The organism is Pseudomonas neuropathica, assembly GCF_015461835.1.
GTDB classification, from domain to species: domain Bacteria; phylum Pseudomonadota; class Gammaproteobacteria; order Pseudomonadales; family Pseudomonadaceae; genus Aquipseudomonas; species Aquipseudomonas neuropathica.
Window position 1 is genome coordinate 114,415 of record NZ_JACOPX010000004.1, and the last position, 112,489, is coordinate 226,903.

Here is a 112,489-nt window from a genome sequence, read left to right on the forward strand (position 1 = left end):
AGTGTTAGTAATTTCCCTCAGAGAATGAATCCGTTTGTGCACACCCGCGATTCGCGTTTTGTCGGAAATCATAGTTCGCCAAGTGTTCCGCTCGCTAATACGATGGAGATAAGATGCTGTGGCGTCATGCAAAACCAAGGGAAGAACGAGATAGCTAAACAGGATGTTTTTTTGGGTAACCTTTAGTTCGCTGTAAAAAGCATGAAGAATCGGTGCCATGATCAAAGGACTACGATGCAACGTATGAATGTGGTCAGTTGTCGTAAGCGCCATTACCAAAGCCTCCAGTGCAGCTTTTCATCATTCTCTTCATCTTCGTCATCAGCGAGCATATGCCAAATTCCATTTCGAAAATCCACAGAAGTATTGTCAAAGGCAGGCATACCATCTACAACCTCACCACGACGCGTGTCGAAGAAGATTTGCGACTCAAAACACCAGTCTTTCTCAGGTTTTCGAGAGCACATTTTTAATTGCGCCGACCTGATACTTCTGTGCCTTTTCAGCTGATCTAGTTTGTAGTTATCGACGTCAACCTTCTCTACCGTGAAGCGTTTGAACTCGCTGCTGATGGTGTGAACCGTCAACATATGTTCCAAAATGGCGGTGGGCACAATTTCGGCGTATTCAATCTCATGCAGCTTTTTGACAAATAGTCGACTCGCATAGTCGGACACATCAACATTGTCAAACAGAGACTTTTCAACGACAGGGAATTTTCGTGAGTTTCTTGCGTAGCGGGAGAACAAGGTGGCGATTTTTAAATCAAAATCTTCGTAGGTGACTTTCCAACCATCTTTTGACAAACATGGCTCAATAAGATACCCCAATAGTGCTTCAAAGTAGTCTCCCCGCTTCGACGGATCAAGTCCTTTTCCATAACGACTTTTTGCCTCCTCGGCACGAACATCAAGACCTGGCTCGCCTGATACAATCTTCACCTTTTCAATAATATCCAATAAGACACTACGCCTCTCATCTGCCATTACAAACCTCTGCGTTTGCACAGCTTTCGATGGCTTATTGGCGGACGCAGCCAAGCGCGCCTCGCTATAAGTCAGGACATTTTCAAGAAAATTCAGGCGTTCCCCTACAGTCAACTGGTTCCAATGACGAAGTTCAGCGGTTGCTCCATATGCTTGTGTTGTCAGCAGAATAAGCTCGGAATATTTATCTTGCTTAAACTTCGGCGACATCCAGTTTTTCAAAGTATTCCAAAAATTGATGTGTCCATCAGTGAGGTCTTCCACGAAGTTTTTTACTTCGACCTGAACGCTTCCACTGACAGTAACATCGCCGAATACCTCAAGCCAAAGAGTCTGCCCTTCGACCAAGTCATGACAATACTCCAGAGTAACTATCAACTGATAGCCTATTGCTTCGAGCAGTCTAGTTGCATCATTGGCGAGCTTTGCCACAACATTCTCCGCTTATTGCTTCACCGTGCGGTAGGAGGCTATTCGCGAGGAAAAAAGTCGGCCATCCTGGCAAATCCGCTACCGCAATTGGAAAAATCGATTCCGGTACATCATCGTGTACCTCGAAAAGCCAAGCCACAAACACTGGTTATATAAACAGCACTTCGCGGCGATAGATTTCGGATTGTAGCGTGATGGCATTTTGTTGGCAAAACGCCTTATTTTGCGGTATAGCCTAATGGCGAAAGGTTGCATCCACAAAAATCAGCGAGGGGACAGATGGCTTTCAAAACAGACAATGGTGGTTTTAAATTCGAATGTCAGGACGCCAAGATGTCGTTTAACGCGAGCACTTGGTCAACGCGACTCAGCCAGCTCGCAAAGGCCAAAGGACGGGTGAGCATACTGACCAGTGAGCTTCCGGATCCCGCTTACGTTATCGAAGTACTGAGCAAGCGACCACGCGACATTTATATCGTCACACACGTTAATGCCCGAGCAGCAGCGGAACACATAAAGCTCACGCTCCCCGAGGTTCGAATTGCTCTCCACCATGACCTCGGAGCCAAAGCATTGATGGTTGCACCAGAGACTGTTTGGATCATGAGCGCTGACTTTGGGAAAAAGCACAGGATCGACTCAGGTGTCGGATTTCACTCATCCGAAATCTACGAGAGAACAGTTTCGGAGTTGTTTGAAAGGGCCTGGCGAGAAGCGATGGAAATCTTTTAGGCCCAGAAAAACCGGACATCACGCATGCCAACTGTTAGCGAGGCGGCCATAATTGACAACCAACTCACAAATTCCCCCGTCGAACGACTCAATTATTTCCTATCGAAAGATCAGGTTCGCTTCTCTCAACTTCTCAGCGGTAGCGGCTCATCAAGAACTCTTGTGTCTCTCAGAACAACCCACGAGTCTTCCTCCCGAAGTAACGTCGTTATTGTCGTTTTTTCAGTTGTGTACAGATTGATCTTGGGCCTGTCGCGAGCATCCAGATCACTGTGTAGGGTGAACTCGACTTCGGTATAGATCGTCTCGACTCTTGGGGCAGTAACCACCTGACCAAACAGATCGAAGGTCATGCTATCTCTCTGAGCAAGCCGGATCACTTGCGGTACATCTGAAGAATCGAAACTAGAGAGGTCGAACCCTTCGTGATAGGTGAACTCACCACTGCACAACCACCCGGCCTTACGAGTCGTAGCCACCGTTCCTGCGAGCAACCTTGCGTATTTTCGAAGTGCTGAGTACACCTCATTGTCAAAATCGAAAGTTTTCAGGATGACAGGCTCACTACATTGCTCTGCTACCTTGCGGGTGAAATCCAGATACTCAATCATCCAACGCAGCTGAGCGTGATACTCCTCATTGATAGGACTGGATTTGGTGTCAAAGGATGCAACGTTATTGCCAACCTCAATCTCCACGACCAAACGCCCCTTTCCTAAATATCGTGCAGCTCTTGCCAATCGTGAAAAACCTGGCAGTTCAAGGATGTTGTGGTCACGCCACGCGTCTAAGTTGAATGTCAGATCGAATTTCGTGGTTAGGCCATCATGGGCGAATGACGCCTTGATCCCAAAAAAGCCGCCCAATGCAGTGCCGCTGAAAACCGTACGAAGACTGCCGGAGGTGTAATGGCACGTGAACGTATCAATAGCCCATTCGCCATCGGGAGTACGGACGTAGAGGTTGGCGGTCAGCGCGCGCTTTGGTGCTCCCATCGTGACCACACCCAGCCCTAATTGATTGGTTCTTTCATGGATGGCATCGAACAGCTTGGAGCCTTCAATCTTAAAATGAGCTCCAGGAATCTGCAGCTCCCTGCCTTCTTCAAAGAACGCTCTTTCCGCCTCCCAGAAGCCCTCCAGCTGATCCAGATCGCGTAGGATGAGTTGCAGGCTGACATTGTCCTGCGCAGCGCTGATGATGTGATGGCACTGGCCGCCCACTCTATCAACCTGGACATTGAATCGGGAATCAAGCTTTTCCAATCCAGTTTCATAGCCTTTCATGATCTCGGCTATGGGCGTATCGAAAGGGTCGTCGGATCTGTTCACCCAGCGCTGCAAAACCGAGACTGTCCCCTCTTCTACCGCAGCTCTCACTTCACTTTCAGTGAAGCTCTTCTGGTTGATGAGGCCGTTTGATCTTTCTTCCGCTTTTTGCTTCCAAACTCGTAACGCCTCGACGCTGAAAGCCGAATCGTCAGCGTCTACCAACTTCGAATGCGTTTGACACATCCAAATGCCGTTGTCCAAGTGACGACGCTCGTCCTTTGTCTGTTTGGGGTCGTACCTTGGGCCGCCAGGCGCAGCCGCTTTGATATGGCAAGCTACCCCGACTCCCACAGCCTTTTCACCGGTGAAAGCTGAGCCGTGCGTGTGTACATGGCAATCAGGAAATGAACAGACGTTGCCGGCGCGATCTCGCAAGCGTTGCACAGTTGACTGAAGAAAATCGTGACGTTCGTGGGCGACCTCCTCGGAAGCTTCGCCTGCTTTTTTCTGCTTGGATTTAGCGCCTAACATATCCATCCTCCTCTCTTTCCAGAACAATGCCGGGAAATCGCTCCATTACAAACGCTCAGCTGCTTTGCCTTATTCTCTATTATCCTCAATTGGGCAAAGGGCGTGGACTGGCCTATTCCAAGCCCAAAGCTTGGGGGAGACCCTTTACTGAAAACCAGACTGGCGCGCGCGGATGCCGTGGAGACCAGAGGTTACCAGCATACTTGTAAGGCGACGTTTCAATCACCAAGGTTTGCTCTGATTTCAGCTCCCCTCAGCGATCCATCACCCAAGTCTGATCTAAAATGCCAGTCAATCAAAAGACACCGAGTTGGCCGATTTGGTAGAGAACTTCGAAACCTTTTTGGAGAACGATCGAGACTGGGAGTACGTCAACCGACAGATCCTGGACGAGCGAGATCGTGCTCACCAGAAATTCCTACCTGCCATCAACGAACTGTCTCAAGCGGTCGGGGCAGAGATTGACTACCAGACGGCGCTCTGGCGACATGACTATGACAACGCTGTAGCTGCTGCCGATCGCGTCCTGGGAAAGCTGACAGCATCCGATCTGCCGGGCTATCGGGCGCTCTGGAATTACCTGGCGGGTTCCGCGTGTCATCTCGCGGCTCAGCGCGGCAATGCCGCCATGGCTGCAAAATCCCGACAGTACCTCAAAGATGCCCACGGCTGCGCTCCCAATATTCCCTGGCTCACAGCCTTTGCGCGCAAAGAGGTCGGCGAAGCTGTAACAGCCCAGGCTGATGACCTCGCGTTGCAACAGCAGGTGGAGCGCGTGGGAGCAGAACTGACACGGTTGGGGCCCACCCATGACCGCGATTTCGCAAAGCTGGAGCAGTCGATCCTTCAAGGGCTGCGGCACCATGAGACCTTCGAGCGTGCTCAGAAGGATCTTGGATCGCTATTGGGCTTTAATGCAGGCAAAGTCGAAAGCGAAGGTTCTCCAGATCCTTGGTGGATCTCGGGTGGGCGGTGCATCGTGTTCGAGGACTACGTGAACACCGTCGATGGTACGCTGAGCGTCACCAAGGCTCGCCAAGCCACATCACATCCAGACTGGATGAGAGCAAACGTGGCCGAGTCCGCAGAGTGCGAATTCCAAACGGTACTCGTTACGCCGGCAACCAAGATTAGCGCCGCCGCTACAGTCCACGCTGCGGGGCTGCTTTACTGGTGGCTCGAAGACTTCAGGGCCTTTGCCGCCGACGCATTGCAGGTGATCAGGCAACTGCGGACAACCTTCTTCGAACAGGGTGACCTGGTCTGGCAGGCTGAAGCCGCCGAGCATCTTAAACAGCAAGGCTTGGATTTTGCCTCCATCTGCAAGCGCTTGCTGGCCAAACCTGTTGTGGAGTGCATGCAGGCGGTCTAATCGAGCCTTAGGACGGACGAGTTCAGGGGAAGGCTAGCCCTCCCCTCTTCTGATGATGGCGCCATGACAGGCCGGCACGAGCGCCGCCCTCTTGAGCTTGACCATGACCATGACCCAGTTACATCTAGCGATGGATGATCGCAAACCGAAGCCGGCCTATTAAACGCCGGAGGCCTCTCGGCGTTTCCACAGTTTCTTGGCTACCAGTTGTAAAATGTGGCCCGCTCGGTGATTGTTCAATTCGGCACTTGCCCCCACCAGCATCGATAACCGACCAGGCCGTGCCTCCAACCGCTCCATGAGGGCCCTGCGCTCAATCTGAGCTAAGGCATTAAGCTTCACTGAGCGTATAGTCCTGATCCCCTTCCTGGACTTACCAATAAAGATCCAACCCTTCTGGATCTCGATGTTATCAGAGTACTGATCAAAGTAAGGATGAACCCAACGATAGCTTTCAGGCGTAGTGGGTAATGGTGCATTTGCAGGAATCTTGACGGCAAGCGCAGGACAGTGTTTCTCAGCTACTAAAGCCTTGCGTTTTGCACGCTTTCCAATCAAACCATTTAAAGTTTTGTTGTACCCTTGCTTCTTTGAATTGCACGTGCCGCAGGACAAAGATAAATTTCTCACCTCGAACGTGTAATCGCCATGTATATTTTTTTCGATGAAATGCTCTAGATGGACGGCATAATCATCGTAAAGCATACGCCGGCAGAGACTACATTTTGCCTTTTGCGCCTTGCGCAATAATGGCTTCAAGGCCCCCTTAAATGCCTTAATTGCGTTCCCCTTACTGTCCCAATCAAGACCTAGCAGGTCTGCGACCACAATACCATCGGGCAGAACCGGGATGGGATGAATCCGTTCAAAACCAACATTAATCATCTCCAGATGCTCCAAGAATCGCCTCGATCACTTCAACGAGCGGGTCTTCGGGTTTAAGAGCCGACTTAATAGACACCAACTCATCGGTCAAGGCGAGCAAATCTGGATGTTCAAACCCATCTCTTTCTATAATAGACACCGCACGCTGAACCACATCCACTACGACCCGATTTCGGCTGGAAGTTATCCCGAACTGCTCCAAAAGAATGTCGTCAGATGAGGCGCCAAATGGAGCTACGCTGACGATGGGCTCATCATTTGACAAGTCCACAATCGTGCTACCCTCCAGCGCGGCACCGACAATAAGCGGAGAATGGGTGCACACAATCAAATGCCCAGACCTCATCCCTACTTGGCAGATCCCATGGACTGCAGCCATGAAATCTCGCTGCCACTGTGGGTGAAGGCTATTATCGGGCTCATCCAAAAGCATCAGCGAACCTTCCTCCACGCCAAAGCCAAGCCCCATTAGATTCGTATACATATGATACTCACCAGAGCTCAACTCAAATATGGAGAAAGGCTGCTGGCTACCTACTCTCTGAACCGTCACATCACGAAGCGAAAAAACATCAAGCATAAAGCCTAGTCGAATCACATCATTAGACGCAGCCTTACATCGTATACCATCACCACCCATATTTAAAACAAATTTAGACTTGGAAGAGCGCATGAATTCGGAGAAATCCTTAAATACGCGCTCGTCAAATTCATTTAAAACATTAACAGCCACACTCTCCGGAAAATATCGCGAAACTTTAAAACCATCAAGATCCAATGAGCGCCTCAATGTCTCGACTGAAACACCCTGTTCTAACCTTGAAGGAACCTTCGTAGTCCGATTGATTTTATCTTTGTTCACATAAACTGAAATCTCCAGCTCCGGAACAATATTAGCAAACTCATGCGCTATCTTATAAAACGGCCACTCATAGCGCTCGGACTTGCTTCCATCCAAAGCAAATATTAGCATCGTCTCAAAGGGTCTTTTCTTGCTGAGCAGATTCGCCCCAACCCTTTGCCCAATGTAAGCATATTGCTCTGTCGCAAACTCGGTGCTGCCGCCACCCGCCTTTTCCTTCGAAGGAAACCTATCGGCAACGGAACCTGAGGCGCAAATGACGTGCTTCATGCTCAAGCCATCACGTACATTTACCATGGCCGACGTAGATTTAGGAGCAATCACACCCGCGACCAACTCCCTCAGCATCGTGCTTTTATAGGATCCATTTTGCCCAGTAACGATGGTGCTTCTAAATCCGCTCTGATCTATTAATTCCTCATCCGCCACAAATGGTATAATTCTCCAAAGCTCACCCCAATCCTGAAACTTGATATAATTAATCATTCAGCTGAATTCCTTTTTCTAATTTTACGCAATTAAGGCACTAATTTAAGAGCATTCTGGGCACCCGCCAACCTGTAGCTGAATCGCCCCGGATTCTTACAGCATCTCACCTGAGCATGGGGTCTATGCGCAGACACACCAACGCGTGCTGCAACCTCAGCGACAGGTATCTTCTTTTCGGCCACCTGATTGACCGATTGGATTTGAAATTCAAGGTAACGGAAATCGCTCATGGCACTGCCTAGTGTGCCTCGCTCTAAGGCACAGAGGTGTCTAGGACAACAGAGGCGATTCACGCCTCTAGTTAGAGGCAGCTGCACTCACCAGATAAACCAAAAGCGCACGCCTTGGTTAGGCTTGCGCTTTTGGAAGGATCATTAGTGTAGAAATGGTTTACCCTTGCTGTCCTAGCACCGCGCTGCGATAGACCTGAGCTAGGTACTGAGCATTACTTCCGAATTGGCGTGCTAATTTCTGCCAGCCGTTCAAATCGACAACAGTGAGAATCGACGAGCCGTCCAGTGCGAACCCACCTACGATTTGAGCTCTCACAGACTGGACGAACTCCTTCAGAGCGAAGTAAAAGTCCTTTCCTGCCAGCAATGTAGCCTGGATTTCAGGGTAACCAGCACTGTGCAACCACTCCGTGAGCCCCAACCGAAGAGCGTCCTCTACCCGCTGGAGATCCATGTACAAATTTTGGAACGGATCGAACGCGCGCTCAGGCATCGAACCGCAGCTAAAGTCATACGTCTCCAGCCAGGCCAGATCTGCCGAGGTTATGCGAGAAGGAATATAGCTTTGCAGCGCCTTTAGCGAGGCAATGTAATCGCCCGCAGAGGCTGGCTGAACAATCGCCGCTAAATTAAAGGCATTCGGAAAGATATTGCGCAGTACATCGCCAGGAATGGCGCTGAGATCACTCGCCTCGTAGTCTGCCCAGTGCTTCACATGCACTGGGAAGGTAGAACCATCGGGCCGCTGGTGATGATAGACAGTGCCGCTGTTCTGTTGATCCTGGATAGTTGTGTGCCTATTAGCGGTCGTGAACAATACGTAGCATTTGATCCCGCCTTGGTAGAGGTCAGTTTTTGCGACCTCAGCCAGCACGTCGTTCCAAGTGAAGGAGGTCTCTACCATCTTGCACTGACCTACCAGAGGCAATGGCGAATTGACGGGCACCAAATCAATGCCGAATTGGCTTTGGCCCCGGCTGCCATAGGATCGGTAGCTGACCGAGTGACCATGCTTTCTTGCAATGTCTTGCATGAGGTAGCAACAGAGCTGTTCCCACTGCTCCCAAAACTGAGGCTTCAATCCATTCATAGCGACTCCGATTCCATGTAGATGATACCGCCGATGGCGGTGGCCAAATTCTCGCCAGGAAAGTCTGCCGCAGTAGCTCAATGATGTCACCTCGACTTTGGTGACTGAATGCGAAACTGGCGCCGGATGTATACAAGCATCGCCTGAGCGGGTTCTTTAGGGACGTGATGCGGTTGGCTATCGCGGAGATGTGATGGGTCGTGGGGCACTCCTGTAACGAAAGCTTTGGGCGTACGAGGGCTTGTTGGAGTGCCTGTGATTAGTACATACAGGTGCTCGGTTGAAAGGGATGTGAGTGCTTTGCGGAGCTTGCGGGACTGGAAGGATGAGAAGGGTGTCCACCGATGTTGGAAAAAATGGACAGTGGACAATGGACAAAAAAATTAACCTACTGATCTGTAAAGCTTTTGTGTTGTCCATTTCCGCTCTGAGCTCACACGTACAGAATAAGGACTAGATGAGTGCATTTGAAGGCAACGGATCAGAAGACCCGCAGCATTGTAGATAACCCCATACACCGACGCTGACCGTTGCCAATCAAAACGTATGCCGCCTTCATGGAAACGAAGAACTTCGACTCACTGAACTTAATCGGAGACTGCGTGCGAACCCTGCTCTAGTGTGAGGCTCGCGTCGTCGACCGCAAATCGATGCTGGCATTCCAGTTCGTGAGCTGCAGGACATAGCTGATCAATCTTTGCCGCCTTTGCAGGGATCTTCTACGCGGTATTGGAGTGAATGAGCATTTGAGATTGATAGAAGTCGGCTAAGACCTGATGAGTCGGAATCAGGCGGCAGCTTGGTGAGCTGCCCCAAGCTATAGCAATTTTTATGGGGGAGATCTCAATCGGTTACTCACTAGGTGAGTAAAGGCCGATGGAGATCCACCATGCCGTAAACGGTAGCCAGGCATTTGGTGGGCCCCACACACACTTACACACTTCGCCTGCCTTTTTGTCCAATAAAGGTTCGATTCCCTCTACCCGCTCCACTCAATTTTTGTCTCACGTTGTGTGTTTTTGACGGGGGATGCAGGAACAGCAAAAACCGGCCTACAGGGCCGGTTTTTTTGTGTCTGAGATTTGAGGTTGGTCATTTGGGCAGCGCCGAACCATCAGGCAACAAACCGTTGATTGCAGATTCGCCGGTTCCCTCTGACGCTTCGGTCCCTCCAACGATAAGAAGTGTTGTTATTTTTTTGGTTAATTAAATACGCGTGGGACACCATTCTATGTCTTCAACCCACGAAACCAACAGCGCACCATTAGAGAGCGCTGAGCAGCATATAACTTTACGGCTTCGATCTCCCAGCGCAACGGATAAAGAAATACTCATCCAGTTCAGCCATATTCGGCTGAACGAATAGTGGATCGTATGCCCGCACTATTTTTGCATCCATGCACGAAAAGAGAGCAAATAAAAAATTGTCAAATTTTCCCTGATTTTTTATTGACATCAGTTTTTTGATTGACCTACCTTTGTTTTAACAGCAATGCAATTCGACGGCGCCGTGAGTGCCAAAGCAACGCTGATGTTTTTGTTTCATATGCCAAGGACAATCAGGTCACCCATTGACGGCTGACCCAGGCAATTTGCTTTCTCTAAAAGCAAGCATTGAAAGAGGGATCTATGTTCAAAAACATTGAAGATACTGACTACACATCTGAATTTTCAATCAGCGGGCTAAAGTTCGAAGCCAATCAATCGCTGAGCATTCCCTGCGGGGCCAGCTTGTTTAATCACAAACTGATTTCAAGTGCAGGCCCAATGATTTCCGACTTCGTTACGCATGAAGCCAACTTCAATTACTCGACCTATGGCATACATGTCGGACAAGACGATCGATTGACATTCATGGGTGGTGATAGGCGCAGAATCGAAGGTTATTTTGTTGATTGCAGGGAAGAAAGCCCAACATTGCATCAAATAGTTCGACTCCGTTTCAACACCAGCCTCAAACGGCATCTTGTCATTCCACGTGGTGTAGCACATACGTTCGATAATCTGGAACGTGTAGTGACAAGGGATGAGCCCGTCTGGTATTCAGACACAAACAACTCCGCTTGGAGTATTGATAATGACTTGGTGTCAGTATCAAGAGACACTCGCCTGGAAGACTTCCCTGTCGTCAGACCCAACAAGTTACGTCTTCCAAACGAAGCTCACACGTTCCTTTCAAAAATATCTCAATCTTTGCTGGAAAACCCCAAGGCTTACCTTGCAAGATTTGCTGTAAGCATTGCGGGCACTGAGACCTATGTGATGCTCGAACCTAAACAATGGTCAGATGACGAAGGGTATTTAGCTGAACTGATTTCTAATGTAACCAGCCCTGGCGTTATTGCCAAAAGAAATCGATATGCACTGACGGGGCAGCAATCGTTCACACTTGTACCCAATACCGATTCATGCGTGGCAGATGTACTGATACTGGAAGAGAACGCATCTAGCATTGCACGCCGCTACTGGCATGCACGAACCAGAAAAATCTACACCTTTCTGAATAACGAAGGGTCGGTGATTGAGATAGATTGTATTGACCTGCGCAAGAACTCACCGACCTATGGTAAAGAATATACCTCACAGGTTATTTGTGATCCGCGAATCAGCCTTTGGATTGACCAGGGTATCGCTTACTTTTTCCGCTGTGCCGAAGATATGATTATCCGTTGTGAGCATGAAGTTTTTGTAGACATCAACGAACCACGCGGTGATTTGCCCATGTTTGGACAGGACATGATTCCTTTACCAAATAACAAGGCCTATCCGAACCTCAGCTTGCCCGTTCTCAAATGCCCCGGCGAAGTGGTCTATAAGATGGCGCAGTTTGAACAGCAACAATTTAATAGAATTTGATTTTGGGTGCGCACGCAATTGCTTTTCAATGCATGAAGGAGATTCAATATGGAAGAAGTTCTCGTAGCAAAAGCAGTTTCCTGGAAAACCGAGCTGACCTCAATGATGAGCTCAGCAACCTCTGAGACAGATAAACAGGCCTTGGCTGCATTTCAAAGCGCATTAATGCCTTACCTGGACACCCCCGACTCGCTGCGAACCCTACTAGGAAAAATCCAAATGGCGTCAACGCTTGAGACTCTCACCGCGAGAGCTGAATTTTCAAGTTTGGCGGAGTTTCAATCCACTTTACCAGACACAGTAAAAGTGATCGCCGCGTAACAAAAATATTTACGTGATCGGATAAACAGTCGTGCGCACCTACCTGAACCTTAACAACTCTAAAATGTATATCTTCGCTTCGGTGGGCGTATTTATTGCGCTCTCCGAAGCAGTTTACGATCTGGTATTCGCGAATCTTGCCTATTCGATAACAGGCACTACTTCAGCTGTAACAACCACCTATGCGGTTGGCTATATTGCAGAACTACTGGTAACGCTACTGGGTGCAGGATTCATTGACCGCTTCAACAAGTGGAAATTATTCATCGCCACTCAGATTATCAACATCATTGTATTTGCAGCAGCAACAATCATTTTGTCCTTCCATACCAACACTGTCGCCTGGGTATGGACCTTCGCATTTCTGGTAGATCTGATACACCAGTATTCCAGGCTGATAATGTTTGCCCTGGTGCCTTTTTTATTCGAGCGCGAAGAGATACCCGGCATCAATGGTTTTTTGGCGACAATGAATGGCGTTGCACGGTCTGTTGGGCCGGCAATCGGTGCAATTGCTATTCTACAGATCGGACTGTCCAGATCACTTACAGTATCGGTCGCGTTCATGTTGGTCGCCCTGCTGTTGGCATTAAGCTTAGTCTCTAGATACCAATCTCGACCGCTAGAAGGCGCTGAACCCGAGCATTCATCCTTCAAGCAGCGCTTTCAAGAAAGTATTACCGGCGCGTCCCGTACTACAGTAGCGCTACTCCGGGCACGGCAATGGCGCGCGTTTCTTGGATCCTACTCGGCGTGCGTGTTAGTTATAAGTGTCCTGGCGCTTCTGTGGATTCCGCTCCTACGCGACTTTCACGAATTTACGCCTGATCAGACTGGCTATCTTTACAGCATTGGTGCAGCAGGGGCCGTCTTGGGAGGCGTCACCACAAAAAGGTATGGTGGCGGAAATTTTCTCCAAATGATTATATTCATCGCGCATTTTGTGATGCTAGCTGGGGTAATAACCACACTACTCATCAGAGGCAACGCAATTTTGGTAGGGGCTGGCATGTTTGCTTTTCAATTTGGAGCAACGGTGTATTTTCGTACCACGGCCAGCGCTATACAGTTGTCAGTCCCTAAAAACATTATCGGAAGTTGGTATGGGGCTATCGATTTTACAAGCCGCTTTGCCGGTTTGACGGGAATATTACTTGCTGGCTGGGGGTACGATCAGATCGGGGTTTACTGGGTTTACTCAGGCTTGCTCCTGCTACTTGTAGTCAGCGCCTTGAACTGGACTCCCAGTCGAAAATTTAACGGGTTATTAAACTCAACTACCTAACCTGGATACGGGGAGTCATAAATATCGAATTATTCCTGCGATCGATTAAAAGCCGAAGCTTTGCTTCATCTGGTTCGATGGCACCCATGCCCAGTTGATGGCTGCGAGCGCCTTAAGAAAGTTTGCGCCCGTTAGTTAACTGGTAGAAAAACAACTGTAAATTGGGCAACAAAAAAACCGGTCTTCGACCGGTTTTTTGTGACCGCCAATTATGAGAGAACTCGTGATTAGCCCGCCGGCACCGCGTTATCCAGCGCCTTATTCACCGCCAACTCACTCAACATGACAATCTGCGCAATGCCAAGCGCGGTCTTGCGGTGCGAGGTGTCGAGTTGTGCGGCGAAGTTGTTGAGCAGGGTGGTGGCCGAGCCGAGGGTTTCGCTGGCGTTGGCCAACAGGGATTCGGTGTCGTATTTCGGGTTGGCGAGGTACATCGGTTCGGGTTCGTGGGTGGAACCCATGATTCTGGCCGTGGGGCTGAGGTAGTGGTCGAGGGCGCGTTCGGCGGCTTCGTGGAATTTCTTTGAATTGGGTGATTCGTAGGGGGATGCCGGATCGGTTTCCGGCGGATTGGGCGTTACTTTGAACATTTGGTGTATTCCAAAATAGGGCTACGACCATTCCGCTGCTACACGAAAGGGTGGCGGCTGTACGCAAGTTAGCAGACCGGGCGAATCCACCAAAATCCCGGCGCACCCGAGGGTGCCATGCGCACAGCCACCATTAAGCACAGGAGATCCTGGCTAAATGACGCTCGTACGATTTGGTGGAAACGCGTGGCTGCTAAACCCGATCACTGGAAATCAGTGACGCGAACCAAGTTACCGACCGCCTCCCAAGCGCACAAGCCGGCGGATTCTGGCGTAGCGGTAGGCAACGGCGCAAGGATTTGTAGGCTTCAGGAAGTAACGCTGCAGACCTTTAAACACCCCGCTCGGAATACGTTTATGCAGCGATAGCACATGACGCTTTTCCCGACATTACAGATCCACAACACGTCACCGGTTTTCACCTCTCGCCCAACCGACTAGCATTTCCCCATCACCCACCACCCTCCCCCTGCGCGGCCATCGACGAATACGCGCCATCACTTTCGAGGGATTCCAATCGCGGCCACGTTGCCGCTGACGATCGAACTCAAAAGAGCACTTCACCATGACGCAAAACATTTACGACGATCCCGAATTCTTCCAGGGCTACAGCCAGATGAACCGCTCAATCGGCGGCCTCGACGCTGCGCCCGAGTGGCCGGCGATCCAGGCATTGCTGCCATCCATGCATGGCCTGAACGTGGTGGATCTGGGCTGCGGTTATGGCTGGTTCAGCCGTTGGGCGATTGAAAATGGTGCGGCGAGCGTTCTGGGCCTGGATGTTTCGGTGAAGATGCTGGAGCGGGCGCGGGAGACCACGACGGCGGCGAATATTCGCTATGAGCGCGCCGATCTGGAACAGCTCGATCTGCCCGCTTGCAGTCTCGATCTGGCTTACAGCTCACTGGCGCTGCATTACATCAAGGATTTGCCGAGGCTGTTTGCTCACCTCTACGCGGCATTGAAACCGGGTTCGCACTTTGTGTTTTCCATTGAGCATCCAATCTTTATGGCGCCGCGTCATCCGGGTTGGTTGATTGACGCTGAAGGCAACAAGCGTTGGCCGCTGGACAGCTATCAGCGGGAGGGTGAGCGGGTTACGAACTGGCTGGCTGAGGGTGTGATCAAGCAGCATCGAACGGTGGGGACATTGCTCAATTCGTTGATTGATGCGGGGTTCACGATTCGACATGTCAATGAATGGGGGCCGAGCGATGCTGAAGTGGCGGCGCAACCGGCGCTGGCAGAAGAGCGGGAGCGGCCGATGATGATGTTGGTGGCGGTGCAGAAGCCCTCACCCTAACCCTCTCCCAAAGGGAGAGGGGACTGACCAAGTTGTTCTCTAGGGTTACGCCGACCTGAAATATCGAGCTGAACTCAGGTTTTTGAAGCAACGGCCATCGGCTCCCTCTCCCTCGGGAGAGGGCTGGGCGGGCGGCGTTCCGATGAGGGGCCCGTCCTAAAGCGCACCAAAAATCTCCAGCCGAAAAACAGGCCCAATTTATTTCAGCGAGTCGCGACAATGAATAACCGTGGAAATGGCAACAACACCGAACCATCCGCCAACGCCGGATAAGCCTTCCCAACCTCCGCCAAATACTGCTCCAGGTACTGCGCCTTTTCTGTCTCGGTCAGCGGATTCAAAAACGGAATCAACCCGCTGCCCTTGAACCACTCCACCACCCCCGCCGCCCCGCCTGGCAGCTGATGGTGATAGGTGGTGCGCCACACATCGACCCGCGCACAGTGTGGCCGCAGCATCGAGAAATAATCGCTGGCACTCGCCATCTCGGTACGCTGCCCCGCAGCGTCGCTGAGCTTGCTCGCCCACGGACCATTCGCGGCGACTTCACGCATCAAACGGTGGGAGGGCTCATTGAGGTTATCCGGCATCTGGATCGCCAGACTGCCACCGGCCGACAGTTTGCCTGCCAGTGCCGGCAGCAACGTCGCGTGATCCGGCACCCACTGCAGCACGGCGTTGGCGAAAATCACATCGAACGGGCCTTCATCCGCCCACTTATCAATCTCCGCCACGTCGAACCGCAAATCCGGCAAGCGCTTGCGAGCTGCATCGATCATGTCCGCCGAACTGTCCAGCCCGCTGACTTTCGCCCCGTGAAAACGCTGTACCAGCAATTCCGTGGAGTTACCGGGACCACAACCGATATCGACCACTGTTCGCGCTTCAGCCGTGGGAATCGCCGCCAGCAAATCGCGGGCCGGGCGGGTGCGTTCATCTTCGAAAGCGACGTATTGTTTGGCGGACCAACTCATTGCGTTCTCCTGTCGGGGACATTTCAGCGGTTGGTCACGATACCGCGATCTGGCGCGCCTGCCTGCCCTACCAACGTCCGGTGACGTGGGCGGATTTGTAATTAGAATTTTCCACCAGCCGCAGATGTCTGAATTTCAAGCACTCCCCCAATAAGGAACACCGCTATGAAATTCGCAAAAATCTCCCAGAAGCTCGCGATGGTGGCCGGTAGTCCCAAGACCTTCATGGGCGCATTGATCCTGATCGGGCTGTGGGGACTGAGCGGGCCGATCTTCGATTACAACGACACCTGGCAACTGATCATCAACACCTCAACCACGATCATCACCTTCCTGATGGTGTTCCTGATTCAGAACACGCAGAACCGCGATACCGACATTCTTCATTTGAAAATCGATGAGTTGCTACTGGTCACCAAAGAGGCGCAAAACGCGATGCTCGGGCTGGAGGCGCTGGATCTGAAGCAGTTGGAGGCGTTGCGCAGGCACTACCGCTCGTTGGGCGAGGGTGAGGTGTTTAACCTTGAGGGGCTGGGCGAGAAGAGCAAGTCGAAGCAGGATTTGAATGAGTGCTGAGGGTTTAAAATCAAAAGATCGCAGCCTTCGGCAGCTCCTACAGGGACCGTGTAGGAGCTGCCGCAGGCTGCGATCTTTTGATCTTGATTAACGGCTGGCCTGTAACTGGCGGGCCATCTCCAGATGGCTTTGCAACTTCGGCAAGGTTTCGTCGGCGAATGCCTTGATCTCCGGCACGTCGGTGGTCTGCGCTTCCTGTTGAATCTGCTCGATGGCTTCTTCAGTGGCTTTGACCTGACTGGCGGCATACGCCTGATCGAAGGAGGCGCCGTCGGTCACTGGGGGCATCAGTTCTTTGGCCTTGTCGGCCAGTTCTTCACGAGGCGCGACAGGCAGATCGAGCTTCTTGGCGATTTTCGCCAGATGCTGGTTGGCCGTTGTGCGGTCGTTGATGACGACGATGGTGTAGTCCTTGACCTCTTTCGATTCGGCCTTGCTGTGGGCCAGACGACTGGCCTCGATATCGGCCATGCCTTTGGCCGAGGCATCGTTGATGAAATCGGCGGGCGACTGGGCAAAAGCACTGCTGGCAAACAGACCCAACAGCGATGCAAAACTGATAGTGCGTACACGGGTGGCCATCCGGCTCATGGTCGCGCCCTCCTTCCTAGCGAAATTCAAGCGGGAGCTTACGCCCCCGCCTCTCAATCAAAACTACCTTCACCGACTACTTCGATTTCTGAGCGGGCTTGCGGCCCATGTCTGTTTTTGGCTCTTTGTCGACAGTCGTTGTGGTGGTTTTCCCACCTTTGCGACCTGCTTCAGAGGCCTTCGTTCGATCGTTGGCGAAGTTTCCCGAGTTCGAGTTTCTTGAGTTAGGCATGATTCTCTACCTCTTGGTAATGATCGTGGCGAGCAGGTGCCCGCCTAGATTGAGAATTTCCTGGCCGGCAAAGGTTTAGAAAAGTTGCCGTTGCTGCGACGAACGGCGCTGCTTTGTCAGCCGTTGAGCGCGTGGTGGTTCAAGCGTTTGGCGGCGTACATCGCCTGATCGGCATGGCGGAACAATTGTTGCTCCTCACTGCCGTTTTCCGGATAGCGGGCGACGCCGATACTGGGTTCGATGTGCAGGTTGCGGCCATCGAGACGCATCGGTTGCACCAGCACCTGTCGGATTTTTTCCGCCACTCCGTCAGCATCTTCCGCAGCCTGAACACTGTGCAGCAGGACGACAAATTCATCGCCCCCCATTCGGGCAACGGTGTCGGTTTCCCGCACACAACCCTTGAGGCGGTTGGCCACGGTTTGCAGGAGCATGTCGCCGACCGCATGGCCGAAGGTGTCGTTGACCTGTTTGAAGCGATCCAGATCGACATACAGCAAAGCCATGTGCCCGGACTGCTCACGAGCATTGGCTAAAGCAGCCTTGAAGCGATCACGCAGCAATTCACGATTGGGCAGTTGCGTCAGTTGATCGTACTGCGCCATGCGCCGCAGGCGGGCGTGCAATTGCTGACGCTCAATGGCGGTGGCGACCTGGGCGCAGACGTATTGCAGCAGTTCCTTGTCCTGCTCGGTGTAGCGTTCGCCGCCGGGCAGGCTTTTGACGATCAAGGCGCCGATGGTGCCGTTCTTCGAGTTCAACGGCACACCGAGCCAGCAAGGCGCGTTCTGCCCGGCCACCAGTTCGGCGAAATCGGCTGGGGAATCCGGGCTGTCTGGCGTCAGCAGAATCGGTTGGCCGCTGCGAATGACCTCCGTGCACAGACGTCCGGTGACGGTCCCCGGCTGCTCGGGCTGCAATTCGTGATCGTCGACGTGATAAGGAAAATTCAGTTGTGCGCAGTGCTCGTCGTACAGCGCCACGGAGAAATTCATCGCCGGTAACCATTCGCCGATGATCAGATGAATACGCTTGAACAGCGCCAGCAGATCTTCCGCCGCATGGGCTGCTTCGGAAATCGCGTACAACGCCGCCTGCCGCGACTCGGCCAGCTTGCGCTCGGTGATGTCGCGCGCCACGGCGATGCGCAATTGATCGACTTCCGACCAGCGCGCCGACCAGAGGATATGCACGACGCTGCCGTCCTTGCGCAGGTAACGGTTTTCAAAGTTGAGTTTGGGTTCGCCACCCATGATTTCGTTGGCGGCAGCCAGAGTGCGCTGACGATCCGCCGGGTGCACCAGCTCGATCATTTGCCGGCCGATCAACTCTTCAGGCGAATAACCGAAAACACGCTCGCAGGCGGCACTGACAAAAACGAAGCGACCCTGCTTGTCGACCGCGCAAACGGCGTCCAGCAACAGATCGATAAAACTCGCCAACGGCGCGGAATTTCGGCTTTCCATGGTTCAGCGTGGGTGTCCGGGTAATGCAGCACTGATCAACCTTCCCTGACCTCGTGATTGCGCCTCCCTGCACTCACTTTCAAGCCTTGTTCGGCATCAGCCCCGGCAGCGCATGCATCAGCGCGTTGATGGCGAAACCGATAAACATCACGCCGCACAAGCGGGTGATAAGCAACTCATGACGCTGATACAGCGTGCGTACCCGTTGCGCGCCCACCACGCCAATCAGAATAGCGTAGGCCAGCAGGCCGCCGAGGAAACTCAGGGCAATCAACGCCGGCAACATCGACCAGTTGAGCAGTTCGGCGCGGCTCGACAGCAGCGCGGTGAAGGTCGCGACCGCCACCGGATAGGCCTTGGGATTGGTCAAGCCGAACAGAATGCCGTGCCAGAACGGCTTGCGCGCCGCGCCCTGCGGCTCGTCACCGTTGCGACGCTGGGCGCGCACCGCGCGCCAGCCGAGCCAGAACAGGTACACACCGCTGAGCACACCGAGCACATCAAACGCGGTGCTGCCGATTTCCCGGGCGCCAACAATGGCGATCAGCGCCGTGCTGCACCAGACCACATCACCGAGCAGGTGCCCGCAAAGAAACCCCGCCCCGGCCCGCCGCCCGTGGGCTGCACCGATGCCGAACACCGCCAGCACACCCGGCCCTGGCGTAATGCCGTAAATGAAACCCGAGGCCAGCACGGCCATTAGCAACGATGGAGTCATGGAAAACCTGCAAGCGCCAGAACACGTGGCCGCCAGTCTATAACAGACAAATGTGTCTGATCATGACTCGTCGTAAAAACGCATGCCGGCGTACGGTTTTTGCCGACACGCCGACAGCCGTGAAGCGAGATCGCCGACATGGGCTTCGAGCTTGTGGCCATCGGGGTCGAGGAAGTAGAACGATGCACCTTCGCTGCGGTTATCGCGCCATTCCAGCACGTTCGCGGCTTTTAGCTTCTTCACGAAACTTTGAAAATCGACTGCATTGAGGCTGAAAGCGTAATGGGTGTAATCGGCGCACGGTTGACTCGAGCGCAGCGGATCAAACGACAGACACAACCACAACCCCGGCAGCGACAGGTAGGCACCGGCGTCCCACGTAGCTTCCACGCGCAACTGCAACACATCGCGATAGAACGCCAGACTGCGATTCAAATCGCTGACCGCGAGGGTCAGATGGTTGAGGCCGGTGAGCATGCGGTCAGTAACCTCTGAGGTCTTCGGGGACGATGTATTGCTGGCCGTCGTAGGTCAGGGTGATCTGTTTTTGCTTCAGGCGAGTGGTATTGGAAACGCAGTCTTTACCCGATTGAGTATTTTTCATTTTGCTGCCGCTGGTGGTGACGATCAAATCAGCCAGACCATGATGGCTGGAAGGACCGATCTCGACGGTTCGGCGAATCGTCTTTGTGTAGCCTTCGCAATCATTCATGAACTCACCGTTGCTCTTGGCGACCACCAAGCCCTCCAACACCGGACGCAATTCATTGCCTTCGCGAACATACAGCGCCAGATCGGTCTTCTCATAGGGAATGGCGTGGGAACTGTGCGCGAACTTTGAACGCAGACCGAAAGCCCGAACTTCCGGCGCCAGTCGATAACGGGCGGTGTCGATGCGCAGATCCTCAAAGCGCACGGCATCGGAGTTGTAAGCGCCCGGTTTACGGTAAGTGGCGATGGGGTTGTAAGTGCTGGCGTTGACGATCGACAGATCCAGATCGAACACCCCGGCATCATCGTCGCCGGCGTCGGCAAGGTAGGTGGATTTGACCGCGATCGCCTGATTCTGCACGGCGGGCCAGACTTTGCAGCGCGACAGGGATTTGCCGTCGAAGTCTTTGGTCTGGCAGGCGGCCTGGGCTTGGGCGGCCATCGTTAAAAGGCCCATCGCGATGAAAGAGCCCAGCAATGTAGTACGCGAGAACATGATTCTTCCTTGAGTAAAAGTCATCGGTCTTAGAGGCCTTTGAAATCTTCAGGCATTACGTAGTTTTTGCCGTCATAGCGAAGTGTCGTCAAGAGCGGTTTTTGCGTGACGGTATTGGATACACACGCCTCGCCCTCGCCCTCGCCAACGGTCGAACTACGGGTCGTTTTGATCATCAGATCGGCATAGCCATGGCTGCTGGTCTTGGCCAGAGCCACGGTTCGCGTAGTCTCGTAGCGCTCTCCCGCACAATTGCCATCCCACTCCCCGCCATATTCATAAACCACCAACCGATCCATTACCGGACGCAATGCGTTGCCGTCTTTCACATAGAGCGACAACCAGGTTTGATCCAGAGGATTCACGCGCGAAGAGCCTTTGAACCGTACTCGCACGCCAAAGGCCTGCAATTGCGGCGCGAGCTTATAGCGCGCGGTATCGAATTTCAGTTCATCAAGCGCGATGGCATCCACAGAGAATGCCGAGGGCTGAAAAAAGCTCGCTAACGGCTTTGAATCTCCGCTCGCCACCAAGGACAAGCGCAGGTCGTAAAACCCCACAGTCCCTGACTCGCCATACACCGGATCGGGCGAGAAGTTGGCGGCGGCGGTGAGCGTCAGTCCGGGATACGCCGGCCAGTCCTTGCAGAGGGAAAAATCCATCTCATGCGCCGTGGGTGCCGGCGTGCAATCGGCCAATGCCTGCCCTGCCAGCAACCACCCGCACAATGCCGCACACCCGATCCAGCCAGACTTCATTGTCACTTCCCGCTCCTTGATTATTTTTTCAGCCGCGCACTATCCCCTGCTGTATCGGCCCTTTCAACCGAATCATCAGTAGACCAAAGCGCATTTCCCGTTTGGTAGCGAGAAGCAGTTGACGGCGTCGCGGGTGGCGGGGCGATGTTGGTGATCGCGGCGGTGGTGTTGATTCGGATGCTTGAGAGAAACGGACTGGCTGTTTGCTGATGTCATGAATCCATGATTTTTCTGCGTCTGAAAGTCAGTCTTCGCGAGCAAGCTCGCTCCCACAGGAAAATGCATTTCAACTGGGAAATGCGATCAACTGTGGGAGCGAGCTTGCTCGCGAAGAGGCCAGCCCCTTCAGCGAAGGCTTGTCAGCCCTCCCCGTCAGTCCGCTACCGTCAACAATCGCACCAGATGAGCGGCTTCATTTCTCTGCCCCAGCACCAGCACTGACGACTCCTGCAGACAGGCATCCTGCGCAATCCACTCGATACCGGCGGCGCCTTCGACATCAAATGCAGGATCCACGGCGCCATCGACCAAAAAGCCTCCGGTGAGTAAGCGTCGTTCACCGTCCGAGGTCTGTCCGACCGTGACGATTCTCGGGCCGGGGGAGTCATTCAGCGCGAACCCTGCGCTCCAGCTTTTAAGATCCAGTGGCCGCGTTGCGGTAGTAATGACTGGCGCACCGCCGTTGAATGCTGGATCAAACTCACCGTCGCGGGTGATCCCGCTGATGAAGCCATGCTGATGCTTGTCCCCGGCGGACGACTCGACGGCCGATCCCATCAACAACAAGCGCTGCGCCGATTGCCCAACGATGCGATTCACCGAGCTTTCGAGCGTTGCGCCGGCATTGTGCAGATTCAGCAGCAGCGTGCCTTTCTCGCCGAACGACTCAGCAACCTGCCCGGAACTGTCGTAAGCCATGACCAGCCCCTGATTGGTCACTTCGGTCTTGCCATGGACAAGAATCTGCCCACCGTCCAACTGCGTGATCCCGTGCAACGTGATCGCCACACCTGGAAGCGTCAGAGGTATCCAGCCATTTTCAGCGAAATCGCCATCATTCCTGCCGTCCAGAAAGAAACGCGCCAACAACCCGCTACCCCCTTGGGAGGTGACGAAAAGCAATCTGTCCGGCATCGATTTCGCTGGAGTGGATTGCGCCAATATCAAGCGGCCGCCCGTGGCATTGTTCAGCACGGGAACACGCATCGGCACGACTCGGTAGCCAGTCTGTCCATCACCAAACTCGGGATCGAGCGTACCGTCCGGTTTGAATCGAGCGATGATTTGCTCAAGCTTGCCTGCTGCATCTGCAAGCACTGCGCACAACCAGAACACGCCGCTCTCACCGACAGCCAGGTTCCCGCCTTGTGACAATCGCCCCCTGACAAACTGACCGCGAAGGTACCCGCCTTCGCCGAAGCTGGTATCGAGATGACCGTCCGCGAGCAGTCGCGTCAGTCCGTAATGCGAGGCTCCCGATGCATCGATGACGGTCGTACTGACCATGATGTGTCCCGAAGGCAGCACTGCGACACTTTTCCCGATGGTTTTGCGCGCGGCTGGAAACTGCAGTGTTTGCAGGCCCGAATGGGCAAAGGTCTGATCCAGCTCACCGGCTGATCGTGCTTTACGTGCATTGGCTTTCGGCATGTTCGCGTGCTCCTTGAGAGATCGGAGTCGACCCCCGTTGTCAGAGCATTCGATCCGAAGCAGCCACACCAGACAACTGACAGAAATGACAGTTTTTTAGAAGAAAACGAAATTACCGATCAAGTAAAAAAAGCTAAAAAACTGGTAGTTTTTACAGGTTCGAAACGAAATTCCTCATGCCAGTCTCTCGACTCAAATTCAGCCCGAAACGAGAAGAGCAATGAGCATGCCCGACGAGCAGAATACCCAACCAGCCCCGCCGACCATCACGCTCCCCGAAGAGGGCAGCACCACGGGGCCTGCAACACTGTTGCTCGGCAGCGGTATACCGGGTGCGCTGGTGCAGGTTTGGAACATTGAAAACACACATTCGCTCGGAGGTGGACAGGTCAGCGCAAATGGACGATGGGCGTTTAGCATCAGCGGTGCACAGTTTCCGGGGCAGCAGGGGATTCGCGCCCACCAGACGTGGCAAGGCATCAAGTCAGACTGGAGTGAGGAGCGCAAATATACCGTGCGGTTGCGGCCCGATATCGACGTCCCGGTGATTTCCGAACCGCAAGAGGGAGCACAGGTAGATGCGGTTCCGGTCTTTTCGGGTGATGTCACACAGGCCACAGGCTTCGTTAACATTTTCGATCTGGACACCGGCCTTGAGATTGCCAGAGCCAATGTGGACAGCACCCGGCAATGGCGTACTCAGGTGACGCAGCCCTTACCTGCCGGACAGTGCCGGACGTCCGCCGTTCACAACATCGATGGCAAGGTTTCAGACTGGGGGCGCGTTCGAACCTTTACGGTGACCGTAAACGGCAAAACCTGACGTTCAAGACTTTCACCCAGTCTGCTCCTCAAAACGCGTTGCGAAAAATCTCCTCGATCTGGCGCTGATCCGCCGCCCGAGGATTGGTCAAACCGCAGGCGTCTTTCAGCGCATTGCTGGCGAGTACCGGAATATCACTGAGCTTGACGCCAAGTTCACGCAAGCCTCCGGGGATCTCGACATCCTTGGCCAGGCAGCGGATCGCATTGATCGCCGCCTGCGCGCCCTCTTCGGCACTGAAACCGCGAATGTCCGCCCCCATGGCGTGGGCCACATCGGTCAGCCGCTCGGCACACACCAGCGCGTTGAAGGTCTGCACGTGGGGCAGCAGCACGGCGTTGCACACACCATGGGGCAAGTCGTAGAAACCGCCCAACTGATGCGCCATCGCATGCACGTAACCGAGCGAGGCATTGTTGAAGGCCATGCCGGCGAGGAACTGCGCGTACGCCATGTTTTCCCGTGCGGCGAGGTCACTGCCGTCGCGCACAGCCAGGCGCAGGTTGTTGCTGATCAGACTCATGGCTTTCAGGGCGCAGGCGTCGGTGATCGGGTTGGCGGCGGTCGAGACATAAGCCTCGATGGCGTGGGTCAGCGCATCCATGCCGGTGGCGGCGGTCAGGCCTTTGGGCATGGCGAGCATCAGCGCCGGGTCGTTGACCGACAGCAGCGGCGTGACATTACGGTCGACGATGGCCATTTTCACGTGGCGCGATTCGTCGGTGATGATGCAAAACCTGGTCATCTCGCTGGCGGTGCCGGCGGTGGTATTGATCGCGATCAGCGGCAGCTGCGGCTTGCTCGATTGGTCGACGCCCTCGTAATCGCGAATCTGCCCGCCATTGGTCGCGCACAGGGCAATGCCTTTAGCGCAGTCGTGCGGCGAACCGCCGCCCAGCGACACGACGAAATCGCAGCAACTTTCCTTGAGCAGCCCCAGACCCGACTCGACATTGGCGATGCTCGGGTTCGGTTTGGCGCCGTCGAAAATCACCGAATCGATGTCCTGCATTGCCAGTTTCTCGGCAACCATCGTGGCCACGCCGGCCTTGGCCAGACCTGTGTCAGTGACGATCAGCGCCTTGCGAAAACCGTAGTTGCGAATCGCGACCATGGCCTCGTCGAGGCAGCCGCTGCCCATGATGTTGACCGCCGGAATGAAAAAGGTGCTGCTCATCGTGCATCTCCTGACTGAGGCCGAATCGACTGCGCCGATCCGGCGGATGCACACAGGATCGACCGATCGGTCACGACCGATGTTGATCTGGCTCAATGCCCGCTCGTGATAAAGTCGCCGCCCATCAGCCCTTTGTTTTGAGACGCCTGCGCAATGACCGATTTTCTGGATGTCGACGCCACCCTCGAAGACTGGAATGCCTTGCGCGCCACCAGCGACTTCAACGGCCTGCTGGTGGGCAATGGCGCCAGCCGCGCGGTGTGGGACGATTTCGGCTATGACTCGCTGTTCGAAAATGCCCGTACCGTGGAAGAAAAACCGCTGAGCGCATCGGAACTGGCGGTGTTTGACGCGATGCAGACGCGCAGTTTCGAACAGGTGCTCGGTGCCTTGAAAACCACCAGCCGGGTCAACAAGGCCTTGGCCGTCAGCTCGGCGGCACCGCGCAATCGCTACTACGCGATCAAGGAAGCGCTGATCAACACCGTGCACGCCGTACACATTCCGTGGCGACTGGTGAAGCCTTCGACGCTGGCAACGTTGAACGAAGAACTGGCACGCTATCGCACGGTGTTCACTACCAATTACGACCTGCTCAACTACTGGGCGCTGCAACACCAAAGCGACGCCATCGACGATCTGTTCAACAGCGCCAATGCGAGTTTTGATCTGAGCGAAACTGCCACCGACAAACCGCGCCTGTTGTACCTGCACGGTGGTCTGCATCTGGTGCGCAATCAGGACGGCACCGCGCGCAAACTGACCTCAACCGAAGGCACGCTGCTCGGCAGCTTCGCAATCAACAACACGCTCAAGACGCTGGATGACGTGCCGCTGTTCGTCACCGAAGGACCGAGTGCGGACAAACTCAAGACCATTCGCAGCTCGGATTATCTGTCGTTCTGTTATCAGCAGTTATTGGGGCATGGCGACGGCTTGTGCATTTTTGGTCATGCGTTAGGCGAGCAGGATGCGCACATCGTGCGGGCATTGCGCCTGGCGAAGCCGAAGGTGGTGGCGATCTCGATTTATCCGCGCAGTGCGGCGTTCATTCAGCATCAGAAGCGTCATTACGCGAAGGTGTTTGAGGGGACGGGCGTGGAGTTGCGGTTTTTTGATGCGAAGAGCCATGCGCTCGGCAATCCGAAGTTGTCGGTGCCGGTCGAGGTTTAGTGGTGAGGCTACCGACGCTATCGCGAGCAGGCTCACTCCTACAGGGGATCGCATTTCAACTGTAGGAGTGAGCCTGCTCGCGATAGCTTTAGCCCAATCAACTCATTCTTCGCTGCTGTGCACCACCACCAGCAACTGCGCCTGCACCTCACCCACCGAGCGGATCCGGTGCGGTTTCTGCGCATTGAAGTGCAGCGCGTCGCCACGTTCCAGCAGCACCTTCTCGTTCATGAAATCCACTTCCACCTGCCCTTCATGGACGAACAGAAACTCTTCGCCCAAATGCTCCTTGAAGGTCTTGTCGCTGAATTCTTTTGGCGGATAGATGATGAACGGCAGCAGACTGCGCTCGCTGACCTGATGGGCCAACACGGCGTACCCGGGACTCTGGTCATTCGCCGCCAGTGACTGGCGCTCATGGCTGCGCACCAGGCTGTAGCTGTCGAGGCTGACACTGTCTTCGGAGAACAACTCCTCGACTTTGACGTTCAGCGCTTTCGCCAGTTTCAACGCGGCAGCAATCGACGGCGTGTTGAGCCCACGTTCGACTTTGGACAGATAACTCTTGGTCATGCCGGATTTTTCGGCCAATGCCTCAAGGGTTACGCCAAGTTTTTTTCTCAATAATTTCAAACGGATAGACATGCGCAGCAGTTATTCCATGGAGGAAGCGACGATTTGTGCTTGCTAATGACACTTTGTGTCATATAGCCTCTTTCGTGTCATTTGCTCTCACCCAAAGGACACAGACATGGCCAAGACATTAGCACTACCCAAAGACCAACTGGTCAAGCAAGCGCTGACCCAGATGCAAAAAAGCCTGGCGGATAATACGTGGACGGACCGGCAAAAGCTGGCCCTGACCTGCCGGATTTTGTTCGAGAACGGTCACGACTCCGGTCTGGCCGGACAAATCACCGCCCGTGGGCCGCAACCCGGCACCTATTACACTCAGCAACTGGGCCTGGGTTTCGACGAAATCACCGCGAGCAATCTGCTGCTGGTCAACGAGGACCTGGAAGTCCTCGAAGGTCACGGCATGGCCAACCCGGCCAATCGTTTCCACAGCTGGGTGTACCGCGCCCGGCCGGATGTGAACTGCATCATCCACACCCACCCGACCCACGTGGCGGCGCTGTCGATGCTGGAGGTGCCGCTGCAGATTTCCCACATGGACCTGTGCCCGCTGTACGAGGACTGCGCGTTTCTCGAAGGCTGGCCGGGCGTGCCAGTCGGTAACGAAGAAGGTGAACTGATTGCCGGTGCGCTGGGCGACAAACGCGCGATCCTGCTTTCGCACCACGGTCAGCTGTCGACCGGCACGACGATTGAAGAAGCCTGTGTCATTGCCCAATTGATCGAGCGTGCAGCCAAGTTGCAACTGCTGGCGATGGCCGCCGGCACGATCAAACCGATCATTCCCGAGTTGGGCCGCGAGGCGCATGACTGGATCGCCAAGCCGAAACGCCACGCCGCTGCCTTCAACTATTACGCCCGGCAGAACCTGCGCCAACACGCCGATTGCCTGAACTGAAACCTGTTACGGAGAGATTCCCATGTCCACTATTCACGGCATCATCGGCTACACCATCACCCCGTTCGGTGCCAACGGCGAAGGGCTGGACCTGCCAGCGCTCGGTCAATCGATCGATCGCCTGATCGACAGCGGCGTCCACGCCATCGCGCCGTTGGGCAGCACTGGCGAAGGCGCTTACCTGAGCGATGCGGAGTGGGATCAGGTTGCCGAGTTCAGCATCAAGCACGTGGCCAAACGGGTGCCAACCATCGTCAGCGTCTCTGACCTGACCACCGCCAAAGCCGTGCGCCGCGCACGTTTCGCCGAAGTCCATGGTGCCGATGTGGTGATGGTGCTGCCGGCTTCGTACTGGAAGCTCACCGAGGCGGAAATCCTCGCCCACTACCGCGCCATCGGCGAGCGCATCGGCGTGCCGATCATGCTCTACAACAACCCGGCCACCAGCGGCACTGACATGTCGGTGGATCTGATTTTGCGCATCGTCAAAGGCGTGGAAAACGTGACCATGGTCAAGGAGAGCACTGGCGATATTCAGCGCATGCACAAACTGCAACTGCTTGGCGAAGGTCAGGTGCCGTTCTACAACGGCTGCAATCCGCTGGCACTGGAAGCGTTTGCGGCCGGGGCGAAAGGCTGGTGCACGGCGGCGCCGAACCTGATCCCGCAGTTGAATCTGGACTTGTACGAGGCCGCCATGGCCGGTGATCTGGATCGCGCGCGGGATTTGTTTTACCGCCAGTTGCCGCTGCTGGATTTCATCCTCAAGGGTGGCTTGCCAGCGACGATCAAGGCCGGGGTGCGGCAGACCGGGCTGGAGGTGGGCGATCCGCGCTTGCCGGTATTTCCGCTGAGTGAAGCGGGCCAGACTCAGCTGCAAACGATCCTGAAGACCCTGCGCTGATCTCACTGACACCACAAAAACCAATGTAGGAGTGAGTCTGCTCGCGATCGCGGTGAATCAGTTGAACATGTGTCGACTGACCTCCGCGATCGCGAGCAGGCTCACTCCTACAGGGGGATGTGCTGAGGTCAGAGGACAGGCAAAGTCTTGTCCTTGATCACTTTGCTCGGTCCGTTCGCCTTCACACTGGCAATGCCTTTATCGCACGCCGCCTCCGACGAATACGATTCACTGCTGCCGATGATCTGGTGGTTGGCCGCTTTCAGGTTGAAGTACGGATGGCCGTCCTTCGTCGACTTCTTCTCATAGCGCTCCTCCAACGGGCTGTTGGTTTGCACCGAAGCGATGCCGCCGTCGGCCGCAGCGCGAGTGGTGTACAGCTCGCTGGTCAGAATCGTTTCGGCATTCGCCGCTTTCAGCACGAACCTGAACTGGCCGTTGCTGCTTTTACTGATTTCGTACCATCCGGACATGCGCGTTGCTCCTTGACGATTGAGAGATTTCGCGCCTCAGAGTAAAGACCAGTCCTGACTATCTGTCGCTTGTACTGGCCTCTTCGCGAGCAGGCTCGCTCCCACATATGAGCGCATTCCACTTGGAAAACCCGGTCGAAAGTGGGAGCGAGCCTGCTCGCGAAAGGGTCACTGCGGTGCCAGCTATTTCACCACCGCCCGCACCACCGACAACTCCGGCGCATTCACCCGCCGCTGACTCAGATAGCGCGTACAACTCACCCGCAGGAACGAGGCAAAATTCACCACTTCGCCGCGATAATCCATCACCTCTTCATACAGCTTGGCGATCAGCTGGTTGGTGGTCATGCCGTCGACCTCGGCGATTTCGCTGAGGATGTCCCAGAACTGATTCTCCAGACGCAAAGTGGTCACCACGCCGCAGATGCGCAGCGAGCGCGAGCGTGATTCGTAGAGAATCGGGTCAGCCTTGACGTAGAGCTCGCACATCGGCGAATCCTCGTTACAGGGTGATTTTGGTACCGAGCAAGCCGAGGAAACCGGCCAGCCAGTTCGGATGCGCCGGCCATGCCGGGGCTGTGGCCAGATTGCCTTGAACGTGGCCGTCCGTCACCGGGATATCGATGTACGTACCGCCCGCCAGTCGCACTTCCGGCGCGCAGGCCGGATAGGCACTGCATTCGCGACCTTCAAGCACGCCCGCCGCTGCCAGCAACTGCGCGCCGTGGCAGACCGCAGCAATCGGTTTGCCGGCCTTGTCGAAGGCGCGCACCAGGTCGAGGACTTTTTCATTGAGACGCAGGTATTCCGGCGCACGACCACCGGGGATCAGCAGCGCGTCGTAATCGGCCTCGCTGACTTTGGCGAAATCGAAGTTGAGCGCGAACAGGTGACCGGGCTTTTCGCTGTAGGTCTGATCGCCTTCAAAGTCATGGATCGCAGTGCGCACGGTTTTACCGGCAGCCTTGTCAGGGCACACGGCGTGAACGGTGTGACCGACCATTTGCAGGGCCTGGAACGGCACCATCACTTCGTAGTCTTCGACGTAATCGCCAACCAGCATCAGGATTTTTTTCGCGGCCATGGGGAGGACTCCTCTGGGAAATGCTTGGGAGTATTGAAGGTAGACCTATTCGACAGTGACGGGTAACAACGGGCTACTACCGATTTGACGCCATCGCGAGCAGGCTCACTCCTACAGAGGAATGCATTTCAAATGTAGGAGTGAGCCTGCTCGCGATGGCGCCGGCAAACTGTACGGATAAGTAAGTGCCTAGCTGTAACAGCCACAAGCGCCCGGTTTATGGCTTGATGAAGGTCACTCTCAACCCCTACGATTCTGGTCTCCCCTCATGTCCTCGCGCGAAAACACCGGCATGGCCCTCGGCCTGCTCGGCGTGGTGATTTTCAGCCTTACCCTGCCCTTCACCCGCATCGTGGTGCAGGAACTGCATCCGCTGCTCAACGGTTTGGGGCGTGCGCTGTTCGCGGCGATTCCAGCGGCGGTGCTGCTTTTGTGGCGGCGCGAGAAATGGCCGACGTGGCAGCAAGTCAAAGGCCTGAGCCTGGTGATCGCCGGGGTGATTCTGGGTTTTCCGGTGTTGTCGGCGTGGGCCATGCAAACCTTGCCGGCGTCCCACGGTGCGCTGGTCAACGGCTTGCAACCGTTGTGCGTGGCGCTGTATGCCGCGTGGCTGTCCCACGAGCGCCCGTCGAAAGCCTTCTGGGCTTGCGCCGCGTTGGGCAGTGCATTGGTGCTCGGTTATGCGCTATACACCGGTGCCGGCAGCATTCAGGCGGGTGACTTGCTGATGCTCGGCGCAATTGCCGTCGGTGGTCTGGGCTATGCCGAAGGCGGTCGATTGGCCAAGGAGATGGGCGGCTGGCAGGTGATCTGCTGGGCGCTGGTGCTGTCGACGCCGTTGTTGATCGGGCCGGTGCTGTATCTGGCGCTGCAACATCAGGGCGCGGTGTCGGCCAAGGCCTGGTGGGCGTTCGGGTATGTGGCGCTGTTTTCGCAGTTTCTCGGATTTTTCGCGTGGTACGCAGGGCTGGCCATGGGCGGGATCGCCCGGGTCAGTCAGATCCAGTTGTTGCAGATATTCTTCACCATCGCGTTTTCGGCGCTGTTCTTTGGTGAACATGTCGAGCCGATTACCTGGGTGTTTGCCTGCGGTGTCATCGCCACGGTCATGCTCGGCCGCAAAACCGCGGTGCGCCCGGCACAACCTGCTACAGCTTGAACACGTTCCCCTGTAGGAGCTGCCGGAGGCTGCGATCTTTTGATTTTGTTTTTTAAGATCAAAAGATCGCAGCCTTCGGCAGCTCCTACAGTGGTTGGATTTCAGACCTTTTCAGGCCAGGAAGCCGTCGGCGCGCAGCAGGGTTTCCAGGCAGTGCTCGCTGATGTTGTAGAAGGCTTTCAACTCTTCGATCTTCACCAACAGCTGAGCCGGGTCGACCGGCTCGGCACGCTTCACCGCCAGAATCATCTTGTTCTTGTTGGTGTGTTCCAGCGAGATGAACTCGAACACCTTGGTCTCGTAACCGCAGGCCTCAAGGAACAATGCGCGCAGACTGTCAGTGACCATTTCCGCCTGCTGCCCCAGGTGCAAACCATATTGCAGCATCGGCTTGAGCAACGCTGGGCTCTGGATCTGCAGGCGGATCTGTTTGTGGCAGCACGGCGAGCACATGATGATCGACGCACCCGAGCGGATGCCGGTGTGGATCGCGTAGTCAGTGGCGATGTCGCAGGCATGCAGGGCGATCATCACGTCCAGCTCGCTCGGCGCCACGCTGCGCACGTCACCGCACTTGAACACCAGCCCCGGGTGATCGAGTTTTGCCGCCGCTGCGTTGCACAGGTTGACCATCTCTTCACGCAATTCGACACCCGTGACCTCGCCCTCGGCCTTCAAGGTGTTGCGCAGGTAATCGTGAATGGCGAACGTCAGGTAACCCTTGCCCGAACCGAAATCCGCCACCCGCACCGGTCTGTCCAGGGCCAGCGGCGACGAGGTCAGGGCATGGCTGAACACTTCGATGAACTTGTTGATCTGCTTCCACTTGCGTGACATCGCCGGGATCAGCTCATGTTGCGCGTTGGTCACGCCGAGGTCCTTGAGGAACGGTCGGCTCAGTTCGAGGAAGCGATTTTTCTCGCGGTTGTGCTCGGCAGACGGTGCTTCGCGCAATTGCTGAGGTTTGCTCTTGAACAGCGAGCTCTTGCCCTTTTTGCTGTATTCCAGCTGAGCTTCGTCGGTCAGCGCGAGCAAATGCGCATTCTTGAACGAGGCCGGCAACAGCGCGGCAAGCGCCGCCACACCTTCAACCAATGGCAGGTTTTTGGTGATGTCGCGGGTTTTGTAGCGATAGACAAAAGACAGATTCGGCTGCGCTTTGACGGTCACCGGTTTGATGATGAGCCGCTGCAGGTCCGCCTCGTCACCGACGTACTTGGCCAGCACCAGTTTGATGAAGCCGTTCTGTTCGAGGCTGGTTTGCAGCAGCTCGATGAACTGGGCGTGGTGATCGGGCGCAGGCTTGATGGACGGGGCAGTAACAGACATGAAAAAGCGGCCTCGGACGGGCGAAATCGGGAATGGCGGGTATTTTAGGGGGGATGGGGGTTGGGGACACGCTCTTATTTACCGAACGGTTGGTTAAAGCGGCCCTCACCCTAGCCCTCTCCCAGAGGTAGAGGGGACTGACCGAGGTGTTTTCACGAGCTACGCCGACCTGAACTACCGAGTCGAACTCAAGTTTGAAGCCCCCCGATCTGCTCCCTTCCCCCTCTCCCATTGGGAGAGGGCTGGGGTGAGGGGTTGGATCTCTGCGTCGACGAATAATCCAGGTCTTACCCCAGCACAATCAACCGATTCGGCAACTCATTCCTCACCTGCGTCACCGGCACATGCACCTTCAGCAATTCCCCACACGCCTCGATACAGGTCACAAATCCCTCCAGCGTGCGCCCCTGCCTGACCTGCTCGGTAAACGCCGCGACAATCCCATCCCAGGTTTTATTGTCCAGCCGCTTGGAGATCCCCTCATCCACCAGAATCTCCACATACCGCTCAGCCTCACAGACAAAAATCAGCATGCCGGTACCGCCCACCGTGTGATGCAGGTTCTGTTCGAGAAACTGCCGTCGCGCCAGGTTGGAGGCGCGCCAGTGCCGCACATGGCGCGGGATCAGGTGAGAGGTGATTTTCGGCAAGCGAAACAGCAGGCACAGCACGACAAAACTGATCCACTGCAGCAGCAGCAGACTGTGCATGGTCAGCCACCCGGTCAGGTAGTGCACGACGCCCGGCACCACCAGTGCCAACAGGCTTGCCCACAGCAGCGGGATGTAGGCGTAGTCATCGGCGCGCGCGGCCAGCACCGTCACCAGTTCGGCGTCGGTGTCGCGCTCGACCCGGGCAATCGCCTCGGCGACTTTGCGTTGTTCGTGTTCGGTCAGTAGTGCCATGTTGAAAAGTGCCTGCTCATTATTCTTCTGATATCACCAGCCGCCGGACGAACCACCGCCGCCGAAACTGCCCCCGCCGCCGCTGAAGCCTCCACCTCCACCGCCGCCGCCAAATCCGCCACCACCGCCGAAGCCGCCCCCTCCTCCGGAGCCACCCCGGCCGGCAGGCAGGATACCGAGCATCTGGCAGACAAACACCGTCAGGATGAACAACATCACCAAAAACACGAACAATCCTGGATGCCGCGAGATGAAATCATCGGACGGATCACCGGTGGATTCATACACCGTCGACGGTTCATCGAGCGGACTGCCGCCCAGCACCACCAGCATCGCCGCCACGCCGTCGCTGATGCCTTTGCTGAAATTGCCGCTCTTGAACGCGGGCGTGATGACTTGATGGATGATCACTGAAGTCTGCGCATCGGTCAGCCGATCCTCCAGGCCATAACCGACTTCGATGCGCAGTTTGCGCTCGTCACGGGCAACGATCAGCAGCGCGCCGTTGTTCTTGTCCTTTTGACCAATCGCCCAATGACGCCCGAGTTGAACGCCAAAGTCCTCGATGGTCGTGCCTTGCAGATCCGGCAGCGTGACCACAACCAACTGCTCGCCGGTCGCCTGTTCGTGGGCCTGCAACTGCTGGCTCAGTTGCGTGCGCACCGAGGGCTCGAGCATCTGCGCTTCGTCCACCACCCGCCCGCTCAGCGCCGGGAACGTCAACTCGGCCCGGGCGCTGACGGCGAACAGCCACAGCATCAGCACCAGACCCATTTTCAACACACGCATGCATACCCCCAGCGTTCCCTTGTAGGAGCTGCCGAAGGCTGCGATCTTTTGATCTTGTTTTTTTACCAACCAACGTCAAAAGATCGCAGCCTTCGGCAGCTCCTACACAGGTGTGTTCTCAGAATTTGACCTGGGGTGCCTTATCGGCATCCGGCGTGGTGGCTTCGAAGGTTTCGCGGATCGGCAGATCGCTGTACATCACGCTGTGCCAGAGGCGACCGGGGAAGGTGCGAATCTCGGTGTTGTATTTCTGCACCGCCAGAATGAAATCGCGGCGAGCCACGGCAATGCGGTTTTCCGTGCCTTCCAGCTGCGATTGCAGGGCGAGGAAGTTCTGGTTGGCTTTCAGGTCCGGATAGCGCTCTGAAACCACCATCAAGCGGCTCAATGCGCCGGTCAGTTGATCCTGCGCCTGCTGGAATTGCTTGAGTTTCTCGGGATTGTCGAGGGTGCTGGCGTCGACCTGAATCGAGGTCGCTTTCGCCCGCGCCTCAATCACTGCCGTGAGGGTTTCCTCTTCATGCTTGGCATAACCCTTCACCGTTTCCACCAGGTTGGGGATCAGGTCGGCGCGGCGCTGGTACTGGTTCTGCACCTGGCCCCACGCAGCTTTGGCCTGTTCGTCGAGGGTCGGGATATTGTTGATGCCGCACGCGGTCAACAGCGTGGCCAGCACCAGCAATGTGGCGACCTGCAAACGCGAGCGATTGGTTGGGCTTACATTCATCGCAGTGATGCTCCTTGGCACATATCATTATAAAAACCGAGCGCGAAACATTCTCAGCGGGCTCTTGGGGCATAATCGGCCGCGTCGCTGGATTACGACGGGGCAATGGGCTAAAAAGTGCCCTGCGTGATCATGCGGCCAAGTGTCGACTGCCGTTTTTTGGCTCTGTTTCTTTGAGCCTGTACCCGAACAACAATAGTCGCTCCCTAAATTTTGGCTGGCCGGCGTTGCATTGCCGCTTGGGCCCTTGAGAAAACTATTCATGAAGAAGCTGTGTTTGCTGGGTCTGTTCGTCAGCCTGGCCAGTCATCAAGTATTGGCCGCCACGACCCCGGTACCCCTGGAAAACAAGGACGCGTTCATCAGCAACCTGATGAAGCAAATGACCCTCGACGAGAAGATCGGCCAGTTGCGCCTGATCAGCATCGGCCCGGAAATGCCCCGTGAGCTGATCCGCAAAGAGATCGCCGCCGGCAACATCGGCGGCACGTTCAACTCGATCACCCGCCCGGAAAACCGTCCGATGCAGGACGCGGCCATGCGCAGCCGCCTGAAGATTCCGATGTTTTTCGCGTACGACGTGATCCACGGTCACCGTACGATTTTCCCGATTCCGCTGGCCCTCGCCTCGAGCTGGGACATGGACGCCATCGGTCAGTCCGGGCGCGTTGCGGCTAAAGAAGCCGCTGCCGACAGCCTCGACATCACCTTCGCGCCGATGGTCGACATCTCCCGCGACCCGCGCTGGGGCCGCAGCTCCGAAGGCTTCGGTGAAGACACCTACCTGACCTCGCGCATCGCCGGCGTCATGGTTCGCGCCTATCAGGGCGCCACCCCGAGCGCGGCCGACAGCATCATGGCCAGCGTCAAACACTTCGCCCTGTACGGCGCGGTCGAGGGCGGTCGCGACTACAACACCGTCGACATGAGCCCGGTGAAGATGTACCAGGACTACCTGCCACCGTACCGCGCCGCGATTGATGCCGGCGCCGGTGGTGTGATGGTTGCGCTCAACTCGATCAACGGCATTCCAGCCACCGCCAACACCTGGCTGATGAATGATCTACTGCGCAAAGACTGGGGCTTCAAGGGCCTGGCGGTCAGCGACCATGGCGCGATTTTCGAACTGATCAAGCACGGCGTGGCCCGCGACGGTCGTGAAGCGGCGAAGCTGGCGATCAAGGCCGGTATCGACATGAGCATGAACGACACCCTGTATGGCAAAGAACTGCCGGGGCTGCTCAAGTCCGGTGAGATCGAGCAGAAAGACATCGACAACGCCGTGCGTGAAGTGCTCGCCGCCAAGTACGACATGGGCCTGTTCAAGGACCCGTACCTGCGCATCGGCAAGGCTGAAGACGATCCGGCCAACACCTACGCCGAAAGCCGTCTGCACCGCGCCGAGGCCCGTGAAGTGGCGCGTCGCAGCCTCGTTCTGCTGAAGAACCAGAACGAAACCCTGCCGCTGAAGAAAGACGCAAAAGTCGCGCTGGTCGGCCCGCTGGCCAAAGCGCCGATCGACATGATGGGCAGCTGGGCCGCAGCGGGTAAGCCTGCGCAATCGGTGACCCTGTTCGATGGCATGAGTTCGGTGATCGGCGACAAGGCGAACCTGATCTACGCCCGTGGCGCCAACATCACCAGCGACAAGAAGGTCCTCGACTACCTGAACTTCCTCAACTTCGACGCGCCGGAAGTGGTCGACGATCCGCGACCGGCCAACGTGCTGATCGACGAAGCGGTGAAAGCCGCCAAGGACGCTGACGTGATCGTTGCGGCTGTGGGCGAATCCCGTGGTATGTCTCACGAATCCTCCAGCCGTACCGACCTGAACATTCCGGAAAACCAGCGTGAGCTGATCCGCGCGCTGAAAGCCACCGGCAAACCGCTGGTGCTGGTGCTGATGAACGGCCGCCCACTGACCATTCTCGAAGAGAACCAGTCGGCTGACGCGATTCTGGAAACCTGGTTCAGCGGCACCGAGGGCGGCAACGCCATCGCCGATGTGCTGTTCGGCGACTACAACCCTTCGGGCAAACTGCCGGTGACCTTTCCGCGCTCCGTGGGCCAGATCCCGACCTACTACAACCACCTGAGCATTGGCCGGCCGTTCACGCCGGGCAAACCGGGCAACTACACCTCGCAGTATTTCGATGACACGACCGGGCCGCTGTTCCCGTTCGGTTATGGCCTGAGCTACACGCAATTCGCCCTGAGCGACATGGCGCTGTCGTCGACCACCCTGAACGCCACCGGCAAACTCGACGCCAGCGTGATGGTCAAGAACACCGGCAAGCGTGACGGCGAAACCGTGGTGCAGCTGTACATCCAGGACGTCACCGGCTCGATGATCCGCCCGGTGAAGGAACTGAAGAACTTCCAGAAAATCATGCTCAAGGCCGGCGAACAGAAAGTCGTGCACTTCACCATCAGCGAGGATGACCTGAAGTTCTACAACGCCCAGCTCAAATACGCGGCGGAGCCTGGCAAGTTCAACGTGCAGATCGGCCTGGATTCCCAGGACGTCACGCAGCAGAGCTTTGAATTGCTGTAACCGCAAGCACACCCCAAAACCCCTGTGGGAGCGAGCTTGCTCGCGAAAGCGGTCATTCAGTTAAACAAGTACTGACTGACACACCGCCTTCGCGAGCAAGCTCGCTCCCACATTGGATTTAGGGTGTATTCAAAATCGGTTTTACCCGCGGCGATCGAGAATGTTGACCACCACCCGATCCACCCAGCCCCACACCCGTTGCTTCACCCGCCGCCACAACGGCCGGCGCTGCCACGCCTCCAGACTCACCTGCTGGCTCAGTCCGAAGTCCTTCACGAAACTCGCCTCTACCGCTGCCGTCAACGACGGGTCCAGCGCCTCCAGATTTGCCTCCAGATTGAAGCGCAGGTTCCAGTGATCGAAGTTGCACGAACCGATGCTCACCCAATCGTCCACCAGCACCATTTTCAAGTGCAGGAAGCACGGCTGGTACTCGAAGATCTGCACCCCGGCCTTGAGCAGTCGCGGGTAGTAGCGATGCCCGGCGTAACGCACCGACGGATGATCGGTGCGCGGCCCGGTCAGCAGTAGCCGCACATCGACTCCGCGTGCAGCAGCCTTGCGCAGTGAGCGGCGGATTTTCCAGGTCGGCAGAAAGTACGGCGTGGCCATCCAGATGCGTTTTTGCCCACTGTTCAAAGCGCGGAACAGCGATTGCAGAATGTCGCGGTGCTGACGGGCGTCGGCATACGCCACGCGGCCCATGCCCTCGCCCTTGTCCGGCACGCGGGGTAACCGTGGCAAACCAAAATGCGCGGCCGGGCGCCAGGCACGGCGATAACGGTTGGCGATCCACTGTCGGTCGAACAGCAACTGCCAGTCGATCACCAGCGGGCCGCTGATCTCGACCATCACTTCGTGCCACTCGCTGGAGTCATGGCCCGGCGTCCAGAACTCATCGGTGACACCGGTGCCGCCAACCACCGCCAGACGCTGATCGACCAGCAGCAACTTGCGGTGATCACGATAGAAATTACCGACCCAGCGCCGCCAGTTCAGCCGATTGTAGAAACGCAGTTCGACGCCGGCGTGTGTCAGGCGCTGGCGCAGATTGAGCGTAAACGCCAGGCTGCCGTAATCGTCGAACAGGCAGCGCACACGCACGCCACGCTCGGCCGCCAGCACCAGCGCCTGCACGATGGTTTCGGCGCAAGCGCCAGCCTCGACCAGATACAACTCCAGTTCGATCTGCTCCTGAGCACCAGCAATTTGTTCGAGCATGCGCGGGAAAAATTGCGGACCATCGATCAACAGTTCGAACCGGTTGCCATCCCGCCACGGGAACACCGCGCCGCGCATGTCAGCGCGCCGTGAAGATCAGCACCGCACCCACCGGCACCGACAGACTGATGGCCGACAAGTCGGCAAGTTTGCGCAGGCTTTCCAGCCCCGGCACGAGATCGAAATCCTCGGCGCTGATCACCAACGGTTCCAGGGTGACCACTTGAAAACGCCGGTCATCGAGACGCGTCGCCAGCAGTTCGGCGGGGTATTCGTGTTGCTTGCCGTGCAGGTTGACGGTCAGCGGCAGACGCAATTCCAGCTGCGCACCGGGGGCCAGATCGTTGATCGGACGCAGGTCGATCTGGGTGGTGATGGTCGCTTCGGGGAATTGCTCGATCTGGAACAGCTCCTTGCGCATGCGCTCATCGCGTAGCGGGATGCCACTGTTGATCGAATCCATCTCGACTTCGACTTCGGCGCGACCGTTGGGGTCGACCTTGCCGTGCAACACCAGAAAGCGCTGCACTTCGGAAACATTGGCGTTTTTCGTGCTGACGAACGACAGCCGCGACGACTCGCCGTCCAGATACCAATTGGCCTGCGCCGGCAGCGCGATGGTGGCGAGCAGCAGACTGGAGAGGGTTGCACACAGGGAGCGGTTGAACATTGAACACTCGTGGGGCCGATAAACCTGCACGAACCTTAACCGCCCACGCGGTTATTGCAAACTGCAGATCACCCCCGGTGGGAGCGAGCCTGCTCGCGAAGACGTCATCGGCCTCAACAGTGAAGGTGCGCCTGCTATTGCATTCGCAAGCAGACTCGCTCCCACAAAAAACCATCGGGTGTTTTCAGGGATTGAGGCGACAGCCCTGGCGTTCGCTTTGCCACTGGGCGCGGTTGCTGCGGCCCATGCCGCTGACCGTGATGGTTTTGCTGGCGCTGTCATCGGTGAATTGGCTGGTCGGCAGCCATTGTTTGACATAGCCACGGCAATACTCGGCATTGTTATTCATCACATAGCGGCACGAACAATATTCCTTCGCGGTATAGGCGCTGATGATGTCGGGGAAGGCCCACAGATTTTCGCGCTCGTAGACGATCCAGCCGAGCAGCAGGACCAGCATTAACAGCAAGAAGCGCTTCATGGCCGCACCGCCTTCAGCACGTGTTTGAGCAGTTCGTTATGGCTGTAGCTGCCGTCGCGGTCATCGGCGTAACGCACGATCAGCAGTTTTTCACTGGGGATCACGTAGAGTGCCTGGCCCCAATGCCCGAGGGCGGCAAACGTGTCGGGCGGTGCAGCGGGCCATGGCGATTCAGCACCATCGGCTGGACGATTGAGCCACCATTGGCCGCCGGGCACGGCTTCGTCCTGATGGGCTTTGTAACCGGCGAAGGGAGTGCGGCTGAACGCCACCCACTCCTTGGGCAATAACTGCCGATCATGCCAGCGCCCGTCACGAGCCATCAGCAAACCGACCCGTGCCAGATCCCGCGCGGTCAGGTAGGCATAAGAGGAAGCGACAAACGTGCCGTTGGCATCGGTCTCCCACACGGCGTGGCGGATGCCCAACGGTTCGAACAACGCCGTCCACGGATAATCCGGATAACGCTGCGGGCCGACGATATTTTTCAACGCCGCCGCGAGCAGGTTGCTGTCGCCGCTGGAATAACGGAATGCCTGCCCCGGTTCGGCGTAAGCATCGTGATCGGCGGTGAACGCGGCCATGTCGCGACGGCCCCGGGTGTAGAGCATCGCCACCACCGAGGATTTCAGTGGCGCGTATTCGTAATCTTCCTGCCAGTCGATACCGGAGGCCCAGTGCAGCAGGTCGGCGATTTTGATGGCCGGGTGTTGTTCCAGCGGCGGGTAAAACTGCACGACCGGGGCTTCGAGTTTGAACAGGCCTTCGCCGTACGCCACACCGAGGACAGTGGCCATCAGGCTTTTGCTGATCGACCAGGTCAGGTGCGGGGTTTGTTCGGCGGTCGGGCCGGCGTAGCGTTCGTAGAGGATCTGGCCGTCGCGGATAATCAGCAAGGCGTCGGTGCGGATGCCTTGGCGGGTGTTGTCATCGCGGGGTGGGAAGGCGTAATTCTCCAGTGCCTCTGTATCGGTGATCGTCGTGCCGATTGGCCATTCTTCACCCGGCCATTGTTCGGCGTGAACGGTGAAGCAGATCAGCAGCAGGAACAGCGACAGGCCTTTGCGCATGGTGAGGGCTCTTGAGAGAACCTGCTGAGATTAGTCGGGGTTGATGACAAGTATGCGGTGTTATTTAGACTGCTATCGCGAGCAGGCTCACTCCTACAGGGGATCGCATTTCAACAGACGAAACTCGATCAACTGTAGGCCTTCGCCTGCTCGCGAAGAGGCCGGTCAAGCCTGCGCCAAAGCCTTGGCCAAGCGCTTGGCCCGAGCCCCCGCCGCCAACTGCATCACTCCCTGATCGCGCTGCCACATCGCCGCCCACTCCGGATTTCCATCACGCAACGCCTGACTCACCTCCCCCTCCAGCGCCTCAAACTGCGCAAACAACCCAGCCAACAACACATGCCCGGCCGGATTGTTCGGTGGCTGCCGACTCGCCTCCGCACCCCCGGCCAACAGCGCCAGCAAGCGCAATTGCAGCGCCTGCGGCCAATCACTGTCCTGGCCGACGCCAAACAGCCACGCGGTCATCGCGCTCAGCACATAAACGTCCTCCAGGGTGCGGAACGGTTTGACGTAAGCGTCCCAACCATCGCCGGCCAACAACTCGCACAACGCGTTATCAAGCTGCAGCCGACCATGGCTGATGTCAGGCATCAACGGCAGCGCCGGCAGCTTCTCCACGGTCACGCCGGGTTCGCCGGGATACACCACCGCCAGACTCAGGCGCGGCGTTTCGCCGGATTCTTCACTGCGCGCGGCGATCAGCAACCAGTCCGCCGCATCGCCGGCGGTGACAAAATCCTTGCGTCCGCTCAGACGTAAATCCGTCAGCCGCGTCTGCATGTCCGCCGGACGCAAACTGCGCTGTTCGGTCGCACACAACGCACCGAGGCTCAGCGGTGCACTCGGCCACAACATGCGCAATGCCGCCTGATAACCGACCAGAAACGCCAGCCCCGGCGTCGCCATCCGCCGCCCGCCCGCGACCGCCAATTCGAATGGGGTGACGTTGCCCAGTTGCTGCAACAACGTCGCAAAACCCTCGGCCAGGTCAGCAACGGCGGGCAATCGGTCACGGCGGTGCAGCAAATCTGGCCAGGGCATAAGAGGCTCCTTGTGGGCTGTCATATAAGCATCACCGAACGTTCATGGCGATGACACCGGGGCTACATAGCCTGACTTTGCACAACACGGCTGCATAAAGAAAGTCGATCGGCTGCAACCCACGACGGGTTAAAGGCCCGTACGGAGATTCACATGACTCAGATCGCCCGCATCAGCGACACCGGCAATGAACGCCGCCTGCAAGCCGAACGCCTGATCGGCGCCGAGGCCTTGCAGCAAGCCCAGGCCTTGCGCTTCAACGTCTTCAGCGGCGAGTTCAACGCCAAACTGAAAGGCGCGGAACTGGGTCTGGACATGGATGATTATGATGTTCACTGCAGCCACATCGGCGTGCGTGATTTGAACACCGGCCGTCTGGTGGCGACCACGCGTCTGCTCGATCACACCGCCGCCAGCAGCCTCGGCAAGTTTTACAGCGAAGAAGAATTCAGCCTGCACGGCCTGACGCATCTGCAAGGCCCGATCCTCGAAATCGGTCGCACCTGCGTCGACCCGGCCTATCGCAACGGCGGCACCATTGCGGTGTTGTGGGGCGAATTGGCCGAAGTGTTGAATCAGGGCGGTTACAGCTACTTGATGGGTTGCGCGAGCATTCCGATGCAAGACGGCGGCATCCAGGCCCACGCGATCATGCAGCGCCTGCGCGAACGTTATCTGTGCACCGAAAACCTGCGCGCCGAGCCGAAAAATCCGCTGCCGACGCTGGATATTCCTTCCAACGTGATCGCCGAAATGCCGCCGCTGCTCAAGGCCTACATGCGCCTGGGCGCGAAGATCTGCGGCGAGCCGTGCTGGGACGAAGACTTCCAGGTCGCCGACGTGTTTATCCTGCTCAAGCGCGACGAACTCTGCCCGCGCTACGCCAAGCACTTCAAGGCGGCCGTGTGATGAGCCGGCTGCGCGTATACGCGCGGATCGCGCGGGTGCTGCTGGTGGTGGCGCTGGGCTTGACCATGGCCAGCGTCTTTGGCGTGTTTGAACGCATCGGTCTGGCGCATTCGATGGAACGGCGTCAGCGCTGGTCGCGCTTCTTCATGGCGCGCCTGAGCAATGCCCTGCCCTTTCGCGTGACTGTGCACGGCGAGTTGCCGAAACAGCCGATGCTGTGGGTCAGCAATCATGTGTCGTGGACCGACATTCCGCTGCTCGGCATGCTCACGCCGTTGTCGTTTCTGTCCAAGGCCGAAGTGCGCACCTGGCCGGTGGCCGGTTGGCTGGCGGCGAAGGCTGGCAGCCTGTTCATCCGTCGCGGTTCGGGCGACAGCCAGTTGATCCGCAAGCAGATGACCCGTCACCTGCAAACCGACCACGCCCTGCTGATGTTCCCGGAAGGCACCACCACCGATGGGCGCTCGCTGCGTACCTTTCATGGTCGCTTGCTGGCGGCGGCGATTGATTCCGAGGTGATGCTGCAACCGGTGGCGATCCGTTATCTGCGTGATGGCGAGATCGATGCGCTGGCGCCGTTCATTGGTGACGATGATCTGCTCTCGCACCTGATGCGTCTGTTCAGCAATGATTGCGGCGATGTCGAAGTCCATCTGCTCAAGCCGCTTGCCTGCCAGGGTCGTGAACGGGCGGCATTGGCGTTTGAAGCGCAGCAGGCGGTGCAGAAGGCGTTGTTTGGCGAAGTGGTGAAACCGGTCGAACCGCGTCGCACCGGCGAACTGATCGCTGCGTGAAAGCACACATCCCCTGTAGGAGTGAGCCTGCTCGCGATGGCGGTGGGTCAGTCGACATTAGTATTGACTGACCCACCGCCATCGCGAGCAGGCTCACTCCTACATTAGATCTGCGGTGTCTTGGGGTTTTGGGCGAAGTCCTGGAGTTGCGGGTAGAACAAAGCGAAGTCTTCGCTGAGCGGCTCATACAACCGCCGCAATTCCTCCATCGCCCCCGCCAGCTCTTCCGGCCGGCTCAGCCGCCGCGAGATCCCGCGCAACACCTGCTCCAGCACTTCAAACTCCTGATAAGAACCCAACCAGTCATTGGCAACCATGTGCGGGGCGATCTTCGCCAGTCGCTCGGGCAGTTGCGGTTCACGGGACAGCACCCGATAGACATCAGCGGTGAAAACCTCCAGTGGCTGATCGGCATACAGCGTCCAGTCCCGCGCCAGGCAATGATCGAAAAACACATCGAGCACGATCCCGGCGTAACGCCGACGCGTGTCGGAAAACCGCCCCAGGGCGATGTCCACCAACGGATGGCGATCAGTGAACACGTCAATCCGCCGATGCAGTTGAATGGCCGCCTCGACCTCCGGCGCAAACTGCCCTTGCAGCCGACCTTTGACAAAATCGCCATACAGGCTGCCGAGCAGTTGCCCGGGGCGCTGGCCACCGAGGTGTAAATGTGCGAGATAGTTCATGGGCGCAGCTTAGCACTGCGGCCCGGTATCCATACATCCATGTATCGTTATAACGCGATATACCAATTTATGCTGACGTCAGATCAAAATCATATTGGTGTATCGCGATCTAACGATTTATATTTCGCCACATCGCGATATAGCGTTGTACACATTGTGAGCACCCTGCCATGAACCTCGACCTCGACGAAATAATAAAAGCCCTGGCGCACCCAGTACGACGAGACATCCTCAACTGGCTGAAAGACCCGAAGAACGAATTTCCGGAACAGTTGCACAACCACGAATACGGCATCTGCGCCGGGCAGATCGATCAACGCTGCGGCCTGTCACAGTCGACCGTTTCGGCACACCTCGCGACGTTGCAACGCGCCGGTCTGATCAGCAGCCAGAAGGCCGGTCAATGGCACTTTTTCAAACGTAACGAGGACGTGATCCAGGCGTTCCTCAGCACCCTCAGTAAAGAGCTCTGACCCTTAACGTCAGCCAGCCGACAAGGAAACCTGCATGCCCCTCTCGCTCCTCATCCTCGCCTTGAGCGCCTTCGCCATCGGCACCACCGAATTCGTCATCATGGGCCTGCTGCCCGATGTGGCGGCCGACCTCGGTGTGTCGATCCCCGGCGCCGGCTGGCTGGTGACCGGTTACGCCCTCGGCGTGGCGATCGGTGCGCCGTTCATGGCAATGGCCACGGCCAAACTGCCGCGTAAAGCGGCACTGGTCGCGTTAATGGGCATTTTTATTGTCGGCAACCTGCTGTGTGCGATTGCCAGTGATTACAACGTGCTGATGTTTGCCCGGGTGATCACCGCGCTGTGTCACGGTGCCTTCTTCGGTATCGGTTCGGTGGTAGCGGCCAATCTGGTGCCAGCCAACAAGCGTGCTTCGGCGGTGGCCTTGATGTTCACCGGTTTGACTCTGGCCAACGTCCTCGGTGTGCCGCTGGGCACTGCGCTGGGTCAGCAATACGGCTGGCGCTCGACCTTCTGGGCGGTGACCGTTATCGGCGTGATCGCACTGATCGGCCTGATCCGCTTCCTGCCGGCCAAGCGTGACGAAGAAAAACTCGACATGCGCGCCGAACTCGCCGCCCTCAAAGGTGCGGGTATCTGGCTGTCGCTGAGCATGACCGCGCTGTTCGCCGCGTCCGTATTCACCTTGTTCACCTACGTCGCCCCGCTGCTCGGCGAAGTCACCGGCGTGTCGCCGCGTGGCGTGACCTGGACGCTGATGCTGATCGGCCTGGGCCTGACCGTCGGCAACATTATCGGCGGCAAACTCGCCGACAAGGGCATGGCCGCCACGCTGATCGGCGTGTTCATCGCCATGGCCGTGGTCTCCACCGTGCTGACCTGGACCAGCGTCGCGCTGATCCCGACTGAAATCACCCTGTTCCTCTGGGCCACCGCCTGTTTCGCCGCCGTACCGGCGCTGCAAGTCAACGTGGTGACCTTCGGCAAAGCCGCACCGAACCTGGTTTCGACCCTGAACATCGGCGCCTTCAACGTCGGCAACGCCCTCGGCGCCTGGGTTGGCGGCAGCGTCATCGCCCACGGCTACGGCCTGACCAGTGTGCCGCTCGCAGCCGCCGCCCTGGCAGTGCTCGCCTTGCTGGTGACCCTGATTACTTTCCGTCAGAACGGCAATGCCGATCTGGCCCCTGCTACCAACTGATTAACTTTCACTTGCGAGGGTTGTAGACATGGCAACTATTTTTGATCCGATCAAACTCGGCGACATCGAGCTGGCCAACCGCATCATCATGGCCCCACTGACCCGCTGCCGCGCCGACGAAGGCCGCGTACCGAACGCGCTGATGGCTGAATACTACGTACAGCGCGCGTCCGCTGGCCTGATCCTCAGTGAGGCCACTTCGGTGACGCCAATGGGTGTTGGCTACCCGGACACCCCGGGTATCTGGTCCAACGATCAAGTGCGCGGCTGGGCCAACGTGACCAAAGCGATTCACGCTGCCGGCGGCAAGATCTTCCTGCAACTGTGGCACGTCGGCCGGGTTTCCCATCCGTCGTACCTCAACGGTGAAGCGCCGGTGGCACCGAGCGCGATCCAGCCTAAAGGTCACGTCAGCCTGGTGCGTCCACTGGCCGACTACCCAACCCCGCGCGCACTGGAAACCGCTGAAATCGCCGACATCGTCGACGCCTACCGCACCGGCGCCGAGAACGCGAAAGCCGCCGGTTTCGACGGCGTGGAAATCCACGGCGCCAACGGTTATCTGCTCGACCAGTTCCTGCAAAGCAGCACCAACCAGCGCACCGACAATTACGGTGGCTCGCTGGAAAACCGTGCGCGTCTGCTGCTGGAAGTGACTGACGCCGCGATCGAAGTCTGGGGCGCTGGTCGCGTTGGTGTGCACTTGGCACCGCGCGCTGACTCCCATGACATGGGCGATGACAACCTGGCGGAAACCTTCACCTACGTCGCACGTGAACTGGGCAAACGCGGCATCGCGTTCATCTGCTCCCGTGAGAAAGAAGGCGCCGACAGCCTCGGTCCGCAATTGAAAGAAGCTTTCGGCGGCCCTTACATCGCCAACGAACGCTTTACCAAGGACAGCGCTAATGAGTGGCTGGCCAGCGGCAAGGCTGATGCCGTGGCATTTGGTGTGCCGTTCATTGCCAACCCGGATCTGCCGGCTCGTTTGCAGGCGGATGCGCCGTTGAATGAGGCGCGTCCGGAGTTGTTCTACGGCAAAGGCCCGGTCGGTTACATCGACTATCCAGCGCTGTAAGCAGTAGGAACACAAAGCCCCCGACTTTTGAGAGTCGGGGGCTTTTTTGTGCTCGCCTGGAGAATGATTGCGCGGCTGAGTACGTAGCCCCTCATCGGAACGCCGCCCCCCCAGCCCTCTCCCAGGGGAGAGGGAGCCGATCTGTGTGCGTTTCAAATCTGGAGTTCGACCTGATATCTCAGGTCGGCGTAACTCGCAAGAACACCTCAGTCAGTCCCCTCTACCTCTGGGAGAGGGTTAGGGTGAGGGTGAGGGCAAGCGGCTCACACTCATTCACACAGAAGACACAAATTCCCTACAAAATGCCTAGCTCGCTACGTTTAAACTCCCCCCGCTGCGAAGCTATTTAAAGGCAGGCCAATTGACATGAGCGGTGTCAATTACGCATTTTGTTTCATTTGCGCAGGCTGGGGCTCAGGCGCAGCATATCCAACCCTGTATCGACCCAACGCTCGGCCTCGGCATGCAGCTCAAAGCTGTCCGGCGCCAGAAGCCATCCATACAGAAGGCCATCGATATAGCTGTGAATACTGATGGCCGCGCGGACGGTGTCGAGATCTTCCGGCAACTGGCCGCGATTGACCGCATTACGCAACGTCAGAGCGATGCGCTCGTTGCAATCGAGACTGACGTCCCGGCGCTGCTGGCGCAAATCGCACATTTCATCGGTGAACTCGCACTTATGAAACAGAATTTCGTTGATCCGCCGGGTTTTCGGGTCCAGCGCAACTTGATGAAACAAATGAATCAGCAGTTGGCGCATGCAGCCCAACGGATCGAGTTCATCTTCACTTTCGCTGGCCCTGGCCAATTCATCCAGCGGCTCACGCAGCGAATCCAGCATGGCCTGGACCAGATCGGCCTTGTCACTGAAATGCCAGTAAATAGCACCGCGTGTGACCCCGGCCATTGTCGCGATATCGGCCAGCGTCGTACGAGCGACACCCCTTTCATAAAAGGCTTTCTCCGCCGCTTCCAGGATCTGGCTACGGGTTTCTTGAGCTTCCTCTTTGGTACGACGGACCATGACAGTAAAACCTCAAACAGGATGTTTCAGGGATGGCTGAATATCCGCTGAATAAAGAGGGGGCGATCTCTCACGGATCTGCTCCCCGGCCTACAATTTCAAACCTTGCGACGAATTTTGTAACAGGGTGGGTACGTGGCAAAGGTGTTTACAAACAACCATGAACGTAAGTATATTCCTTAGCAAGCTACTTATCCACCCGGTACCCAATTTTTACCCTTCCACACTTCTTGTGCGCTTTTCGCGCGCCTGACCCGAGGATCTTCATGCAATTCAAGCCAGCTGTTACCGCTCTGGTCACTGCCGTCGCCCTGGCATCGCTGCTCAGCGGATGTAAAAAGGAAGAAGCGGCACCGGCCGCTCCACCGCCTCAGGTCGGCGTCGTCACCCTGCAACCACAAGCGTTTACCCTCACCTCCGAACTGCCGGGCCGCACCAGTGCGTACCGCATCGCGGAAGTTCGACCGCAGGTCAACGGCATCATTCTCAAGCGTCTGTTCAAGGAAGGCGGCGATGTCAAAGCCGGCCAGCAGCTGTACCAGATCGATCCGTCGGTCTATGAAGCGACCCTGAAAAGCGCCGAAGCCAACCTGCGTTCGACCAAGTCGATATCTGACCGCTACAAGCAACTGGTCGACGAGCAGGCCGTGAGCCGTCAGGAATACGACACCGCCGTGTCCAACCGCATGGAGTCGGAAGCATCCTTGCAGAGCGCGCAGATCAACGTGCGTTACACCAAGGTCTACGCACCGATCTCCGGCCGCATCGGCCGTTCTTCGGTCACCGAAGGTGCACTGGTCAGCAATGGCCAGACCGACGCAATGGCGACGATTCAGCAACTGGACCCGATCTACGTCGACGTCACCCAGTCCTCGGTTGAGCTGCTGGAGTTGCGCCGCGAGCTGGAAAGCGGTCGCCTGCAGAAATCCGGCGAAAACTCGGCAGCGGTCAAACTGACCCTGGAAGACGGCAGCCAGTACAAGCTCGACGGTAAGCTGGAATTCTCCGAAGTCACGGTCGACCCGACTACCGGTTCGGTGACCCTGCGCGCGGTGTTCCCGAACCCGGATCACACCCTGCTGCCAGGCATGTTCGTCCGCGCCCAGTTGCAGGCCGGCGTCAACGCTGCGGCCATTCTGGCGCCGCAACAAGGCGTGACCCGTGACCTCAAAGGCACCCCGACCGCTCTGGTCGTCGGCGCCGACAACAAGGTCGAACTGCGTCAGCTCAAGGCCAGCCGCACCGTCGGCAGCCAGTGGCTGATCGAAGATGGGCTGAAGGCTGGCGATCGTCTGATCACCGAAGGGCTGCAATACGTGCGCCCGGGTGTTCAGGTGAACCCGACCGAAGCCACTAACGTAGGCACAAAGAACCCGGCCCCCGCTCAGGCAGCTGACAAAGCCGACGGCGGCAAAGGGGAGTAATCCATGTCAAAATTCTTCATCGACCGTCCGATTTTCGCCTGGGTAATTGCCCTGGTGATCATGCTGGTCGGGGCACTTTCGATCCTGAAATTGCCGATCAACCAGTACCCGAGCATTGCGCCACCGGCCATTGCGATCTCCGTGACCTACCCGGGCGCTTCGGCGCAAACCGTGCAGGACACCGTGGTCCAGGTGATCGAGCAGCAGCTCAACGGTATCGACAACCTGCGTTATGTGTCCTCGGAAAGTAACTCCGACGGCAGCATGACCATCACCGCGACCTTCGAGCAAGGCACCAACTCCGACACCGCGCAGGTGCAGGTTCAGAACAAGCTGAACCTCGCTACCCCGCTGTTGCCGCAGGAAGTGCAGCAACAAGGTATCCGCGTGACCAAGGCAGTGAAAAACTTCCTCTTGGTTATCGGCGTGGTCTCGCGTGACGGCAGCATGACCAAGGACGACTTGTCCAACTACATCGTGTCGAACATGCAGGATCCGATCTCGCGGACTGCTGGCGTCGGTGACTTCCAGGTCTTCGGTGCCCAGTATGCGATGCGCATCTGGCTCGACCCGGCCAAGTTGAACAAGTACAACCTGACCCCGGGCGACGTCAGCACTGCAATCTCCGCGCAGAACGTTCAGGTGTCTTCCGGTCAGCTCGGCGGTTTGCCGGCGCTGCCTGGCCAGCAACTGAACGCGACGATCATCGGCAAGACCCGTCTGCAGACTGCCGAGCAGTTCAAAGCGATTCTGCTCAAGGTTAACCAGGACGGCTCGCAAGTGCGCGTCGGCGACGTCGCCGATGTCGGTCTGGGTGGCGAAAACTCGACCATCTCGGCGCAGTTCAACGGCAAACCGTCTTCCGGTCTGGCGGTAAAACTGGCCAACGGCGCCAACGCCCTCGACACCGCCAAAGCCCTGCGCAAGACGATTGACGAACTCAAGCCGTTCTTCCCGCAAGGCATGGAAGTGGTGTTCCCGTACGACACCACCCCGGTGGTGACCGAGTCGATCAAGGGTGTGGTTGAAACCCTGGTCGAAGCGATCGTACTGGTGTTCCTGGTGATGTTCCTGTTCCTGCAGAACTTCCGCGCCACGGTCATCACCACGATGACGGTGCCGGTGGTATTGCTCGGTACGTTCGGCATCCTCGCGGCCTTCGGTTTCAGCATCAACACCCTGACCATGTTCGGTATGGTGCTGGCCATCGGTTTGCTGGTGGACGACGCCATCGTTGTGGTGGAAAACGTCGAGCGGGTGATGAGCGAAGAAGGCTTGTCACCGAAGGAAGCGACCAAGAAGTCCATGGGCCAGATCCAGGGCGCACTGGTCGGTATTGCTCTGGTTCTGTCGGCGGTACTGTTGCCGATGGCGTTCTTCAGCGGTTCCACCGGTGTGATCTACAAGCAGTTCTCGATCACCATCGTCTCGGCCATGGCCCTGTCGGTACTGGTCGCGCTGATCTTCACCCCGGCGCTCTGCGCCACCATGCTCAAGGCGATTCCGAAAGGCGAGCACGGCACGCCGAAAAAAGGCTTCTTCGGCTGGTTCAACCGTAACTTCGACCGTGGCGTTCGCAGCTACGAGCGCGGTGTCGGCAACATGCTGTCGCGCAAGGCTCCTTACCTGCTGGCGTACCTGCTGATCGTAGTGGGCATGATCTGGCTGTTCACCCGTATTCCAACCGCGTTCCTGCCAGAAGAAGACCAGGGTGTACTGTTCGCCCAGGTGCAAACCCCGGCGGGTTCCAGTGCCGAACGTACGCAAGTCGTGATCGACGAAATGCGTTCCTACCTGCTGGAGAAAGAATCCGGCGCGGTCGCCTCGGTGTTTACCGTGAACGGCTTCAACTTCGCCGGTCGCGGTCAGAGTTCGGGTCTGGCGTTCATCATGCTCAAACCGTGGGACGAGCGTGACGCGAGCAACAGCGTGTTCGCCCTCGCCCAGCGTGCGCAGCAACACTTCTTCAGCTTCCGCGACGCGATGGTGTTTGCTTTCGCCCCGCCAGCGGTACTGGAATTGGGTAACGCCACCGGTTTCGACGTGTTCCTGCAGGATCGCGCCGGTATCGGTCACGAAAAACTGATGGAAGCGCGCAACCAGTTCCTCGGTCTGGCCGCGCAGAGCAAGGTGCTCTATCAGGTGCGTCCGAACGGCTTGAACGATGAGCCGCAATACCACCTGGAAATCGACGATCAGAAAGCCCAGGCCCTCGGCGTGAGCATTGCCGATATCAACAGCACGCTGTCGATCTCCTTCGGTAGTAGCTACGTCAACGACTTCATCGACCGTGGTCGAGTGAAGAAGGTCTACGTGCAAGGTCAGGCCGGTGCTCGCATGAGCCCTGAAGACTTGAAGAAGTGGTACGTGCGCAACAGCGCCGGAACCATGGTGCCGTTCTCCGCGTTCGCCAAGGGCGAGTGGATCTACGGCTCGCCGAAACTGGCGCGTTACAACGGTGTAGAAGCGATGGAGATCCTCGGTTCTCCGGCGCCGGGTTACTCCACCGGTGATGCGATGGCCGAAGTCGAAGCGATTGCCAAGAAGCTGCCGGCGGGTGTCGGTATCTCCTGGACGGGTCTGTCTTATGAGGAACGTCTGTCCGGCTCGCAAGCGCCGGCGCTGTACGCCCTGTCGCTGCTGATGGTGTTCCTGTGTCTGGCGGCGCTGTACGAGAGCTGGTCGATTCCGATCGCGGTTATGCTCGTGGTACCGCTGGGGATCATCGGTGCACTGCTGGCCACCAGCCTGCGCGGTCTGTCCAACGACGTGTACTTCCAGGTCGGCCTGTTGACGACCATCGGTCTGGCGGCTAAAAACGCCATTCTGATCGTCGAGTTCGCCAAGGAACTGCATGAACAGGGACGCAGCCTGCGCGATGCGGCGATCGAAGCCTGCCGCATGCGTCTGCGCCCGATCATCATGACCTCGCTGGCCTTCGTCCTCGGTGTTGTACCGTTGGCGATTTCCACTGGCGCCGGTTCAGGCAGTCAACATGCGATCGGTACGGGCGTGATTGGCGGTATGCTCACGGCCACGATCCTGGCGATCTTCTGGGTCCCACTGTTCTTCGTTACGGTTTCGTCCCTAGGCCAGCGTAAAATCGCTGACGAGGATGAAACGACTGAAACTCCTAAAGAGGCTGGCCAATGAGCAAGTCGCTACTCTCCATCGCAGTCGCCGCCTTCGTGCTGAGCGGTTGCTCGCTGATACCCGACTATCAGCAGCCTGAGGCTCCGGTCGCAGGTCAGTACCCGCAGGGACCGGCGTACTCGCCGGCCCAGGCTCCGGCGCAGGCCGCAGCCGAGCAAGGCTGGAAGCAGTTTTTCCACGACCCGGCGCTGCAACAGCTGATCCAGGTGTCCCTGGAAAACAACCGCGACCTGCGTGTCGCGGCGCTGAACATCGATGCTTACGCGGCTCAATACCGCATCCAGCGTGCCGACCTGTTCCCGGCGGTTTCGGCCAATGCCAGCGGCAGCCGTCAGCGGGTTCCGGCGCGTGCGTCGCAGACCGGCGAAGCGGGCATCACCAGCTCCTACTCCGCCACCGTCGGCATCAGCGCCTACGAACTCGACCTGTTCGGTCGCGTTCGCAGCCTGAGCGAACAAGCGTTGCAACAGTACTTCGCCACTGAAGAAGCGCGCCGCAGCACCCAGATCAGTCTGGTCGCCAGCGTCGCCAACGCTTACCTGACCTGGCAAGCGGACAAGGAACTGCTCAAGCTGACGCAAGACACCCTCGGTGCCTTCGAAGAAAGCTACAAGCTGACCAGCCGCAGCAACGAAGTCGGTGTGGCTTCGGCACTGGACCTGGCGCAGTCGCGCACCTCGGTCGAGAACGCCCGCGCACAACTGGCGCGTTACACCCGCCAGGTGGCGCAGGACGAAAACAGCCTGACCCTGCTGCTCGGCACCGGTATCCCGGCCAATCTGCAAACGGCCAAGCCGCTGGCGGATGACCTGCTCAGCGACGTACCGCCGGGTCTGCCTTCGGACCTGCTGCAACGTCGTCCGGACATTCTGCAAGCCGAGTACAACCTGAAAGCGGCCAACGCCAACATCGGCGCGGCCCGTGCAGCGTTTTTCCCGAGCATCAGCCTGACCGCCAACGCGGGCAGCCTGAGCCCGGATCTGTCCGGTCTGTTCAAGGGTGGTTCGGGGACGTGGCTGTTCCAGCCGCAGATCAACCTGCCGATCTTCAACGCCGGCAGCCTGCGCGCCAGCCTCGACTACGCCAAGATCCAGAAGGACATTGGCGTGGCGAACTACGAGAAGTCCATTCAAACGGCCTTCCAGGAAGTCGCCGACGGCCTGGCCGCACGCCAGACCTACACCGAACAGCTGCAAGCGCAGCGTGACTTCGTGCAGGCCAACCAGGATTACTACCGTTTGGCCGAGCGTCGCTACCGCATCGGCGTCGACAGCAACCTGACCTTCCTCGATGCCCAGCGTCAGCTGTTCAGTGCGCAACAAGCGCTGATCACCGACCGCCTCGCGCAGCTGACCAGTGCGGTCAACCTGTACAAGGCCCTGGGCGGTGGCTGGAATGCGCAGACCGCGCAGAACGAACCGCTGAAAGAAGAAGCACCGAAGATGAAGTTGTTCTGATCATCATCAGGTGAATACAAGGAGCCCACCGATTGGTGGGCTTTTTGTTGCCTGAGAATCAAAAGATCGCAGCCTTCGGCAGCTCCTACATTTGGAATGCAAATCCTTGTAGGAGCTGTCGAAGGCTGCGATCTTTTGATCTTCAATGCTGTTCGATAATCGCCCAAAACCCGCTTTACCCAATTGAATCCGAACATCCGCCCCCCGCACCATTCGATCAACAAAACCAATAACAACAGGTTCGACACCATGCTCCCGCGCCCTGCTCCGACCGGCTGACCGCCGTCGCTTCGCCCCCTGAATTCATCGCATTTCTGCACCGTAAAAAACGGTGGCAGCGCACCCGTTCGCCTTAAAAAAACAAGAGAGACCCGAGCCCATGACAAACTCCCCTGCGCCTTACGCAATTCCCGGCCTGATCGCCCTGGCCCTGGCCGGCGCGGCGCTGCCCGCAGCGGCTGAAGAAGCCGGTTTCATCGAGGGCGCCAAGGTCAACCTCAACCTGCGCAACTTCTACATCAACCGCAACTTCACCAATCCGACCAAAGCTCAGGGCAAGGCTGAAGAGTGGACACAGAGCTTCATCCTCGACGCCAAGTCCGGCTTCACCCAAGGCACCGTCGGCTTCGGCATGGATGTGCTCGGTCTGTATTCGATTAAGCTCGATGGCGGCAAAGGCACAGGCGGCACGCAGTTGTTGCCGCTGGACCATGACGGTCGCCCGGCGGACAACTTCGGCCGCACCAACGTCGCTTTCAAAGCCAAGCTTTCGCAGACCGAAGTGAAGGTCGGCGAGTGGATGCCGGTGCTACCGATCCTGCGTTCGGACGATGGCCGCTCATTGCCACAGACCTTCCGTGGCGGGCAGATCACGTCCAAAGAAATCGACGGCCTGACCCTATACGGCGGCCAGTTCCGCGCCAACAGCCCGCGTGACGACAGCAGCATGAGCGACATGTCGATGACCGGCAAAGCGGCGTTCACCTCTGATCGCTTCAACTTTCAGGGCGGTGAATACGTTTTCAACGAAAAACGCACACAGATCGGCCTGTGGAACGCCGAACTCAAGGACATCTACAGCCAGCAATACGTCAACCTGATCCACAGCCAGCCGCTGGGCGACTGGACGCTGGGCGCCAACCTGGGTTTCTTCTACGGCAAGGACGATGGCAGCGCCCGCGCGGGCGATCTCGACAACAAGACCTGGTCTGGGATGTTCTCGGCGAAGTACGGCGGCAACACCTTCTACGTCGGCCTGCAGAAACTCACTGGCGATAGCGCCTGGATGCGCGTCAACGGCACCAGCGGCGGCACCCTGGCCAACGACAGCTACAACGCCAGCTACGACAATGCGCAGGAACGTTCCTGGCAAGTACGCCATGACTACAACTTCGTCGCGCTGGGCGTCCCCGGCCTGACCCTGATGAACCGCTACATCAGCGGCGACAACGTGCACACCGGGACGATCACCGACGGCAAGGAATGGGGCCGCGAATCGGAGCTGGGCTACACCGTGCAGAGCGGCGCGCTGAAGGATCTGAACGTCAGATGGCGCAACTCGACCATGCGCCGGGACTTCAGCAATAACGAGTTCGACGAGAACCGCCTCATCGTTAGCTACCCGATCAGCCTCCTCTAAACACCGATCAAAACTGTAGGAGCTGCCGAAGGCTGCGATCTCTTGATCTTGTTTTTAAGATCAACAGATCGCAGCCTTCGGCAGCTCCTACATTGGATTTTTGCCATTGGTCAGGAGAAGTGGCACTTTGCCGGTCGGCAGGTAAAGTGACAAAACCTGAAGGACTCAGGTGCTTCACCTTTCCGCTTCCGTCGTCGTAGTCGGTCCTCAAGCTGGGAGCCAGGTTGTCATCGGAAGACACCATCGATCACTGGAGGACCACCTCAATGATCTCTCGTCTTGCAACACCCGACTGGGACGCCAAGGCGTACCAGCAGTTTTTCCGTCTCAGGCAACGCCCGGTCAATGAATTGCTAGACCGTGTTGACCTGCCAGATCCTCAACGCATTTACGACCTGGGCTGCGGCACCGGCATTGCTACGCAGTTGTTGGCCAAACGCTGGCCGCGCGCGCAGTTGCAGGGGATCGACAGCTCGGCACAGATGCTCGCAGAAGCGCGCTGTCTGCCGTTCCGGGCATCGTGGAAACACTGCGATCTGCTCGATTGGCAACCGGAGCAGCCGGCTGACCTGCTGCTCGCTGCCGCCGTGCTGCACTTTATCGACGGCCATGAAACGCTGCTGCCGCACCTGCTCGGCTATCTCAATCCCGGCGGTTGTCTGGCGGCGCACATGCCGGACTGGCGCGATGCGCTGTGGTATCGATTGATGCTCGACACTCTCGAAAATGGCGGCCCCGGCGGCACGTCAATGGGCACACCTGAACTGCGCCAGCGTATGGCGGCGCGGCCGTTATTGGCACTGGAGGATTACTACCGTTTGCTGGCGCCGCTGACCACGTCGCTGGATATCTGGGAGACCGAGCAGTTGCAGGTGGTTGACGGCAAGTCGCCGGTGTATGACTGGGTGAAGGTCTCGGCGCTGCGGCCGGTGATGCAGGCGTTGAGTTCAGCGGAACAGGCGCGGTTTATCTATCACTATCTGATGCGAGTGAATAAGCATTATCCGCAGGAGGGGGATGGGCATACGTTGTTTGCGTTCAAGCGGATATTTATTGTCGCCACGGTTTGAAGAGCAAAAGATCGCAGCCTTCGGCAGCTCCTACAGGGGAACGCATTCCAAATGTAGGAGCTGCCGAAGGCTGCGATCTTTTTCGGTTTCAACCGTCATTCGCGGGATTCAATACCCAGTTCGTCCCACACCGACTCCGCCAGATGGAAAGTGGCATTCGCCGCCGGGATCCCGCAATAGATCGCACTCTGCATGATCACTTCCTTGATCTCGCCCCGGCTCACGCCGTTATTGGCCGCCGCGCGCAGGTGAAGTTTCAGCTCGCCTTCACGGTTCATGCCGATCAGCATGGCGATGGTGATCAGGCTGCGCGTGTGCCGAGGCAAGCCCGGACGCGTCCAGATATCGCCCCAGGCATGCCGAGTGATCATCTCCTGAAATTCCGAGTTGAACTCGGTCAGTGTGGTCAGGCTGCGATCAACATGCGCATCACCCAACACCGCGCGGCGCACTTGCATACCGTCGTCATAACGTTGTTTCTCGTCCACGAAAATCCCCTTGTCAGGCGTTTAGAAACGCCAACACACGATCACTGAAATCCGCGCCAGCCTGCACGTTGGACAGGTGCGCCGCGTAGAACTCGGCGTACTGGGCACCGCGTACATGCTCCTGAATGAAATGCCCACCGGCCGGCGGCGTCACCGCGTCTTCAGTGCCGGCAATCACCAGCAACGGCACGTTGATCGACGCCAGTTGCTCGCGGAAATCGGCATCACGCACCGCCGCGCAATTGGCCGCGTAACCTTCAGGCGAAGTCGCCGCGAGCATGTCGGTAATCTGCTTGGCTGCGGCCGGATGTGCAGCGGAAAAATCCGGGGTAAACCAGCGAGCAATCGATGCATCTCGCAGAGCAACCATCGCCGCCGCGCCATCGCGCAGCACGGTTTCGATGCGTGGATTCCACACCGACGGATCGCCGATTTTTGCCGCCGTGTTGCAGACGATCAGCTTGTGCAGACGATGACCAGCGTTGATCCCCAGCCACTGCCCGATCAGACCGCCCATCGACAGCCCGCAGAAATGCGCACGCTCGATGTGCAGCGCATCCAGCAGACCGAGCACGTCATGACCCAATTGCTCAATGCGGTAAGGCCCCGGTGTCACCAGCGATTGGCCATGGCCACGGGTATCGAAACGCAGCACGCGAAAGTGCTCGGTGAAGGCCGGCATCTGCGCGTCCCACATGTGCAGGTCTGTGCCCAGCGAGTTGGACAGCACCAGCACCGGCGCATCGACCGGGCCCTCGATTTGATAATGCAGTTCGCCATCGGCGAGTTGAACGAAAGCCACAGCCCTCTCCTTTCAGTCAGACAATGCGTTGTGTTCGGCCACCGCACGCTCGACCCAGGTTTTTGCCTGACCGAGGTAATGGGCGGGGTTCAAAAGCTGATCGAGTTCAGCGCTGTTCAACTGGGCGGTGACTTGCGGTTCGTCACCGAGTACGGCGCGTAAATGGCGCTGCTCGGCCACCGCGCGTTTGCAGCATTGTTCGAGCAGGTGATGCGCGGCGTCGCGGCCGACACGCTGGGCGAGGACGATGCTGACGGCTTCGGCCAACACCAGCCCCTGAGTCAATTCGAGGTTGCGGGCCATGCGCTCGGCATCGACTTTCAGACCGTCGGCGAGCAAGCGTGCCTGTTGCAGCGAACCGGAAACGAGGCAGCAAATCTCCGGCAAGGTTTCCCATTCGGCATGCCACAGACCGAGGCTGCGCTCGTGCTCCTGGGGCATGGCGCTGAACAGCGTCGAGACCAGACCCGGAACGCGCGTCGCTGCGCCGATCAACACCGCTGCGCCGACCGGATTGCGCTTGTGCGGCATGGTTGACGAACCGCCCTTGCCCGGTGCCGACGGCTCGAAAACCTCGGCCGCTTCAGTCTGCATCAACAGGCTGATGTCGCGGCCGAATTTGCCCAGGCTGCCGGCGATCAAACCCAGCACCGCGCCAAACTCCACCACGCGATCACGCTGGGTGTGCCACGGCTGTTCCGGCAAGGTCAGTTGCAGTTCTTCAGCCAGCGCTTCGGCAATCGGCAAGGCCTGTTCGCCCAACGCGGCGAGGGTCCCGGATGCGCCACCGAATTGCAGCGCCAGCAGACGCGGCTTGAGTTCACGCAGACGCTGACGGCTGCGTGTCACGGCGCCGAGCCATCCAGCGACTTTCATGCCGAGGGTCACTGGCGTCGCATGTTGCAGCCACGTTCGCCCTGCCAGCGGCGTAGCGGCATGACGTTGCGCCTGGGTGGCGAGAGAGTCAGCCAGTTGCGCCAGATCGCTTTCAATCAACTCCAGCGCCTGACGCAATTGCAACACCAGCCCGGAATCCATCACGTCCTGACTGGTCGCGCCCAAATGCACATAACGCTCGGCTTCTGCATCGGTGGAGGCAATCTGTTTGCCCAACGCCTTGACCAGCGGAATCGCCGAATTGCCCGCCGTGGCAATCGCCTCACCCAGCGCCGCGAAGTCATACAACCCCGCGTTACACGCCGCAGCAATCGGTGCGACAGCCGAAGAAGGAATCAAACCAACCCGCGCTTCGGCCCGCGCCAATGCGGCTTCAAAGTCGAGCATCGCCTGCACGCGGCCCTGATCGCAGAACACTTCGCGCATATCGCGGGCAGTGAAATAGGCATCGAACAATTGATTGCCCGGTCGCTGAGTCATAAACAGTCCTTGCCGGCGCGGGCCGTGACGGCCCGCGCACTTCGGGTTAGAGATCGTGGTGCAAATACGCCGCCTGTTTCGGCAGGCGCAGACTGAACAGGAAGGCGATTGCCATCATGGCTGTAACGTACCAGTAGAAGGAGTTTTCCATGCCGATGTTCTTCAGGCTCAGGGCGACGAATTCCGCCGAACCGCCGAAGATCGCATTCGCCACCGCGTAGGCCAGACCGACACCGAGGGCGCGGACTTCTGGCGGGAACATTTCGGCTTTTACCAGGCCGCTGATCGAGGTGTAGAAACTGACAATCGCCAGCGCCACGGTGATCAACACAAATGCGAGGAACGGGCTGCTGACACTTTTCAGGCTCAACAGAATCGGCACGGTGAACAGCGTACCGAGCGCGCCGAACCAGAGCATCGAATTACGTCGACCAATCTTGTCGGCGAGCATGCCAAACAGCGGCTGCATGCACATATACAGGAACAGCGCGCCGGTCATGATGTAGCTGGCGGTCTTGGCGTGCATGCCGGCGGTGTTGACCAGGTACTTCTGCATGTAGGTAGTGAAGGTGTAGAAAATCAGCGAGCCACCGGCGGTGTAACCGAGCACGGTGATGAACGCGGCTTTGTGATCGCGGAACAATGCGCTGATGCTGCCGGCGTCCTTGTGCGCGCGGGTTTCCTTGTTGGTGGTTTCTTTCAGGCTGCGACGCAGGAACAGCGAAATCAGCGCCGCCACCGCACCGACCACAAACGGAATCCGCCAGCCGTAGGCACGCAGGTCTTCCTCGGTAAGGAATTGCTGCAGAACCACCACCAGCGACACCGCCAGCAGTTGCCCGCCGATCAGCGTCACGTACTGGAACGAGGCGAAAAACCCGCGCTGGCCCTTGAGGGCGACTTCGCTCATGTAAGTCGCGGTGGTGCCATACTCGCCGCCGACCGACAGGCCTTGCAGCAGACGGGCGAACAAGAGCAGGACCGGTGCCCAGACGCCGATGTCCTTGTAGGTCGGCAAGCAGGCAATCAATAACGAGCCGAAGCACATCATCAGAATCGAGATGAGCATCGAGTTCTTGCGTCCGTGCTTGTCGGCAACCCGGCCGAAAATCCAGCCACCAATCGGGCGCATCAGGAAGCCGGCGGCGAACACGCCAGCGGTATTGACCAGTTGCACCGTCGGGTTGTCGGAGGGGAAGAACGCCGGGGCGAAATAAATCGCGCAGAAGGCGTAGACGTAGAAGTCGAACCATTCGACGAGGTTGCCGGACGAGGCGCCGACAATGGCAAAGATGCGCTTGCTACGCTCTTCGCCGGTGTAATGGGAGGTGGTGGTTGTCATTGTTTTTCACTCGATAGGGACAGTGAGAGTCTAGACATACTTTGCAACAGTCCCGTTCCACAGTTCCATCTGCAACACAGTTCTCACCTGTGGGAGCGAGCCTGCTCGCGATGGCGGTGTGTCATTCAGACCATTTAAATCTGACACACCGCCATCGCGAGCAGGCTCACTCCTACAGGGATTGGGGTGTTCTTCAGTAATCGAAGAACACCGTCTCGGCGTCGGTGCCCTGCAGAATCACATTCCACTGATAAACACCCAAGGCGTCCTTCTTCGCCAGCAGCGTACTGCGCCGCTCAGCCGGCACACATTCCAGCAACGGATCATCAACGTTCGCCGGCTCGCCTTCAAAATAAATCCGCGTTAGCAAATGCTTCACCAGGCCACGGGCAAACACCAGCACCACCAGATGCGGCGCCTGAGTCGAGCCCTTCAGCCCTTCAACCGTGCCCGGTTTGATCGTGGTGAAACGGAAGCGCCCTTCAGCGTCCACCGGCACCCGGCCAAAGCCTTCAAAATTAGGGTCGAGCGGTTTGTTCTGCTCGTCTTCCGGGTGGTCGTACTTGCCGGCGGCATTCGCCTGCCAGACTTCAAGCATGGCGTCGTTAACGACATCGCCGTTGCCATCCACCACCTGCCCGGTGATCGCCACGCGCTCACCGAGGGTTTGCTCGACGGTGAGGTCTTCGCGGTTCAGCCAGGTCAGGCCGATGTGGTAATACGGCCCGACGGTGTGGGACGTGGTCGCAGTAAGCGTCATCTTATTTCTCCATCGGCGTGGCTTCACGCCCGCGCAGCACGATGTCCCAGCGATAACCGAGGGCGTAGGACGGAATGGTTTTTTCCAGATCGAAACTGGCGATCAGGCGCTCCTTGGCCGAAGTGTCCGGCACGCAGTTGTAGATCGGGTCGTACGCCAGCAGCGGATCGCCCGGGAAATACATTTGCGTGACCAAGCGCGTAAGGATGCTCGGCCCGAACAGCGAAAAGTGGATATGCGCCGGGCGCCAGGCATTGTGGTGGTTACCCCACGGATAGGCACCGGGCTTGATGGTCTGGAACTGATACCAGCCGTCGGCGTCGGTGACGGTGCGGCCGGTGCCGGTGAAGTTCGGGTCCAGCGGCGCATCGTGCAGGTCGCGCTTGTGGTTGTAGCGGCCGGCGGCGTTGGCCTGCCAGATCTCGACGAGAATCCCCGGCACCGGCAGACCGTTTTCGTCGAGCACGCGGCCGTGAACGATAATGCGCTCACCTTGTGGCTCGCCTTCATGCTGGGCGGTCAGGTCGTTATCGGTGTCGCCCACGCGCTCGGCGCCGATGGTCGGCCCAGTGATTTCCGACAGCGAGTGCGGCAGAAACACCAATGGCTTGGACGGCGAGCGCAGGTTGGTGGATTGATACGTTGGGTGCAGGTACTCAGGCTGAGTGCCTTCCTGCGGACGACGGTAACCAGGCTTGTCAGACATGTCGCTTTCCTCTGTTCTATTTCGTCACGGCTTGCGTCAGACGCGTTCGATGGCCAGGGCCAGACCTTGGCCGACACCGACACACATGGTCGCCAGACCTTTCTTGCCACCGGTCTTTTCCAACTGATGCAGTGCGGTCAGCACCAGACGCGCACCGCTCATGCCCAACGGGTGACCGAGGGCAATTGCGCCGCCATTCGGGTTGACCTGCGCGGCGTCATCCGCCAGACCCAGTTCCCGCAGCACCGCCAAGCCTTGGCTGGCAAACGCTTCGTTGAGTTCGATCACGTCAAAATCGCTGACCGCGACGCCCAGGCGCTCGATCAGTTTGCGCACCGCCGGTACCGGACCGATGCCCATCACGCGCGGCGCCACACCGGCGCTAGCCATGCCGAGCACTTTGGCGCGGGCGGTCAGGCCATGTTTTTTCACCGCTTCAGCGGAGGCGAGAATCAGTGCAGCAGCACCGTCATTGACGCCGGAAGCATTGCCGGCGGTGACGGTTTTGTCCGGGCCGTTGACCGGTTTCAGCTTGGTCAGCGCTTCAATCGTGGTGTCGGCGCGCGGATGTTCATCCTCGCTGACCACGGTTTCGCCCTTCTTGTGGGCGATCCGCACTTCGACGATTTCTTCGGCGAAGTAGCCGGCGGCCTGCGCGGCAGCAGTGCGTTGCTGGCTGCGCAGGGCAAAAGCGTCCTGATCGGCGCGCGACACTTTATAGTCGTCGGCGACGTTGTCAGCGGTCTGCGGCATCGCATCGACGCCATACTGCGCCTTCATCAACGGGTTGATGAAACGCCAGCCGATGGTGGTGTCTTCCAGCTTCATGTTGCGCGAAAACGCCGCGTCCGCCTTGCCCATCACGAACGGCGCGCGGGACATCGACTCGACGCCGCCGGCAATTGCCAACTCCATCTCGCCGCTGGCGATTGCGCGGAATGCGGTGCCGATCGCGTCCATGCCCGAAGCGCAGAGACGATTGAGGGTCACGCCCGGTACGCTGTCCGGCAGGCCTGCCAACAGCAGCGCCATGCGCGCGACGTTGCGGTTGTCTTCGCCGGCCTGGTTGGCGCAACCGAGGAACACTTCGTCGATGGCGTTCCAGTCCACCGAGGGATTGCGTTCCATCAGGGCTTTGATCGGCACCGCGGCCAGGTCATCGGCGCGCACGGTGGACAAACCGCCGCCGAAACGGCCGATCGGCGTGCGAATCGCGTCGCAGATATAAACGTCACGCATCATGCTTCTCCAGGTGCCTGGCCGTGGGCGGCGGCAGTACGCGCTTCGAGATCGCGCAGCGCGCTCAGTTCGACTTCAGTCGGTTCAGCGGTGTTTTCAACATGCTCGGCAAAACGAATCGCCCAACCGGTGGCCGCGACCACTTGCTCGCGGGTCACGCCCGGGTGCAGCGCGGTGACCACGAATTCGTGGGTGCCTGCTTCCGGTTCCATGATGCACAGGTCGGTGATGATGCCGACCGGCCCGGCGCCCGGCAGGCCCAGACGTTTGCGCGAATCGCCGCCCTCACCGTGACCGACCGAGGTGATGAAATCGAGCTTGTCGACAAACGAACGCGCCGACTGTTTAAGGATGATCAGAACGCTTTTTGCCGAACCGGCAATCTCCGGCGCGCCACCGGCACCCGGCAGACGCACTTTCGGCGAGAAGTAATCGCCAACCACGGTGGTGTTGATGTTGCCGAAACGGTCGACCTGCGCAGCGCCGAGAAAACCGACGTCAATGCGTCCGCCCTGCAACCAATAGCGAAAAATCTCACCAGTCGGTACGACGGTGTCAGCGGTTTCAGCGAGTTCGCCGTCACCAATGGACAGCGGCAACACGCTTGGCTTGGCGCCAATCGGACCCGATTCGTAGATCAGCACCACGTCCGGCGAAGAAGTCAGGCGCGCAAGGTTGGCGGCTTTCGACGGCAGGCCGATGCCGACGAAGCACACCGAGCCGTTCTTCAGGCGACGGGCCGCCGCGACGGTCATCATTTCATTGGTGGTGTAAGTCATTACTTGGCCTCCGAAGCAGCGGCCAGCTTGGCCTGGAACGCGCTGAAGTCAGCGCAGCCATGGATGTATTCGTTGATCCACGCGGTAAACGTCTCACGGTCACGGGCGATCGGATCCCACGCCTGGTAGAAACGATTGTCACGCTCGGTGTAACCGTGGGCGTAGGACGGATGTGCGCCGCCGGGTACGTGGCAGACTGCGCTCAAGGCCCAGGTCGGCAGGACGCAGGCGTTCATCGGCGCCTTGAGGTCGTCGACGATTTCTTCGACGGTGACGATGCAGCGCTTGGCGGCCAAAGCCGCTTCTTTCTGCACACCGAGAATGCCCCACAGCAGCACGTTGCCCTGGCGGTCGGCTTTCTGTGCGTGGATCACGGTCACGTCCGGGCGCACCGACGGCACCGCCGCCAGCACTTCACCGGTGAATGGACAGGTCACGGTTTTGATCAGTGGATTGACCTTCGGCAGGTCGGAACCGGCATAGGCACGCAGCACCGCGAACGGCAGGCCGGATGCGCCAGCGACGTAGGCATTGGCCAGGTCGGCATGGCTGTGCTCTTCGATTTCGAGAGCATGCGGCCATTGTTTCTCGACCGCGTCACGCAGGCGGTGCAGCGAACCGACGCCCGGGTTGCCGCCCCAGGAGAAAATCAGTTTGCGTGCGCAACCCGCGCCGATCAGTTGGTCGTAGATCAGGTCAGGCGTCATCCGCACCAGTGTCAGATCTTTCTTGCCCTGACGAATGATTTCATGACCCGCTGCCGTAGGGATCAGGTGAGTGAAGCCTTCGAGTGCGACGGTGTCACCGTCGTTGACGAATTGCTTCACCGCGTCGTGCAGCGAAAGGATCTCAGCCATGGAGCGGGCTCCTGTTTTTGTAGTGAATCGCCAGTGATAAAAAGGCGCGAGGTTCAGCGCCGGAGTCACTGCAGATTAAGCCTGGGGAAATGGCCAAACAATCCGATAATCGACTGAGTGTTCGTTTATCGAACAGATTGTTGTCAGCCTATCGGTTCGTGTTGCCTGCAAAAGATCGCAGCCTTCGGCAGCTACAGGGTTACGCGTTCACATGTAGGAGCTGCCGAAGGCTGCGATCTTTTCGCTTTACATCGAAATATCAGGTCGCATCCGCATGACTGACCATGCCCTTGATCACCACCGCCGTGGTCGCCAATGCCGCCGGAATCACCAACGCCGTCAACACCTGCTCGAAATTCCAGCCCAGCCCCAGCAACGTAGCGCCCATCCACGCTCCGAGAATCGCGCCAAAGCGGCCAATCCCCAGCATCCACGAGACCCCGGTCGCCCGCCCCTGAGTCGGATAAAACCGCGCGGCCAGCGACGGCATCGCCGATTGCGCGCCGTTCACGCACATCCCCGCCACCAGCACCAAAGTCGCCAGCAACGTGATGTTGCCCAGGCTCTGCCCGACCGCGTAGGCAAACACCCCGGCCAGCAGGTAGAAAGTGCCGATGACCTTGTGCGGATTGAAGCGGTCCATGGCCCATCCCACAGCGACCGCGCTCAACACCCCGCCGAACTGGAACAACGCGCCAATAAATGCGGCTTGCTCCATGCTCGCGCCGCTGTCACGCATCAGCGTCGGCAACCAACTGGTCAGCAGATAAACAATCACCAGCCCCATGAAGTAGGTTAGCCACAGCAGCAAGGTGCCGGTGCTGTAAGTGCCGGAGAAGATCACCGCGAACACGTTGCGCGCCTTGACGGTTTTCTGTTCCGGTACGCTGAAGCTCGAGGCCTGAGCGACGGTGACCGGGTCGATCGGCGCCAGAGTCTTGCGCACTTTGTCCGTGCCACGATTGCGTACCACCAGATAACGCGCCGACTCCGGCAACCAGAACAGCAGCACCACAGCGAGGATCAACGGCAGGATCCCGCCGATCAGCAGCAGGCTGTGCCAGCCGAACGCCGGAATCAGCTTGGCGGAAATGAATCCGCCGCCGGCCATGCCGAGGTTGAAACCGCAGAACATGCTGGTTACCAGCAGCGACTTCTTGCGCTCCGGGGTGTATTCCGAGAGCAGTGTGGTGGCGTTGGGCATTCCCGCGCCCAAGCCGAGACCGGTCAGGAAGCGCAGCACCAGCAGTTGTTCAACGTTAGTGCTGTAAGCCGAAGCAAGGCTGAAGGCGCCGAACAGAACCACAGCGCCCACCAGTACGACTTTTCGTCCAAAGCGGTCAGCCAACGGGCCGGAGCCCAATGCGCCGAAGACCATGCCAATCAGCGCGGCACTCATCACCGGGCCAAGGCTGGCCCGGTCGATGCCCCAATCCTGCGACAGCGCCGGGGCGATAAAACCCATCGCGGCGGTGTCGAGGCCATCGAGAAAGACAATCAGGAAACACAGGATCACCACGCGCCACTGATAGCGCGAGATCGGTTGGGCATTGATGAAGGTCTGCACGTCGAGGCAGTTACCCACAGCGGACTGAGGCTGGTTCATTATTTTTATTCCACGCAAAAAACGCAGTCGAACGGCGGCCGGCCAGAGAGCGGCACGGTCACAAGAATAGAAGGTCTGGATCAGGCGTTGCGGTGAACCCGGCAACAGCGGATGGGGCGGAGACAGTCGGAGAGCATGCGCATGGTGAGTTGCCTCTTGTCATTATTATGGGAGTCGGCAGTCCGGCGGGCTCATTCACATCAGCGCCGGATGACGCTGCCGCGACATTAATGATCCGAGGGTTTTAGCGTCAATTCGATAAACGCAACACTGTGCGTTTATCGAACACTTCATCAGGCAAACAACTGCGCACTGAGGTCGCGACTGGCGCTGAGCAGGCCCGGCAGGAAGCGCTGCTCCAGCTCGGTACGACTGACGCGACCGGCGTGGGTGCTGACGTTGAGCGCCGCAACGACCTGACCGGAAGCATCGTAGACCGGCACGGCAATCGAACGCAGACCTTGTTCCAGTTCCTGATCGACGATGCACCAGCCTTGCTGCCGCACTTCCTGCAGGCATTCGAGCAACGCGTCGGGGGTGTGAATCGTGCGGCTGGTCTTGGCGACCAGTTCGGCGTGATCGAGGTATTCACGCAGCGAGGTGTCATCAAGTGCTGCCAGCAGAATCCGCCCCATCGACGTGCAATACGCTGGCAGGCGACCGCCCACCGACAGGTCCACCGAAATCAGCCGCTGGGTGGTCGCCGAGCGGGCGATGTAGAGAATGTCGTCGCCCTCCAGCGTGGCCATGTTGCAGGCTTCGTGCAGTTGTTCGCTCATGCGGTCGAGGTACGGCTGAGCGGACACTGCCAACGGCGTCGACGACAGATAGGCGTGGCCGAGGGTCAGCACTTTGGGCAGCAATGAATAGGTGCGACCGTCCGTGGTGGCGTAGCCGAGTTTGATTAGCGTATGCAGGCAACGACGCACGGCGGCGCGGGGAATCTCCGTGCGGTGGCTGATCTGGGCGATAGTCAGATGGCGCTTGCGCTCCTGAAACGCCTGCACCACCGCCAGACCACGAGCCAGCGAAGTCATGAAGTCCGGATCACCGGTCAGCGCCTGGATGCGTTTGGCCGGCGAGGCGACGATCGGCGGCGCCACAGAGGTGAAGGAGTTGCGCATTTGATCGTTCATTTCTTGTCCTTTTATCCGGCACGGATCAATGGGCTATACAAGCGGCTCGCCGACAAATGCACAAGCGTCGAACCAGCAAGATTGGGCGATTATCGAACCGCCGCCCGATAATCGCAATCAGCTGTTGGGAGAGCGTCTAGCCATTTATGGGGCAAGCCAAACTTTGCGATTATCAGAATCACAGCTTTAGTTGTCCGACTAAATGGCGCCAAAAACAGATCACCCACCCAATAAGGGCCAACACGCACTTCAACTAGTAACAAAAGTTGCGAGTCACAAAACAATCACACATCCGGAACCGTTTTTAACTTGGCAAAGATAGTCATTCCTGAATCGACCGCTATAATGCAGCTCAGTGGCACCTCGTTTTTAATCGCTGAGGTCGTCACCCGCTGCGGCGATGTCCATCGCCAACAGCCCGGCCAGCGCCTGACGCGAATCACTCATGCAACGCCTGCGCTCGCTGAAACAGGAAACTGATGCTGCGTCAGTTTTTATCTGGTGCCGTAGCCGCCTGTAACACGGAAGTCTTGATCGCCCCACCGTTTACACCAATGCCTGTCCGGGCGTTGAACTCGCGGTGGCTCCGTTCAACCGATTCGTTGCAGTGCGTTTCACCAGACACTTAACTCAACTCATACAGGTAGCACTGTGACGAAAGACGAACTGCGCGCGGAACTTGAGCGCCAGGAACAACGTTACAAGGAAGTTTACGGCGGGGAAGTCACCACCTACGCCGCTCAGCCCGAACCGGAACGCAAAGCATGGCGTAAACGCCCTACCGTTCAGGATCAGGTCTTCAAGCAGGAAATCGAAAAGATCGAAAAGGAACTCAAAGCCGAAGAGCCTTGAGCCACGGTTTTCGGATCTTCTGAAGGTTTGCGTCCACACCGGTTACAAGCGCGGTGGAACGACGATGCCTTGCGCGCCCGCTACCCGCGGGCAGCGGCCATCAACCGGTCTGGCAGACTGAGGACGGGCGTCCTACACGTTTCACAGATATTTCAGACAAGCGTTTGAGACCCTTGCGCATGGCCGAAATCACCTGCAAAACAATGCTTTTACTAACAAAATCAATGACTTGAAAAACCCTGCAAAACGCTAGGTTTTCATGTGCTGCAACAAATTAAATCGAAGAAGTGTGTAACCGATGAGCAGGTAGGGGATCGATTTCCAGTCTTTTCTGGCATAATCGCGCCCCCTTACGACCGGGTCAGAAAACCTTCATGATCGATTTATTCAGCGGACTGGATGCTTGGGTGCTTGTGAGCCTCTTGCTCGCCCTGACGTTTGTCCTCGCCTTCGAGTTCATCAATGGATTTCATGACACCGCTAACGCGGTAGCCACTGTTATCTACACCAAAGCCATGCCGCCCCACCTGGCGGTGTTCTTTTCCGGTGTGTTCAATTTCCTCGGCGTGCTGCTGGGCGGCGTTGGCGTGGCGTATGCCATTGTCCATTTGCTGCCGGTTGAGCTGCTGATCAATGTGAACACCGGCCATGGCCTGGCGATGGTGTTCTCGTTGCTCGCCGCGGCAATCGCCTGGAACCTCGGCACCTGGTACTTCGGTATCCCGGCGTCCAGCTCGCACACCTTGATCGGTTCGATCCTCGGTGTTGGCCTGGCCAATGCCCTGATCAACGACATTCCGTTGGCCGACGGCGTGAACTGGCAGAAAGCGATCGACATCGGCGCCTCGCTGGTGTTCTCGCCAATGGCCGGTTTCCTGATCGCCGCGCTGATCCTGATCGGCCTGAAGTGGTGGCGTCCGCTGTCGAAGATGCACAAGACGCCGGAACAGCGCCGCAAGATTGACGACAAGAAGCACCCACCGTTCTGGAACCGTCTGGTTCTGGTGATCTCGGCCATGGCCGTAAGCTTCGTGCACGGTTCCAACGATGGCCAGAAAGGCATCGGCCTGATCATGCTGGTGCTGATCGGTATCGTCCCGGCGCAGTTCGTTCTTGACCTGAACAGCACCACGTACCAGATCGAACGCACTCGCGATGCGACCCTGCACTTGAGCCAGTTCTACCAGCGCAACGCCGATTCGCTGGGTGAATTCCTGGCCTTGGGCAAAAGCGTGGAAGGCGACCTGCCGGAGAAATTCCGCTGCAATCCGCAGCAGACCGAACCGACCATCAGCGCCCTGCTGCACACGCTTAAAGGCGTAGCGGACTACCATTCGCTGTCGTCCGACAGCCGCATCGAAGTGCGTCGTTACCTGCTCTGCCTGGACGACACCGCGAAGAAGGTTGGCAAACTGCCTGGCCTGGAAGCCCGTGAGAAGGCTGACCTCGACAAGCTGCGCAAAGACCTGACCACCACCACCGAATACGCCCCGTTCTGGGTGATTCTGGCGGTTGCGCTGGCTCTGGGCCTGGGCACCATGGTCGGCTGGAAGCGCGTGGTACTGACCATCGGTGAGAAGATCGGCAAGCAGGGCATGACCTATTCCCAGGGCATGTCGGCGCAGATCACTACTGCCAGTTTGATCGGTATGGCCAATATTTTCAGCCTGCCGGTGTCGACCACTCACGTGCTGTCTTCGGGCGTGGCGGGCACCATGGTCGCCAACAAGAGCGGCCTGCAGGGTGGCACGGTGCGTACCATTCTGTTGGCTTGGGTGTTGACCTTGCCGGCGACTGTGGCGCTATCGGCCGGGTTGTTCTGGCTGGCGTCGAAGGCGCTGGGTAGTTGATCGCTAGCGGCACATGAGAAAGGCGCGATTCGAGAGGATCGCGCCTTTTTTTGTGTTTGGGGTTTGGGATTGGGGGCATATCCGTTGCTGCGGGTGTTGCCGCTGGCGGTTTCGCTCTTACAGCGAGTCCCTTTTTCAAACGCCGGAGTGCCGGCCCAGCAAAAAGGAACCAAAAGGCTTTGCCCCTGGCGTACGGCACTTCGCTGAGGCTCAGTGTTCCCTCGCTACGGTGTCCATCCGGGGGCATCGCCTACGGTTTGCTTCGCTGCACCTCCTCTCGATGTATGCGGCTTCGCCGCACGGCGCTGCGCGCCTACCCCCGGATGAACACCTCCGCTCGGCCTGCCGATGGGGCAAAAGATCAAAAGCCAAAGCCAGAGCAAGATCAAAAGCCAGATCAAGAGCCCCTCACCCTAGCCCTCTCCCGGAGGGAGAGGGGACTGACCGAGGCGTTTGCGAGAGGTACGCCGACGTGCAATATCGCGTTGAACTCAGATTCTGAAACAGATCAAAAGCCCCTCTCCCAGAGGGAGAGGGGACTGACCGAGGTGTTTGGGAGAGCTACGCCGACGTGCAATTCCGCGTTGAACTCAAATTCTGAAAGGCCCACAAATCGGCTCCCTCTCCCTCGGGAGAGGGCTGGGCGGGCGGCGTTCCGATGAGGGGCGAATCCAACACCGAACCAAAGCCGAACACCCGCTCTTCACCACTCAATAGGCCGAGTGTCAGCTCGCCTGCTCTTGATCTTGATCCACGGGCGACGTCGGAAGGCTGAGTGGAGGGATTGATCCGGGCGTGGGAGCGCAGCGACCGTTTGGCGCAGCCAAACACAGCGAGAGGAGGTGCAGCGAAGCAAACCGTAGGCGCTGCGCCCGGATCGATCCCGCAGCGAAGGAACCCCGAGCCCCAGCGAGCGGGCCGCACGTAGGAGCAAGCCTTTTGGGTTACTTTTTCGGCGTCTGGAAAAAGTGACCCGCCGTAAGGGCGGAACCCTAATCAGCAACACCCGAAGCAACGGATATACACCCAAAACCCCAAGAGCATGGTCGGCCCAAAGGCCGCCAAGACACAAAAAAAAAGGGGCAACCGAAGTCGCCCCAAAATGCCTTGCGTGCTCATCAATCCAGAAGAATCACTTCTTGCGCTTATTCGCATCCTTCCAGATAAAAAATCCAAACCCTGCAAAAAACAGAACCATCAGCCCTACAGTCAGGACCCCGGCAAACACCACGTTATCGAAAAACATGACTGGCCTCCTGGCCCCTGCTCTGCTGCGATGGGACTAAGTTACCAAACACACAGGCGCACAAATTGACCGGGATCAATACCAGCAACGAAGGGGGACAAAGGAGGGAAAATAACTGACCTGCATCAACGAACGCAGGGGGAGATCAACGCTTTTTCGGCTTGTTTTTCGACTTTTTCTTGGCTTTTCCCAGCGGCATAGCCTGCTCGAACGCTTGGCGCACCTCGTTCAGGCGCTTCTCTTTAATGTCATGCACACGCTTGGCGCGCTCAGTGCTGAGGTCAATCAGTTTGTCATCTTGGCTCATGGCGTCAGTACATCACTTGAAAGAATCACAACTGCCACATCACCGGCAGGACAGCGCCAATAATGCAGCCTCAGACGCGCGCTGACCAGCCGGCAAGCCTCACGTGGTACAACGACTCAGATCTCGATATCGACCCACAAGCCCTGACGCGGCTGATCTTCCATCAGTGGCACCACCGGCACGGTGTTGTCGGCGTTGAGCTCGGTGCCGGGCACGGCGAGGTGTTCTTCCGGGTCTTCGTCGGCTTCGCGGCGGCGTCGGTCACGCTCCTGCTGACGGCGTTGTTCTTCACGCGCCAGCAGGCGATCCTCTTCCGGATCGCGCTTTTGCAGATCGATCGTGCTTTCGTTGGAGCTTTCCTGCACCGGCACCACCGGAGGAATGTCCGGCCGCTGGCGGATCGGATCCTGCTGGGAAGTGATCGGCACAGCGCTCAGAGGGAGCATCGGTGGCAACATATAAAGGGTCTCCTGTCTGCAGGCTATCGGCTGCGGCAAAGGCGCCTTGAGCCGTCGGTCGCAAACTTGTGACCGGGTTGGCACTGTAGGAGCTGCCGAAGGCTGCGATCTTTTAATGGGACAACACCGATTCCAAGTGTTCCCCAAGATCAAAAGATCGCAGCCTTCGGCAGCTCATACCCCAGTATTCCTTTGGCCTCAGGGTCGCATTCCGTTAAGATAGCCCGCTTTTTCAAGGTGGGAGTCAGGCAGCATGGCGCAGCAGTATCAACCGGGGCAACGCTGGATCAGTGACAGCGAAGCAGAGCTTGGTTTAGGCACCGTTCTGGCACAGGACGGCCGCTTGTTGACCGTGCTTTACCCGGCCACTGGCGAAACCCGCCAGTACGCGCTACGGAATGCGCCCCTGACCCGCGTGCGGTTCTCGCCGGGTGACAGCATCACCCACTTCGAAGGCTGGAAAATGACTGTGCAGCAAGTCGATGACGTCGACGGGCTGATGGTCTATCACGGTCTCAACGGGCAGAACGAAGCCGTCACCCTGCCGGAAACCCAGCTGTCGAACTTCATTCAGTTCCGTCTGGCCAGCGACCGTCTGTTCGCCGGCCAGATCGATCCGCTGGCGTGGTTCTCGCTGCGTTACAACACCCTCGAACACACCAGCCGCCAGTTGCAATCTTCGCTCTGGGGCCTGGGTGGCGTTCGCGCGCAGCCAATCGCGCACCAATTGCATATCGCCCGTGAAGTCGCCGACCGTATCGCTCCGCGCGTTCTGCTGGCGGACGAAGTGGGTCTGGGTAAAACCATCGAAGCCGGTCTGGTGATCCATCGCCAACTGCTCTCGGGCCGCGCCAACCGCGTGCTGATCCTCGTCCCGGAAAACCTCCAGCACCAGTGGCTGGTCGAAATGCGCCGCCGCTTCAACCTGCAAGTTGCGCTGTTCGACGAAGAACGTTTCATCGAAAGCGATGCCACCAACCCGTTCGAAGACACGCAACTGGCGCTGGTGGCGCTGGAGTGGCTGGTCGACGACGAGAAGGCGCAGGACGCACTGTTCGCAGCCGGTTGGGATTTGCTGGTGGTCGACGAAGCCCACCACCTGGTCTGGCACGAAGAGAAAGCCAGCGCGGAATATTCGCTGGTCGAGCAACTCGCCGAAGTCATTCCGGGCGTGCTGCTGCTCACCGCCACCCCGGAACAACTCGGCCAGGACAGCCACTTCGCCCGTCTGCGCCTGCTCGACCCGAACCGTTTCCATGACCTGGCTGCCTTCCGCGCCGAGAGCGACAACTATCGCCCGGTGGCCGAAGCCGTTCAGGAACTGCTCGACAAGGGCCGTCTCTCGGCCAAAGCGCACAAAACCATTCAGGGTTTCCTCGGCAACGAAGGCGAAGCCTTGCTGACCGCTGTCAACGATGGCGACACCGAAGCCAGCGCGCGCCTCGTGCGTGAACTGCTCGATCGCCACGGCACCGGCCGCGTGCTGTTCCGTAATACCCGCGCCGCCGTGCAGGGTTTCCCGGAGCGCAAACTGCACCCGTACCCGCTGCCATGCCCGGACGAATACCTCGAACTGCCGCTGGGCGAACACGCCGAGCTGTACCCGGAAGTCAGCTTCCAGGCCCAGCCGGACGCCAGCGAAGAAGAGCGCTGGTGGAAATTCGACCCGCGCGTCGAATGGCTGATCGATCAGCTGAAAATGCTCAAGCGCACCAAGGTGCTGGTGATCTGCGCCCACGCCGAAACCGCGATGGACCTGGAAGACGCCCTGCGCGTGCGTTCCGGCATCCCGGCCACGGTGTTCCATGAAGGCATGAACATCCTTGAGCGTGACCGCGCCGCCGCCTACTTCGCCGACGAAGAGTTTGGCGCGCAAGTGCTGATCTGCTCGGAAATCGGCAGTGAAGGTCGCAACTTCCAGTTCGCGCACCACCTGGTGCTGTTCGATCTGCCGTCGCACCCGGATTTGCTCGAGCAGCGTATCGGTCGTCTCGACCGGATCGGCCAGAAACACATCATCGAACTGCACGTGCCGTACCTGGAAACCAGCCCGCAAGAGCGCCTGTTCCAGTGGTATCACGAAGCGCTGAACGCGTTCCTCAACACCTGCCCGACCGGCAACGCCTTGCAGCACCAGTTCGGCCCGCGCCTGCTGCCGCTGCTCGAAGAAGCCGACGACAGCGAGTGGCAAGCCCTGATCGACGAAGCGCGCACCGAGCGTGAGCGTCTGGAAGCCGAACTGCACACCGGTCGTGACCGTCTGCTGGAACTCAACTCCGGCGGCGCCGGCGAAGGTGAAGCGCTGGTCGAGGACATCCTCGAGCAAGACGATCAGTTCGCCCTGCCGATCTACATGGAAACCCTGTTCGACGCCTTCGGCATCGACAGCGAGGACCATTCGGAAAACGCCCTGATCCTCAAGCCGAGCGAAAAAATGCTCGACGCCAGTTTCCCGCTGGGCGACGACGAAGGCGTGACCATCACCTACGACCGCAACCAGGCGCTGTCGCGCGAAGACATGCAGTTCATCACCTGGGAACACCCGATGGTGCAGGGCGGCATGGATCTGGTGCTGTCCGGTTCGATGGGCAACACCGCCGTCGCGCTGATCAAGAACAAGGCACTGAAGCCGGGCACCGTACTGCTGGAATTGCTGTATGTCAGCGAAGTGGTCGCGCCGCGCTCGCTGCAACTGGGCCGTTACCTGCCGCCGGCCGCTCTGCGCTGCCTGCTCGATGCCAATGGCAACGACCTGTCGCCACGGGTTTCCTTCGAAACCCTCAACGATCAACTGGAAAGCGTGCCGCGTGCCAGCGCCAACAAGTTCATCCAGGCCCAGCGCGATCAGCTGACGCCACGGATCAACGCCGGTGAAGACAAGATCGCCCCGCGTCACGCCGAGCGCGTGGCCGAGGCCCGCCGCCGTCTGGCCGCCGACACCGACGAAGAACTGGCGCGCCTGACCGCGTTGCAAGCGGTCAACCCGACCGTGCGTGACAGCGAACTGGTGGCGTTGCGTGAACAGCGTGAGCAGGGTCTGGCGATGCTGGATAAAGCGGCGTTGCGTCTGGAAGCGATTCGGGTGTTGGTAGCGGGTTAATCGCCCTGCCCCATCGCTGAAAACAAGAAGGCCCGCAGTGATGCGGGCCTTTTTTGTTTGCCTGTGATTTTTCAGCTGATGCTGATGACCCCTTCGCGAGCAAGCTCGCTCCCACAGTTTGGAATGCGTTCCCATGTGGGAGCGAGCTTGCTCGCGAAGGCAATCATGCCGTCGCCGCTGCAACCTCTGGCTCAACCACAGCAACCAACCCCTCCTTCATCCGCTGCGCATCCCGGACAAAACACCGCGCAGCCAGAAACAGAAACACCATGGTCAAAAACAGCGCCACCGGAATCAGGTACATCGCATCATGCAGCCCGACTGCCTTGAACGCTTCGGTCATCTGCTCCGCCCCAGCCGCCAGCATCGCGGTATGCGCGAAATGATCCGACAAGCCCCCTACCACCACCGGTCCAAGACCGCCGCCCAGCAGATACAACCCGGCGAAGAACAACGCCATCGCCGTCGCTCGCAGGCGCGGTTCGACCACGTCCTGAATCGCCGTATAAACGCAGGTGTAGAAGTTGTAGGCGAACAGCCAGCCGACACTGAACACCGCGACAAACACGCCAATCTCGATCCGCCCGGAATGCAGCGCCCACGCCGTGCACAAGGTCGAGATAATCAGACTGAACGCCGCAAACAGCAGCCGCCCGTTGGCCACACGCTGGTGAATCTTGTCGGCAATCCAGCCGCCCAGGGTCAAGCCGACCAGCCCGGTCACGCCAACGATAACTCCGGTGGCCACCGCCGCTTCCTGCAACGGCATGAGGAAATAGCGTTGCAGCATCGGCACCAGAAACGAGTTACAGGCATAGGTGGCGAAGTTGAAGCACAACCCGGCCATCACCAGCCAGAGAAAGGTCGGCACTGCGAGAATCCGCCGGATCGGCTTGTCGACTTTCTCTTGCGAAACCTGCACGGTTTCCGCCGCCCCGCGCTTCGGCTCTTTAATGAAGAACATGAAAATCGCCAGGATCAGCCCTGGTACTGCGGCAATAAAGAACGGCGCACGCCAGCTGTCGAACGCCTTGACCATCGCCCCGATGGTGAAAAACGCCAGCAACAGCCCTAACGGCAAACCGAGCATGAAAATGCCCATCGCCCGCGCCCGACGATGAGCCGGAAACAAATCACCGATCAGTGAGTTGGCCGCCGGCGCATAACTGGCTTCACCGATGCCGATGCCCATGCGCACGATCAGGAAGCTCCAGAAACTGCCGACCAGGCCGTTGACTGCCGTTAGCGCACTCCACGTTGCCAGGCCCCAGCCCATCAGCTTGCTGCGCGAACCGGTATCGGCCATCCGCCCCAGCGGCAGTCCGGCGATCGCGTAAACAATGGTGAATGCGGTACCGACGATGCCCAGTTGAAAGTCACTGAGGTGCCATTCCATACGGATCGGCTCGATGATGATCGCCGGAATGGTGCGGTCGAAAAAGTTGAACAGGTTGGCGAGGAACAGCAGGAACAGAATGCGCCAGGCATTCGCCGCTTGGGTCGAGTTCTGCATGGGTCCGTCTCTTTATTGTTATAGGGCTTCACTGCCACCGCATCCGAGCCCGGAACCTGCAATCTAGTCAGCCGCGCAATGGCTGTCTGTGATCATTCGTCTGCCTGATATCGGCCCATGGCACTGTAACGAAACGTAAGCCTTTGATAAGTCAGCAATCCCCCGAAAACCGGGGCTTTTGCGGCAAAACCTTGCCACAAAAAAATACTTTCGCGCCCCCCTTCCCAAGTCTGCGGCAAAGCCTAGAATGGCCGCCGGATCCGTCCGGATCTCCCGATCAATCCCTTTGATACCCTCGCCCATGTCTGAAGTCAGTCCGTGTCTGAATTGCGGTGCCTGCTGTTCCCATTTTCGCGTGTCTTTCTTTTGGGGTGAGTGCGCATCTTCCGGCGGCACGGTGCCTGATGAGTTGGTCACACAGATCAGCCCGAGTCGGGTGGCGATGAACGGCACCGACTGCAAATCGCCGCGTTGCACGGCGTTGGTCGGTGAAGTCGGCAGCGAGGTGAAGTGCTCGATTTATGAACTGCGCTCCAGCCCCTGCCGCGAATTCGAGTCGTCATGGGAAAATGGCGAGCAGAATGTCGATTGCGATAAGGCCCGCGCGCGTTTCGGCTTGCCGCCCCTGCAACCCGATTGGGCGCAAATCCCTTTCGAACAGATCGCTTAAGCTTTTAGCGCCAATCGCTATGACGCTAATGCCAAAATCATTAGCGCCAATGTGCCACTACCGCTTGCATGCCGAAATCGGCCTCTATACTCCTGACATTCAACTGCGTTCAACGCGCACTCGGGACGACTTCAGAGACGGGGCATGCTATGGAGTGGCTTGGTTTGCAGTTTGTTGCCGAGCTGCCGGAGAGCGGGCAGGTCATCCTCGATTGCAGTCATAACCCTCTCCTGGTGATGGTTGCGTATCTGGTCGCCTGCGCAGCCAGTTTCGCCACCCTGGATATGACTGAGCGCGTTGTAAATGCCGAAGATCCGGGGTCACGGCGGATCTGGCGCTGGATCGGCGCGACCTGCCTGGCCGGCGGCATCTGGGCCATGCATTTTATCGGCATGCTGGCTTTCCAGACACCGATCGACATTCAGTACGACCTTGGCATCACGCTTTTCTCGTTGCTGATCGCCCTGACCGCCTCTTGGCTGGCCATGCAAACCTTGAGCGAAGCGCAGCCGAGTGCGTTGCATTGCTTGAAAACCGCGTTTGTCATCGGCCTAGGCATCGCCGGCATGCATTACGTTGGCATGGCGGCGATGAAGTCGAGCGCCACCGCCTACTATCAGCCAGGACTGTTCGCACTGTCTGTGGCGATCGCCATCGGCGCCAGTTTCGCCGCGCTGTGGGTGGCCCGCTATCTGAGCGAAGGCAGCGGCGTGGCGCATCAGTTGCTCAAGTATGGCGCTGCGCTGATTCTCGGCGCCGGCATCATCAGCATGCATTTCACCGGCATGGCCGCGCTGGATCTGGTTCTTCCCGAGGGAGGCCTGACAGCGAGCGGCGGCAATAACGGGCATCTGCAACTGGGCCTGACCGTGGCGCTGATCATCCTGCTGATCCTTGGCAGTGCGATCAGTGCGGCGCTGGCCGACAAGAAACTGCAGAACAAAGAAGAGGACCTGCGCCGCGTCAACGCCCTGCTCAGCCAGCTCGATCAGGCGCGCATGTCGCTGCAACAAGCGGCCAACTACGACGCACTGACCAACCTGATCAACCGTCGCGGTTTCAACCAGATCTTCGCCGAGAAACTCAGCCAGAAAACCAGCGAAGGCGGGATGCTCGCGGTGATGTTTCTCGACATCGACCACTTCAAACGGATCAACGACAGCCTCGGCCATGACGCCGGTGACGAACTGCTCAAGGTCATCGCCCAGCACATCAAAGGCTCGGTGCGCAGCCATGAGGACGTGGTCGCGCGTTTCGGCGGCGACGAGTTCTGCATCCTCATCAACCTGCGTGACCGCGAAGAAGCCCGCAACATGGCCCAGCGCATCATGCTCAAGATGAAGGAGCCGATCGAGCTGGCCGGGCGTCGCATGGTGATGACCACCAGCATCGGCATCAGTCTATTTCCGGAGGATGGCACCACCTGCGAGGAACTGCTCAAGCACGCCGACCTGGCGTTGTATCAATCCAAGGGCGCAGGACGTAACGGCCTGCATTTTTTCAGTTCCAACCTCAAGACCCGCGCCAGCTTCGAGCTGCAACTGGAAGAAGAATTGCGCCACGCCTTGCGCGAAGAAAACGGCCTGACGCTGTATTACCAACCAATCTTCGAACTGAAGACCGGCCGCGTCACCAAGCTTGAAGCACTGATCCGCTGGCAGCATCCACTGCACGGGTTGCTGACCCCGGATCGCTTTATCTCCATCGCTGAAAATAACGGTCTGATTGCCGAGCTGGATAATTGGGTGCTGCGCCGGGCCTGCAAGGATCTGGGCGAACTCTCGCGGCATGGCTGCGAAGAACTGAAAATTGCCTGGAACTGCTCACCGCTCAACCTCGCCCGGGAAGAACTGGCCACGGAAATCGAAAGCGCATTACGCACCGCCGGGGTGGCGCCGGGACGGCTGGAACTGGAAGTCACCGAAAACGCGTTGATGGGCAACATTGCCAACACCCTGGTATTGCTGAGACAGATCCGTGCGCTTGGCGTCTCACTGTCGATCGACGACTTCGGCACCGGTTATTCCTCGCTGGCCTACCTCAAACGCCTGCCGCTCAACACTCTGAAAATCGACCGCTCGTTTATCCTCGACATTCCTACGGCGACCGCCGACATGGAGATCGTTCAGGCGATCATCGTCATGGCCCACACCCTGCATTTGCAGGTGGTAACCGAAGGCGTCGAAAGTCTGGAGCAGTACGAATTCCTTGAACGCTCAGGCTGCGATTTCATCCAGGGTTACCTGCTCAGTCGCCCCGTGCCGCTGGACGAGTTGCGCCCGGTGCTGGAAGAAATCAATCAGCGCAAGCATTCACACACGGTCAATCCGCTGATTCTGGCGCGCGGTACATTTGCACCAGTGTCGCTGGATCCTGCGCCAAATAGCCTTGCGCCCCATGCAGGCGCATCAGTTGTGCGGCCAATCCGCTGATCGGCGTCGCCGAACCCTGTTCGCGGGAGAATTTGACGGCGGTGTCGAGATCCTTGAGCAATGTGCGCACGTGCCATTTGATCGGTTCGAAACGGCTGTCAGCCATTTGCGGGGCGAGGATCTGCAGCGGTTTCGAATCGGCAAAACCACCGGCCAGCGCTTCAGCGATCAGGCTCGCATCGACTCCAGCCTGTTCGGCAAGTGCCACCACTTCAGCGATGACCAAAGCATTGCAGGCAACGATCATCTGGTTACAGGCCTTGGTAACCTGCCCTGCGCCAATTCCGCCCATGTGCGTGACGCGCTGACCGAGATTGAGCAACACCGGGCGCACCCGCTCAAGATCCGCAGCGTCACCACCGACCATGATTGCCAGACTGCCCGCCTCGGCACCGACCACGCCGCCGGACACCGGTGAATCCAGCCAGGCCATGCCGGTTTTCTCCGCCAGTTCTGTGGCCATCTCGCGCGTGGCGGTCGGCTCCAGGCTGGAAAAATCCACCAGCAACTGGCCTCTCTTCGCGCCTTCGGCAACACCAACAGGGCCAAAGACCACCTCGCGAACCACCGCCGTGTCGGCCAGACACAGCATCACCACGTCGGCGTGTTCGCACAGTTCAGCGGGGCTCGCTACCTGACGCGCGCCGGCCTCGACCAATGGCGCGCACTTGGCCGGGTTGCGGTTCCACACGGTCAGCGGATAACCCGCCGCCAACAGACGCCGGCACATGGGCAGGCCCATCAGACCGATTCCGGCGAACCCCAACGAAGGTAGCGTTGACATCATTTTGCCTCTTTTCGATTAAAGATCGCCGAATAATGGCCGATTCATCAACGATCAGGAAAGGATTCCCCCCAGCGACAGTCAGGCCAAAAACCTGATGCTCGGGCTCAATTCGCGCACAAAGACGCGAGATCTTATTCCGTGAGGTTCGCAGGCAAAAGCCCGCGAGCCAACCCAGTCCAGGTATATGGCGCACAATGACTTCTAAAAACAATCCCGCCACTGCGGTATCCGATCTGACTTTGAGCCCCGCCGCCAACAGCCCGTCACCGTCGAAGCCATTGCTGCCGTCGCGCCCGCTGTCGACTCAGCAATACCTGTACTTCACCGAAACCAATACCGACCGTATCCTCGACAATCTCGACGGTTTGCGTGATCTGGTGTTCCCGCGCCCGCCGCACCTGGAAGGCGATAACGAACAGCACAACGACCAGGAATTCCCGTCGGTGTGCCTGATCGGCCTCGGTCGCTGCGGCTCGAACATCGCCCTTGATGTCGCGGAGCTGGTGTACAACGCGCGCAAGTTTTACCTCAACGAATTCAACAACGAAGACCGTGCGGCGGATCGCCGACTGGCCGACAAGGGTTACAGCCCGGCGCAGTGGATCAAGAACAACCTGCGCATCGGCCCGAACAAATCGACCAAACCGGTGTTCCTGGTCGAACCGCTGGTGATGCTCGGCGACCTCGACAAGGACATCGCCGGGCGCATCCGTTTCTCGCGCAAAGGCGAGAAAAGCGGCTTCCTGCGCGACTACAGCAAAATGAAGATCATGGACTTGTCCGAAGTCCACGCCGGTGGCGCCGGTAACGCGCCGATCCTCGGCCAGTATCTGGCGAAGATCATCCTCAACAAGGACACCCAGCGCTTCTCCAGCCCTGACTGGAAAATGATCCATTCGTACCTGATCGACAGCTGCGGCATCAAGGCCAACCAGTCGCGCCTGTATTTCTCGATCTTCAGTGCCGGCGGCGGTACCGGTTCCGGCATGGCCTCGGAATTCGGCCTGGCGCAGCAGCACTCGTACATGAACAAGACGTTCGACACCAAGCCGATGGATGAACATGACGGCAAGAGCGGGCATTCGTTCGTGTTCGAACCGATCTTCACCAGCGGCATCTGCGTGCTGCCGAACATTTCCGATCACCGCAGCGAAATGTCCGAGGCGCTGCACATCAACGCCGGTCGCCTGCTGTGCAAATACCTTTCGGAAGAATGGGATTTCTCCTACAACTTCGCCAATGAAGACAGCAGCGAAGCCAGCGTCATGGGCCGTATCCGCCCTTGGAACGCGATGATGCTGATCTCCAACGACATCATGCGTTACGCCGAAGAAAGCGATGACGGCAACATCCAGAACATTGATGTCAATGCGATGGAGAAGCACGCCAACCAGTACATCTCGCAGCAGATTTTCAACATTCTGACGGCGCAGGCGGTAACGACTGACTACGATCAGAACTATTTCCGCCGCGCCGGCATCGACATCGGTGAGACCATTCGCCTAGATGCCAACGACCTGTTCATGAGTCTGGCCGGCCCGGTGGCGATTGCCTACGCCGAATCGGTGGTGCCGGAAACCCCGCCGCCGAGCAGCGACAAGTTCAAGGTGTTCGACAAAGAGCCGCAGCGCCTGAACATCGACGACCTGTTCTTCCGCTCGATCGACCTGCCGCACTTCAACAAAGTGACCCAGGCGATTGAAGGCATCAGCCTGTTGCCGATCGAGTCCAAGCGTTATCGCGCTTCGCTGGAGCAGTACAAGAATTCCGGCTACGACGCCGCCGCCCTGCACGACCTGCACTTCTTCAAGAACTGCTCGTCGGTGGTCTCGATTGTCTCGTTGCCGAAAGACTACAAGCTGTCGTACATGGACCTGAACCGGTTGAAGACCCACCTCAACAGCCTGTTCCCGAATACCACGCTCAAGCGTTACGCACTGGTGATCGGCGCCTCGGCCAACCTGTCGCTGACCACCCTGATCGCCAAGAGCCCGTGCCTGTCGGATGACTTCCTTACATTGATCGTCGCGTTCATCAAACGCTGCTTCGCGAAGAACCCGTACCGTTTCGACGAGACCCTGGACAACTCGATCCTCGATTTCATCATCAACGAGGAGTTCGACGAAGACCGCATCGACGACCTGCTCAACGAGTTCGAGAATCCGGCGAAGATCCTCGATACCAACTGGTACGCGATCAAACCGATGTACGAGAAGAAGTACCGCGAGCTGATCAACGACAAAGAGAAGTTTGTCTCGATCAACGACATTCGTTTGTCGCGTGATTGCGTGAAGAAGTCGATCAAGTACCTGCGCGAGATTTACCGTCACCGGATTGGCAAGACCAAGGTTATTTCTCTCAATAACCATACCGGCAAGTCGTTCTCGGTCTGACGCTAGACCGAGTCGCGGCAATCGCGAGCAGGCTCACTCCTACAATTGGAATGCATTCCCTGTAGGAGTGAGCCTGCTCGCGATGAGGCCTTTTCAGACGACAGAAATCTCAAATCCAATATCCAGAAACAATTAAGCAGCCGTTAGGCTGCTTACTAAACTGTTCCCGTTACGTTTACGTCACCGTGAGGCCACCCGCGCTTGTGGTGTTTCTCTACGGCAACGTGCCATCACGCTACTCCGCTACACACTTTTCGCTGACGACAGGTCGCACCATCAAGGTGCAACGTCAGAAGCGACTGCCCTTTCCTGGATCAGAATCCACGGCGAAACCACCACCGCCCACAACTGTGGATCGCGTTCGAAAAGATCCAGCGCCCGCGTTTCAGAGAGCTTGGCGACTTTGTCTGCGGCCAGCCAGGCGGCCACTTTCTCGCCCTCATCCGAAGCCACGGCCTCGGCCGCCGCGATCAAATCCAGGTCAGGGTCGACCCACAATAGGGCACCCTTGGCAAAGAACGGCTCCAACTCTTTCCAGGTAATAGATGCGGTTTCACCAAGCAGCTTGGCATAGAGGGTGCTAGGTTCTTGATTCATGGGTGCTGTCCGGAAAAGAAATCGACGCGAATAATAACGTCGGTGGTCCGTCAGCAAAACCCGGTTGCAAATGGCTGCACCGAACGAAAAGAGCAGGAACGCCAAGGAATGCTGCTGATTGGGCTATATGCCCACGAACGCCCCGCCGCAATTCTGTCTTTTTCATTCAAAAATGCGACACCCCGAAGTTTTGCCCCTCGGCGCCCGCTTCCCAGGCTGACAACCGGCGCTCTACACTGTACCGGTACAGTTGCCGGGGGCATTTCCGGAGGGTATCGCAAAGATATCTGACCCGGTTCTGCTGCTACGGCGCCAGAACTCAAAAAAATTACAACAGTAAGAGTGGAGCACTATGACTAAGGCTACTAAGCAGATTTCCAAACTGTTTGCCGCTATGGTTCTGGCCGGGGTTGCCAGCCATTCGTTCGCAGCTGACACCATCAAAATCGGGATCGCCGGTCCTAAAACCGGTCCAGTAGCCCAGTACGGCGACATGCAGTTCAGTGGCGCAAAAATGGCCATCGAGCAAATCAACGCCAAGGGCGGCGTCGACGGCAAGAAACTCGAAGCCGTTGAATACGACGATGCCTGCGATCCAAAACAAGCGGTAGCGGTCGCGAACAAGGTCGTCAACGACGGCGTCAAGTTCGTCGTCGGTCACCTGTGCTCCAGCTCCACTCAACCGGCTTCGGACATTTACGAAGACGAAGGCGTGATCATGATCACACCGGCTGCCACCAGCCCGGACATCACTGCCCGTGGTTACAAAATGGTCTTCCGTACCATCGGTCTGGATAGCGCCCAGGGCCCTGCCGCCGGTAACTACATTGCCGATCACGTCAAACCGAAAATCGTCGGCGTCCTGCACGACAAGCAGCAGTACGGTGAAGGCATCGCCACCGCGGTCAAGTCGACTCTCGAGAAGAAAGGCACCAAGGTTGCCGTGTTCGAAGGCGTCAACGCCGGCGACAAAGACTTCTCGGCGATCATCGCCAAGCTCAAGCAAGCCAACGTCGACTTCGTTTACTACGGCGGCTACCACCCAGAGCTGGGCCTGATCCTGCGTCAAGCCCAGGAAAAAGGCCTGAAAGCCAAGTTCATGGGTCCGGAAGGCGTGGGTAACGACTCGATCACTCAGATCGCCAAGGAAGCGTCCGAAGGCCTGCTGGTGACCCTGCCGAAATCCTTCGACCAGGATCCAGCCAACATCGCCCTGGCCGATGCCTTCAAAGCGAAGAAAGAAGATCCAAGCGGTCCGTTCGTGTTCCCGTCCTACTCGGCGGTTGAAGTGATTGCCGAAGGCATCAAGGCAGCCAAGTCCGAAGACGCGGCCAAAGTGGCTGAAGCCATCCACGCCGGGACCTTCAAGACCCCGACTGGTGACCTGAGCTTCGACGCCAAGGGCGACCTCAAAGACTTCAAATTCGTGGTCTACGAGTGGCACAACGGCAAGCCGAAAACCGAAGTGTCGCCTCAGTAAGGCGCTGCCTGACTGACTGCCAATAAAGCCCACGGCGTGCCGTGGGCTTTGTTTTACGAATGTATTGGGCCGCGCTGGCGTGATCCGCCAGTCTCCCCACCTGAAAATCTCAAAACCGTCATCAGCGGTTCGCTGGCAAAACCCGGATTCGAAGTGGATAAAGATCCACGGGGCCGGGCGGGAAAATGACTCCACCAGTGAAATGCGTATCAGGTTTTTAGGAGCGCTGTAATGCCTGACATCTATCACTTCTTCCAACAGCTGGTTAACGGCCTGAACGTTGGCAGCATGTATGCCCTGATCGCCATCGGCTACACGATGGTTTACGGCATCATTGGAATGATCAACTTCGCCCACGGCGAGGTGTACATGATCGGTTCCTACGTGGCGTTCATCGCCATCGCCGGGCTGACCATGATGGGACTCGACAGTGTCCCGCTGTTGATGACCGCAGCGTTTATCGCCAGCATCGTCGTCACCAGTTCCTACGGTTACAGCATCGAACGCATTGCCTACCGCCCGTTGCGCGGCAGCAACCGTCTGATCCCGCTGATTTCCGCGATCGGTATGTCGATCTTCCTGCAGAACACAGTTCTGCTGGCGCAAGACTCCAAGGACAAAGCTATCCCCAACCTGATTCCGGGCAACATTGCCTTCGGCCCAGGTGGCGCACAAGAAGTGCTGATTTCCTACATGCAGATCGTGGTGTTCGTGGTGACCCTGATCGCCATGCTCGGCCTGACGCTGTTCATCTCCCGCTCTCGCCTGGGTCGCGCCTGCCGCGCCTGCGCCGAAGACATCAAGATGGCCAACCTGCTCGGCATCAACACCAACAACATCATCGCCCTGACCTTCGTCATCGGTGCCGCGCTGGCAGCCGTTGCGGCTGTGCTGCTGAGCATGCAGTACGGCGTAATCAACCCGAACGCCGGTTTCCTCGTCGGCCTCAAAGCCTTCACCGCAGCGGTACTGGGCGGTATCGGCAGCATCCCAGGCGCCATGCTCGGCGGGCTGGTGCTTGGGGTGGCGGAAGCCTTTGGTGCCGATATCTTCGGCGACCAGTACAAGGACGTCGTGGCTTTCGGCTTGTTGGTTCTGGTGCTGTTGTTCCGTCCGACCGGCATTCTGGGCCGTCCGGAGGTTGAGAAAGTATGACTAGGAATCTTAAACAGGCACTGTTCAGTGCCTTGCTGGTGTGGGCTGTGGCCTACCCGGTACTCGGTTTGAAACTGACTATCGTCGGCATCAACCTGGAAGTGCACAACACCAGCTCGACCGTGCTGGCGACCATCGCCATCTGTTCGGTACTGATGTTCCTGCGCGTGCTGTTCAACCAGCAGATCAGCAAAGCCTGGCGCGCGTCGCCGGGCCTGCCGCTGATTCCGGCCAAGGCGAGTAACTTCCTCACTCTGCCAACCACCCAGCGTTATTTCATCATTGCGCTGATCCTGGTGGCGCTGGTGTGGCCGTTCTTCGGCTCCCGTGGCGCGGTGGACATCGCGACGCTGATCCTGATCTACGTGATGCTTGGCCTAGGCCTGAACATCGTCGTCGGTCTGGCCGGTCTGCTTGACCTCGGTTACGTCGGCTTCTACGCCGTCGGCGCCTACAGCTACGCGCTGCTGTCGCACTACTACGGCCTGAGCTTCTGGATCTGCCTGCCGATTGCCGGCCTGATGGCGGCGACGTTCGGCTTCCTGCTGGGCTTCCCGGTGCTGCGTTTGCGCGGCGACTATCTGGCGATCGTGACCCTCGGTTTCGGCGAGATCATCCGTCTGTTCCTGCGTAACCTGACCGACATCACCGGTGGCCCGAACGGCATCAGCAATATCGAGAAACCGACGTTCTTCGGCCTGACCTTCGAGCGTAAAGCGGCGGAAGGCATGCAAACCTTCCACGAGTATTTCGGCCTGCAATACAACTCGATCAACAAGGTGATTTTCCTCTACCTGGTTGCGCTGTTGCTGGCGCTGGCGGCACTGTTCGTCATCAACCGTCTGCTGCGCATGCCGATCGGCCGTGCGTGGGAAGCGCTGCGTGAAGATGAAATCGCTTGCCGGGCGCTGGGTCTGAATCCAACGATCATCAAGCTCTCCGCGTTCACTCTCGGCGCTGCATTCGCCGGTTTCGCCGGTAGCTTCTTCGCTGCGCGTCAGGGTCTGGTGACCCCGGAGTCGTTCACCTTCATCGAGTCGGCGATCATCCTCGCCATCGTCGTGCTGGGTGGCATGGGCTCGCAACTGGGCGTGATTCTCGCGGCCGTGGTGATGATCCTGTTGCCGGAAATGATGCGTGAGTTCAGCGAGTACCGCATGTTGATGTTCGGTGCCCTGATGGTGTTGATGATGATCTGGCGTCCACAAGGTCTGCTGCCGATGCAACGCCCACACATGGAGTTGCGCAAATGAGCCGCGAGATCCTTAAAGTCGAAAACCTGAGCATGCGCTTCGGCGGCTTGCTGGCGGTCAACGGTGTGGCCCTGACCGTCAAAGAGAAACAGGTGGTTGCATTGATCGGGCCGAACGGCGCGGGCAAGACCACTGTGTTCAACTGCCTGACTGGTTTCTATCAGCCCACCGGCGGCAGCATCCTTTTGGACGGCGAGCCGATTCAGGGCCTGCCGGGCCACAAGATCGCCCTCAAAGGCGTGGTGCGCACCTTCCAGAACGTGCGTTTGTTCAAGGACATGACGGCGGTCGAGAACCTGTTGATCGCCCAGCACCGTCACCTGAACACCAACTTCCTGGCCGGTCTGTTCAAGACCCCGGCGTTCCGCAAAAGCGAGCGCGAGGCCATGGAGTTTGCCGAGTACTGGCTGGAAAAGGTCAACCTCAAAGAGTTCGCCAACCGTACCGCCGGCACCCTGGCCTACGGTCAGCAACGGCGTCTGGAAATCGCCCGCTGCATGATGACCCGTCCACGGATCCTCATGCTCGACGAACCGGCCGCCGGTCTGAACCCGAAGGAAACCGAAGACCTCAAGGCGCTGATCAGCGTGCTGCGCGAAGAGCACAACGTCACCGTGCTGCTGATCGAACACGACATGAAACTGGTCATGAGCATTTCCGACCACATCGTCGTGATCAACCAGGGCACGCCTCTGGCCGACGGCACACCGGAACAGATCCGCGACAATCCTGAAGTGATCAAAGCCTACCTGGGGGAAGCGTAAATGCTGCAGTTCGAAAACGTTTCCACCTTCTACGGCAAGATCCAGGCCCTGCACAGCGTCAACGTCGAAGTCCGTCAGGGCGAGATCGTGACCCTGATCGGTGCCAACGGTGCCGGCAAGTCCACGCTGCTGATGACGCTCTGCGGTTCACCGCAAGCGCACAGCGGCAGCATCCGTTACATGGGTGAGGAACTGGTCGGCCAGGACTCGTCGCAGATCATGCGCAAAAGCATCGCCGTGGTGCCGGAAGGTCGTCGGGTATTCGCCCGTCTGACCGTTGAAGAAAACCTCTCCATGGGCGGCTTCTTCACCGACAAGGGCGACTATCAGGAACAAATGGACAAGGTGCTCGGCCTGTTCCCGCGCCTGAAAGAACGCTTTAACCAGCGCGGCGGCACCATGTCCGGCGGCGAACAGCAAATGCTCGCCATCGGCCGCGCGCTGATGAGCAAGCCCAAACTGTTGCTGCTCGACGAGCCGTCGCTGGGCCTGGCACCGATCATCATCCAGCAGATTTTCGACATCATCGAAATGCTGCGCAAGGACGGTGTGACGGTGTTCCTGGTTGAGCAGAACGCCAACCAGGCGCTGAAAATCGCTGACCGCGCGTACGTTCTGGAGAACGGCCGTGTGGTCATGCAAGGCACCGGTGAAGCGCTGCTGACCGACCCGAAAGTACGCGAGGCGTATCTCGGCGGTTGATACATGTCGCCAAACAGAAAAACGGCCTTCGGGCCGTTTTTTTGTGCCTGCACGATTTTCAGATTCTCCAAAAATCCCTTGTAGGAGTGAGCCTGCTCGCGATGGCGTCGTGTCATTCAACATCGCCAGTATCTGACATGACGCCATCGCGAGCAGGCTCACGCCTAAAGGATTCTGCGTTTTTCCAAAAAGATTTTGAGCGGGCTGTAACGCAACGCCACCTCGTTTCTCTAGAGGGACAAGCAAGCGCAATCGCGCTTGTAAAAACCCTGAACAAGACTGGAGAAACATCATGACTGCTACCACTCGCACCCTGTCCGCCACTGCCCTGGTCCTGGCCCTCGGTTCTGCCCTGAGCATGGCTGCTGTATCGACCGTCCACGCCGCTGACGCCGACATGGAAAAATGCTTCGGCGTGGCCATGAAAGGTCACAACGATTGCGCCGCAGGCGCAGGCACCACTTGTGCCGGCACGTCGAAAATGGACTACCAGGCCAACGCCTGGAAACTGGTTCCGAAAGGCACTTGCGCCACCACCGAGAGCAAGACCTCGCCGACCGGTTTCGGTCAGATGGAAGCCTTCAAAGCCAAGTCCTGATCCGCGAACTGCCTGAGTGACGATCATGCTCACCCTCAATGACCATGCCCAACCCCGCACTCAGGCAGCCCTCACCGGGCTCCCGCCCCGTGCCGGGCTGGGACTCAAGACCGGGCACTTTCGTGAAGTGCTCGGCTCATCACCGGACATCGGCTTCTTCGAAGTCCACGCTGAAAACTACATGGTGGCCGGCGGTCCGTTTCATCATTTTCTCGGTTTGATCCGCGAGCAGTATCCGCTCTCGCTGCACGGTGTCGGCTTGTCCATCGGTGCTGAAGGGCCGCTGGATAAACAACATCTTCAACGCCTTGCCGAGCTGATTCGGCGCTATCAACCGCAAGCCTTTTCCGAACATCTGGCCTGGTCGAGCCACGGCCCGGTGTTTCTCAATGATCTGTTGCCGCTGGCCTATGACACGCCGACGCTGAACCGTGTCTGCGAGCATATCGATCAGGTGCAGAACACCCTCCAACGACCCATGCTGCTGGAGAATCCGGCAACCTATCTGGCGTTCGAGCGCTCGACGATCGATGAAGCAGACTTCATCGCAGAGGTCATCCGCCGCAGCGGCTGTGGCCTGTTGCTCGACGTCAACAATGTCTACGTTTCCTGCGTGAACCATCAGCGTGATCCGTTGGCGTATCTCGATGCCCTGCCCCTGCACAGTGTCGGCGAGATTCACCTGGCCGGGTTTGCCGAAGATAGCGACAGCCTCGGCGACCGTTTGCTGATCGATGATCACGGCGCGCCGATCGATCAAGCCGTCTGGGGTTTGTACCGGCAAGCACTGCAGCGCATCGGCCCGGTGGCGACATTGATCGAACGCGACAATCAAGTGCCGGCGTTCGCAGTGCTACTGGCCGAGGCGCGACAGGCTGATGCGCTTTTGCGCAATGCCGGAGGCCGCACATGAGCACTCAACGCGCTTTCGCTGTGGCGCTCATCGACACCCGGCTGCCCTGCCCCGAAGGTCTGTGCAGTGCCAATGGCGCTGATCCGGCGAGCCGTTTCGCGGTGTATCGCAACAATGTGCAGGGCTCGCTGATCAATGCGTTAGGCGACAGCTACCCGGTGGTTGTGCAATTGGTGGGCGAAGAATTCTTCCGCGCCATGGCGGCCGTTTTCGTACAACAGCAACCGCCGCAAAGTCGGTTGATGAGCCGCTACGGCGAACAATTTGCGGACTTCATCGCAGCGTTTGAACCGGCCGGCAGCGTGCCTTATCTGGCCGACGTGGCGCGCCTTGAGCACCTGCGTACCCTCGCCTATCACGCCGCCGACGCCCTGCCCGTCCGGCCAGAGGAAATCACGGCAGCACTGACTGATGCGCAAACACTGAGTGAGTTGCGCCTGGACCTTCATCCCTCCCTGCACCTGCTCGACTCAACCTATGCCGTGGTGGCGATCTGGGGCGCACATCAACACGACGCGACGCTGGAGGGCGTCGGCATCAACCAAAGGCAACACGCGCTGGTGTTGCGCAATGGCCTGGACGTCGAAGTGTTTGCCCTAGATTCCGGCGCCAGCACGTTTATCCGCAATCTGATCGATGGCCAGCCACTGCTGAAAGCGGCGGAAAACAGCCCTGAGTTCGACCTCGCGCAAACCCTCGGCTTGCTGATCGCGCACAACGTCATTACCCACTTGAATAACAAGGAATTGCCATGAAAACGCTAATCACCCGCGCCATCGCGCTGCTGGAAAAAATCCCCCGCAGCCTGATCGCGTTCATTGCGCGTTTCTCGATTGCCGCGGTGTTCTGGAAATCAGGACAGACCAAGGTTGAAGGTTTGGCCATTGATTTGATTGACGGCACTTTTCAACTCGGCTGGCCACGTCTGGCCGACTCGACGATTCCGTTGTTCAAGAGCGAATACCAAGTGCCGTTATTGTCGCCAGAGATTGCCGCGCACATGGCCGCGTTCGCCGAGCACTTTTTTCCGCTGTTGATCCTGATCGGCTTCGCTACGCGTTTTTCGGCGTTGGCGCTGTTGGGGATGACCCTGACCATTCAACTGTTTGTGTATCCCGATGCGTATCCGACTCACGGCACTTGGGCGGCGGTGTTGCTGTACCTGATGGCGACCGGGCCGGGCAAGTTGTCGATTGATCATCTGATCGCCCGCCATTTCTCCAACTGAATGCCGACCTGTAGGAGCTGCCGAAGGCTGCTCCTACATGGGGTTTATGTGCATATGATCAGCGCTGAAGGCGATCCAGCGCCTCACCGCTGCGTTTGAACCAGCCGATCAGATAGTCAGCGAGTACTTGCGTGCGCTTCGGCAGTCCGCCCTGATACGGATGCACCAGGTACATCGGCATGCGCCGGGTCTGAAAGTCGCGCAGGAGCCAGCGCAATCGGCCGTCAGCCAATTCTGCTTGCAGCAGATAAGAAGGCAACCGCGCAATCCCGGCGCCCGCCAGTGCGGCTTTCTTGAGCAAGCTGTAATGGTTGCTGGCGAACGGTCCTGACACCCGCACCCGCAGCAATTCATGCTGCTGGTGATAAAGCCATTCCTCCCGCCCGCTGTAGTGGCTGTTGAGCAAACACCGATGCTCGGCCAGTGCCTGCGGGGTCAACGGTTCACCGAAGCGCTCAAGGTAAGCCGGGCTCGCGCAGGTCATTTCCTGCCATGCCAGTAACGGTTTGGCGACCAGTCGCTCGTCGTTGGCCACTTCGCTGCGGATTGCCAGATCAAAGCCGTCCCGAGACAGATCGCGGTAACTGTTATTCAACTCCAGCTCGATCTGCACCTCGGGGTATTTGTGCGAGAACTCCAACAACAGACCATCAAAGAAGGTTTCGCCCAATGACACCGGCACCGTCATGCGCACCGGTCCGGCCATATCGTCCTTCAACCGCGCCAAGGCCTGACGCGCCTTTTCCACCTGGACGACCAATGCCTGGGCCTGCGGCAACAATGCTGCGCCGGCGGCGGTCAGGCTCAAGCGCCGGGTGGTGCGTTGCAGCAGCACCACGGAAAACTGTGCTTCGAGCTGACTGATGCGTTTGGACAACTGACCCTTGCTGCAGCCCAACTGCTGCGCCGCCAGGGTAAAACTGCCCGCTTCGATCAACACCGCGAAGGCCGCCAGATCATCCATTTCGCTCATGGATTGTTTCCATTTGAAAACCAAAGGTTGCCCATTAGCGCGCTTATCCACAGAAAAAACCACTCTAGACTGAAACCTCGTTCAATCACTTGAGGTACAGCACGATGAAGATTCTGTTGATAGGCGCCGGCGGCACCATTGGTACGGCGGTGGACAAAGAACTGTCGCAACGCCATGAAGTCATCCGCATTGGCCGCACCAGCGGTGACTTGCAGGTGGATATCAGCGACAGCGCATCGATCCGCAAACTGTTCGAAAAGACTGGCAAGTTCGATGCCCTGGTGTGCGCCGCCGGCAACGTGACCTTCGCCCCACTGGGCGAGATGACTGAAGACAGCTTCGCCCTCGGACTTAAAGACAAACTGATGGGTCAGGTCAATCTGCTGCTGATCGGCCGCGAATTCGCCAATGACGGCGCCTCGTTCACCTTCACCACCGGCGTGCTCAGCCACGATCCGATCCGCAGCGGCGCCTCGGCAGCGCTGGTTAACGGTGCACTGGACAGCTTCGTTCGCGCCGCCGCCATCGAACTGCCACGCGGCCTGCGAGTGAATTCGATCAGCCCGACCGTGCTACTGGAAGCGATGGGCAGCTACGCCCCGTACTTCCGAGGCTACAAGCCGGTTCCTGCAGCGGACGTAGCGCTGGCCTACGCGAAAAGTGTTGAAGGCCTGCAGACAGGTCAGACGTTTCACGTAGGCTGAGCTTCATTTACTCGATCAAAGTCGGTAACAGGCTTTTGGCAACAGGCCGCGGCATCACGATCCTGAGCAGCCCACCAAGCTCCGAATGCACTGTAGTTGTTGAAATGTGCTGGCCATTGATCGACAGGTTCAATGGCTGGCCCAGCGCCTCACGACTGATTGCCTTGGCGCGGGCGGTCGCTTCGGGAGTCAGGGTAACGGAAAGCTGAGCAAAGTCCGGATGGGCGCCCTGATCATCCTTGAGCAGAATTTCCATCCTTGCGAAATCAGCCGCTGAGGAAAAATTAAGATCGGCAGCCTGGCTGGTGCCAGCGCATGACGTTACCAATAGCAGTATCGCGACCTTCCATTGCATTGAGCGCACCTCGATCCATCAAACCAGACAAGCGCAAGACTATGCGGCGACCCCATGCCCAACTCAATAGTGGCCACACAAACCTTGTGATCAGCAGTCAGCCTCAGTAACGTGGCGGCACTTGTCTGGAGAGCCAAAGATGCGTGTTGCCCGTTCGTTAGTCGTTATTGCCCTGCTGCCATTGTTTGCCGCTTGCCAGTTGTTCGATGGCCAGCGAGAAAGTGCCTCGCACGTCGGGCAGACGCGGATGCAGGGGCAACTGACCGCTGCTGACGGCAAACTGGTGTTCCAGCCGTGTCAGGATCAGCGTCAACTGGTGGTCAATGACATTGGTGGCACCAGCATTCTGCAAGAAGCGGCAACGCTGGCTGATGAGCAAGGCAAACTGTTTGCCGATGTTCGCGGCAAAGTTGCTGGCGATCGACTCGACCTGACTCAGCTGTACCGCGTCGAGCGCTCGGGCACGGCTTGCGATGATCCCAACTTCAAACAACTGATCCTGCGCGCGGCCGGCCATGGCCCGGAATGGAACGTCAAAGTCAGCGGCAAAGGCATGGTCATTGACCGCGCAGGCCAGCCGCCACTCGCGGTGCCCTATGTTGAAGAACAACTGGGCGACGGCCGCTTCAATCTGAGCAGCGAAGCCAATAACCAGCGCATCGAGTTGTGGGTCGCGCCGCAGCGCTGCGTTGACAGCAGCACCGGCAGCGTGCAGCACATGAGCGCCGAACTGCGCATCGACGGCCAGGTGCAGCGCGGTTGCGGGTATTTCGGCGGATCGCGCAACGACTGAGCGTTTTAGCCTCACCGGATCCGGCCTTTGCGGCTTATAATCGCGGCCTTCAAACGCCCTGGCGCAGTTGTGCGCCCCGCGAACCCGGATCCTCGCCATGTTACGAATCACTGAACTCAAGCTGCCAATCGACCATCCCGAAGAAGACCTGCGCGTCGCTATCGTGCAACGCCTGGGCATCGCCAGCGATGATCTGCTCGATTTCACCTTGTTCAAGCGCAGCTACGACGCGCGCAAAAAGTCCTCCGAACTGTGCTTCATCTACACCATCGACCTCGAAGTGCGCGACGAGGCCAAAGTGTTGGGCAAGTTCGCCGACGACCGTAACGTCAACGTGGCGCCGGATGTCAGCTACAAATTCGTCGGCGAAGCGCCAAGCGACCTGAGCCAGCGCCCGATCGTTGTCGGGTTCGGCCCGTGCGGGATCTTCGCCGGCCTGCTGCTGGCACAGATGGGCTTCAAGCCGATCATTCTCGAACGCGGCACCGAAGTCCGTCAGCGCACCAAGGACACCTGGGGCCTGTGGCGTAAAAGCGTGCTCAATCCCGAGTCCAACGTGCAGTTCGGTGAAGGCGGCGCGGGGACGTTCTCCGACGGCAAGCTGTACAGCCAGATCAAAGACCCGAAATTCCTCGGGCGCAAAGTCCTTCACGAATTCGTCAAGGCCGGCGCGCCGGAAGAAATCCTCTACGTCAGCAAACCGCACATCGGTACGTTCCGTCTGACCGGCATGGTTGAAAACATGCGTGAACAGATCCGCGAACTGGGCGGCGAAGTGCGTTTCCAGGAGCGCGTCAGCGACGTGCTGATCGAAGACGGCCAACTGGTCGGCGTGCAACTGGCGAGCGGCGAAACCCTGCATTCAAAACACGTGGTTCTGGCCCTCGGCCACAGTGCCCGCGACACTTTCCGCATGCTCCACAGTCGTGGCGTGTTCATGGAAGCCAAGCCGTTCTCGGTGGGTTTCCGTATCGAACACCCGCAATCGCTGATCGACCGTGCACGTCTGGGCAAGTACGCCGGCCACCCGAAACTCGGGGCCGCCGACTACAAGCTGGTGCACCACGCCAAGAACGGCCGTTCGGTCTACAGCTTCTGCATGTGCCCGGGCGGCACCGTGGTCGCGGCGACTTCCGAGCCGAACCGCGTGGTCACCAACGGCATGAGCCAGTACTCGCGTAACGAGCGCAACGCCAACTCCGGCATCGTCGTCGGCATCACCCCGGAAGTCGATTACCCGGGTGGCCCGCTGGCCGGGATCGAGTTGCAGGAACGTCTGGAATCCCATGCGTTCATCCTCGGCGGCAGCGATTACAAGGCACCGGCGCAACTGGTTGGCGACTTCATCAACGACATTCCTTCGACCGAGTTGGGCGAAGTCGAGCCGTCGTACAAACCGGGGGTGGCGCTGGGTGACCTGGCCTTGGCATTGCCGGATTTTGCCATTGAGGCGATCCGCGAAGCGTTGCCGGCGTTCGAGAAGCAGATTCGCGGTTATTCGTTGCACGATGCAGTGTTGACCGGGATCGAGACGCGTACTTCGTCACCGCTGCGCATCACTCGTAACGAAACGCTGCAGAGCATGAACGTGAAGGGCTTGTTCCCAGCCGGTGAAGGCGCGGGTTATGCGGGCGGGATTCTGTCGGCGGGTGTTGACGGGATTCGCATTGCTGAAGCCGTGGCACGCGATATTCTCGGCCTGACTGACTGACACTAAACCCTGTAGGAGTGAGCCTGCTCGCGATATCGGTAGTCCATTCAACATCAATGTTGAATGTTATTTCGCCATCGCGAGCAGGCTCACTCCTACAGTTGATTTCGGTGTGTCAGATATTGGCGCGCAGTACTGAAGTCGGCAGCGCCTCCCCACGCTCGGCACTCGCCGCCACCGCTTCGATCAACCCACTCAACTCATACCCCTGCGCCTTCAGCCAATCCTGATTGTAATAGGTGTCGGCATACCGCTCGCCGCCATCGCACAGAATCGCCACGATCGACCCCGACTCCCCCGCCGCTTTCATCTGCTGCGCCGCCATCAACGCACCGATCAGATTGGTCCCACTGGACCCGCCAACATGCCGTCCCAGACGCTGCGCCAGATAATGCATGGCCGCCAGCGACAAGGCATCCGGCACTTTGACCATTGCATCGATCACCTTCGGCAGGAACGACGCCTCAACGCGCGGTCGGCCAATGCCTTCAATGCGCGAACCACAATCCAGGCGCAAACCGGCGTCGCCCGTCTGGTAGTAATCGAAGAACACCGAACGCTCGGCATCGGCGCACAACACGCGGGTGCAATGCTGGCGATAGCGCACGTAACGACCCAGAGTCGCGGTGGTGCCGCCGGTGCCGGGGCTGGAAATCAGCCAGCTCGGTTCCGGGTGCTTCTCGTAACGCATCTGCTGGAAGATCGATTCGGCAATGTTGTTATTCGCGCGCCAGTCAGTGGCACGTTCGGCGTAGGTGAACTGGTCGATGAAGTGGCCGCCATGCTCACGGGCCAGGCGCTCGGATTCGGCGTAGATCTGCGTCGGATCTTTCACCAGATGGCTCTGGCCACCGTAGAAAGCGATCTGCGCAATCTTCTCTTTGGAGGTGGTCGCCGGCATCACTGCGATGAATGGCAATCCGAGCATCCGCGCGAAATACGCTTCGGAAATCGCCGTCGAACCGCTGGACGCCTCGATCACCGGCGCGCCAGGTTTCAGCCAGCCGTTACACAATGCATAGAGAAACAGCGAACGAGCCAGCCGATGCTTGAGGCTGCCGGTCGGATGGCTCGACTCATCCTTGAAGTACAACTCGATGCCCGCAAAACCCGGCAGCGGCAAAGGGATTAGGTGGGTGTCGGCGCTGCGCTGAAAATCCGCCTCGATGATGCGGATGGCTTCGCGGGCCCACTGTCGGTTGTCGCTCATGGTGATGGTTCTCGTTGAATCGGCAGGAGATGAAGCTGTTCGAAAGGCTCACTCATCAGCTTAGGAAAATTCCGATAGCGCGCACAGATACAGCTGAGTCTCAATATGTCAGGCAACTGCTAGGCTCAGCGTGGCTTGAGCCAGACACCTTGTAACGACATATAACAAAAAAGAATATAACTTTTGTTTTAACAACTAACAGTACGGGTTAGGGTGTCCCACCTTTTGACTTTATCGATGGAGAGCGACCTTGCCTCTGCGTAGCACTTTCACGCGTTTCTTTCAGTTGGAAGCTGCCAGCGGTCTGTTATTGATCGCCGCGGCCATCCTGGCCCTGATTATCAACAACTCGCCGCTGTCGTGGCTGTACACCGGCCTGCTCGACACCCCGGTGGTGGCGCAGATCGGTGCATTGAAAATCGCTAAACCCCTGCTGCTGTGGATCAACGACGGTCTGATGGCGATGTTCTTCCTGCTCATCGGCCTGGAAGTGAAGCGCGAAGTCCTCGACGGTCAGCTGTCGAAACCGTCGCAGATCGTCCTGCCCGGTGCAGCCGCGATCGGCGGCATGCTGGTGCCGGCGCTGATTTACTGGTTCCTCAACCGTGACAATCCGGCAGCCCTCGACGGCTGGGCAATCCCGACCGCGACCGACATCGCCTTCGCCCTCGGCGTGCTGGCCCTGCTCGGCAAACGCGTACCGGTGTCGCTGAAACTGTTCCTGATGACCCTGGCGATCATCGATGACCTCGGTGCCATCGTGATCATCGCGATCTTCTACTCCGGCGAACTCTCGACCCTGTCGTTGGGCCTCGCGGCAGCGTGCATTGCAGCGCTGGTGGCAATGAACCGGCTCGGTGTGGTCAAACTTGGGCCGTACATGATCATCGGTTTGATCCTGTGGGTCTGCGTACTGAAGAGTGGTGTCCACGCAACGCTGGCTGGCGTAACCCTGGCCTTCTGCATTCCATTGCGCACGAAAAACGCCGAGCCGTCGCCGTTGCTGACCCTCGAACATGCGCTGCACCCATGGGTGGCCTACGGCATCCTGCCGCTGTTCGCCTTCGCCAACGCTGGCCTGTCGCTGAGCGGCGTCACCGTGGAAAGCTTCACCCATCATGTGCCGATGGGCATTGCGGTTGGCCTGCTGCTGGGCAAGACCGTCGGTGTATTCGGCCTGACCTGGCTGGCCGTGAAGATCGGCATCGCCACCCTGCCCCAAGGCGCCAACTGGGGCCAGGTCATGGGCGTAGCAATCCTCTGCGGAATCGGCTTCACCATGAGCCTGTTCGTCGGTTCGCTGGCCTTTGAACCGGGCGTGAGTGATTACGCTGGCATGGACCGGATGGGGATTTTGACCGGGTCGATTCTGGCGGCGTTGATTGGTTATGCGGTGACGGCGGCGGCGAGTCGCAAGAATTCCCAAGCGATATAACCTCTGTGGCGAGGGAGCAAGTTCCCTCGCCACAAGTTTCCTGCGTTCCTGTTACACAGCGAACAATCCCACGTCTTTAGCGACGCGTCCTACAGCCTCCATTTTCCTGCTTCGTTAACGTTGCGCAGCCCTTTGCGAAGGGCTGTCGATGGATGAACGAAAGGACGATCAGTGGCTGGCAACAAGGACATTCCCCGGGTTCAAAACCCACCGCAAGGCGACGGGCATCACGTCACCTACCGCTACATGACGGCCACTGAACTGGCCGAGCGCGATGCCAGACAAAACGCTTACGACGCCATGCTGGCGCGGCAGGAGGCGTTCGAGCGCAGTCGTGAGGTGGCGGTCAAAAAAGCCGATCCCGTGCGCGCTGGCTGCGTATTCGCCAAGTCCTGCAAATTGCCGGATGCGATTATCGATTACTCCAATCCTGCGGGGATGGTGCCAACTGACAGCCTGAAGGATTACGGCAATCTGATTCTGCTGGGCGCGCGTGAGGCCGATGAAAGCGGCGCAGTTCCGCTCAAGAAAATCGGCGCAACCGCTATTCCGGCCGGATTTGGCAGTCTGGCTCTGGCGGGATCGGTGTTTGAAGCACTGCCCGCTGCTGTATCCGGTGCGGCTGTTGCACCTTTGGTTGGTTTGGTTGCGCTGTTCATCCCATCGAGCCTTGGTGACAGCGCGCTCTATACCGACGATCAACTGCGTGGACTTGAACAGGCGCGAACGCGTGTTCGGTTGAGGGTCGAACAGCAGGCCGACGGCAGCCTGAAGGGCTACGGCTTCTACACCGGCAAGAATCGCGATTGGGAAATGGTTGATGTCGTGCAGTTCAAGTTGCGTGACAGCCAGTTCATTGCTGACTTGGGCGAAGGCGTAGAACTGATCTGGACGCCTGCTGTGGATGGTTCGGACATCCTTGGTATTCCGGCGTTGGAGGCTGCACCGCAGGCACCGCACATCTGGGTTTATCCGCCGACGAAAGCGGCGGATGGGATTCTGGTTAATCCCATTTATCCGCCGGAGTACCGGGATTTTATTCTGGTTTTTCCGGTGGGGTCGGGGGGTAAAACCGTTATACGTTGTACTGAACACGATACGCAAAGGCCTGGCACCTGCGGGTCATAGCTACCATCAACCGCCGAGTACAGAACAAATCACCGCATTTCCAGATTTGAAAAAAGGTAAAGACAAGAATCCGGTCCAGGGCGGAGGTGGACTTCGTAAGCGCTGGACAGATGCCAAAGGAAAGAGAATTTACGAATGGGATTCAAGGCATGGAGAGTTAGAAATATACCGAAGAGATGGAACGCACCTGGGAGCCTTCGATCCCTATACAGGTGAGCAACGCGAAGGGCCTATAAAAGAAAGAAGTATCAAAAAAAGATATCTGTGAGGAAGAGATGGGACTGAAACTGAGAATGGAATGGTACGACACAGCAACCCTGGAATTCCAAGGCGAAGAATCGTCAAAAGATTTGGGGGATGATGAATCAGTATTGAATGCCTTAGGCATTCCAGTGGAGGGCAACATCAATAATGGCAGCTTCAACGTTGTAGAAAAGTGGGTTGCTACTATTCAGCCGCACTTTCAACATCAAATCACCGTGGGTACCAACGACTATCAAATTTCGTTTGACTACAGTGAATAGCGAAAACAGGCTAATTGATAGTAATGCGCTACCTTTCGATCATGGGATTTTTCCCTGATGAAGTTCAGGACAACTCCTTGCAATTCGAGCGGTACATCACCGGTATCGAGATGAATGAGAAAGTCGCACAACTCATAGAGCCCAAGCTGGTGAGTGAACTGGAGCCCGGCGAGTTATCATTGAGCACGGATCAAGTAGCTGCGCTGGAATCTCTTCTCAAGGAGAGCTTCCCGAGAGGCTTGGAATACTTCATGGGAACCTGTTTCGACTACTGACTCAACAGCTGAAAACAATAAAGAAAAACCCCGACCAGTCACCTGATCGGGGTTTTCTTTACCCTGAACTCCGCTTAGTGCGAGACGCGGCTGGTCCCGCCAACGGTGGAGATGCGCACGCGCTCGCCAACACGGAACACTTCGTTCTCCTGCACCTGCTGCACATAGGCACGCATGCTGCCATCGTCTTCACGCACGGTGATTTCCACACCTTGGGTACGGGTCAGACCTTCTTCAGTCGCCGAACCGATCAGACCGCCCGCCACCGCACCGATAACCGCAGCAACGATGCTGCCCTTGCCGCCGCCGATGGCGCTGCCGCCGACGCCGCCGACCACCGCGCCTGCAGCGCCGCCGATCGGGGTCTTGGTGCCTTCGATTTTCACCGGGCGCAGGGATTCGATGGTGCCCATGCGAATCGTCTGCACACGACGCGCTTCGTCACGGGAGTAGGAGTCACCGGTCAGGCTCGATTGGCAGCCGGTAAGCAACATCGCCATCGTGGAAAAGGAAGCAACCAGCAGAACAGACTTACGCATAGCATCAACTCCAAAGGAACATATATTCATTAAACTCCGTGGCTTGACGCCTGTCACGACGCCGCCCGGATAAATTGGCTTTCATTCAGGCGCGGTACAGACGCCTGCAAGGTTTCCCAACAGTAGCGCCAAATTACCGATTCTGCGCCACGGACACCAAGGATTTTCATGGATTACTTCATCATCGTCGTCACCACGGCCGCCGGTCTGTACTTCCATTGGTGGTTGTACGTGCGGATCAAACGCTGGATGGATCGCGACCTGGCGTTGTCGCTGGCGGGCAAGGATGAAGGCAAACGCGCCTTCATGCTCGAACAGTTAGCGAATGCTCAGATGCAGAAGATCAAGCGCCGGGATCTGCCGAAGTGGCTGGAGGCCGCTGCGGCAGGCTATCCCGCTCGGTAGACTGCTCAGGGTGCCAGACGTTCAAGAATCCAGTCGGCGCCCTGCGCACGGTAGTTGAGGCGATCGTGCAGACGGCTCGGACGGCCCTGCCAGAATTCGATGCGCTCAGGCAGCAAGCGGTAACCACCCCAGTGTTGCGGGCAGTCGGGCTGAGTATCGGAGAAACGCTGCTCGGTGGCCTTGAGCAAATCTTCCAGTTCACCGCGCCCGTTGATCACCCGGCTCTGCGGTGATGCCCAGGCACCGAGACGGCTGCCCAGCGGACGCACCTGATAATACGCATCCGACTCCGCGGGCGTGACCTTGACCACCCGCCCTTCGATGCGCACCTGACGCTCCAGGGTCGGCCAGAAGAAGGTCATGGCGGCGAACGGGTTAGCCGCCAGGTGCTGGCCCTTGGCGCTGTCGTAATTGGTGAAGAAGGTGAAGCCCTGCTCGTCCAGGCCCTTGAGCAGCAGAATGCGACAGTGCGGTCGCCCATCCTGGTCGACCGTGGCCAGGGTCATGGCGTTGGCTTCCACCGGCGCCTGTTCGGTTTTCACCGCGTCGGCGAACCACTGGTGGAACAACGCAAACGGCTCGGCCGGGGCTTGCGCCTCGGTCAGACCATCCCGGGTGTAATCACGACGCATATCTGCCAGAGCCTGGGTCATGGCGCATTCCTTTTCGTTAGCGGATCACTTCTTGGTGGCATCGGTCGCGGCGACTTTCTTGTCGGTCGCGGCGGCTTTGGCTGGCGCAGTCTTTTTCGCTGGGGCTTTGGCTGGGGCTTTTTTGGCCGGTGCCTTGGCAGCCGCTTTTTTCACCGGAGCCTTCTTGGTTGCCGGAACAGCCGCTTTTTTCGCGGCAGGGGCCGGGGTGACCGGCTTGGCGGCAGGCTTGACGTCTTGCGCTGCGACCATGGTCACTGGCTTCGGCGCCGGCATGTTGTACTTGCTCAGCAGGGCAACCATGGTGTTCTGCGGGGTCACCAGCAGTTCGACACGACGGTTCAGGGCACGACCTTCAACACTGTCGTTGGCGGCACGTGGCGCTTCCGAACCCATGCCGCGCAGCATCAGGCGATCACGCTGCAGGCCGCTGAGGCGGAAGATCGCGGCAACGGCCTGGGCACGTTCCTGGCTCAGCTTGATGTTGGCTGGGGCGGCACCCGTGGTATCGCTGTGACCTAGTACCAGCACGGCGGTTTTCGGGTCGGCTTCGAGGATTTTCGCCACGCGGGTGAACGGGCCGAGGGTGACCGGCAGCAACATGGCTGGACGATCCGGGTTGAACGAGCCTTCCACCGGCGCGGTCACGACCAGCACGTTTTCACGGCGTTCGAGTTGCAGATTGCTGTCCTTGACTGCTTCACGCAGGCGCGGCTCGTAGTCGTCGAGCCAGGCTTGGGTCACTTTCGGATCCGGCATCGGCACGGCTTTGGTGGTGGGTTGATCCTTGCCGCCGAACGGCCACCACCATTTGCCACCTGCATCGGCTTCAGCTTTGGCCACGGTGACCGGTTTTTTTGCTTCGGGGGCGACTTCAGCCTTCATGTCGGCCTTGGCCGCTTCGTCATCGGAACCGAACGGCCAGTACCATGGGCTGCTGCTTTCAGATTTGGCAACCGGTGCGGTAGCAGCCGGTTTCAAAGGCGCCGGCGCGGGTTCTTTGGCCGCCACCTTGTCGGAAGAACCGAACGGCCACCAACTGCCGCCGTCCGCATCGTTTTTCGGGGTCTGTGCACAACCGGTGATCGCTACACACAGGGCCAGGGCGAGGGTCTTTTTAGATGACATTGAAAATCCACAAAATGAAGTAATGAAAAATCAGAGCACTTTCGCCCGGATAAACAGTCGCTTTGAAACGAAAAAACGTTCGAGGTTCCGGCCCTGGAATCCCGAATGGAACTTTACAGACAAGTGGCAAGCACCCGCGCGAGCTTCTGCGCGCGCGGATCCATCAAGACGTACGGCCCAAGGGTATTTGTCACAAAACCAAACGCGACATCATGCTCGGGGTCAGCAAAACCGATGGAACCGCCCGCGCCCGGATGGCCGAACGCCCGTGGGCCAAGGCCGTAAGTGGCGTTGGGCACATCCGGTTGATCAAGCATGCAGCCCAGACCGAAACGGGTCTGGGTCAACAAAGTCTTGTCTTCGCCGAGGCTGTGTTCGCGGGTCAGCTCTTCGAGCATGTCGCTTTCGAGCAGGCTGCCGTCGAGCAAACCAGCGTAGAAACCGGCCAGACTGCGCGCATTCCCGTGGCCATTGGCTGCCGGTTGCTGCATGCGCCGCCACTCAGGTTTGTTGGTGCTGGTCAGCACCGACGGCGGATTGGTAAAGGCACGGGTGGTCATGGCTGTCGGTTCGCGCATGGTCACTTGCAGCAGACGTTGCGCGGCGGCATCGCCAGCGTTGCCCTTGCTGCGAGCGATGTGTGCGACGCGATGGAATTCTTCATCGGCCAGGCCAACGTGAAAGTCCAGGCCCAACGGTTTGGCGACACGAGCGACGATCGATTCACCCGGCCCACGACCGTCAGCACGGCGCAGCAATTCACCGATCAGCCAGCCATAAGTGATCGCGGCATAACCGTGGCCAGTACCCGGCGTCCACCATGGCGCTTCTGCCGCGAGGGCGTCGACCATGGTTTGCCAGTCGTAGAGCGCTTCCGGCGCCAGCAGCTCGCGCAGGGCCGGCAGACCGGCCTGATGGCAGAGCAATTGGCGCAGGGTGATGGATTCTTTGCCGGCAGCGGCGAATTCCGGCCAGTAGCGGGCGACCGGAACATCCAGTTGCAACTTGCCTTCGCCGACCAGTTGCAGCGCGGTGACGGCGGTGAAGGTTTTGGTGCAGGAGAACAAGTTGGCGATGGTGTCGCTGTGCCAGGCCTCAGTGCCATCCTTGTCGGCAGTGCCGGACCAGAGGTCGAGAACGGTTTCTCCACCGACCTTGATGCACAGGGCTGCGCCGCGTTCCTGGGGATCGTCGAACAATGCGGCAAAGGCTTCGCGCACCGCTTCGAATTGAAGCTCGTAATGTCCCTGAATCTGCACCCGCAACTCCCCCGCGAAAACGCTCTACAAAGTGGCCCGCATTGTTCCAGCCCTTGAGGGATTTGGGAACAGCTGCGGGCCGGACGGTTAAAAGCCAAGTCAAAAGATCGCAGCCTGCGGCAGCTCCTACAGAGAAACGCGTTCCCATGTAGGAGCTGCCGCAGGCTGCGATCTTTTTAGAGCATCACAGGTTAGTGACCATTCCCCGAATGTCCACCGGCATGCCCTGCCCCCGGCCCTTTACCGGCCTCGCCTTTGCGCCCGCCCTCAGCCTCATGCCCCGCCGCTGCGGCCGCTTTCTCGGCCTCTTTGCCCAACTGATCAATCGCCTGCAAATTGCTCTTGCGCACTGACTCGACAAAACCCTGATACGGCAGATCAGTCACTCCCACCAGACCAAAGTGACCATTCTCGCCATCAAGCAGACGGCCGGTCACCGGTTGGTCGAGATACTGGAACCAATGCACACCGACAATCGACGGTTCACTCAGCGCTTGTTTGAGGAAGTTGGCGTAGGCCGGGCCGCGATCTTCTTCCTTGGCCAGTTGCGTGACGCCGCCCCAGAACGGGCCACGATCCGCTGAGCCAAAGTTGAATTCGGTGATCATTACCGGTTTGTCCAAAGCGCCCAGGGCGGCAAAGTCATAACCGTCCTGCGGTTTCAGCGTGTACATGTTGAAGCTCAGTACATCGCAATACTGCGCGCAGGACGCCACGGCTTCCGGCGTGCTGATGGCGAAGCGACCGCCAAGCAGCAGCTGGTTCGGCGCATGCCATTTCAGCGAGTCGGAAATGGTTTTGAAGTAGGTGTCGGCGAAAACCTTCTGGAAATATTTGAAGTCCGCCTCGATTTCCGGATGCTCGGGATTCGGCAGTGGAGGCACGAAACCCGGGTCTTCCATCAATTCCCACGCCGGCAGATCGATGCCCCACGCCTTCGACAGCCCCGCCTGATTGCGGTACTTGTCGCGCAATTGCTTGAGGAACGCACGTTTGGCCGGTACGTCGGTGGTCATCTTCAAGGTGCCATAGGCCAGCGCATAGCGGGATTTCGGATCATCGCCGGGACCGGCCCACGCCAGTTCGTTGTCGGCGTAGTAGCCGATCAGCCACGGATCGTCGCGGTGATCGCGGGCGGCGATGGCGACGGCGCGCTCGGTGGCCATGGCGAAACGCGGATCAAATGGATCCGGCATACCACCCCACCAGTCGCTGCCGGTGCTGATGCTGGTGTAGTCACCGACGATCGACAGCGGCAAGGTGTAAGGCACACGCTCGGCATCACTTAGCGAATCGGCACTCCAGTTACCAACCGTGTTGAAGCCCCAGGCTTGCAGGCGATCGAGCGTGTGGCTGGCCCACTGTTGCTCATCGATGGTGGCCTTGCACGGCTCAGCAGCCTTTTGCGCTGTCGCTTGTCCGGTGTCAGTTTTGGCTGCCTCAGCGACGCCAGACTTCGGCTCGGCAACCACAGACACAGGCTCTGCGGCTTTCTCGGCGGCCGTTTCAGCGGCTGCAGACCTGGCCGCTTCGGCTACCCCGGATTTGCTCTCACTGTCCGCTTTGCAAGGGTCACCGTAGACACGTTGCAAGTTGGCGCCATAGAAGTCGTACCAGCGTCCGTTGCCGTATCCCCTGCCCTGATCAACACCGTTGCCGCCACGGTTGTCACCCTCGCCAAAATGCTTGGCCAACGGTTCATCAGGTTTAGGCAGGGATTCAAACATGTACTCACGACCGGCCACGTAGGTCTGGTTGACCTGCGGGCTGACGGTGTTCACGCCCAGCGAGTAAAACGGATGACCTTCAGGCGTGACCAGATACCAGCGGCCATCACGCTTTTCAGTACGGAAGAAACCGCTGGCCTTGAACGCCGGGCCTTTGTTCCAGCCGCCAAATTTGTCCAGCGAGGACTTCTCACGCTCGGCCAGCCAGGTTTTCAGTTGTTGCTGTTCCTTGGTGGCGGCGGATTTCAGTTGTTCGTCGTTGCTGATCTTTTCCGGCCACTTGCTACGCGTCGATTGCCCGTAGGCGTCGACCAGATTGCCGTAAACGGCCTGGGTGACCGATTCGCCGTCCTGCACACCGAAACGCTCCAGCAGCAAACTCTGCGCGACTTTCGGCTGATCCATCGACAGGCTCACCGAGACCACTTGGCTGCGGTCGATCTCACCGCTGCTGCTGGCGAGCAGTATCCGTTGACCATCGACCGTCATCGGCATTGGCGGCCCGGCTTTCATGCCTTGACTCAGCGGTGTTGACGCGACCAGCGGCACCAACAGGGTTTGCGCAGGCCCGGCCGGCAGGTCGACGCGGCTGACCAGGGTGCGGCCGTCGTTGCTCTGGATCTGTACGTAGACCGTCACCGCCCAGTCCATTGCGCTCTGCAAACGCAAGGTCATCATGCCCGACTGCGACCAGTCCCAGGCGCCGGTCTGCGGCGTCAGACGCAAGGTCGGGCGCGCCACCGGGTTGAACGTCACCCGGCGCAGCACTTCGCCCTCAGGCGTTTGCTCGGCGTTGGCTTGCGGCAGATCAGCGTTTTCAGTGGCGATTTTCACCACGTCGGCAGGACGGACAAAGTTGAACAGGGTCTGCTGACCGGCGGGCGCTGCCAGCAACGGGGCAGCGAAGATCAAGGCAAATACGGCAGGCAACGAACGGCGGATCATAAGAACGGAGTTCTCCCTAACGACCAACAATGGCCAATGGAAAAGCGATGGCAGAGAGATAGACAACACGGCGGGCAAAACTGCCCACCGTTGTCTCAGGATATTTCACGACGGAAAGGAGGCAACGCATTGAGGATCGCCTTGCCATAGCGCTGGGTAACCAGGCGCCGATCGAGCAAGGTGATGGTGCCGCGGTCTTCTTCGGTGCGCAGCAGACGCCCGCAAGCCTGAACCAGCTTCAGCGAAGCGTCGGGCACGGAGATTTCCATGAACGGATTGCCGCCACGGGCCTCGATCCATTCCGACAACGCCGCTTCAACCGGATCGTCCGGGACCGAGAACGGGATCTTGGCGATTACCACGTGTTCACAGTACGCGCCCGGCAAGTCGACACCTTCGGCGAAACTGGCCAGACCGAACAGCACGCTGGAATCACCGCCATCGACCCGCGCCTTGTGCTTGTTCAGGGTTTCCTGTTTCGACAGGTTGCCTTGAATGAACACTTGCTTGCGCCAGTCGCGGTCGAGACCGTCGAACACGTCCTGCATCTGTTTGCGCGAGGAGAACAACACCAAGGTGCCGCGCGAGCCTTCGACCAGATCGGGCAACTCACGGATGATCGCTGCCGTGTGTGCGGCGGCATCCCGTGGATCGGCCTTCAGATCCGGCACCCGCAATACCCCGGCGTCGGCGTGATGGAACGGGCTCGGCACCACAGCAGTGACAGCCTTTTTCGGCAGACCGGCACGCATGCGAAAGCGGTCGAAAGTGCCCAGCGCCGTGAGGGTCGCCGAGGTCACCAGGCAGCCGTAAGCCACGTTCCACAAGCTGCGGCGCAAGGTTTCTGCCGCCAGGATCGGGCTGGCATTGACCTCGATATCGAACAGCGAACCGCTTTCGGCCAGGGTCAGCCAACGCGCCATCGGCGGGCTGTCTTCCGGGTCTTCGGCGGTGAACGCAGTCCACAGCTCCCAGTTGCCGGAGGCACGCGACAACAGGCTGCCGAACAGCGGATACCATTCCTCAGCCTGATTGCTGGCGATGCCGATGTTGACCTCGCCGTCCATGCCTTCCTTGAGCAGGTCGGTCAGACGGGTGAACAGATCGTTGAGACGGGAAAAACCTTTTTTCAGCTCGATGCCCATTTCGCGCATGTGCTCGGGAATCACCCCGGCGACGAAACGATGACGCGGACGCTCACGGCCCTCGACGTCTTCGCCGGGTTTGAAATCGGCGACCTGCTCGCAGGCGCTGAACATGAACTGCTGCTGGGCCTTGATCTCCCGCGCCAGCTCCGGCACCTGTTCGATCAATTTGCCGAGGTCGCCCGGCAGCGGGTGCTGGGCCAGCAGTTTGGTCAGGTTCTTCGCCGTGGTTTCCAGCCAGTCGGCGGTGGAGCGCAGGCGCGTGTAGTGGGCGAAGTGGCCGATGGCCTTGTCCGGCAGGTGGTGACCTTCGTCGAACACATAAATGGTGTCGCGTGGATCCGGCAGCACTGCGCCGCCGCCCAATGCCAGGTCAGCCAGCACCATGTCGTGGTTGGTGACGATCACGTCAACCTTGCCCATGCCTTCGCGGGCCTTGTAGAAGGCGCACTGGCCGAAGTTCGGGCAATGGCGGTTGGTGCACTGGCTGTGATCGGTGGTCAGGCGCGCCCAGTCGGCGTCTTCCAGCGCATTCGGCCAGCTGTCGCGGTCGCCGTCCCATTTATTGCCGGCGAGCTTTTCGATCATGCTGGTGAACAGCTTCTGACTGGCCTCATCAACCTCGATCTTGAAGCCTTCTTCTTCGAACAGCTGCGCGGTGGCGGTTTGCGCGTGGCCTTCCTGCAAGAGCATGTCGAGCTTGGACAGGCACATGTAGCGGCCACGGCCCTTGGCCAAGGCGAAGCTGAAGTTCAGCCCGCTGTTGCGCATCAGGTCGGGCAAGTCCTTGTAGACGATCTGCTCTTGCAGGGCCACGGTCGCGGTGGCGATGACCAAGCGCTTGCCAGCGAGTTTGGCAGTCGGAATCGCGGCCAGGCTGTAGGCCACTGTCTTGCCGGTACCGGTGCCGGCTTCCACCGCGACAATCGCGGGGTCGCCACTGCGCCGGCCTTCGTCGTCGGTGTCGATATCCCCGAGGACTTTGGCGATTTCAGCGATCATCAGGCGCTGGCCGTAACGCGGCTTGAGGCTCTTGGCCTCTAGAAAACGCGAATAGGCGCCCTGGATCGTGGTTTTGAGTTCAGTACTGATCATGGATTGTCGGGCGCAAAAAACGCTGGATAAATTTTCAGTGGTTTGGATCGGCGGCTATCATACCCCGCGAATCGATCCTGCGCAGAACGGAGTAACCCAATGACACCTTTTAGCCTCGTCTATCCCCTGCATGTCTTGTTTGCCCTGGTCTGGGTCGGCGGCATGTTTTTCGCCTGGATGATCCTGCGCCCGGCGGCTGTGAAGGCCCTCGACGGCCCTGCCCGACTGACCTTGTGGGTGGAAGTGTTTCAAGGTTTTTTCCGTTGGGTCTGGGTTGCGGTGATCCTGTTGCCGATCAGCGGCGTGGGCATGTTGCATGTGCAGCAGGTCGGCTTTGAGACCGCGCCGAAGTATGTGCAGGTGATGATGGGCTTGTATGTGGTGATGACGGCGCTGTTTATCCGGATTCAGGGGCTGATGCTGCCGGAGCTGCGTACGGCGGTGGAGGCGAAGGATTGGCCGGCGGGTGCGGCGGTGCTGGGGCGGATTCGCCGGGTGGTGGGGCTTAATCTGATTGTCGGGTTGGTGCTGGTGGCAATTGCGGCGGCTCGGCCGATGATCTGAACATCAAAAGCCCCTCACCCTAGCCCTCTCCCAGAGGGAGAGGGGACTGAGTGGGGGATATTGAAGAGTTACGCCGACTTGAGAGATTCGCTTTGAATCCATAATCGACTGGTTTTTTCAGGTCGATGGATGGCCTGAATCATCTCGGTCGGCTCCCTCTCCCTCCGGGAGAGGGCTGGGCGGGCGGCGTTCCGATGAGGGTCTGCTTTTACAGACGCTGCACAGTCACAGCGCCCGCCGCCCCTACAGGCCCAGGCTGTCCATCCGCCCCGGCCTTGCCATTCTTGCCGCCATCGGCGCGATACACCAGGCAGCCCTTGGACTTGCCGCCCTTCCCTGCTTTGCCGCCAACACCCGCCGGGCCACCGTTGCCACCCGCCACGTTGACCTTGATCAACTCAGCCGGAAACTCGCGCGGCACTTCCAGCCGCACCAGCGCACCCGGTGCTCCAGGTTGGCCATCACTGCCGTTGCTGCCATCAAAACCATGCCCGGCCGAGCCATAAGTGCAGCCCGGGTCTTCACCATTACCGCCATCGAGACCGACAAAACCAGGGGCACCGGTGCCGCCACGGGCATCGACCAACAGTTGCGGCGCGCTCAACGCCTTGAATTGCAGATTCAGATTGCGCCCCGCACGGGCGGCTTTTTCATACGTCCCCGGCGCCCCGCGCGCGGTGATCTGGCTGCCATCGCTCAGCTCTGCGCGAACGACCTTCATGTCCAAAGTGTTCTCGCCCGGAACGATTGCGATGCGTGCTTCATGGCCAAGACGTAGTTCACCGACACTCAACTCGGTCACGTTCGCCGGAATCAACAGCGTGCCGTAATCGGCCACTTCGAGTTTTTCCAGCTGCAAGGTGCTGGCGGTATTGGGCAAACGCATCAGCGAATTGGTTTCGACACTGACCACCTGGGCACAGGCCAATGGACTGATGAATGCAGCGAGCAAGCAGAGTTTACGCATGGGAAGAAGCCTCCGGAGCGGCCGGGGCCGGGATGGTTTGCAGGTGGAATACGCCGAACAGCAAAATACGGCCACGGTCACGCCAAGGGTGCGGGCGACCTTTGAGGCTGCGATTACACAGCAGCA

General features: G+C 58.4%; 106 protein-coding genes and 2 pseudogenes (2 of these 108 running past the window's edge). 47 read left to right on the forward strand and 61 right to left on the reverse strand.

All coding sequences use genetic code 11. The annotated features are described in order from the left end of the window. Nucleotides 1-273, reverse strand: partial view of a three component ABC system middle component gene (locus tag H8F23_RS06285; RefSeq protein WP_194933769.1) — the 5' portion only. Its footprint begins 192 nt before the window's first position; the window shows 273 of its 465 coding nt (coding positions 1-273); the start codon lies at nt 271-273; its stop codon lies beyond the left edge, outside the window. Then, on the reverse strand, nt 273-1,418 hold the full coding sequence (locus tag H8F23_RS06290; RefSeq protein WP_194933770.1) for a hypothetical protein: 1,146 nt from the start codon (nt 1,416-1,418) through the stop codon (nt 273-275). Before H8F23_RS06290 ends, H8F23_RS06285 begins: the two co-directional genes overlap by 1 nt. Before the next feature lie 279 nt (nt 1,419-1,697). Between H8F23_RS06290 and H8F23_RS06295 the strand changes: the two genes are divergently transcribed. After that, a complete protein-coding gene (locus H8F23_RS06295) occupies nt 1,698-2,150 on the forward strand; it encodes a hypothetical protein (RefSeq protein WP_194933771.1) in 453 nt (150 codons plus the stop codon). A 125-nt stretch (nt 2,151-2,275) separates the two neighbouring features. Here H8F23_RS06295 and H8F23_RS06300 read toward each other — a convergent pair whose 3' ends face one another. Then, a complete protein-coding gene (locus tag H8F23_RS06300) occupies nt 2,276-3,958 on the reverse strand; it encodes a hypothetical protein (RefSeq protein ID WP_194933772.1) in 1,683 nt (560 codons plus the stop codon). 304 nt (nt 3,959-4,262) lie between these two features. Between H8F23_RS06300 and H8F23_RS06305 the strand changes: the two genes are divergently transcribed. After that, nucleotides 4,263-5,324: a hypothetical protein gene (locus H8F23_RS06305; RefSeq protein ID WP_228759136.1), complete on the forward strand. Its 1,062-nt coding sequence runs from the start codon at nt 4,263-4,265 to the stop codon at nt 5,322-5,324. Nucleotides 5,325-5,483: 159 nt separating this feature from the next. On the opposite strand, the gene H8F23_RS06310 is transcribed toward H8F23_RS06305, so the two are convergent. The 4 genes and pseudogenes from H8F23_RS06310 to H8F23_RS29250 form a co-directional block, all read right to left on the reverse strand. Beyond that, nucleotides 5,484-6,209 (reverse strand): HNH endonuclease family protein, encoded by a 726-nt coding sequence (locus H8F23_RS06310; protein WP_194933773.1) that lies wholly within the window; start codon nt 6,207-6,209, stop codon nt 5,484-5,486. Continuing rightward, nucleotides 6,202-7,557: an AAA family ATPase gene (locus H8F23_RS06315; protein ID WP_194933774.1), complete on the reverse strand. Its 1,356-nt coding sequence runs from the start codon at nt 7,555-7,557 to the stop codon at nt 6,202-6,204. Before H8F23_RS06315 ends, H8F23_RS06310 begins: the two co-directional genes overlap by 8 nt. Nucleotides 7,558-7,950: 393 nt before the next feature. After that, nucleotides 7,951-8,883, reverse strand: coding sequence for a hypothetical protein (locus H8F23_RS06320; RefSeq protein ID WP_194933775.1), 933 nt, complete (start codon nt 8,881-8,883; stop codon nt 7,951-7,953). Nucleotides 8,884-9,364: 481 nt separating this feature from the next. After that, nucleotides 9,365-9,481, reverse strand: a pseudogene (locus H8F23_RS29250) (hypothetical protein); the annotation flags it as partial. Between the two features lie 1,031 nt (nt 9,482-10,512). On the opposite strand from H8F23_RS29250, the gene H8F23_RS06325 reads away from it, so the two are divergent. From H8F23_RS06325 to H8F23_RS06335, 3 genes are all read left to right on the forward strand, one after another. Beyond that, entirely contained in the window at nt 10,513-11,739 is a 1,227-nt protein-coding gene (locus tag H8F23_RS06325; RefSeq protein WP_194933776.1) for a dTDP-4-dehydrorhamnose 3,5-epimerase family protein, read from the forward strand. 48 nt (nt 11,740-11,787) lie between these two features. Then, nucleotides 11,788-12,060 carry a hypothetical protein gene (locus H8F23_RS06330; RefSeq protein WP_034153121.1) on the forward strand — a complete coding sequence of 91 codons (273 nt, stop codon included), beginning with the start codon at nt 11,788-11,790 and terminating at the stop codon, nt 12,058-12,060. A gap of 64 nt (nt 12,061-12,124) precedes the next feature. Then, the gene (locus tag H8F23_RS06335) at nt 12,125-13,345 is read left to right on the forward strand and encodes an MFS transporter (protein ID WP_194933946.1); all 1,221 of its coding nucleotides are present in this window, start codon (nt 12,125-12,127) and stop codon (nt 13,343-13,345) included. A 227-nt stretch (nt 13,346-13,572) separates the two neighbouring features. Here the strand turns inward: H8F23_RS06335 and H8F23_RS06340 are convergent, their stop codons facing one another. Further along, the gene (locus tag H8F23_RS06340; RefSeq protein ID WP_194933777.1) at nt 13,573-13,935 is read right to left on the reverse strand and encodes a DUF6124 family protein; all 363 of its coding nucleotides are present in this window, start codon (nt 13,933-13,935) and stop codon (nt 13,573-13,575) included. 565 nt (nt 13,936-14,500) lie between these two features. On the opposite strand from H8F23_RS06340, the gene H8F23_RS06345 reads away from it, so the two are divergent. Continuing rightward, a complete protein-coding gene (locus H8F23_RS06345) occupies nt 14,501-15,238 on the forward strand; it encodes a class I SAM-dependent methyltransferase (RefSeq protein ID WP_194933778.1) in 738 nt (245 codons plus the stop codon). A 203-nt stretch (nt 15,239-15,441) separates the two neighbouring features. On the opposite strand, the gene tam is transcribed toward H8F23_RS06345, so the two are convergent. Continuing rightward, nucleotides 15,442-16,212, reverse strand: a complete 771-nt coding sequence (gene tam / locus H8F23_RS06350) for a trans-aconitate 2-methyltransferase (RefSeq protein ID WP_194933779.1) — start codon at nt 16,210-16,212, stop codon at nt 15,442-15,444. A gap of 165 nt (nt 16,213-16,377) precedes the next feature. On the opposite strand from tam, the gene H8F23_RS06355 reads away from it, so the two are divergent. After that, the gene (locus H8F23_RS06355; RefSeq protein ID WP_007911483.1) at nt 16,378-16,788 is read left to right on the forward strand and encodes a low affinity iron permease family protein; all 411 of its coding nucleotides are present in this window, start codon (nt 16,378-16,380) and stop codon (nt 16,786-16,788) included. An 87-nt stretch (nt 16,789-16,875) separates the two neighbouring features. Here H8F23_RS06355 and H8F23_RS06360 read toward each other — a convergent pair whose 3' ends face one another. The 8 genes from H8F23_RS06360 to H8F23_RS06395 all read right to left on the reverse strand — a co-directional run bounded on the left by H8F23_RS06360 (nt 16,876) and on the right by H8F23_RS06395 (nt 23,410). After that, complete coding sequence (locus H8F23_RS06360; RefSeq protein ID WP_194933780.1) at nt 16,876-17,379, reverse strand: DUF4142 domain-containing protein; 504 nt, start codon at nt 17,377-17,379, stop codon at nt 16,876-16,878. Between the two features lie 76 nt (nt 17,380-17,455). Beyond that, nucleotides 17,456-17,611 carry a KGG domain-containing protein gene (locus H8F23_RS06365; RefSeq protein ID WP_077045875.1) on the reverse strand — a complete coding sequence of 52 codons (156 nt, stop codon included), beginning with the start codon at nt 17,609-17,611 and terminating at the stop codon, nt 17,456-17,458. Between the two features lie 116 nt (nt 17,612-17,727). Continuing rightward, complete coding sequence (locus tag H8F23_RS06370) at nt 17,728-19,077, reverse strand: sensor domain-containing protein (RefSeq protein ID WP_194933781.1); 1,350 nt, start codon at nt 19,075-19,077, stop codon at nt 17,728-17,730. 79 nt (nt 19,078-19,156) lie between these two features. Continuing rightward, the gene (locus H8F23_RS06375; RefSeq protein ID WP_194933782.1) at nt 19,157-19,795 is read right to left on the reverse strand and encodes a LysE family translocator; all 639 of its coding nucleotides are present in this window, start codon (nt 19,793-19,795) and stop codon (nt 19,157-19,159) included. Between the two features lie 60 nt (nt 19,796-19,855). Further along, the gene (gene fos, locus H8F23_RS06380; protein WP_194933783.1) at nt 19,856-20,272 is read right to left on the reverse strand and encodes a fosfomycin resistance glutathione transferase; all 417 of its coding nucleotides are present in this window, start codon (nt 20,270-20,272) and stop codon (nt 19,856-19,858) included. Between the two features lie 4 nt (nt 20,273-20,276). Next, nucleotides 20,277-21,002 (reverse strand): PA3715 family protein, encoded by a 726-nt coding sequence (locus H8F23_RS06385; protein ID WP_194933784.1) that lies wholly within the window; start codon nt 21,000-21,002, stop codon nt 20,277-20,279. Nucleotides 21,003-21,031: 29 nt separating this feature from the next. Then, nucleotides 21,032-21,760 carry a PA3715 family protein gene (locus tag H8F23_RS06390; RefSeq protein ID WP_194933785.1) on the reverse strand — a complete coding sequence of 243 codons (729 nt, stop codon included), beginning with the start codon at nt 21,758-21,760 and terminating at the stop codon, nt 21,032-21,034. Nucleotides 21,761-22,132: 372 nt separating this feature from the next. Further along, entirely contained in the window at nt 22,133-23,410 is a 1,278-nt protein-coding gene (locus H8F23_RS06395) for an NHL repeat-containing protein (protein WP_194933786.1), read from the reverse strand. 220 nt (nt 23,411-23,630) lie between these two features. Here H8F23_RS06395 and H8F23_RS06400 point away from each other — a divergent pair, with 220 nt between their 5' ends. Next, nucleotides 23,631-24,233, forward strand: a complete 603-nt coding sequence (locus H8F23_RS06400) for a hypothetical protein (protein WP_194933787.1) — start codon at nt 23,631-23,633, stop codon at nt 24,231-24,233. A 28-nt stretch (nt 24,234-24,261) separates the two neighbouring features. Here H8F23_RS06400 and yiaY read toward each other — a convergent pair whose 3' ends face one another. Next, the gene (gene yiaY, locus H8F23_RS06405) at nt 24,262-25,410 is read right to left on the reverse strand and encodes an L-threonine dehydrogenase (RefSeq protein ID WP_194933788.1); all 1,149 of its coding nucleotides are present in this window, start codon (nt 25,408-25,410) and stop codon (nt 24,262-24,264) included. A 153-nt stretch (nt 25,411-25,563) separates the two neighbouring features. On the opposite strand from yiaY, the gene H8F23_RS06410 reads away from it, so the two are divergent. Then, entirely contained in the window at nt 25,564-26,583 is a 1,020-nt protein-coding gene (locus H8F23_RS06410) for a DUF4917 family protein (protein ID WP_194933789.1), read from the forward strand. 102 nt (nt 26,584-26,685) lie between these two features. Here H8F23_RS06410 and H8F23_RS06415 read toward each other — a convergent pair whose 3' ends face one another. After that, complete coding sequence (locus H8F23_RS06415) at nt 26,686-27,228, reverse strand: helix-turn-helix domain-containing protein (protein WP_194933790.1); 543 nt, start codon at nt 27,226-27,228, stop codon at nt 26,686-26,688. A gap of 106 nt (nt 27,229-27,334) precedes the next feature. Here H8F23_RS06415 and H8F23_RS06420 point away from each other — a divergent pair, with 106 nt between their 5' ends. Both H8F23_RS06420 and H8F23_RS06425 read left to right on the forward strand, forming a co-directional pair. Next, the gene (locus H8F23_RS06420) at nt 27,335-28,117 is read left to right on the forward strand and encodes an aldolase (RefSeq protein WP_102900219.1); all 783 of its coding nucleotides are present in this window, start codon (nt 27,335-27,337) and stop codon (nt 28,115-28,117) included. Between the two features lie 22 nt (nt 28,118-28,139). Then, on the forward strand, nt 28,140-29,021 hold the full coding sequence (locus H8F23_RS06425) for a dihydrodipicolinate synthase family protein (protein ID WP_194933791.1): 882 nt from the start codon (nt 28,140-28,142) through the stop codon (nt 29,019-29,021). A 128-nt stretch (nt 29,022-29,149) separates the two neighbouring features. Here H8F23_RS06425 and H8F23_RS06430 read toward each other — a convergent pair whose 3' ends face one another. The 3 genes from H8F23_RS06430 to H8F23_RS06440 all read right to left on the reverse strand — a co-directional run bounded on the left by H8F23_RS06430 (nt 29,150) and on the right by H8F23_RS06440 (nt 30,578). Further along, nucleotides 29,150-29,494, reverse strand: a complete 345-nt coding sequence (locus H8F23_RS06430; RefSeq protein ID WP_186623755.1) for a YegP family protein — start codon at nt 29,492-29,494, stop codon at nt 29,150-29,152. A 183-nt stretch (nt 29,495-29,677) separates the two neighbouring features. Beyond that, nucleotides 29,678-29,983, reverse strand: a complete 306-nt coding sequence (locus tag H8F23_RS06435; protein WP_099758220.1) for a ribbon-helix-helix domain-containing protein — start codon at nt 29,981-29,983, stop codon at nt 29,678-29,680. Nucleotides 29,984-29,996: 13 nt separating this feature from the next. Continuing rightward, nucleotides 29,997-30,578, reverse strand: coding sequence for a DJ-1/PfpI family protein (locus H8F23_RS06440; RefSeq protein WP_095049176.1), 582 nt, complete (start codon nt 30,576-30,578; stop codon nt 29,997-29,999). 268 nt (nt 30,579-30,846) lie between these two features. Here H8F23_RS06440 and H8F23_RS06445 point away from each other — a divergent pair, with 268 nt between their 5' ends. Continuing rightward, a complete protein-coding gene (locus tag H8F23_RS06445; RefSeq protein WP_194933792.1) occupies nt 30,847-31,737 on the forward strand; it encodes a DMT family transporter in 891 nt (296 codons plus the stop codon). Between the two features lie 111 nt (nt 31,738-31,848). On the opposite strand, the gene H8F23_RS06450 is transcribed toward H8F23_RS06445, so the two are convergent. From H8F23_RS06450 to H8F23_RS06465, 4 genes are all read right to left on the reverse strand, one after another. Further along, a complete protein-coding gene (locus tag H8F23_RS06450; protein ID WP_194933793.1) occupies nt 31,849-33,066 on the reverse strand; it encodes a class I SAM-dependent methyltransferase in 1,218 nt (405 codons plus the stop codon). Nucleotides 33,067-33,353: 287 nt separating this feature from the next. Beyond that, the gene (locus H8F23_RS06455; RefSeq protein ID WP_194933794.1) at nt 33,354-33,971 is read right to left on the reverse strand and encodes a TPM domain-containing protein; all 618 of its coding nucleotides are present in this window, start codon (nt 33,969-33,971) and stop codon (nt 33,354-33,356) included. 33 nt (nt 33,972-34,004) lie between these two features. Beyond that, a complete protein-coding gene (locus H8F23_RS06460; RefSeq protein ID WP_194933795.1) occupies nt 34,005-34,760 on the reverse strand; it encodes a TPM domain-containing protein in 756 nt (251 codons plus the stop codon). 118 nt (nt 34,761-34,878) lie between these two features. Next, nucleotides 34,879-35,487 carry a LemA family protein gene (locus tag H8F23_RS06465; protein ID WP_034153093.1) on the reverse strand — a complete coding sequence of 203 codons (609 nt, stop codon included), beginning with the start codon at nt 35,485-35,487 and terminating at the stop codon, nt 34,879-34,881. 262 nt (nt 35,488-35,749) lie between these two features. Here H8F23_RS06465 and bglX point away from each other — a divergent pair, with 262 nt between their 5' ends. Continuing rightward, entirely contained in the window at nt 35,750-38,041 is a 2,292-nt protein-coding gene (bglX, locus tag H8F23_RS06470; RefSeq protein ID WP_194933796.1) for a beta-glucosidase BglX, read from the forward strand. Between the two features lie 141 nt (nt 38,042-38,182). Here bglX and H8F23_RS06475 read toward each other — a convergent pair whose 3' ends face one another. From H8F23_RS06475 to H8F23_RS06495, 5 genes are all read right to left on the reverse strand, one after another. Next, on the reverse strand, nt 38,183-39,340 hold the full coding sequence (locus tag H8F23_RS06475; RefSeq protein ID WP_194933797.1) for a phospholipase D-like domain-containing protein: 1,158 nt from the start codon (nt 39,338-39,340) through the stop codon (nt 38,183-38,185). Between the two features lies 1 nt (nt 39,341). Then, nucleotides 39,342-39,932, reverse strand: a complete 591-nt coding sequence (locus H8F23_RS06480; RefSeq protein WP_194933798.1) for a YceI family protein — start codon at nt 39,930-39,932, stop codon at nt 39,342-39,344. Between the two features lie 184 nt (nt 39,933-40,116). Beyond that, nucleotides 40,117-40,413 (reverse strand): amidase, encoded by a 297-nt coding sequence (locus tag H8F23_RS06485; RefSeq protein WP_194933799.1) that lies wholly within the window; start codon nt 40,411-40,413, stop codon nt 40,117-40,119. After that, on the reverse strand, nt 40,410-41,483 hold the full coding sequence (locus H8F23_RS06490; protein ID WP_194933800.1) for a serine hydrolase domain-containing protein: 1,074 nt from the start codon (nt 41,481-41,483) through the stop codon (nt 40,410-40,412). The genes H8F23_RS06485 and H8F23_RS06490 overlap by 4 nt, the downstream gene beginning before the upstream one ends. 165 nt (nt 41,484-41,648) lie before the next feature. Then, the gene (locus H8F23_RS06495) at nt 41,649-42,527 is read right to left on the reverse strand and encodes an acyl-CoA dehydrogenase middle domain-containing protein (RefSeq protein WP_194933801.1); all 879 of its coding nucleotides are present in this window, start codon (nt 42,525-42,527) and stop codon (nt 41,649-41,651) included. Nucleotides 42,528-42,680: 153 nt separating this feature from the next. Here H8F23_RS06495 and olsB point away from each other — a divergent pair, with 153 nt between their 5' ends. Together olsB and H8F23_RS06505 are read left to right on the forward strand one after the other, a co-directional pair. Then, nucleotides 42,681-43,436, forward strand: coding sequence for an L-ornithine N(alpha)-acyltransferase (olsB, locus tag H8F23_RS06500; RefSeq protein WP_160056446.1), 756 nt, complete (start codon nt 42,681-42,683; stop codon nt 43,434-43,436). Then, nucleotides 43,436-44,230: a lysophospholipid acyltransferase family protein gene (locus H8F23_RS06505; protein ID WP_194933802.1), complete on the forward strand. Its 795-nt coding sequence runs from the start codon at nt 43,436-43,438 to the stop codon at nt 44,228-44,230. The genes olsB and H8F23_RS06505 overlap by 1 nt, the downstream gene beginning before the upstream one ends. Nucleotides 44,231-44,334: 104 nt before the next feature. On the opposite strand, the gene H8F23_RS06510 is transcribed toward H8F23_RS06505, so the two are convergent. Then, entirely contained in the window at nt 44,335-44,919 is a 585-nt protein-coding gene (locus tag H8F23_RS06510; protein WP_194933803.1) for an acyl carrier protein phosphodiesterase, read from the reverse strand. A gap of 170 nt (nt 44,920-45,089) precedes the next feature. On the opposite strand from H8F23_RS06510, the gene H8F23_RS06515 reads away from it, so the two are divergent. Genes H8F23_RS06515 through H8F23_RS06525 form a run of 3 tightly spaced genes read left to right on the forward strand, consistent with a single transcriptional unit; the run spans nt 45,090 to nt 47,671 of the window. Further along, nucleotides 45,090-45,392, forward strand: coding sequence for an ArsR/SmtB family transcription factor (locus H8F23_RS06515; RefSeq protein ID WP_007917068.1), 303 nt, complete (start codon nt 45,090-45,092; stop codon nt 45,390-45,392). 34 nt (nt 45,393-45,426) lie between these two features. Beyond that, nucleotides 45,427-46,593 carry an MFS transporter gene (locus H8F23_RS06520; protein WP_034153084.1) on the forward strand — a complete coding sequence of 389 codons (1,167 nt, stop codon included), beginning with the start codon at nt 45,427-45,429 and terminating at the stop codon, nt 46,591-46,593. A gap of 28 nt (nt 46,594-46,621) precedes the next feature. Further along, nucleotides 46,622-47,671: an alkene reductase gene (locus H8F23_RS06525; protein WP_194933804.1), complete on the forward strand. Its 1,050-nt coding sequence runs from the start codon at nt 46,622-46,624 to the stop codon at nt 47,669-47,671. 394 nt (nt 47,672-48,065) lie between these two features. Here H8F23_RS06525 and emhR read toward each other — a convergent pair whose 3' ends face one another. Continuing rightward, on the reverse strand, nt 48,066-48,698 hold the full coding sequence (emhR, locus tag H8F23_RS06530; RefSeq protein ID WP_194933805.1) for an efflux system transcriptional repressor EmhR: 633 nt from the start codon (nt 48,696-48,698) through the stop codon (nt 48,066-48,068). Between the two features lie 266 nt (nt 48,699-48,964). Between emhR and H8F23_RS06535 the strand changes: the two genes are divergently transcribed. From H8F23_RS06535 to H8F23_RS06555, 5 genes are all read left to right on the forward strand, one after another. Next, entirely contained in the window at nt 48,965-50,122 is a 1,158-nt protein-coding gene (locus H8F23_RS06535; RefSeq protein ID WP_194933806.1) for an efflux RND transporter periplasmic adaptor subunit, read from the forward strand. Nucleotides 50,123-50,125: 3 nt separating this feature from the next. Then, nucleotides 50,126-53,275, forward strand: coding sequence for an efflux RND transporter permease subunit EmhB (gene emhB / locus H8F23_RS06540; protein WP_194933807.1), 3,150 nt, complete (start codon nt 50,126-50,128; stop codon nt 53,273-53,275). Next, nucleotides 53,272-54,732 (forward strand): efflux RND transporter outer membrane subunit EmhC, encoded by a 1,461-nt coding sequence (gene emhC / locus H8F23_RS06545; protein ID WP_194933808.1) that lies wholly within the window; start codon nt 53,272-53,274, stop codon nt 54,730-54,732. The genes emhB and emhC overlap by 4 nt, the downstream gene beginning before the upstream one ends. Nucleotides 54,733-55,111: 379 nt before the next feature. Then, entirely contained in the window at nt 55,112-56,371 is a 1,260-nt protein-coding gene (locus H8F23_RS06550; protein ID WP_194933809.1) for an OprD family porin, read from the forward strand. Between the two features lie 266 nt (nt 56,372-56,637). Then, nucleotides 56,638-57,441 (forward strand): methyltransferase domain-containing protein, encoded by an 804-nt coding sequence (locus H8F23_RS06555; RefSeq protein ID WP_194933810.1) that lies wholly within the window; start codon nt 56,638-56,640, stop codon nt 57,439-57,441. 95 nt (nt 57,442-57,536) lie between these two features. Here H8F23_RS06555 and pcaC read toward each other — a convergent pair whose 3' ends face one another. The 11 genes from pcaC to pcaR form a co-directional block, all read right to left on the reverse strand. After that, the gene (gene pcaC / locus H8F23_RS06560; RefSeq protein ID WP_041070503.1) at nt 57,537-57,929 is read right to left on the reverse strand and encodes a 4-carboxymuconolactone decarboxylase; all 393 of its coding nucleotides are present in this window, start codon (nt 57,927-57,929) and stop codon (nt 57,537-57,539) included. 13 nt (nt 57,930-57,942) lie between these two features. After that, nucleotides 57,943-58,731 carry a 3-oxoadipate enol-lactonase gene (gene pcaD, locus H8F23_RS06565; protein WP_194933811.1) on the reverse strand — a complete coding sequence of 263 codons (789 nt, stop codon included), beginning with the start codon at nt 58,729-58,731 and terminating at the stop codon, nt 57,943-57,945. Between the two features lie 12 nt (nt 58,732-58,743). Then, nucleotides 58,744-60,108, reverse strand: coding sequence for a 3-carboxy-cis,cis-muconate cycloisomerase (locus H8F23_RS06570; protein WP_194933812.1), 1,365 nt, complete (start codon nt 60,106-60,108; stop codon nt 58,744-58,746). A 46-nt stretch (nt 60,109-60,154) separates the two neighbouring features. After that, nucleotides 60,155-61,450: an MFS family transporter gene (locus H8F23_RS06575; RefSeq protein WP_095049154.1), complete on the reverse strand. Its 1,296-nt coding sequence runs from the start codon at nt 61,448-61,450 to the stop codon at nt 60,155-60,157. A gap of 193 nt (nt 61,451-61,643) precedes the next feature. Beyond that, complete coding sequence (gene pcaG, locus H8F23_RS06580) at nt 61,644-62,210, reverse strand: protocatechuate 3,4-dioxygenase subunit alpha (RefSeq protein ID WP_194933813.1); 567 nt, start codon at nt 62,208-62,210, stop codon at nt 61,644-61,646. Between the two features lies 1 nt (nt 62,211). Further along, complete coding sequence (gene pcaH, locus H8F23_RS06585) at nt 62,212-62,916, reverse strand: protocatechuate 3,4-dioxygenase subunit beta (protein WP_038358206.1); 705 nt, start codon at nt 62,914-62,916, stop codon at nt 62,212-62,214. A gap of 36 nt (nt 62,917-62,952) precedes the next feature. Further along, complete coding sequence (gene pcaF, locus H8F23_RS06590; protein ID WP_194933814.1) at nt 62,953-64,158, reverse strand: 3-oxoadipyl-CoA thiolase; 1,206 nt, start codon at nt 64,156-64,158, stop codon at nt 62,953-62,955. After that, nucleotides 64,155-64,934, reverse strand: a complete 780-nt coding sequence (locus H8F23_RS06595) for a CoA-transferase subunit beta (protein ID WP_194933815.1) — start codon at nt 64,932-64,934, stop codon at nt 64,155-64,157. Before H8F23_RS06595 ends, pcaF begins: the two co-directional genes overlap by 4 nt. Continuing rightward, nucleotides 64,934-65,791, reverse strand: a complete 858-nt coding sequence (locus H8F23_RS06600) for a CoA transferase subunit A (protein WP_064393052.1) — start codon at nt 65,789-65,791, stop codon at nt 64,934-64,936. The genes H8F23_RS06595 and H8F23_RS06600 overlap by 1 nt, the downstream gene beginning before the upstream one ends. Nucleotides 65,792-66,050: 259 nt before the next feature. Beyond that, entirely contained in the window at nt 66,051-67,397 is a 1,347-nt protein-coding gene (locus tag H8F23_RS06605; RefSeq protein WP_194933816.1) for an MFS transporter, read from the reverse strand. A 293-nt stretch (nt 67,398-67,690) separates the two neighbouring features. Continuing rightward, nucleotides 67,691-68,533, reverse strand: coding sequence for a pca regulon transcriptional regulator PcaR (pcaR, locus tag H8F23_RS06610; protein WP_007917109.1), 843 nt, complete (start codon nt 68,531-68,533; stop codon nt 67,691-67,693). A 651-nt stretch (nt 68,534-69,184) separates the two neighbouring features. On the opposite strand from pcaR, the gene H8F23_RS06615 reads away from it, so the two are divergent. Next, nucleotides 69,185-69,385, forward strand: coding sequence for a hypothetical protein (locus tag H8F23_RS06615; RefSeq protein WP_008080067.1), 201 nt, complete (start codon nt 69,185-69,187; stop codon nt 69,383-69,385). Nucleotides 69,386-69,759: 374 nt separating this feature from the next. Continuing rightward, the gene (locus H8F23_RS06620) at nt 69,760-71,235 is read left to right on the forward strand and encodes an inorganic phosphate transporter (RefSeq protein ID WP_064119763.1); all 1,476 of its coding nucleotides are present in this window, start codon (nt 69,760-69,762) and stop codon (nt 71,233-71,235) included. Nucleotides 71,236-72,367: 1,132 nt separating this feature from the next. Here H8F23_RS06620 and ccoM read toward each other — a convergent pair. From ccoM to H8F23_RS06630, 3 genes are all read right to left on the reverse strand, one after another. Then, entirely contained in the window at nt 72,368-72,481 is a 114-nt protein-coding gene (gene ccoM, locus H8F23_RS29120; RefSeq protein WP_003222396.1) for a cytochrome c oxidase subunit CcoM, read from the reverse strand. A 145-nt stretch (nt 72,482-72,626) separates the two neighbouring features. Then, nucleotides 72,627-72,788, reverse strand: coding sequence for a hypothetical protein (locus H8F23_RS06625; RefSeq protein WP_007918490.1), 162 nt, complete (start codon nt 72,786-72,788; stop codon nt 72,627-72,629). Nucleotides 72,789-72,904: 116 nt separating this feature from the next. Further along, entirely contained in the window at nt 72,905-73,246 is a 342-nt protein-coding gene (locus H8F23_RS06630) for a hypothetical protein (RefSeq protein ID WP_003222394.1), read from the reverse strand. A 253-nt stretch (nt 73,247-73,499) separates the two neighbouring features. Here H8F23_RS06630 and rapA point away from each other — a divergent pair, with 253 nt between their 5' ends. Next, the gene (gene rapA, locus H8F23_RS06635) at nt 73,500-76,346 is read left to right on the forward strand and encodes an RNA polymerase-associated protein RapA (protein WP_194933817.1); all 2,847 of its coding nucleotides are present in this window, start codon (nt 73,500-73,502) and stop codon (nt 76,344-76,346) included. 163 nt (nt 76,347-76,509) lie between these two features. Here the strand turns inward: rapA and H8F23_RS06640 are convergent, their stop codons facing one another. Continuing rightward, entirely contained in the window at nt 76,510-77,859 is a 1,350-nt protein-coding gene (locus H8F23_RS06640) for a spinster family MFS transporter (RefSeq protein WP_194933818.1), read from the reverse strand. A gap of 301 nt (nt 77,860-78,160) precedes the next feature. Between H8F23_RS06640 and H8F23_RS06645 the strand changes: the two genes are divergently transcribed. After that, nucleotides 78,161-78,529: a YkgJ family cysteine cluster protein gene (locus H8F23_RS06645; protein ID WP_034155003.1), complete on the forward strand. Its 369-nt coding sequence runs from the start codon at nt 78,161-78,163 to the stop codon at nt 78,527-78,529. Nucleotides 78,530-78,678: 149 nt separating this feature from the next. After that, entirely contained in the window at nt 78,679-80,961 is a 2,283-nt protein-coding gene (locus tag H8F23_RS06650; RefSeq protein ID WP_194933819.1) for a putative bifunctional diguanylate cyclase/phosphodiesterase, read from the forward strand. Here the strand turns inward: H8F23_RS06650 and H8F23_RS06655 are convergent. Then, nucleotides 80,852-81,748, reverse strand: a complete 897-nt coding sequence (locus H8F23_RS06655; protein WP_176471292.1) for an NAD(P)-dependent oxidoreductase — start codon at nt 81,746-81,748, stop codon at nt 80,852-80,854. The genes H8F23_RS06650 and H8F23_RS06655 overlap by 110 nt on opposite strands. Nucleotides 81,749-81,942: 194 nt before the next feature. Here H8F23_RS06655 and H8F23_RS06660 point away from each other — a divergent pair, with 194 nt between their 5' ends. Continuing rightward, the gene (locus H8F23_RS06660; RefSeq protein ID WP_095049146.1) at nt 81,943-84,141 is read left to right on the forward strand and encodes a hypothetical protein; all 2,199 of its coding nucleotides are present in this window, start codon (nt 81,943-81,945) and stop codon (nt 84,139-84,141) included. A gap of 276 nt (nt 84,142-84,417) precedes the next feature. Here H8F23_RS06660 and H8F23_RS06665 read toward each other — a convergent pair whose 3' ends face one another. After that, nucleotides 84,418-84,738 (reverse strand): DUF2288 domain-containing protein, encoded by a 321-nt coding sequence (locus H8F23_RS06665; protein ID WP_038358184.1) that lies wholly within the window; start codon nt 84,736-84,738, stop codon nt 84,418-84,420. Nucleotides 84,739-85,090: 352 nt separating this feature from the next. Between H8F23_RS06665 and H8F23_RS06670 the strand changes: the two genes are divergently transcribed. The 9 genes from H8F23_RS06670 to H8F23_RS06710 all read left to right on the forward strand — a co-directional run bounded on the left by H8F23_RS06670 (nt 85,091) and on the right by H8F23_RS06710 (nt 92,831). After that, a complete protein-coding gene (locus H8F23_RS06670) occupies nt 85,091-86,218 on the forward strand; it encodes a branched-chain amino acid ABC transporter substrate-binding protein (protein WP_194933820.1) in 1,128 nt (375 codons plus the stop codon). A gap of 231 nt (nt 86,219-86,449) precedes the next feature. Continuing rightward, nucleotides 86,450-87,373 carry a high-affinity branched-chain amino acid ABC transporter permease LivH gene (gene livH / locus H8F23_RS06675; protein ID WP_007918526.1) on the forward strand — a complete coding sequence of 308 codons (924 nt, stop codon included), beginning with the start codon at nt 86,450-86,452 and terminating at the stop codon, nt 87,371-87,373. Then, entirely contained in the window at nt 87,370-88,626 is a 1,257-nt protein-coding gene (locus H8F23_RS06680) for a high-affinity branched-chain amino acid ABC transporter permease LivM (protein ID WP_194933821.1), read from the forward strand. The genes livH and H8F23_RS06680 overlap by 4 nt, the downstream gene beginning before the upstream one ends. Beyond that, nucleotides 88,623-89,390 (forward strand): high-affinity branched-chain amino acid ABC transporter ATP-binding protein LivG, encoded by a 768-nt coding sequence (gene livG / locus H8F23_RS06685; RefSeq protein ID WP_077571419.1) that lies wholly within the window; start codon nt 88,623-88,625, stop codon nt 89,388-89,390. The genes H8F23_RS06680 and livG overlap by 4 nt, the downstream gene beginning before the upstream one ends. After that, a complete protein-coding gene (locus tag H8F23_RS06690) occupies nt 89,391-90,092 on the forward strand; it encodes an ABC transporter ATP-binding protein (protein WP_008082262.1) in 702 nt (233 codons plus the stop codon). Between the two features lie 292 nt (nt 90,093-90,384). Further along, the gene (locus H8F23_RS06695; RefSeq protein WP_007918537.1) at nt 90,385-90,690 is read left to right on the forward strand and encodes a BufA1 family periplasmic bufferin-type metallophore; all 306 of its coding nucleotides are present in this window, start codon (nt 90,385-90,387) and stop codon (nt 90,688-90,690) included. Nucleotides 90,691-90,715: 25 nt separating this feature from the next. Continuing rightward, nucleotides 90,716-91,603, forward strand: coding sequence for an MNIO family bufferin maturase (gene bufB / locus H8F23_RS06700; RefSeq protein WP_194933822.1), 888 nt, complete (start codon nt 90,716-90,718; stop codon nt 91,601-91,603). Then, nucleotides 91,600-92,358: an HvfC/BufC N-terminal domain-containing protein gene (locus tag H8F23_RS06705; RefSeq protein WP_194933823.1), complete on the forward strand. Its 759-nt coding sequence runs from the start codon at nt 91,600-91,602 to the stop codon at nt 92,356-92,358. The genes bufB and H8F23_RS06705 overlap by 4 nt, the downstream gene beginning before the upstream one ends. Next, complete coding sequence (locus tag H8F23_RS06710) at nt 92,355-92,831, forward strand: DoxX family protein (protein WP_194933824.1); 477 nt, start codon at nt 92,355-92,357, stop codon at nt 92,829-92,831. Before H8F23_RS06705 ends, H8F23_RS06710 begins: the two co-directional genes overlap by 4 nt. Nucleotides 92,832-92,889: 58 nt before the next feature. Here H8F23_RS06710 and H8F23_RS06715 read toward each other — a convergent pair whose 3' ends face one another. Then, nucleotides 92,890-93,804: a LysR family transcriptional regulator gene (locus H8F23_RS06715; RefSeq protein WP_194933825.1), complete on the reverse strand. Its 915-nt coding sequence runs from the start codon at nt 93,802-93,804 to the stop codon at nt 92,890-92,892. Nucleotides 93,805-93,908: 104 nt separating this feature from the next. Here H8F23_RS06715 and H8F23_RS06720 point away from each other — a divergent pair, with 104 nt between their 5' ends. Then, nucleotides 93,909-94,508: a short chain dehydrogenase gene (locus H8F23_RS06720; RefSeq protein WP_194933826.1), complete on the forward strand. Its 600-nt coding sequence runs from the start codon at nt 93,909-93,911 to the stop codon at nt 94,506-94,508. Between the two features lie 7 nt (nt 94,509-94,515). Here the strand turns inward: H8F23_RS06720 and H8F23_RS06725 are convergent, their stop codons facing one another. Then, the gene (locus H8F23_RS06725; RefSeq protein WP_194933827.1) at nt 94,516-94,863 is read right to left on the reverse strand and encodes a hypothetical protein; all 348 of its coding nucleotides are present in this window, start codon (nt 94,861-94,863) and stop codon (nt 94,516-94,518) included. Between the two features lie 139 nt (nt 94,864-95,002). Here H8F23_RS06725 and H8F23_RS06730 point away from each other — a divergent pair, with 139 nt between their 5' ends. Both H8F23_RS06730 and H8F23_RS06735 read left to right on the forward strand, forming a co-directional pair. Continuing rightward, nucleotides 95,003-95,656, forward strand: coding sequence for a COG3650 family protein (locus tag H8F23_RS06730; protein ID WP_194933828.1), 654 nt, complete (start codon nt 95,003-95,005; stop codon nt 95,654-95,656). Between the two features lie 97 nt (nt 95,657-95,753). Beyond that, nucleotides 95,754-97,367, forward strand: coding sequence for an NAD(P)/FAD-dependent oxidoreductase (locus tag H8F23_RS06735; RefSeq protein WP_186623688.1), 1,614 nt, complete (start codon nt 95,754-95,756; stop codon nt 97,365-97,367). Between the two features lie 115 nt (nt 97,368-97,482). On the opposite strand, the gene H8F23_RS06740 is transcribed toward H8F23_RS06735, so the two are convergent. Then, nucleotides 97,483-98,577 carry a PLP-dependent cysteine synthase family protein gene (locus H8F23_RS06740; protein ID WP_194933829.1) on the reverse strand — a complete coding sequence of 365 codons (1,095 nt, stop codon included), beginning with the start codon at nt 98,575-98,577 and terminating at the stop codon, nt 97,483-97,485. A gap of 250 nt (nt 98,578-98,827) precedes the next feature. Between H8F23_RS06740 and nhaA the strand changes: the two genes are divergently transcribed. From nhaA to H8F23_RS06760, 4 genes and pseudogenes are all read left to right on the forward strand, one after another. Then, the gene (gene nhaA, locus H8F23_RS06745; RefSeq protein WP_099758184.1) at nt 98,828-100,012 is read left to right on the forward strand and encodes a Na+/H+ antiporter NhaA; all 1,185 of its coding nucleotides are present in this window, start codon (nt 98,828-98,830) and stop codon (nt 100,010-100,012) included. A 171-nt stretch (nt 100,013-100,183) separates the two neighbouring features. After that, a pseudogene (locus H8F23_RS06750) lies at nt 100,184-101,408 on the forward strand (colicin E3/pyocin S6 family cytotoxin). Nucleotides 101,409-101,415: 7 nt separating this feature from the next. Continuing rightward, a complete protein-coding gene (locus H8F23_RS06755; RefSeq protein ID WP_194933830.1) occupies nt 101,416-101,664 on the forward strand; it encodes a colicin E3-like toxin immunity protein in 249 nt (82 codons plus the stop codon). Nucleotides 101,665-101,687: 23 nt separating this feature from the next. Then, a complete protein-coding gene (locus tag H8F23_RS06760; RefSeq protein WP_194933831.1) occupies nt 101,688-101,939 on the forward strand; it encodes a pyocin S6 family toxin immunity protein in 252 nt (83 codons plus the stop codon). A 74-nt stretch (nt 101,940-102,013) separates the two neighbouring features. Here the strand turns inward: H8F23_RS06760 and H8F23_RS06765 are convergent, their stop codons facing one another. Next, nucleotides 102,014-102,478 carry an outer membrane lipoprotein gene (locus tag H8F23_RS06765; RefSeq protein ID WP_007969461.1) on the reverse strand — a complete coding sequence of 155 codons (465 nt, stop codon included), beginning with the start codon at nt 102,476-102,478 and terminating at the stop codon, nt 102,014-102,016. 168 nt (nt 102,479-102,646) lie between these two features. Here H8F23_RS06765 and H8F23_RS06770 point away from each other — a divergent pair, with 168 nt between their 5' ends. Then, nucleotides 102,647-102,883 (forward strand): hypothetical protein, encoded by a 237-nt coding sequence (locus H8F23_RS06770; RefSeq protein WP_093438753.1) that lies wholly within the window; start codon nt 102,647-102,649, stop codon nt 102,881-102,883. A 5-nt stretch (nt 102,884-102,888) separates the two neighbouring features. Here the strand turns inward: H8F23_RS06770 and pdxH are convergent, their stop codons facing one another. The 5 genes from pdxH to dinG form a co-directional block, all read right to left on the reverse strand. Further along, nucleotides 102,889-103,536 (reverse strand): pyridoxamine 5'-phosphate oxidase, encoded by a 648-nt coding sequence (gene pdxH / locus H8F23_RS06775; RefSeq protein ID WP_150692033.1) that lies wholly within the window; start codon nt 103,534-103,536, stop codon nt 102,889-102,891. A 24-nt stretch (nt 103,537-103,560) separates the two neighbouring features. After that, nucleotides 103,561-104,661: an OmpA family protein gene (locus H8F23_RS06780; RefSeq protein WP_194933832.1), complete on the reverse strand. Its 1,101-nt coding sequence runs from the start codon at nt 104,659-104,661 to the stop codon at nt 103,561-103,563. A 113-nt stretch (nt 104,662-104,774) separates the two neighbouring features. Continuing rightward, nucleotides 104,775-105,920: a serine hydrolase domain-containing protein gene (locus H8F23_RS06785; protein ID WP_194933833.1), complete on the reverse strand. Its 1,146-nt coding sequence runs from the start codon at nt 105,918-105,920 to the stop codon at nt 104,775-104,777. Nucleotides 105,921-106,111: 191 nt separating this feature from the next. Further along, on the reverse strand, nt 106,112-108,592 hold the full coding sequence (locus H8F23_RS06790) for a beta-galactosidase (RefSeq protein ID WP_194933834.1): 2,481 nt from the start codon (nt 108,590-108,592) through the stop codon (nt 106,112-106,114). A gap of 95 nt (nt 108,593-108,687) precedes the next feature. Further along, nucleotides 108,688-110,832, reverse strand: a complete 2,145-nt coding sequence (gene dinG, locus H8F23_RS06795; protein WP_038358136.1) for an ATP-dependent DNA helicase DinG — start codon at nt 110,830-110,832, stop codon at nt 108,688-108,690. Nucleotides 110,833-110,931: 99 nt separating this feature from the next. On the opposite strand from dinG, the gene H8F23_RS06800 reads away from it, so the two are divergent. After that, a complete protein-coding gene (locus H8F23_RS06800) occupies nt 110,932-111,396 on the forward strand; it encodes a CopD family protein (protein WP_194933835.1) in 465 nt (154 codons plus the stop codon). A 208-nt stretch (nt 111,397-111,604) separates the two neighbouring features. On the opposite strand, the gene H8F23_RS06805 is transcribed toward H8F23_RS06800, so the two are convergent. Both H8F23_RS06805 and H8F23_RS06810 read right to left on the reverse strand, forming a co-directional pair. Then, complete coding sequence (locus tag H8F23_RS06805; protein WP_194933836.1) at nt 111,605-112,363, reverse strand: collagen-like protein; 759 nt, start codon at nt 112,361-112,363, stop codon at nt 111,605-111,607. Then, a protein-coding gene (locus H8F23_RS06810; RefSeq protein WP_095049124.1) for a DUF1145 domain-containing protein crosses the window boundary here: on the reverse strand, nt 112,356-112,489 show its final stretch. It continues 148 nt past the right edge of the window; the window shows 134 of its 282 coding nt (coding positions 149-282); its start codon lies off the right edge, out of view — the gene reads right to left on this strand; the stop codon is at nt 112,356-112,358. The genes H8F23_RS06805 and H8F23_RS06810 overlap by 8 nt, the downstream gene beginning before the upstream one ends.

Excerpts from the sequence above, each read along its gene's own strand:
- H8F23_RS06295 (WP_194933771.1), top strand. The coding sequence starts at position 1,698 with ATGGCTTTCAAAACAGACAATGGTGGTTTTAAATTCGAATGTCAGGAC.
- H8F23_RS06300 (WP_194933772.1), bottom strand. The coding sequence starts at position 3,958 with ATGGATATGTTAGGCGCTAAATCCAAGCAGAAAAAAGCAGGCGAAGCT.
- H8F23_RS06310 (WP_194933773.1), bottom strand. The coding sequence starts at position 6,209 with ATGATTAATGTTGGTTTTGAACGGATTCATCCCATCCCGGTTCTGCCC.
- H8F23_RS06315 (WP_194933774.1), bottom strand. The coding sequence starts at position 7,557 with ATGATTAATTATATCAAGTTTCAGGATTGGGGTGAGCTTTGGAGAATT.
- H8F23_RS06320 (WP_194933775.1), bottom strand. The coding sequence starts at position 8,883 with ATGAATGGATTGAAGCCTCAGTTTTGGGAGCAGTGGGAACAGCTCTGT.
- H8F23_RS06325 (WP_194933776.1), top strand. The coding sequence starts at position 10,513 with ATGTTCAAAAACATTGAAGATACTGACTACACATCTGAATTTTCAATC.
- H8F23_RS06330 (WP_034153121.1), top strand. The coding sequence starts at position 11,788 with ATGGAAGAAGTTCTCGTAGCAAAAGCAGTTTCCTGGAAAACCGAGCTG.
- H8F23_RS06335 (WP_194933946.1), top strand. The coding sequence starts at position 12,125 with ATGTATATCTTCGCTTCGGTGGGCGTATTTATTGCGCTCTCCGAAGCA.
- H8F23_RS06340 (WP_194933777.1), bottom strand. The coding sequence starts at position 13,935 with ATGTTCAAAGTAACGCCCAATCCGCCGGAAACCGATCCGGCATCCCCC.
- H8F23_RS06345 (WP_194933778.1), top strand. The coding sequence starts at position 14,501 with ATGACGCAAAACATTTACGACGATCCCGAATTCTTCCAGGGCTACAGC.
- tam (WP_194933779.1), bottom strand. The coding sequence starts at position 16,212 with ATGAGTTGGTCCGCCAAACAATACGTCGCTTTCGAAGATGAACGCACC.
- H8F23_RS06355 (WP_007911483.1), top strand. The coding sequence starts at position 16,378 with ATGAAATTCGCAAAAATCTCCCAGAAGCTCGCGATGGTGGCCGGTAGT.
- H8F23_RS06360 (WP_194933780.1), bottom strand. The coding sequence starts at position 17,379 with ATGAGCCGGATGGCCACCCGTGTACGCACTATCAGTTTTGCATCGCTG.
- H8F23_RS06365 (WP_077045875.1), bottom strand. The coding sequence starts at position 17,611 with ATGCCTAACTCAAGAAACTCGAACTCGGGAAACTTCGCCAACGATCGA.
- H8F23_RS06370 (WP_194933781.1), bottom strand. The coding sequence starts at position 19,077 with ATGGAAAGCCGAAATTCCGCGCCGTTGGCGAGTTTTATCGATCTGTTG.
- H8F23_RS06375 (WP_194933782.1), bottom strand. The coding sequence starts at position 19,795 with ATGACTCCATCGTTGCTAATGGCCGTGCTGGCCTCGGGTTTCATTTAC.
- fos (WP_194933783.1), bottom strand. The coding sequence starts at position 20,272 with ATGCTCACCGGCCTCAACCATCTGACCCTCGCGGTCAGCGATTTGAAT.
- H8F23_RS06385 (WP_194933784.1), bottom strand. The coding sequence starts at position 21,002 with ATGTTCTCGCGTACTACATTGCTGGGCTCTTTCATCGCGATGGGCCTT.
- H8F23_RS06390 (WP_194933785.1), bottom strand. The coding sequence starts at position 21,760 with ATGAAGTCTGGCTGGATCGGGTGTGCGGCATTGTGCGGGTGGTTGCTG.
- H8F23_RS06395 (WP_194933786.1), bottom strand. The coding sequence starts at position 23,410 with ATGCCGAAAGCCAATGCACGTAAAGCACGATCAGCCGGTGAGCTGGAT.
- H8F23_RS06400 (WP_194933787.1), top strand. The coding sequence starts at position 23,631 with ATGAGCATGCCCGACGAGCAGAATACCCAACCAGCCCCGCCGACCATC.
- yiaY (WP_194933788.1), bottom strand. The coding sequence starts at position 25,410 with ATGAGCAGCACCTTTTTCATTCCGGCGGTCAACATCATGGGCAGCGGC.
- H8F23_RS06410 (WP_194933789.1), top strand. The coding sequence starts at position 25,564 with ATGACCGATTTTCTGGATGTCGACGCCACCCTCGAAGACTGGAATGCC.
- H8F23_RS06415 (WP_194933790.1), bottom strand. The coding sequence starts at position 27,228 with ATGTCTATCCGTTTGAAATTATTGAGAAAAAAACTTGGCGTAACCCTT.
- H8F23_RS06420 (WP_102900219.1), top strand. The coding sequence starts at position 27,335 with ATGGCCAAGACATTAGCACTACCCAAAGACCAACTGGTCAAGCAAGCG.
- H8F23_RS06425 (WP_194933791.1), top strand. The coding sequence starts at position 28,140 with ATGTCCACTATTCACGGCATCATCGGCTACACCATCACCCCGTTCGGT.
- H8F23_RS06430 (WP_186623755.1), bottom strand. The coding sequence starts at position 29,494 with ATGTCCGGATGGTACGAAATCAGTAAAAGCAGCAACGGCCAGTTCAGG.
- H8F23_RS06435 (WP_099758220.1), bottom strand. The coding sequence starts at position 29,983 with ATGTGCGAGCTCTACGTCAAGGCTGACCCGATTCTCTACGAATCACGC.
- H8F23_RS06440 (WP_095049176.1), bottom strand. The coding sequence starts at position 30,578 with ATGGCCGCGAAAAAAATCCTGATGCTGGTTGGCGATTACGTCGAAGAC.
- H8F23_RS06445 (WP_194933792.1), top strand. The coding sequence starts at position 30,847 with ATGTCCTCGCGCGAAAACACCGGCATGGCCCTCGGCCTGCTCGGCGTG.
- H8F23_RS06450 (WP_194933793.1), bottom strand. The coding sequence starts at position 33,066 with ATGTCTGTTACTGCCCCGTCCATCAAGCCTGCGCCCGATCACCACGCC.
- H8F23_RS06455 (WP_194933794.1), bottom strand. The coding sequence starts at position 33,971 with ATGGCACTACTGACCGAACACGAACAACGCAAAGTCGCCGAGGCGATT.
- H8F23_RS06460 (WP_194933795.1), bottom strand. The coding sequence starts at position 34,760 with ATGCGTGTGTTGAAAATGGGTCTGGTGCTGATGCTGTGGCTGTTCGCC.
- H8F23_RS06465 (WP_034153093.1), bottom strand. The coding sequence starts at position 35,487 with ATGAATGTAAGCCCAACCAATCGCTCGCGTTTGCAGGTCGCCACATTG.
- bglX (WP_194933796.1), top strand. The coding sequence starts at position 35,750 with ATGAAGAAGCTGTGTTTGCTGGGTCTGTTCGTCAGCCTGGCCAGTCAT.
- H8F23_RS06475 (WP_194933797.1), bottom strand. The coding sequence starts at position 39,340 with ATGCGCGGCGCGGTGTTCCCGTGGCGGGATGGCAACCGGTTCGAACTG.
- H8F23_RS06480 (WP_194933798.1), bottom strand. The coding sequence starts at position 39,932 with ATGTTCAACCGCTCCCTGTGTGCAACCCTCTCCAGTCTGCTGCTCGCC.
- H8F23_RS06485 (WP_194933799.1), bottom strand. The coding sequence starts at position 40,413 with ATGAAGCGCTTCTTGCTGTTAATGCTGGTCCTGCTGCTCGGCTGGATC.
- H8F23_RS06490 (WP_194933800.1), bottom strand. The coding sequence starts at position 41,483 with ATGCGCAAAGGCCTGTCGCTGTTCCTGCTGCTGATCTGCTTCACCGTT.
- H8F23_RS06495 (WP_194933801.1), bottom strand. The coding sequence starts at position 42,527 with ATGCCCTGGCCAGATTTGCTGCACCGCCGTGACCGATTGCCCGCCGTT.
- olsB (WP_160056446.1), top strand. The coding sequence starts at position 42,681 with ATGACTCAGATCGCCCGCATCAGCGACACCGGCAATGAACGCCGCCTG.
- H8F23_RS06505 (WP_194933802.1), top strand. The coding sequence starts at position 43,436 with ATGAGCCGGCTGCGCGTATACGCGCGGATCGCGCGGGTGCTGCTGGTG.
- H8F23_RS06510 (WP_194933803.1), bottom strand. The coding sequence starts at position 44,919 with ATGAACTATCTCGCACATTTACACCTCGGTGGCCAGCGCCCCGGGCAA.
- H8F23_RS06515 (WP_007917068.1), top strand. The coding sequence starts at position 45,090 with ATGAACCTCGACCTCGACGAAATAATAAAAGCCCTGGCGCACCCAGTA.
- H8F23_RS06520 (WP_034153084.1), top strand. The coding sequence starts at position 45,427 with ATGCCCCTCTCGCTCCTCATCCTCGCCTTGAGCGCCTTCGCCATCGGC.
- H8F23_RS06525 (WP_194933804.1), top strand. The coding sequence starts at position 46,622 with ATGGCAACTATTTTTGATCCGATCAAACTCGGCGACATCGAGCTGGCC.
- emhR (WP_194933805.1), bottom strand. The coding sequence starts at position 48,698 with ATGGTCCGTCGTACCAAAGAGGAAGCTCAAGAAACCCGTAGCCAGATC.
- H8F23_RS06535 (WP_194933806.1), top strand. The coding sequence starts at position 48,965 with ATGCAATTCAAGCCAGCTGTTACCGCTCTGGTCACTGCCGTCGCCCTG.
- emhB (WP_194933807.1), top strand. The coding sequence starts at position 50,126 with ATGTCAAAATTCTTCATCGACCGTCCGATTTTCGCCTGGGTAATTGCC.
- emhC (WP_194933808.1), top strand. The coding sequence starts at position 53,272 with ATGAGCAAGTCGCTACTCTCCATCGCAGTCGCCGCCTTCGTGCTGAGC.
- H8F23_RS06550 (WP_194933809.1), top strand. The coding sequence starts at position 55,112 with ATGACAAACTCCCCTGCGCCTTACGCAATTCCCGGCCTGATCGCCCTG.
- H8F23_RS06555 (WP_194933810.1), top strand. The coding sequence starts at position 56,638 with ATGATCTCTCGTCTTGCAACACCCGACTGGGACGCCAAGGCGTACCAG.
- H8F23_RS06570 (WP_194933812.1), bottom strand. The coding sequence starts at position 60,108 with ATGACTCAGCGACCGGGCAATCAATTGTTCGATGCCTATTTCACTGCC.
- H8F23_RS06575 (WP_095049154.1), bottom strand. The coding sequence starts at position 61,450 with ATGACAACCACCACCTCCCATTACACCGGCGAAGAGCGTAGCAAGCGC.
- pcaG (WP_194933813.1), bottom strand. The coding sequence starts at position 62,210 with ATGACGCTTACTGCGACCACGTCCCACACCGTCGGGCCGTATTACCAC.
- pcaH (WP_038358206.1), bottom strand. The coding sequence starts at position 62,916 with ATGTCTGACAAGCCTGGTTACCGTCGTCCGCAGGAAGGCACTCAGCCT.
- pcaF (WP_194933814.1), bottom strand. The coding sequence starts at position 64,158 with ATGATGCGTGACGTTTATATCTGCGACGCGATTCGCACGCCGATCGGC.
- H8F23_RS06595 (WP_194933815.1), bottom strand. The coding sequence starts at position 64,934 with ATGACTTACACCACCAATGAAATGATGACCGTCGCGGCGGCCCGTCGC.
- H8F23_RS06600 (WP_064393052.1), bottom strand. The coding sequence starts at position 65,791 with ATGGCTGAGATCCTTTCGCTGCACGACGCGGTGAAGCAATTCGTCAAC.
- H8F23_RS06605 (WP_194933816.1), bottom strand. The coding sequence starts at position 67,397 with ATGAACCAGCCTCAGTCCGCTGTGGGTAACTGCCTCGACGTGCAGACC.
- pcaR (WP_007917109.1), bottom strand. The coding sequence starts at position 68,533 with ATGAACGATCAAATGCGCAACTCCTTCACCTCTGTGGCGCCGCCGATC.
- H8F23_RS06620 (WP_064119763.1), top strand. The coding sequence starts at position 69,760 with ATGATCGATTTATTCAGCGGACTGGATGCTTGGGTGCTTGTGAGCCTC.
- ccoM (WP_003222396.1), bottom strand. The coding sequence starts at position 72,481 with ATGTTTTTCGATAACGTGGTGTTTGCCGGGGTCCTGACTGTAGGGCTG.
- H8F23_RS06625 (WP_007918490.1), bottom strand. The coding sequence starts at position 72,788 with ATGAGCCAAGATGACAAACTGATTGACCTCAGCACTGAGCGCGCCAAG.
- H8F23_RS06630 (WP_003222394.1), bottom strand. The coding sequence starts at position 73,246 with ATGTTGCCACCGATGCTCCCTCTGAGCGCTGTGCCGATCACTTCCCAG.
- rapA (WP_194933817.1), top strand. The coding sequence starts at position 73,500 with ATGGCGCAGCAGTATCAACCGGGGCAACGCTGGATCAGTGACAGCGAA.
- H8F23_RS06640 (WP_194933818.1), bottom strand. The coding sequence starts at position 77,859 with ATGCAGAACTCGACCCAAGCGGCGAATGCCTGGCGCATTCTGTTCCTG.
- H8F23_RS06645 (WP_034155003.1), top strand. The coding sequence starts at position 78,161 with ATGTCTGAAGTCAGTCCGTGTCTGAATTGCGGTGCCTGCTGTTCCCAT.
- H8F23_RS06650 (WP_194933819.1), top strand. The coding sequence starts at position 78,679 with ATGGAGTGGCTTGGTTTGCAGTTTGTTGCCGAGCTGCCGGAGAGCGGG.
- H8F23_RS06655 (WP_176471292.1), bottom strand. The coding sequence starts at position 81,748 with ATGATGTCAACGCTACCTTCGTTGGGGTTCGCCGGAATCGGTCTGATG.
- H8F23_RS06660 (WP_095049146.1), top strand. The coding sequence starts at position 81,943 with ATGACTTCTAAAAACAATCCCGCCACTGCGGTATCCGATCTGACTTTG.
- H8F23_RS06665 (WP_038358184.1), bottom strand. The coding sequence starts at position 84,738 with ATGAATCAAGAACCTAGCACCCTCTATGCCAAGCTGCTTGGTGAAACC.
- H8F23_RS06670 (WP_194933820.1), top strand. The coding sequence starts at position 85,091 with ATGACTAAGGCTACTAAGCAGATTTCCAAACTGTTTGCCGCTATGGTT.
- livH (WP_007918526.1), top strand. The coding sequence starts at position 86,450 with ATGCCTGACATCTATCACTTCTTCCAACAGCTGGTTAACGGCCTGAAC.
- H8F23_RS06680 (WP_194933821.1), top strand. The coding sequence starts at position 87,370 with ATGACTAGGAATCTTAAACAGGCACTGTTCAGTGCCTTGCTGGTGTGG.
- livG (WP_077571419.1), top strand. The coding sequence starts at position 88,623 with ATGAGCCGCGAGATCCTTAAAGTCGAAAACCTGAGCATGCGCTTCGGC.
- H8F23_RS06690 (WP_008082262.1), top strand. The coding sequence starts at position 89,391 with ATGCTGCAGTTCGAAAACGTTTCCACCTTCTACGGCAAGATCCAGGCC.
- H8F23_RS06695 (WP_007918537.1), top strand. The coding sequence starts at position 90,385 with ATGACTGCTACCACTCGCACCCTGTCCGCCACTGCCCTGGTCCTGGCC.
- bufB (WP_194933822.1), top strand. The coding sequence starts at position 90,716 with ATGCTCACCCTCAATGACCATGCCCAACCCCGCACTCAGGCAGCCCTC.
- H8F23_RS06705 (WP_194933823.1), top strand. The coding sequence starts at position 91,600 with ATGAGCACTCAACGCGCTTTCGCTGTGGCGCTCATCGACACCCGGCTG.
- H8F23_RS06710 (WP_194933824.1), top strand. The coding sequence starts at position 92,355 with ATGAAAACGCTAATCACCCGCGCCATCGCGCTGCTGGAAAAAATCCCC.
- H8F23_RS06715 (WP_194933825.1), bottom strand. The coding sequence starts at position 93,804 with ATGAGCGAAATGGATGATCTGGCGGCCTTCGCGGTGTTGATCGAAGCG.
- H8F23_RS06720 (WP_194933826.1), top strand. The coding sequence starts at position 93,909 with ATGAAGATTCTGTTGATAGGCGCCGGCGGCACCATTGGTACGGCGGTG.
- H8F23_RS06725 (WP_194933827.1), bottom strand. The coding sequence starts at position 94,863 with ATGCAATGGAAGGTCGCGATACTGCTATTGGTAACGTCATGCGCTGGC.
- H8F23_RS06730 (WP_194933828.1), top strand. The coding sequence starts at position 95,003 with ATGCGTGTTGCCCGTTCGTTAGTCGTTATTGCCCTGCTGCCATTGTTT.
- H8F23_RS06735 (WP_186623688.1), top strand. The coding sequence starts at position 95,754 with ATGTTACGAATCACTGAACTCAAGCTGCCAATCGACCATCCCGAAGAA.
- H8F23_RS06740 (WP_194933829.1), bottom strand. The coding sequence starts at position 98,577 with ATGAGCGACAACCGACAGTGGGCCCGCGAAGCCATCCGCATCATCGAG.
- H8F23_RS06755 (WP_194933830.1), top strand. The coding sequence starts at position 101,416 with ATGGGACTGAAACTGAGAATGGAATGGTACGACACAGCAACCCTGGAA.
- H8F23_RS06760 (WP_194933831.1), top strand. The coding sequence starts at position 101,688 with ATGCGCTACCTTTCGATCATGGGATTTTTCCCTGATGAAGTTCAGGAC.
- H8F23_RS06765 (WP_007969461.1), bottom strand. The coding sequence starts at position 102,478 with ATGCGTAAGTCTGTTCTGCTGGTTGCTTCCTTTTCCACGATGGCGATG.
- H8F23_RS06770 (WP_093438753.1), top strand. The coding sequence starts at position 102,647 with ATGGATTACTTCATCATCGTCGTCACCACGGCCGCCGGTCTGTACTTC.
- pdxH (WP_150692033.1), bottom strand. The coding sequence starts at position 103,536 with ATGACCCAGGCTCTGGCAGATATGCGTCGTGATTACACCCGGGATGGT.
- H8F23_RS06780 (WP_194933832.1), bottom strand. The coding sequence starts at position 104,661 with ATGTCATCTAAAAAGACCCTCGCCCTGGCCCTGTGTGTAGCGATCACC.
- H8F23_RS06790 (WP_194933834.1), bottom strand. The coding sequence starts at position 108,592 with ATGATCCGCCGTTCGTTGCCTGCCGTATTTGCCTTGATCTTCGCTGCC.
- dinG (WP_038358136.1), bottom strand. The coding sequence starts at position 110,832 with ATGATCAGTACTGAACTCAAAACCACGATCCAGGGCGCCTATTCGCGT.
- H8F23_RS06800 (WP_194933835.1), top strand. The coding sequence starts at position 110,932 with ATGACACCTTTTAGCCTCGTCTATCCCCTGCATGTCTTGTTTGCCCTG.
- H8F23_RS06805 (WP_194933836.1), bottom strand. The coding sequence starts at position 112,363 with ATGCGTAAACTCTGCTTGCTCGCTGCATTCATCAGTCCATTGGCCTGT.